Raw genomic sequence first — 115,343 nt, 5'->3', positions numbered from 1 at the left:
TTTAATGACACCTTCTACAAGTCCTAATCTCTTAGAAATCTCAAAGGCATTTGATTTACCTGGAACACCAATTAATAATCTATAAGTTGGCCTCAAGGTTTCTATATCAAATTCAACAGAAGCATTTTCTACACCCTCTGTTTTTAATGCATAAGCCTTAAGTTCACTATAGTGAGTAGTTGCGATTAGCTTTGCGCCTCTATTTCTTAAAGTTTCTAATATTGATACTGCAAGAGCTGCTCCTTCTGCTGGATCTGTACCTGCACCAAGCTCATCGAATAAAGCTAATGACTTGTCATCCACATGCTTCATTATATTAACTATATTAGTCATATGAGATGAGAAAGTAGATAAGCTTTGCTCAATGCTTTGTTCATCACCTATATCTGCAAATATTTCTTTAAAGAATGCTATAGAGGAGTTATCTCTAGCGGGAATTAATAATCCGCTTAGTCCCATAATATGAAGTAACCCAACGGTTTTTATTGTAACAGTCTTACCTCCAGTATTTGGTCCTGTTATCATTAATGTTTGAAATTCTTCTCCTAGATATATATCTGATGGCACAACTTTATCACTTTCTATTAATGGATGCCTTCCAGATAATATGCTAAATGCTCCATCTTCTCTAACTATCGGCTTTATAGCATTTAATGCAGATGCATATTTTCCTTTCGCAAATATAAAGTCAAATTCAACAAGTACCTTTAAATTACTCAAACATGAGTCCCCATTAATTTTAACTTTCAGAGAAAGGTCAGAAAGTATTCTTTCTATTTCAGCTTTTTCTTTTAAAAACAATTCTCTTATTTCATTGTTTAAATTCACTAAGCTCATAGGCTCGATAAAAAACGTTGCTCCAGTTGAACTTTGATCGTGTACAAGTCCTGGAACTTGACTTTTATATTCTGATTTTACAGGAAGCACGTATCTATCGCCTCTCATAGTATATAAATCATCCTGTAAATATTTTGAGTTACTTCTAACAATAGAACTTATTTTTTCTCTAACTGAAGAGTTCTTTTCTTTTAAGCTTCGTCTAATATTATAAAGAGTTTGGCTAGCTTTATCACTAATTTCATCCTCTGATACTATGGCTCTTTCTATTTCGTCTTCTAACGCTTTTACTGGAGCTAATATGTAAGCTAAGTCTTCAAGTTTTGGATATGACTTTTCAACTTCTTCTCTTTTAAAGAATTCCTTCATATTTCTCGTAGCTTTAAGCATTCCACCAACTTTTAATAATTGCCCTGGTGATAAGGTTCCTCCCTTTTTAGCTCTTTCTATACCTTCATGTATATCAGCTAATCCTTCAAGTGGTGGATTCCCCTTTGATATTAAGATTTCAAGAGCCTCGTTTGTCTCCTCTAACTTATTATTTATTTCATATAAATTATCATAAGGCTCAAGAGCCTCAACTTTTGCTTTAGCAGCATTTGTTCTTGCATATTTCTTAATTTTTTCTTTTATCTTATTAAACTCTAAAATTCTTAGAGATCTTTCATTCATACATCCCACATCCTAACAATCAATCAACAATTGACAGCATATAAGAGATAACTAAGACTTTATACTTATAAAACTTAAAATACTCTCTTTCTAATAAGTTTCAAAGTAATTTTTACCTTAATTATCAATTACAAGCCGTCAACTATTTCTTGGTATTATTCTACTCCACGTTTGTAGTGGCCCTTAGTATACTTATTATTTTCGTTTTTTGCTTTATTCGCAATTTGATTTAAAACATCTTTTACTTCATCATAGCTTTCATCTTTAAAGTCTACTCTAAAATTTGAAATATTAAAAGACTTAAGTTCTTCCATTTCATCAATTAAATTGGTAGCTATTGAATTTAAAATATAACTTCTACAGCTATTATCACCTAAAACAGTAAAACTTTCATTCATTCTATCTATTAGCTTAAAGTTATCTTTCATACACACACCACTACATTCTTTTTTAGATGACTTATTACCAAAAGTACTTCCCATAGGACAATATTCACTAATCATAAGCTCAGTTTTCCCATAAATGTTCATTCCCATGTTGCAGTTAGTGTTCTTCATTAATTCTTTTATTTCTTTTCGATTTAGTTCAAGACTTAAGAATGGAATATCAACGTCTTGCGCATAAAATTCAGCCGCTTCTTTATTAAATATATTTAGCTTATAATCACCTATTATAAATAGTTTATCTTTATAGATTTTTATTATTCCAGCATTAGATGTAATTATTCCCTTTATATAAGGTTTTAGTTCGTCTATTATCTTTACTATACTATTAAATTCCTGCTTAATAATACTTGGAACTTTTAAATATATATTTTTATCTTTTGAAGTCTCATATAAATTCTTTAAGTCATTTTTATTCAACGCATGTTTTTGCCTGCTGAAAAATATATCTAACGCTATATTTTGAGCTTTATTATCCTCAAGTAGTGCCTTTAGTTGATCTTTTGTAATACAACTATAAATATAGCCTAAGTTTTCCTTACATTTTGCATTCCATTCTTTAATAGGTCCTTCTGTTCTTTTTCTTCTATATGAACTTACTTCTTCTTTTAAAATCTTTTCAAATAATTCTCTTCTTAAATTATTTATAGCTGAAATTCTTATAAATCCATCATCAAAAATATCGAAAAATATCTTGTCAAATTTATATGGAATTTCTCCTGATTTTCTTAAAGCTTCTTCAACTCTTTCTCTTGTTAATGGCTTATTAGTTGCTTCTTCAACCATTTCCCCATAAACTCTATATTCTTTTTTATTGTATTTTGCTTTAATACAAAGAGGTGCATTAACTTTAAATTCAATCTCTCCAGTTAAATTTATCTTCCTTTTATAAGGTTTTAAATCATTATTTAACTCATCATAAAGTTTTTTATCAGACATCTTATATAGCTTATAGCCTTTTTTATATCCCCCAGTTGGAAATAACTTGACTGTTTCGCCCTTAAAAGCTTCTTTAACTTCATTATTATTATTTAAAATTTTACTTAAAGTAAATCCATCGTCATTAAACCTTATACCATCGCCCAAAGATACGCTGGCTTCTAGTTTAACTTCTCCACTGTTAGATACCTGACCTATATATACACCAGTATTTTTAGGGTAATTATAGCTCATCATATCTTTTCCTACATTTTTATATAGATATGCTTTAGCAAAACCTTCTCTATTAAATAGTTGTGCTAATTCTTGTCTTCCCCTTTGTAAATCAAACTTTGTATTTACTAATACCTTATCAATAGCTTTTCTATAATTCCTTGTAACTCCAGCAACATATTCTGGCTTTTTCATTCTTCCTTCAACTTTTAACGACGAAGTTCCACTCTTTATAATAGCGTCCATATCATCAATAAAGCATGTATCTTTAGGACTTAAAAGATAAGCCTTTCTTTCTCCAAAATTTTCACCCTTTAAAGTATACTGCATTCTACAAGGTTGTGCACATCTTCCTCTATTTCCGCTTCTTCCGCCAATCATAGAGCTCATTAAGCATTGTCCTGAATAACATACACACAAAGCACCATGCACAAATATTTCTGTCTCAATTCCTAAATCTTTTGAAATATACTTAATTTCATCTAATGTAAGTTCTCTAGATAAAACTATTCTCTGCATTCCTTTTTCTCTAAAGTATAAGGCTCCTTCTGCATTATGAATTGTCATTTGTGTAGATGCATGAAGTTCAAAATCAGGATACACATCTCTTATTAATTTTACTAACCCTAAATCTTGTATTATTATTGCATCTACTCCTATTTCATAAAGGTATCCTGCATATTTTAAAGCTTCCTTTAATTCACTTTGTTTTAAAATTGTATTTATAGTGACATATACTTTTACATTGTAGCTATGAGCATAATCAACAGCCTTCATCATTGTTTCATTATCAAAATTTGATGCATAAGCTCTAGCTGAAAATTTATTTCCGCCAAGATATATTGCATCTGCCCCATTATTTATAGCAGCAATTAAACTCTCCATGCTTCCTGCTGGAGCCAGTAATTCTATCTTATTCATATTTCTCCTTCATTGATTATCTTTTCTTTTTTACAATAGGACCTACTTGTTCTTTTTTAGCTCTTGCAATCTCTATTTCTTTGTTTATTATTTCTGCCTGTAGTTCAAATAACCTATTGTGAAAAGTTCTTGCTTCTTGATTAAGTTTATCATTTTCATTAGTTAATTCTTCTTTTTCTTTAGATAGTATTGACATCTTTCCTTGTAAATCATCTATTGATGCCTTACTTGTATTTAAGTCTTTTTCCTTAGCTTCTATTTCTCTTTTTAATTTTAGGAAAATTCCTTCTTTATCTTCTAATTCCTTTTCTAATCTAGCTAAGGCTCTCTCTCTACTTGCTAATTCTTCTTTAATTCTTCTTAAGTCATTTTCTTTACTCTCTAATGTATTACTTACTTCCTCAATCTCTTTTACCTTGATATTAACTTCTATTTCTTTTTCTTCATGAACTTCTTTAAGCTCGCCTTTTAGCTTTTCATTATCATTTCTTGTTATTTTTAATTCCTCTTCTAATCTTTCTTTTTCTCTATCAGAATTCTCTATTTCTTGTGATAATTTATCGTTAGTATCATTTATATTTTTAATTTCATTATTTAAAATCTCTTGTTCCTTAGTTAACTTATTGATTTCGCTTACTAAAGTATCCTTTTCTTCATTTAATAAGTCAATTTGACTTATTAAAGCTTCATTTTCTTTATTTAGCTTGCTTAATTTTTGTTTACATTCTGTAATCTCTTTCTCCGATTCTTCAAATAAATCATTTAGCTGTTTATTAAGATCAGCTTTTTCAATATTATTATCTTGAATTTCTTTTGTTAATCTAACAGCATTATCTTTTTCAAGTTTTAAACTATTATTTAATTCCTGCTCTCTTTCAAGTAATTTTTTAATTTTCTTATTTAATTCTTCTTCACTTAATAACAATTCTGTAATTTTATTTTTTAGTATTTCTTTTTCTTCTCTAGCTTTAGAAGTTATTGCATTATTAGTCGTAATTTGATTTTCTAACTTTTCCTTATACTCTGCAAGTTCTTTAGTACATTTATGATGATCCTCATTTAATTTTTCTAAATTCCCTTTGCATAAAGTATATTCTTTATTTATAACCTCTTTATTATTAATTTCATGTTTTAAATTTTCGTTTGCTTTTTTTAACTCCTCACAAACATTATTATAATCAGCTTCTAACGAGATATTCTTTTCTTGTAATAGAAGCATCTTATTTTCTAAATTTAACTTAGTTTGAGTAAGTTCTTTTATTTGTTTATCTAACTCAAAATTTACGGCAGTCATTTCATTTAATTGTTCAGTTACCATATCTTTTTCTTTATTGACTTTAGTAAGTTCGCTAGTTAAACTACTTACTTGTTCATTAGCTTGTTGCACTTGCTTATTTAATCTATGCTCTTTGTTTTTGGCCTCATCTATCTTCTTATAAAGAATCTTGCTCTTCTCTTTATAGTCTGAAATATCTTTTGTTAAGGCTTCATTACTATTCTTATTTCTCTTATTCTCATCAATTATTAATTTATTTTCTTTTTTCAACTTTTCATTTTCAATTTTCAGTTTATTAATTTCGTCACTTAACGAACTATATTTTACTTCTACATTATTATATCTCCCATGTAGTTCTTCTTCTTTCTTCTGAAAATTATTTTGAAGTTCTGATTTTTCTTTACTTATATTTTCTAACTGCAAGCTAAGCTCGTCCACTTTCTTCTTTAACGAAGAATTTTCACTACTAATAGCTTCTTTTATTTTAATTGCTTTATCTAATTCTAAATCACACTCGTAAAGTTCATCTGCTATATTTACCGCCGCCAAAACAGAAGCATCTGTTGTACTAAAGCTAGCTTTCTTAGACAGAATTTCTTTAATTCTTGTATCAACAAAATTTGCTACCCCAAGCAAATATTTTTCGTCTTTTTCCCCTTTTAAGTTATAATTCATACCATTTATATTAACTGTTACCCTAATCATAATAATAGCACCTCGTAAAATTCTTTATTACTTCTAATTATATGGTATATTCACTAATAAAACAATTATGTTAGGTTAACTGAACCTTGAATTCTTGCACTTTTTCTCTAAATTTACGAAAAACAACCTATATATGTTCAATTGCTAAAAAAGTTTTCGTACTTCTTAAATTTTATGCTATACTTATTTTGATTATTTTATTGTTTAATTGTATAAAAATGATTAATATTACTTTATTGTGTTAATCATTCTTATATATAACTAGAATTGGGCGGTGAGTGAAATTAATATTAAATCTATTTTAAGCATATTACTATCAAAAATTACTGCATTTTCTGCAAAACACATTGTAAAAGGTGGAAGTAATTTTCCTGGTAAGATAGCTTTAAAAATTGATAAATCAATCTTAAAACATGTTAGTAAGGGATACAAGGTAATTCTAGTTACTGGAACTAACGGAAAAACAACAACTACAAGCATGATTTACAATATCCTAAAGGAAAATAAATTACACGTTATAACAAATAGCACTGGAGCCAATTTATACCCAGGTATCGTAGCTTGTTTTATTTCCAACTACTCTTTTTTTAAGAAAAAAGAAAATCCTTATGCGGTAATAGAAGTTGATGAGGCTAATGTAAAATTCATTACAGAACATATAAGCCCTGAAATAATAACTGTAACTAATTTATTTAGGGATCAGCTAGATAGATATGGAGAGGTTTATACAACTCTCGTTAAAATTTTAGAAGGTGTGACTAAAGTTCCTGAATCAAAACTAGTTTTGAATGGGGATGAATCTTTACTCGGAAAGTTAGATGTAAAAAATCCAGTAGTATATTATGGTTTTAATACACCTATAAAAGAAAATACTACATTGGAAATAAATGCTGATGCAAAGTTTTGTAAGTTCTGTAAGGCACCTTATTCATATAACCTAGTTACTTATAATCACTTAGGTGATTTTTACTGTCCTGAATGTGGTTACAAGCGTTCTGAACTTGATTATGCTGTAAATAAAATTTTTGATTTGACGCCTGAAAACTCTTCTGTATTAATTAATGATACTGAAGTTTTCATAAGTCAATCAGGTGCTTATAACATTTATAACGCCTTATGTGCATTTGCCATTTCAAAAGAACTTGGAGTAGAAGACTCAGTAATTAAAGCCTCTCTTCAAAATCAAAGTTCAAGCTTCGGTAGACAAGAGCAAATATCTATTGGTAATAAAGATGTACAAATTATACTAGTAAAAAATCCTGCTGGATATAACCAAGCTTTAGATACCCTTGCTCTTAATACAAGTGAATTTTCAGCAGTTTTCATGTTAAATGATAATTACGCTGACGGACGCGATGTCTCTTGGATTTGGGATGTAGACTTCGAAAAAATATCTAGTTTAAAAATAGAAGATATTTTTATATCAGGAATTAGAATGTATGATATGGCCGTAAGATTAAAAGTTGCTGGATTAAATGTAGATAAATTTATTTTAAAAGAAGATTATGAAGAGCTTACAGATAAAATTAAGCAATCTGCTTCTAAAAAAATATATATTTTAGCAACTTATACTGCAATGATTAATTATAGAAAATATCTTCATTCAAAAGGTTATATAAAAAAACTTTGGTAAGATAAGGAGAATAATATTATGGAATTAACTATTTGTCATTTATATCCGGATTTACTAAATGTATATGGTGACGTAGGTAATGTACTCATTTTAAAACATAGAGCAGCCCTTAGAGGAATTGATGTAGATATAATAAATACTTCAATAGGTGAAAATATAGATAAAGAAAATGTGGACATCATTTTCTTCGGTGGTGGCCAAGATTATGAACAATCTATAGTCTCTAATGATTTAAATGAGATAAAGAAAGACGCTTTAACAAGTTATATTGAAGATGGTAAAGTTATGCTAGCTATATGCGGTGGATATCAATTATTAGGTAAATACTATACTGCCCCAAATGGAGAAAAAATTGATGGACTTGGTATTTTAAATCTATATACCGAAGGCGGAGATACTAGATTTATTGGAAATACAGAAATATTTAACGAAGAATTTAATGAAACTTATGTTGGATTTGAAAATCATTCTGGTAGAACATATATAAATGACCATACTCCCCTTGGAAAATGCATTCACGGATATGGCAATAATGGTGAAGATGGATATGAAGGATGTATCTATAAAAATACATTTGGTTCGTATTTTCATGGCTCTTTTCTTTCAAAAAATCCAGAATTTGCAGATAGACTTCTAACATTAGCTTTGAAGAACAAATACGGAGAAGATGTAAAATTAGAAAACTTGAATGATAATTTCGAATTAAAAGCAAAAAATTCTATAATACAAAGACTAAAGTAAATATTACAAAATTGTAAATTCTCATATATTGTTTGTAACTTTTTACATAACATTTATTGTTATAGCATTGCATAAATGTTATACTTAAAATGTTTTATTATACTTAAGGCATGTTTAAAAAATATCATTATTTTATATATGTTTAAAAGAAGTGGAGAGATTTGACTTGAAAAAAAATTTAATTTTAAAAGCATTTGCATTGACCCTTTCTCTTTCTTTATTTAGTCCATTAAGTATGGCAAGTTATGCAGCAAGCAATTCTGCAAAACCTAAGACTGAAACTTCATCAGAGAACTTACCAAACATTAAAGCTGAAGCTGCTTTAACTATGGATTTAGAAACAGGAGAGATAATTTATTGCAAGGATGCTGACAGCAAGAGATATCCTGCTAGTACAACAAAACTTTTAACTGGCTTATTATTAGCTGAAAGCAAAGACAAAGCAGATCAGCTTGAATATACTAAATCTGCAAAGGAACAACCTGAATACTCTTTAAATTTAAATTATATGCATAATACTATGCAGCCTGGTGACAAAGTAACTGCCGATGATATAATGAAGGGCTTACTACTTTTTTCTGGTAATGATACTGCATACGTAATAGCAGACAATATTTCCGGAGATGTTAAATCATTTGCTGAATTAATGAATAAAAAAGCAAAAGAACTTGGAGCTAATAATAGTAACTTTGTTACTCCTAATGGACTTCATGATCCAAATCATTATACTACAGCATATGACCTTTCAATGATCATGAAGGCAGCTTTTGCAAATCCTTGGGAAAGAGAAACAATGGAACTTGAAAAAGCTCCTATAAATTTAAAAAATTCTAGAATAATTTTAGAAAATAGAAACTTAACACTTGGTAAAAATGGTAACCTCGCTGGTAAAACTGGTACAACTAATGAAGCTGGCGGTTGTTTAGCAACTGTCTATGACAGAGATGGGCGTCAGTTAATTGGTATTGTTCTTAAAAGTAGACAAATTGATAATGCAGATATGACTAAATTTAATGATATGGATGCTATTATGGATTATAGCTATGCTGCTAAAAAAGAAGTTTATAAATCAAACGGTGAAAGTGTTGGAACTGCTGATGTAAAGTATAAGCCATTTATATTATTTGGGCCTACAAAAACCATTTCTGTTCCAATTAAATTGACTCAAGATGTAAATTATTATAAAAATGCAATAAACGATTCTGAATCTCAGATTGCTTATAAAGGAACAGATTCTACTGCATGGAGTTTACTATTTAATAAAAATACTAAACTTACTTATAGCACACGAAATCATTCTGAAGAAGTTACAGGTTCAGTTGATATTTCGCTAGGTTCAATAATTAAAGATAATTTAATCATCTACATTTCTACTTTAGTAGGTTTGGCTATTATCGTAACTCTTATTGCTCTTATTAAAAATGCTGCATCTAATTCAAGACGCAAAAATAAAAATTACTATAGCCGCTCTAACAGAAGAAGAAGATAATTAAATAACCTTACTTAATTTCTATAATATATCTTAAGCATCTTCAAAAATAGGTTGTATTCTTCCTAGGTATTTGAAGATGCTTTTATTTAAGGAGTAATTAACATGAATAAATTGAATTTTAAAGGCAGTGTTATGCTTAATCCTACACCTGTAGTACTTGTCACATCAAAAAACAAAGATGATAAAGTTAATGTCTTTACGGTTGGCTGGGTAAGTACTGTTTGCACTAAAGAACCTATAATAGCTATGGGAATACGACCTGAGAGATTATCTTATGATTACATAAAAGAAAGTGGTGAATGCGTTATTAATTTGCCAACTAGGGAAATGGTTAAGATTGTTGATTATTGTGGTGTTCGCTCTGGAAAGAAAGAAGATAAAATTAAACATTTTGGTTTGCAACTTAATAAAGGCGAAAGTATATCCACACCTTCATTGCAAAAATCGCCGATAGCTTTAGAATGTAAATTAAAATCAATTACACCTCTAGGTACGCATGATCTATTCCTGTTTGAAGTAATAAATGTAAAGGTCGACGAAGACTTAATTGATTCAAATGGTAAGATATGCTTTAACAAGGCTAACTTGATTTGTTATAGCCATGGTGAATATTATGGCTTAAATGCTAAACCATTAGGCACATTTGGATACTCAGTAAAAAAGAAGAAAAAAATACATAAAAAATAATAATCTTCAATTTATTTTTATATTTATATGTTGCAATGCACAATTTCAGCTAAAATTCTTGCGATATTTTTAGAATTATAATGAAGAATTATTTTTCAGCATATATATATTTAAATTTAAAGCAGTTACATTGTCTTTCGCTATGTAACTGCTTTCTTATTTATATAATATATTTTCAATGTAGAATAAATTTAATATTAAAAGACAATCTAATAATAAATATTACAATTTTAAATTGTCATATGGAGGATTGAAATGAGAATATTAAAAAAGATACTATCGCTCATAATTATATTAGCTATTATACCTACTTTTAATCTTAAAACTGCTTTATATACAAATGCACAAGTTCTTCCAAAGAAGCCAGTAAAAGTAGCTACACTATTATTTGCTTTCGATGACCCTTATATCTCTTTAGTGAGAAATAGCTTGGAGGAAATTCAAAATAAAAACAAAGATTCTGTTAGCTTTACTTTTTTGGATGGCAGAAGAAATCAAGGTATACAAAATGCTTTATTAGATTCAGCTCTCCAAAGTGACTACGATCTTTTATTGATAAATTTAGTTAGCTTAGATAGAAATACTGTGGAATCAGTTGTTAGAAAAGCGAAACAAAAAAATATTCCTGTGATTTTATTTAATACAGTACCTTTTGAAACTGAGCCTATTAAATCTTATAAGAGAGCTCTTGTTGTATCAACAGATGCTGATCAATCGGGAATTTTGCAAGGAAATTTAATTATTAAAGAGTGGAATTCTAATAAAAAAACTATGGATAGAAATGGTGATAACGTATTACAATATTTTATGTTAAAAGGCCCAAATAATAGTACTGTAACAAATGCAAGAAGCACATACTCTATATCAACTATTAATGATGCTGGAATTAAAACACAAGAAATTTTATCTAAATTCTGTTATTGGGATGAAATATGCGCTAAGGATTCTACTGAATTACTATTTTTAAGATATGGGGATAAAATCGAAGCAATAATTTCAAATAATGATGCCATGGCTATAGGTGCAATTGAAGCATTACAGAAATACGGATACAATAAAGAAGATAAATCAAAATATATACCTGTTTTCGGAATTGATGGAATACCAGCAGCTAAAGACCTAATTAATAAAGGTGTTATGACAGGCACTGTTTTTCAGGATCCTAATCAAACAGCTGAAGCCCTTTATTCCATAGGAATGAACTTAGTTGGTAATAAAAATCCTCTTGAAAATACAAATTATAAATTTGATGAAACAGGAGTTACAATTCAAATGCCCTATCAAGAATATACTCCTCAAAAATAACACTATACACATTCTATTAATTAATAAGGCTGTTTTAAAGTAATTAAGATATATATATACCCAATTAATTTAAAGCAGCCTTATTATATGTAGCTAAGAACCGAAATTTACAAATTAAAATAACCCAGCTCATCCCTATGTCCGCCAAGTAAATAATTAATGTAATTTTATGAACTTACTTATAATATAAAATGTTTTTCTAATTCTTCAATCATTTTAGATTTAAAAGCAGTAAATTTATTATTATATTTACAAATTACTTTTTCATGCTTCTTGTCATATACCACAAAAGAAATATAAACTGTATCATTATCATAACAAAGCAAATATCCTAGTTCTGAATTTTCTTCTAAATCTATTTTTTTATACTCATTGGATACTATTTCATATAAATTGGTTTCTTTTTTTTCTAAAATAACATATTGTGATCTGTTCTCATCATTTTCATTGATACTACAATATCTTTCATCACTTAAATTTATAAAAATATTATCATCATTATATTTCCCAAATGGAAGATACAAATACCTCTTCTCTTTAATGAAAGAAATAACAGAATCTTTTATTTCGTCTTTTCTACCCTTGTATTTTCTCCCATCCTTGTTGATTGAGAACATTAAATCCGTATACTTTCCATCCCATTTAAAATATTTCCTTTGCCATTCCTCAAGGAACAATAACATATTCAAAAAATCTAATTCACTGTACTTCTTTTTTATTAAATAGTCATTCTTAAGTAAATTCTCTAACTGCTCACCTACATTTTTATCTATTTCTTCTAAAATAGTAGCTTGTCCTTGCTTACTCAAAAAATCTCCAAATTCATCTCCAAAACTACTTGTTAAAATTATCTTAAGAATCATTTTGTTATACTTCAAGGATTTTTCTTTAATATTCTTAGCGTATGTATTTTCACTACAACTATCTAAATATTCTTTAATCAAAGTTGAATCTTTTTGAATATACCCTTCTTTTCTCAGCCTCATCTGGCTTAGATCCTTTTTTACATACTCATCCATAAGATGATTCTGCTTGTCCACATCTTTGGCTTTTATCGATGTAATTATAGGTATAGTCTTTGATACTTTTTCTTCTAAAGCTTCTTCCACATTAGTTAAGTAGCTTTTAGGAAATTTCAAAGCACATTTACTATCTAACTTTTCTTTAAATTTGTTAACTATATTTATTTCTTCCATAATATTTACTTCTTTTTTAGATACAACTTTTTCCTCAACTTCAGATATAATAAGCAATTTACTTCTTTCAAAAGCATACCCTAGTCCATAAGTTATAAGAACTTCATCATCGTGAGCCATATTTAATCTTCTCCTACACCAGCATTAATTTTTTAATATCATAAACTATCATTTTTTAAATTATTCATAATTACTCTATCTTAAATAATTATAATTTGCTTTTCTTCCTATAATCAACAAGTAAATATTACTAAACCTCTTTTATAGTCCCATTATTTATAATATACATGTATAAATATATTTTTTGTAAATTCTAATACTTATATTTACCTTATAATCTACCTATTCCACTTCATATATTGCCACTTATAAGAAAATAACGGATTATTTCTAAATAATTTCTTTAGAATAACCCGTTATTTTTACTGCTAACTTTTAATAGTCTTTTTAAGCTTTTACTTTATTATATGATATATGTATAATGCTAAATTATATACTAACGGAGCAATCATCACTGTCATTATTCCTGCAATGCCAATTGATAGACTACTCATTGCCCCTTCTACTTCCCCAAGCTCTAAAGCCTTACTAGTACCAACTGCATGAGATGCCGTTCCTATAGATACACCAACTGCAACCTTATTTTTTATCTTAAAAATTTTACATATAGTCGGTCCAAATACAGCCCCAACTATACCTGTGATTATAATTGCAAGGACTGTTATTGGAACAACTCCTCCTAATTGACTGCTTATTGATATTCCTATAGGAGTTGTTACTGATTTTGGAACTAATGATTTTATTACACTTGAATTAAGTCCAACTAAATAAGATATTCCTATTATAGAAATTATCCCTATAGCGCTACCAACAAATATACCTGTTAAAATAGCCTTAGCATTCTTTTTCAAAAGATCCAGCTGTTTATATAAAGGTACTGCAAGTACAACAGTTGATGGTCCAAGAAACATATTTATAAATTGACCACCTTTATTATATGTATCAAAATCAATATGAAATGCAAACAAAAAACATATTATAATTCCTATTGCAATTAATAGTGGATTTAAAATTGGTATTCTTGTATTTCTGTTAATGAATATACCAACTTCAAAAGCCGCAAGTGAAAGTACTAGTCCAAATAAAACATTGTTCGTTAATATTTGCATATATTCTCCTCTTTTCTTATCACTTTATCTGTACGTAAACTAACTATTTTTCCTTGGCTTTCTTGAAATAGCCTGAACGACAATACCAGTCACCCCAATTATTATTATAGTCGTCAATATACATACTAATAATAATTGCCACCATGTCGCTTTTATTATTCCAAGCGACGTCATTAAACCAACTCCTGCTGGAATAAAGAAAAACGCCAGATGGTCTAGTAAAAAATTTGTTATATTTGAAATGCTCTCCACTTTAATTACCTTTGTGTATAATAATATAAATAATATTATCATTCCTAATATATTTCCTGGTATCGGTAGATGAAGCATTGATGATATAAATTCTCCTAATAGATAAATTCCAAATATAATTAGTGCTTCTCTAAATAACTTCAATTTTATCACACTCCAATTATTTAAGCATATTTGTTAAAAAACCAACTTCTCTCTATTCTTAATATGACCTTTACAATTTAATTTACCATCATTACATGGATAAGTAAAATTCCTTTACACTTTAAGTAAAGGTTACCTTTTTGTTAAATATCCTTATATTTTCAGTATTATATATTAATTGCACTTTAAATATAAGTTTCTAAAAATATGTTTAATTTTATTCATTATAAAAATTAAAACGACTTATTTATTATATAAATAAGTCGTTTTAAGAGAGTATTTGTAGAGTTTAATAGTATACTTTTAACTTCTATCCTTTACTAGTTTATTTTCTACTATTGCAACCACCTCATACATGATAAATGCAATTGCTGATAGTATTACAATGCTCATCATTACCATATCTAACTGAGCCACTTGTCCTCCATATACTATCAAAAATCCAAGACCATTCTTCGCTACTAAAAATTCTCCCATTATTACTCCAACCCAAGATAAACCAACATTTATCTTTAGAGCTGATATGAGGATAGGAACAGAGTATGGAAATATTAAATATCTTAATATCTGTATTTTTGTCGCTCTAAAAGTATTCATAAGCATAATTTTCTCTTTATCTATTTCATTAAATCCAGTTAACACACTTATAATTGTTGTTATTACTGATATTAAAAGAGCAATCACTATTATTGCTGGAATACCATTTCCAATCCAAAATATTATTATTGGAGCCAAGGCAACTTTAGGAAGTGCATTTAAAACTACTAAATATGGATCTAGTATTTTTGATACAAAAGGACTCCACCATAAGATTACTGCAATTAGTGAACCTAGTATTGTTCCTAAAGAAAATCCTAAGATTGTTTCATAGCATGTGACTGCGATATGCTTAATTAAACCTCCACCTTCATATAAAGATACAAATGATTCAATTACTCTAGTTGGGCTAGAAGTAAGAAACGGATCTATCCACTTAAGATTTGCAGCTATTTGCCATAAGGCTATGAAAATAACCAATATAAGAATTCTAGTAATTAAAATTTTTCTTTTTATTTTCTTTACCTTATTCAAATATATTTCATGTTCCTTAGACATCTTATTTACTTCACTAGCATTTACACTTTTCTTAGCCATTTCCATCATTCAACTCCTTCCATAACATGTTAAAATAGTCACTAAACTCTGGAGCTCTTCTCTTTTGGAAAGGAGTTAATTCTTCATCGCTAAAATGTATAGGAATTTCTGCCTTCACACTAGATGGTCTCTTAGATAATACTATTACTTTTTCAGACAAAGAAATCGCTTCTGCTATATCATGTGTCACCATTATTGCTGTCTTTTTTTCTGTTTTTATTATCTTATAAACATCGTCACATACTAAAAGTCTCGATTGGTAATCTAGTGCTGAAAATGGTTCATCTAAAAAGAGTATCTCTGGATTTAGTGCTAAAGTCCTTATGAGTGCAACTCTTTGCCTCATGCCACCTGAAAGTTCACTAGGATGATGGTTCTTAAATCTCGTTAGCCCATAAGCATCTAGCAATCCACTTACTCTTTCCTTTGATTCATTATTTAGCTGCTTTTTTATCTTTAATCCTAAGATTACATTTTCCCAAACCGTATTCCATTCAAATAAATGATCCTTTTGAAACATATATCCTATTTTATCTAAGTTCTTTTTTACATCTTCACCCTTGTATAGAACGCTACCATTAGATGGTTCTAACAGTCCGCTCATTATATTTAATAATGTAGATTTTCCACATCCTGACGGTCCTAAAATAGAAATAAACTTACCATCATCTACTTGAAAATTAACATTATTTAAAGCCTGTGTTTCACCTTTAATAGAATGATAATTCATTGATATATTTGATATTTCTAACAAGCTCAAATAAAATCACCACCTTTTCATCTTTATGTGACCTTTATTTAGCTGCCTTTTCAGCAAACGAATTATCCACAATCTTGCTAAATTCAGGTCTTTGCGGCATTAAGCTTGAATCATAATCAGTAATTATATCCATAAGTCTATTTAAATTTTCTTCTTTAATTTCTGGTGTATGAGCTATAGCATCAATCTTTTTATAGTTATCTATAACTGTCATAATTGTATCTTTATCTGTACCTGGGAAATAATCAATTATGCTATCCGCAACTTCCTCTGTACTATGACTAAAAAACCACTGCTGACCTTTATAGATAGCATTTGTAAAACCTTGTATTACTTGTGGATTTTTATCCATATAGGATTTTGTTGCAAAATAACAAGTATAAGGAATTAATCCTGATTCTTCACCAACAGATGCAAGAATATATCCAGTTCCCTCTTTCTGAATTGCAGAAGCTGTAGGTTCAAAGAGAGCCACATAATCACCTGTACCGCCCTTAAATGCACCTGCAGTTGCAGCAAAATCTATATTATTTACCATATTGACATCTGTTTTTGGATTAATATTATTGTGTTTCATAGCATATTCAAAAGCCATTTCTGGAACACCACCCGGTCTTCCTCCTATAATATTTTTCCCTTTAATATTTTGCCACTTAAAATTGTCTTCCTTAGTTCGTCCAACCACGAAAGAGCCATCTTTTTGGGTAAGCTGTCCAAAAAGTACTGGGTAGTCTTCTCTTCCTTGATTATTAATGTAAATAGTTTGTTCTGGTCCACAAAAACCAATATCTGCTGATTTACTTAAAACTGCTTGCATAGTTTTATCTGCGCCTTGACCTGTTTGTAAATCAATTTCGATTCCATTCTCTGCAAAATAGCCTTCTTTCATTGCAACATACATAGGAGCGTAAAAAACTGAACGTGTAACTTCATTTAAGCGTACAGTTACTTTACCTTCCTTAGTTTTATTATTGCTACTACAGCCAAACATAGATATGGCAGTTATACTCGAAATCAATAAAGCAGTTAATACTTTTAACTTTTTTTTCATTAAATAAAGCATCTCCTAATACTGTTTTATGATGTATCATATGATATTTAATCAAAGATTGTTCTAATATATATGCTCTATTTGCTGGATACAATAAGTCTTAATTTATATAAACTATTTGGGCTTAAAACTTTATTTTGTAAACAATTCACATTTAACAATTTTAGCTTAAAGCAACGCACAAAGTATAAACTTCTAAATTTAATTGTCGATTTTTAAATAATATGATAATATAATCATATCGTTTTTATAAAAAAGGTATTTTATCCACTTATCATTTCTAAGAACAATATCAACAACATTAAATGTATAGAAAGGGGAATTTAATATGAAACTATGGTCCATTATAGCAATAGGAGTATATTTACTTATTTTGCTTACAATAGGATACTACTCTTACAAAAAAACATCTAATCTTTCAGATTATATGATAGGAGGAAGAGGACTCGGACCTCTTGTTACAGCATTATCAGCAGGCGCAAGTGATATGAGCGGTTGGATGCTTATGGGACTTCCTGGCGCAGTTTACCTAACTGGTATATCTAATATTTGGATAGGAATTGGTTTAACCGTAGGTGCCTACTTTAACTACCTTCTACTGGCTCCAAGATTTAGAGTCTACACAGAGATTGCAAATGACTCTATGACAATTCCAGACTATTTAGAAAATCGTTTTAAAGATAAGTCTAACATACTTAGGCTTGTATCTGGTATCGTAATACTTGTTTTCTTTATTCTTTATGTTTCATCAGGACTTGTTGCTGGAGGAAAATTATTCGTTGATACATATAAGCTAACTTATACAATGGGTGTAGTTGTCACTCTATCTGTTGTTGTTCTTTATACGTATTATGGTGGATTCTTAGCAGTTAGCCTTACTGACTTCTTCCAAGGGACTTTAATGTTTATATGTTTAATCACTGTTCCAGTTGTAGCGTATATGAATATAGGGGTAGATCCTGGAACATTTGTAAATAAGGTAAAAGCAATTGATCCTAAATTATTTGATATATTTAGAGGGACTAGCATAGCTAGTATTATTAGCCTTCTAGCTTGGGGCTTAGGCTATTTTGGACAGCCTCACATTATTGTTCGTTTCATGGCAATAAAATCTGCAAAAGAATTAAAATCAGCAAGAAGAATTGGTATTGGATGGATGGCAATAGGTCTTTTAGGTGCTGTTGTAAGTGGTATTATAGGTCTTGTATATTTTACTGAACATAACACTCCATTAAGTGATCCTGAAACAGTTTTTCTTAGACTTGGTGATATATTATTTCATCCATTTATTACAGGAATTATATTATCTGCAGTACTAGCTGCTATTATGAGTACTATCTCATCTCAGCTTTTAGTTTGTTCAAGTTCTATTACAAAAGATTTTTATCTAGCTTTCTTTAATAAAGAAGCTTCCGAAAAACAACAAATGGTAATAGGTAAATTAGCTGTATTAGTCATAGCAGCATTTGCGACAGTACTTGCATACCTTCCAAATAAGACTATTTTAGATATTGTTGGCCAAGCATGGGCTGGTTTTGGTTCGTCTTTTGGTCCAGTTCTTTTATTAAGTCTGTACTGGAAAAGAATGACTAAATGGGGTGCCTTATCTGGAATGATTGTTGGTGGTATAACAGTTCTTTTATGGATTGTTTTAGGTTTATCTAGTTTTCTATATGAGATGATTCCAGGATTTTCATTATCACTTCTATCTGTAATTATCGTTAGTCTTTTAACTAAAAAGCCAGATAGTGATGTCAGTAACCAGTTTAATAAAATGGAAAATATATTAACAGATATGAAATAATATATTTGTTTTCTAAAGGTATAGTATTCAATTAATCTTGTACCTTTAACTTATAAAAAATAACAGTAAGACTAATAATTCTATGGTCTTACTGTTATTTTTTATCCTTATTTGCTTATTTTAAATTTTGATACTAACTCATTTAATCTATGAGCCAATTTAGCTAATTGATTAGCTGAATCTCCTATTTCGTCCATAGTAACAGCCTGTTCTTCAGCTGATGCTGATACCTCTTCTGTTGCTGATGCCGTGTGTTCTGATATAATTGATGTTTCTTGCATTTCTACTACTGTATCTTTTGCTGTTTTAATCATAGATTCTGTAGAATTATATACATCTCGAACTACATCAAAAATGTTTCTTATAGCTTTTTCTATATTATCAAAATGAGTTTCAGCCTTTAACGCTGTTTCCATACCAACAGTAATTTCCTTAGAACCTTCATCCATACTACTACTAATGGTCTCAATTTGATTTTGTATTCCACTTATTAAAGCCGAAATCTGACTGGCAGCAGTAGCAGATTGTTCCGCAAGGGTTCTTACTTCATCTGCAACTACGGCAAATCCCTTTCCTTGCTCTCCAGCTCTAGCAGCTTCTATTGCTGCATTTAAAGCAAGTAAATTGGTCTGACTTGCAATGTTAGTTATAACTTCAACAATCTTACCAATTTCATTTGATCTCTCAAGTAACATTTTACTTTCTTCTAAATTGGTTTTATTGTTTTCAACAATTAATTTCATACTTTCAACAGCTTTATCCACCGCTTCAAAAGCAACCGCGCTTATGTTATGTGATTCTTCAGCTGTTTCAAGCATATCATTACATTTATTAACAACAACTCTACTTACTTCTTCCATTTCAATTGTTTTCTCGCTGGCTAAAGTCACTTGTCTTGACTGCTCAGTTGTATTTTCTGCTATCACTTGTATTGCTTTAGCAACTTCTCCAGTAACCTTAATGCTATCATCACATGAATTTGCAAGATTAGTTGAAACTTCATTTACCTTTGATGATTCATTATTTATATCTGTAATTATGCCTCTTAATGCTTCTATCGTATGATTAAACGCTGTAGCAAGATTTCCAAATTCATCTTTGGATTTCACTTCTATTGAACCACTTAAGTCTCCAGTAGATATAACTTCCGCGAACTCATTAAGGCGTACTAAAGGTTTGATCAACTTAGTTGCTGCTGTAAATATAGCTGCTGATAAAATTACGATAATAGCTATAACTATCCCAATCATAATCAGTATCAAATGATTAGATGAAGCAAAAAGTTCATCCTCATAAACAACATTTATAACTGTCCAACCAGAAATCGGTGCCTTTGCATAGAATGCAATTTTTTTCTCAGATCCACTTCCAAATTTAAAAACTCCTGGTTTATCACCTTGAATGGCTTCATTAAGTTTAGTAAGATCTGAATCGTTAACTGTATTTATTTTCTCTTTCATGGCCCAATCTTTATTTGGGTGAACTATAAAAGTTCCATCACTTCCTAATAATACTCCGTAACCTTTTTGACCATATTTTAGATTTTTAACTTGATTTTCTACTGCTTCAATAGCCAAACTTGAGGCAGCTCCTGCTGTAACTTTTCCTTGTGCATCTTTATTCCACGCAACCATCATTACAACATTCTTATCATAAGCTTCAGAATATGTAGGCTTAAATATTGCATCATAAGGAACGCCATTTGTCTTTGAATATCTTTCTGAAGCTTCTGTTGCAGCACCTTTAGCCCAATTAGCAGTTGCAAATTTTCCATTGCTTACATTATAAAATCTCGCTTGTAGCTTATTCAAACTATCAGCGTTACTCCATTCACTAGGCTCTAGGCTATTTAGTATATGGACTGCTGCATATTCGTCTGGATATGTATTTTTAATAAAATTAAATCTTGATAAATTTAAATCATCTATTATGTTTAATGATCCATCTGTGCTATTTAAATTTAAACCAGGATTTTTTTCCAAAACTTGTTTAAGCACTGGGCTTTGAGCTGTTTCTTGAACTTCTGCCATTCTACTCGTCAGCCATGTATTAATATGACCAGTTGCTTCTGTTGTTCTTAATGACATGGAATTCACTAATTCGCTTTCTATAATGCTCCTAAAATTAATATATGCAAATCCTGTCAGCGATATCAATCCAACTATTACTAGCGGCAATATTATTACCATTAACTTTGATTTAAATGATATTCTCATGATTAATCATTTCCTCCTTAAGGTGTACAAATTTTTTACTCTTGAAATTCACCGTTATGCAACCATATATGCTTTAATTCTTCCTGATTTCTATCTAATGTTTTTCTCTCTCTCATAGCCTTTGCTGGTATACCCGCTACCAACTCATTTTTTTCAACATTTTTACCGACTAAAGAAGAAGCTGCTACTATTCCTTGTTTTTCAATTGTTACTCCAGGCAATATAGTTGAATTAGAATATATTTTAGCGTAATCTTTAATTACTACTTTTGCATATGTCCTTAATTCATGTTCATGCTCCTCATGAGAATGAGTAAAAATTGTAACGCCTTCGCCAATTCCTACTGAGTTACCTATTGTTATTCCACCTTTTGAATCTAGGAAAGCACCTTTGTTCATAAATACGTTATCTCCTATTTCTATATTGTCAGGAACATTGAAACGTACATTTTCTTCAGCTATAAAATTCTTTCCGCATGACTTAAATAATTTTTTTGCTAATATCTGTCTATAAGGAATAGCAAAATTGGCAATTAAGCACATAGGTGATTTATCTAGTACATCCCATAAAAAATGAAGATATCTTTTTTCTTCTGAAAATTCTAATTCATTATTTTTAGGTAAATAGTCCCCATATAATTTCATTTCATCTAATATTTCGTATGGAAAATAACATTTTAGAGAATTTAAAATTTCTATTACGCCCTCTTTATTTATCCCTTGTTTTACTATGACTTCTACTTCATTTAATAATTCGTCTATTTTACTCATATCATTTCAGATTATTAAAATCGCAAAAAATAATCTTTTCGCCTCCTTCATAGTCAAACTTTCAACGCGATTTTATAAGCAACATTAAGTCAAACTGTTTGTCCAACTTATTTTAGTTTTGCTACTAATTACTATGATTATATTTTATTAGCCTTCTCCACTCCCTTCTGATCTTTTAATATTATTTATAATTCAAACTTCAAATCTCTAGCAGCAAATACTTTGCACTTGAAAAAATAATAAAAATAGCTTTCTTATTGTAAGTTTTAAGAGCGCAAAAATGGTGTCTACATAATTGTGGACACCAAAATTAAAATATAAAATTTATTATTCATAGATACATTTTGGCAACCTGACAATCATAGAAAATTAAATTTTTCCTTAGACTCATAGCTTTGCGACCCTATTTTTCAATAAGTGTGCCTATTGATATTATATTTTTTTCATTTTTATTCTATTATTACATCTTTTACAACATTTTTCAACTTATATACACTAAATTTAAGTTACAATATTGTAAAAATGGATATTATTTAATCGTTTAATTCAATATAATACCATTTATTCAATATAATATATTTATAAATTTAAATATATTATATATATTTTTCTTATCGCCATGCTAATAAATTCATTTAAAAATCAATAATTTTCTTCAATTTCATATATACCAATTCATGAAAATATATCTCCTAAAATTATTCTTTTATAGAATTTACTTTTTAAGTTCTGTATCAAACTCTCTTCTTGTCCAAGTTTTAAAATCAGCTGGATTTTCTTCATTAATTAAAAATACTCTTGCACCACGAGGAATTTTGTCATCTCCATATCCTCCGTATCCAGTATATCCAGCATATCCAAGCCTAACACCATCTAAAGCAGCACAGTAATTATTAAAATGATCATGCCCTACAAATATACCTTTCACATCACCAATTTTAACTATTTTGTTAAATAAGCATAAATTTATCTTGGCACAGCTCTCATCTTCAAGCCTTTCACCATTTACTAATCCAGTCTTACATGCCTTTTTAAACTTCTTTAAAGGTATATGAAAGAACATAAGCGCAGGTATTAATCTTTTATATTTTTTCTTCAAATTTATCGCTGTTCTTTTATACCACCATATTTGAGTAAGTTTTATCCAATCATATCCTCCAATAATGGCAGGAGCGTATTTTCCTGAATCTATCATATATATATTAAATTTAGGCGTTTTATCTTTTGAACTTTCTACAAGAAGATTATAATTACCTATCCTATCAAAAGTTTTATACCCCACTTGACTCAGATTATGTTTAAAGCTCATATATAAATTCATCATTTCTTCTTTCGTCATCATATTATGTTCATCATCATGATTACCAAAAACTATACACCAAGGTACATTTCTATTTTCCATTGGCTCCGCTATATGATTTATAGCTTTTTTTACATCTTCTGCTGTCTGACATTTGCCATCAATAATATCTCCTGATAATATAACCATATTGGGGTTTTCGTAATCTAATATCTTATTTATAAGCTCTATAGATTTGTCTCTGCTCGGTCCTTCATGTATATCTGTAAATTGAACTATTTTAAACTTGCCATTACTATCAAACCTAAGGTTATTTTTCATATATATTCACCTTTCTTAAAATATAATATTATATGAAAACTAGGTTGTATCTGACACTAACTATTTGCTAATTAGACCTTATTTTAAATTGTAAAAGGATCATTGCATTTTGCAACAATCCTTTATATCTTATAAAACATTAAATATATATTTTTTAATTAAATTTCTACATTTATCAATTAATTTATCACTTGGCTCACTAGAGTCTTAAACGTAAATTTATTATTACAACATATATATCATAATGATTTTATATTTTTATAGTTTAAATTCTTCAATTTTTTCTTTCAATTCCTCAGCCATATCTTTTAAATTATTAAAATTATCAACAAAGCTTTCTGTTGACGCTGTCACTTCTTGCGCTGTCGCTGAAACTTCCTCTGTTCCCGATGCTGTTTCTTCTAATATCGCTGATAAGTTTTCTACTTTTTCAACTACATCATCCTTCATATTATTTATGTTACTCACACCTTCAGCTATTTTACTCACCTTTTCTGTTAAACTTTCTATAGCTGTTACTATTTCTGTAAATATCACTTCTGATTCTTTAACTGCATGCTCTTGATCATCTACTGTTCCACTTGTTTCTAATACCCTGTCAACTGCTAATTCTGATTTACTTTTTATTTCTTTTATTATTTCATCTATTTGTTTGGCTGAAACTGATGTCTCTTCTGCAAGCTTTCTTATTTCATCAGCGACTACTGCAAATCCCTTTCCTGCTTCTCCTGCTCTAGCTGCTTCTATTGCTGCATTTAAGGCTAAAAGATTTGTTTGCTCTGTAATCGCACTTATTGCCTTATTCATGGTGCCTATTTTCATTATACTTTCCGAAACTTCACTTACAACATCTTTTACTGATTCAGTACTTTTTTTAGTTTCATATGATTTATTTATAACGGTCTTTACAATCTTTATTCCATCTTTACCTAAATCATTTGCTTTTATTGCCATACCATTTACACTTTCAGTCGCTTCTTCTATCTTATTCATAGATTGAGATAGTAAGTCCATGCTGTGTGATATCATTTCTAAATTGTTAGAAGACTCCATAGTTCCACTTGATATTTGATTTATTGTCTCACTTACCTGATTCATCGATATTGCTACTTCTTTGCTCATACTAACTGAATTTATAGCATTTTTATTAACATTTATTGCCGAATTATCAACACTCTTAATTAATTTTGCAATATTTTTCTGCATTTTATTAAAACTATTTTCTAGAATTATAAATTCGCGAATATGATTATTTATAATAATTTCTTTGTTAAATTCTCCATTCGCAGTTCTTTCCATTCCATCTTTTAAGGAATTTACTCCTTTACTTATTCTTCTAGCAATAGCCATAGTTATAATTAATGTAATTACCGCTATTGCAAATATAATTATAATTGATGCTATAGTTGAATCATTTTCTGATTTCCTTAGCTCACTAGATGGGATTTTTAGTATTAACTTCCATCCAGTAAGTTCCGAGGTCTCAAAATACCCCTCATATGTACTATTATTATAATTGAATTTGATTTTACCTTTATCACCAGTTGATATCTGATTCCAGCAATTGTATTCAGTTGGCTCTGTTCCAGCAATTTTAGTTTTGTCATTGTCAGAAATAACTACACCATCTTTATCAGTAATAATAAACTCTCCGGTTTGTCCGTATTTTATACTTGATAACTGATCTGCTAGTTCACTTAGCTCTACATCTATAGCCATAACGCCTACCGGTACATTATTTTTAATCACAGCCTTATATATTGTTATTGCGCTTTTTCCAGTTATTTTATCTTGATAAGGACTATGAATAATATATTTATTCGGATTCTCTATAGTCTCTTTAAACCAGGATTTTTCTGTAGCGTTATAATCATCTGGCAATTTACTATCAAGTATTTGAAATACTTTTCCAGTGTTGTCTGAATAATATATATTTAAAATACTTTCATCAGTCTTCTTAATTAATTTCATATCTCCATTCAATTTATTATATGGTGATTCTTCAATATTAAAATTATTATTCTCAATTAATGTTTTCAATGTATCTTCATAATATGTAATCTTATTATTTATTATTTCCTGTCCTATATTTGAGAGTAAAGTTCTATTTTCATCAAAACTCTTTTCATTACTCCTCCTTGATGTCGTTGTAGAAATGATACCTAAAATAACTACTGGTATTATTGCTAACATAGCAATTGTAATCAGTAAGTATAACCTTATACTTACTGATTTAATTTGACTTTGTGCTTTATGCATATTTTCCCCCACCTCATAATTAACTTCAATTCATATTATATCGCAAAATATGCCAAAATATCTCATTTTATATTCTTTTTATGAAACTATGCTCAAAAATGACATTTTTTTTGACATTAGTCATATTTATTAGCAATATTTTAATAAATCTTCTTATTTATTATCACATTCTCATTTAAATTGACAAATTTATATTTATTTTTGATAGAAAAAATTAAAAATCAACCTTTTTAGGTTATACCCTCAATTTTACTGGAATATAAATTCCTAAAGAAGAACAAAAGTGGCTGCGCCACGCTCTTTCTTTATACCATTTTTTACAGGTCAATATCCTTATACCCCATTGGTATCACTGGCTTTCAAAATCAAAAAATTCTATACTTTCCTACGAAAATTAAATTCACAGCACTTTCTCTAAATTTGACAATAGGAAACTAAACTAGCCTATTTTAGGCTAGTCCAAGCCTTATATTAAATTATTTGTTTCTTTTACTTATTGATTTTTTCTATATTATAGCCTTTTGACTTTAGAATTTTTATCATACTTTCTTCTCTTTTTTCTCTAAGTTTATCTAAATAAATAGTACCATATTCTATATAGTTTTTTCTTTCCTTTAACAATTGATAGCATATTCTTAACATTAAACTTGCTAATGCTATTGTGGCTTTTTTCTTTCCCATTCTTTTCACCCATCGCTTATAGCATATTGATAATCTAGTATCCTTACTCATGCTTGCTGCCCAAGCACATTCACACATTACACTTTTTAATGCTTTATCTCCATTCATTGTTTTACTTCTTTTTTTTTACCTGCGCTTTCACAATTTCCAGGACTTAGGCCTGCCCATGATGTTAGATGCTTATCTGTTGGGAAATAACTCATATCAGTTCCAATCTCTGCTATTATTACTGATGCTGCATTCTTGTTTATACCTGGTATAGTATCTATTATCTCTACTTCTTCAAAATATGGCTCTATATATTCACCTATTTCTTTTTCTATATGGACTACTTGTTCTTCTAAAAACCTAATGTGATCATAGCTGTATTTTATCATTGTCAAATGATGGTTTCTTATTTTTCCGTTTACAGCCTCTTTTATTTCTCCTAGTTTCTTTCTTATACTTGCTTTACCTCTACCATTTGATATCTCAATTAAGTCTGTCATTCTAATTTCTTCTTGATTAATGATTTTATTTAATATTTTTCGTCCTGTATCTCCAAATATATCTGAAATATAACTTGAAATCTTTATATTACAATCCTCTAGAATTTTATGAATCCTATTCTTCTCTCTATTAAGTTCGTATAGTATTTTCTTCCTATATCTTGTTATATCTCTAAGATCTCTTATATGTGCATCTGGTACAAAACTCTTATTAATTAATCCACTTCTCAATAATTGAGCTATCCATTCTGCGTCTTTCACGTCGGTCTTTCTTCCTGGAAGATTCTTTATATGTCTAGCATTTGCAAGTATAATTTCAAAATCACCTGATTCTAATACATTCCAGACAGGCTTCCAGTATACGCCTGTGCTTTCCATTGCTACTTGCGTACAGCCTCTTTCTTCAATCCAATCTAAAAGTTTTAACAAATCTGTAGTCGTAGTATTAAATGTCTCTATTTCCTTTTCCGGTTTTTTCTTTAAATCACCCTTTAAAACACATACTACTACTGTTCTTTCGTGCACATCTATACCTGCACACCTTTCAATTATTGCTTCCATTCCTACCTTCTCCATAATAAATTCAGTGAGTTCAACAGTAATTACTTATCAAAAAAAAATTTCCTACACGTGCTCTAGACACAATACTTTGTGCTCAAAATTACCGTAGCCAGTTTCCTAAAAGGAGTTCTTGCTACCAGAAAGTACAACGGCTTACTTCCTCACCTTTCTATATTATTGACAAGGTTATCCATTTGTTAACAGAAACCACTTAATTTTCATTATACTTTGTGAAGGCTTTGCCTTCATGGGCGGTTCCTAGACAATAAAAAAACAAAATCCAAGTTATATTAGTAACCTGGATTTTGCTTTCACTAAATTCTTATACATTATTTATTATTATGTTTCTACATATTTAATCCTGAATAAGCTTCTTCTCCATGTAAGGAAATATCTAATCCCTCTGCTTCCTGTTCTGAAGTAGCTCTTAAGCCCATTACTAAACTCATTACTTTAAGTATTACAAATGTCGCAACTGCTGCATACAAGGCAGTTGCACAAGTAGAAATTAAATGAGCTTTTAAAAGTGCAAAGTTACCATATATTAATCCATCACTCCCTGCTGGATTAATTGCCTTTGATGCAAAGATAGCTGTCGCTATAGATCCCCAAATTCCTGCTACTCCATGACAGCCAAAAGCATCTAAGGCATCATCGTATCCTAATTTCCTCTTCAATATAGCTATTGCGAAAAAGCTTAATGCTCCGCCAACTGCTCCAATAAGCACAGCTGATATAGGGCTCACGAATCCTGCCCCCTGAGTTATTGCAACTAACCCGGCTATAGCTCCACTTACTGTTCCTAAGGCTGTAGGTTTTTTATAGAGCAACCATTCACAAAGTACCCATGCAACTGCTCCTGCAGCCGCTGAAGTATTAGTTGTAAAGAATGCATTTACAGCTACATAATTCATTGCAAGAGCACTTCCTGCATTGAATCCAAACCATCCAAACCATAAAAGCCCTCCACCTAATATTGCCATAGGTATATGGTGTGGTTCAGGGATCGCTCTCTTTCTTTTACCAACAACAATTGCCGCAACTAGTCCAGAAACTCCTGAGTTTATCTCTACTGGATTTCCTCCAGCAAAATCAAGGACTCCTAAATTCCTTAACCATCCATTAGCTCCCCATACCCAATGAGAAATAGGATCATAAACAAATGTACTCCACAAAATAATCAATATTATAAACGCCGGGAAATTCATACGTTCAGCAACAGAACCTGAAATTACAGCTGCAGTAATCGCAGAAAACATTAACTGAAATACTACAAATTCTAAATGTGGTATTGTGCCTGCATAATCCGCATTAGGCGCCATTCCTATACCTTTTAGGAAACTCCAATCTAAACCACCTATTACTCCTTTTACATCTGGACCGAAGGCTAAAGTATAACCTATAAAAATCCATTGTAAAGATATAATAACAAGAGCTGCATAACTATGTACTGTAATACTTAATACATTTTTGCTTTTAACCATACCTCCATAAAATAAAGCTAATCCTGGCACCATTAGCATTACTAACGCTGCACTAATAATTACAAATCCCATATCTGCGCCGTTTAATAATTCCATTTTCTATTCCCCCTTGAATAAATTTAATTAAATTTTGAGTACAATTGCTTATTCTAAGTTGTTAAAAAATAAAAAAGACGCTTCACTCCAAAGAAGGTATACCCATACTAGATATATCTTTTTTGAAATGAAAACGCCATTGTTTTCTACATATTTCTTTAAATTTTTAAATTACTTTTATAAGTTTACTATCCCATGTTTTATATGTCAATATAAAATGATAATTTATTATTAGTTATTTTTAAATATGAATTATTTTTTTCATTATACATACGGGCCAGGTAAAATAACAAAATCTCAGACGACTTTGGTTAAGTTCAATATTGTGCTTCACACTCTTTTCATATATGTAGATTTTTTTACGCATTTGCCTTTTTAAACACATGTGAGAGAAATTTGGCAGGCGAATATGATTTATTTTTTATTCTCTTTGCAAACCATAACTTTCTGAGTTAGTCTTTTCCATAACTTATCCACAGATTTAACTTGAATATGAATTCCTAGAGAATAAAAAACTCTCTTGTTTTTACATTAAATCAAGAGAGTTCTAATTAAAAATTAAATTCTTATATACATATTATTGATTAATTTCTATATCCACATGAAAAATCTTCTCCAGGATTTATATCTAATACAACACGTTCGGGTTCAACAAGCGCAACTTCATGTCGACATTTCCACTTGCTATTTTCCGTAATTCCTTCTATGGTGTCTATTTCTTCAAGAACATCGCTATTTTCAAAAATGTAATATCCATAAGAATATAAAATATTCGATATTTCGCCTGGATCTAAATTTTTAAAATGGCATTGTAAATCACATAAACCTACTGCTGATAATCCTAATGTATCCATTACATACTCATTCTCATTATTTTCAATGTTAAATAATCTTACATTTAATATACCAATTAAAACATCATAATCATCATTTAGAGGATTGTTTTTTAAATACTCTTCCCTACTTATTACTTGTTCAGTAATATTAAAATGAATGCCTTCACATGGAATTAATTCAACTATAGAATAAAGAGTTTTTTGAAAAAGTTCTATTCTTTCAGCATAATTTAATCCTATAGCCATTATATCTGTAACCAAAACTCTAACATTACATTTTTCAAATTCTTCTTTATTCACATAGTCAAATGATTGTCCTAATGATTTTCTCAATTTATTAATTTCAGGCTTTTCTTCAATGACGCTAATAACAATTCCAACAGGCGCATTTACATTTTTATATTCTAATATATGATCCATAAATGCAAATGAAATATTGTTATCTCTATTAGATGTAACTTTAACATTTTTAAAATATTTTTGTATATTTTTTAGTAACTCATTTTCCAAGATAACAGGCTTTTCTTTCATCAAAAGTTCAACACTATATATTTCCGAAAAAGCATCAGCTACATTTTCTAATTTTCCATTTTTACTTACTTCATATCTTTTCATTTTATACCAACCTTCTTTCTTATTTTTTAATTTTAATTGAAATAAATTCTTTATTCTTTGATAGAAACAAAAAAGCTGCCTCAAAAAAATAATTAATTTTGAGACAGCTTTGTCTATGTAAATATTTATTAATTATAACACAATATATGCAAATTTAATATATATTCATTTGAAATGCATGAATTGTTATAATTATTTTTACATTTTCATTTAATTCGAGGATTAATTCATTCACAAATAGTTTAGTAAATCCATAATATTATTAATAGTATAAAGATATTCAAGGAGAAAGCTATGCCCTTAAAATACAAAAACCACATAGACTTTGATAAATTACCAAAAAATTTTCCTCCACAACATCAGGATTGTCAACCTGGAATTGAAGCACGTATGGATCCACCTCCTATATTTGATAATCCTGATTATAAAGGGAGTGACAAATTAAAAGATAAAGTAGCATTAATCACAGGTGGTGATAGTGGAATTGGCAGAGCCGTAGCTGTTGCTTTTGCTAAAGAGGGAGCTGATATAGTAATTTCATATTTGTATGAACATCAAGATGCAATAAAGACCAAGGAATATGTTGAGAAATATGGCAGACGGTGTATTCTCATGCCTGGTGATATTGCCTACAAAGATTTCTGCATCAAACTAGTTGAATGTACAATTGACAAGCTAGGCAAAATTGATATTCTAATAAACAATGCTGGTGTTCAATTTCCTCAAGATAGCATAGAAGAAATATCATCTTCCCAATTAAAAACAACATATTCAATCAATATATTTCCAATGTTTTATCTTACTCAAGCAGCATTACCGCACATGAAACGAGGAAGTGCAATTGTAAACACTGCTTCTGTCACAGCTTACCAAGGTAGTAAAAATTTAATTGACTATTCTTCAACCAAGGGCGCAATTGTAACCTTCACTCGTTCTCTTTCTCAATCCGTAGTAACCAAAGGAATTAGAGTTAATGCCGTAGCTCCAGGCCCCATTTGGACGCCACTTATAGTATCAAGCTTTTCTGCTGAAGAAGTTGCAAAATTTGGATCTGACGTTCCTATGAAAAGAGCTGGACAACCTTTCGAATTGGCTCCAGCATATGTATATCTTGCATCTAATGACTCCTCCTATGTTACTGGACAAGTACTTCATGTAAATGGTGGAACTATGGTTGATAGTTAAGATTAAATTTAACAATAGAATATACTCTTTGGGACATAAATAATTAGGGCTTGTTAACAAGCTCTAATTATTTATTATCTATAAATTCAATCTTCCAGTTGAAGTATCCACTTTCTTCATTTTTCTCGTATTTAAAATATGCTGAAAATGTATTTCCTTTTTTGCTTCTAAGATTTCTAAATCCTACTTTTCCATTCTTAAGCAGGAGTTCAACCATCTCTTTAGATATTTTTTTACCGAATGATGCTATATATCTATCATCTTTCCAAATCGTATATCTGCATCCATTTTTCCAATTACTGCATCCAAAACTCTTTTCACCTTCAATTACTGGATTTCCACAGACTGGACATGGTCCTATATTCTCACTATCCTTAGGTATTTCTACTTTAAATCTTGATAATGCAGTATCATCTTTTTTTATCAACTCTACAGATTGGATTGTGAAATCTGTTATAAGTTTAATAAAGTCACTTTTAGCAAACTTTCCTTTCTCTATATCCGAAAGAGTTTTCTCTAATCTACCCGTGTACTCCAAGTCAAATAATTCTTTTACCGGAAAAGTTTCAACCAAATTCCTACCAAGCTCTGTACACATAAGATTTTTACCTTTTGTCTTTAGGTATCCTATATCCTTTAATTTCTTTATTGTTTCTGCTCTAGTCGCTGGAGTTCCTATGCTAAACCCACTTAAAATAGCCTGCATCATTTCTTCTGAGTCTTCATCTTTTCCTTCAATACCTTTTCCGCAAGTCTCCATTACTCTAAGTAATGTTTTTTCAGTATGATATTTAGGAGGCTTTTTAGTAACAGAATTCACTTTAGAATTTATAATATCTACTTCTTCATCTATTTCAACTTTTGGAAGAATGACATCTTTACTTTCTATTTTCTCTACTACCTTCCAGCCTTCTACAAGCTTTACTTTTCCCTTTGAAACAAAAATTCCATTCATTTCTGAAACATTAGCTTTTAATGTAACTTTTGTTTCTTCAAATTCAGCTATAGGCATAAATTGCATTATAAATCTATTTTTAATAGCATCATATACTATTTTTTCATCAGCTGATAAACCCGATGGCTTTATATATGTTGGCGTTATAGCACTGTGGCTTTCAACTTTCGAGCTATCAAAAATTCTTTTGGATGTACTAAATTTAATATCTTTTTCATATGGCAATCCAACTTTTAATGTATCTAAAACCTTTTTTGCTCTATCCTTTAAACTTTCTTCTAGAACCACACTTGCAGTTCTCGGATAAGTAGTAAGTTTCTTTTCATAGAGAGACTGTGCAACTTTAAGAACTTTATCTGATGTCCATCCCTTATACTTGCTAGTTATATGTCCTTGCAAATTAGATAAGTTAAATAAGTATGGTGGATATTCTTTTTTTAATTCTGTCTGCTTATCAATAATCCTAGCAGTTGCTCCTTCAAGCCTTGAAATAAATTTATCCAAATCTTCCTTTTTATCGAACTTTTCTGAATCATTCTCATAATAAAGTCCCTCAAATTCTTCATTCGTTGAAGTTTTGAAGTTTGATACTAGTTTATAGTAAGTTGTTGCTGTAAAATTCTCTATTTCTTTATCTCTATCATAAATGATTTTTAAAGTTGGAAGAAGTACTCTTCCTATATTAATAGTCTTGTTTTCTTCAAATTTATATTTCAGTGTACTTACAGAAGTTAAATTAATTCCAATAATCCAGTCACTCCACTGTCTTCCAATTCCAGCATCTTGCAATGGCTGCATTTCCTTGTTATCTTTTAGTGACTCCATTCCGCTTTTAACTTCATCAGGTGTCCATTCGTTCAAAAGTAATCTATATATAGGCTTTTTCACCTTAAAGTAGCCAAATAATTCATCAGCTATAACCTGCCCTTCTCGATCGAAGTCAGTAGCTGATACAATTCCATCAACATCTTCTTTATCAATTAAAGCCTTTATTATTCCAAGCTGCTTCTTTGCACCCTTATCTTCAACAGTTCTGTCTACACTATCACATTTAACCTTATATAAAAAATGCTCTGGAATAAAAGGAAATTTTTCAAACCTCCATCCCTTCATATTTTCATCATAGTCTTTTGCATCATATAATTGTAAAAGATGCCCAAACGCCCATGTTATGTAATAGCCATTTCCTTCAAAATAACCATCTCTTCTAGTCTTTACATTAAATGCATCTGCAATATTTTTAGCAACAGATGGTTTTTCCGCAATAATAACTTTTGCCATGATATATTTTATTATCCTCCTTTAAGCACAATTAAAAAAATAATGGACCATCATACCTGCATATTCTGCACTTTAGGTCTATTATTTCCTTTCAGGTGCCTTAGTTATTACTTGTAGCACTTATATATATTAACACTAATCAAAAAATAAAACCAGCTGAAGTTCTTTATGCGAATATCACGTATCAAAAATAGACAAATACTCTCATATTAATTATTTCCTTCACATATTAAAATAAGGTATAAATGAACAAATCATTTATACCTTACATCTAAATTATTCAAGCTTTTCTAACTCATAATATTTTAACTTATTCTTTTCTCTCAATACACAATGCTTTATCTGCTTCTTTAAGCATGTTTTCTATAACTTCCATTGAAGAATATCCTAGTTTATTCTTATCACTCATCCTAAGCTGATAATCGTTAAATATCTACTCTATTTCTTTTTTCTCCTCTATTATACGCGCTTATATTTTCTAATAAATCTGTAAATAATCTACTTCTAGCTTCTTCACTTGCCCATGCTACATGAGGTGTTAGAATTAACCTATCTTTGTTTTTTACTTTTAGTAGTGGATTTTCTATTAGAATAGGCTCCTCTTTAAATACATCCAGCGCTGCACCACCTATTATCTCCTCATCTAAAGCTCTAGCTAAATCTTCATCCACAATTATAGGCCCTCTTCCAACATTAATTACAACAGTATCTTTTTTCATTTTAGTAAAAGCCTCATAATTTAATAATCCTTCAGTTTTTTCATTTAGAGGAGCATGTACTGAAATGATGTCACATTGCTTTAACAATGACTCAAACTCGACTCTTGCAAAGTCTGAATCTGAATTTTTTCCTGAAGTTGAATAGTATACTACTCTTGCACCAAAGGCTTGAGCTATTCGAGCCACTCTTTTCCCAATGGCTCCAAGCCCAATTATTCCCCATATCTTACCACACAAATCTTTATATGGTGCTTCTAAATTTGTGAACATATCATATCTTGAGTACTCTCCAGATTTAACAAAGTTATCAAAATAGCTTATATTATCGTATAAATGAAGTAACATAGCAAAAGTATGTTGAGCTACAGTCGTAGTTGAATATCCTCTTACATTAGTTACCGCAATATTTCTTTCTTTAGCGTATTCTATATCTATATTGTTATATCCCGTAGCCATTTCACATATTAATTCCAATTCGCTCGCATCTTTTAAATTCCCCCTGTTTAACTTAACTTTATTAGTTAAAACAATATTAGCATCTCTAATTCTTTCTGCAACTTCTTCTTCAGATGTCAAATCATAATAAATCACCTGACCAAACTCATTTAATTTAATATAGTCTACATTTCCTAAAGTTCTTCCATCCAATACTACTATTTTCTTCATATTCAATCTCCTTTTCCAACTTCAAAATAATACTATTTACTCTATAATGATAAAAAAGAAATTCTCAAAAATTATGATTTTGCTTGCTAAATTTATGACTACATGCCTTATTTTTCTATATTAATAATACCGTAAACAAATTTAAATGTAAACTTATACGTAATTATTTTGCAACTCACCCAACACCGCATTCATATACTAAAAACTGATTTTAAGTAATTAGAAATGGCTATAATACGTAAAAAAGTAAAGAGCTATGGATATAAAGTTTTCTCTATCCATAACTCTTAGTTATTTTATTTTTAAATTAATAACTATTTAATAGTGACAGGTTTTATATACCAAATCTCATCTGCATATTGCTTTATAGTTCTATCACTTGAAAATGTTCCTGAACTATATAGATTAGCAAAACATTTTTGAGCCCATTTCTTTTTATCCTTATAATCTTCAAACACTCTTTCTTGAGTCTGCTTAAACGAGTCAAAATCTGCAAGTACATAATACTGATCTCTCTCCTCTAACAGAGCATTATATAAATCTTCGAAATATCCAGTTCTTCCATCATCTAATGTACCATCGATTAAAGTATCAATCACTCTCTTAATACTTGGATTCTCTCTATAATACCATTTTGGATCATAGTCATGCTTAATTCTTTCAATATCCTCTACTCTAAGTCCAAATATATAGTTATTTTCCTCTCCGCTTTCTTGAACAATTTCTATATTAGCACCATCATAAGTTCCAAATGTTGGAGTAGCATTCAACATAAATTTCATATTTCCTGTTCCTGAAGCTTCTTTCCCAGCAGTTGAGATTTGTTTAGATAAATCTGAACCTGGGAATAGTTTTTGAGCATAAGACACCCTATAATTATGAACAAAAACAACTTTTATTTTCTTAGAAACTTCTGAGTCATTATCTATAAGTCTAGCTATTTCATTTATAAATTTTACAATCCCCTTAGCTCTTCTATATCCTGGGAATGCTTTAGCTCCAAATATAAATGTTGTTTTTGGCATGTCTAAATTTGGATTTTCTTTTATTCTGTAATATAAATCTAAAATATATAAAGCATTTAGTAATTGTCTCTTATACTCATGTAATCTCTTAATCTGAATATCAAAGAATGAATCTGGATCTATATTAATTCCCTCTTCTTGTTTAATATAATCTGCTAATTGAATTTTCTTCTTATACTTAATTTCCATAAGTCTCTCAAGTACTGCATCATCATCTTTAAATTTCTCTAGTCCCTTAAGAAGTTCTAAATTTTTAATCCATTCTTCGCTCCCTAACAAATCTGTAATAAGCTCAGATAATTCTGCATTACAGAGCCTAAGCCATCTTCTTGGTGTAATTCCATTAGTTTTGTTTTGAAATTTATTTGGGTATAAGTGATACCAGTGATTTAATTCATTCTTCTTTAAAATTTCTGTATGAAGTGCTGCAACACCATTTACAGCTCTCCCTACAAATATAGCTAAATTAGCCATTCTCATCTGATTATTTGCGACAATTCTGAAATTCCATATTGCACCTTCGTCATATCCCTTTTGTCTTAGCTCATTCATCAATGCTTCATCAACTTGGTATGCAATTTGAAGTATTCTTGGGAATAATCTTTCTATTAATCTTATATCCCACTTTTCTAGCGCCTCAGCAAGTATTGTATGATTTGTATATCCAAAAAATTCTTTAGCTATTGATAATGCTTCAGAAAATTCTACATACTCTTCATCAACTAATATTCTTATAAATTCAAGGATTGATATTGTTGGATGAGTATCATTTAATTGTGCTACATTGTATTTTACAAATTCAGAAAAGTCTGCTCCAAATTTAGCCTTATGTTTTTTTAGTATATCTTTCATAGATGCACTTGAGAAGAAATATTGCTGCCTAAGCCTTAATATCTTTCCTGCCTCTGCTGTATCATTTGGATATAATACTCTTGATATATCCTCCGCTTTATTTCTTGCTGATACAGCTTCAATATATTGTTGGTTATTGAACAAATTGAAGTCAAATTCTCTTAAAGCCTCACATTGCCACAATCTTAAAGTATTTATATTTTTAGTTCCATACCCAATTATCGGCACATCGTAAGGAACTGCTTTTACTGTCATATCTGAATATTTAATTATTTGAATTTCATCATCTTTTCTAACACTCCATGAATCCCCATACTTTAACCATGTATCTTCACATTCAGTTTGAAATCCATTTTCAATATTTTGTTTAAATAACCCATTACTGTACCTTATTCCATATCCAACTAAGGGCATGTTTAATGTCGCAGCTGATTCCACAAAACATGCTGCAAGTCTTCCAAGTCCACCATTACCAAGTCCTGCATCCTCTTCTATTTCTTCGATTCTATTTAAGTCTATATTTAACTCTTTTAAAACATCCTTAACTTCATCGTATAAACCTAAATTCATTAAATTATTGCCTAGAGCTCTTCCCATTAAATATTCTGCTGATAAATAATATGCCATTCTTCCTTTATTATAAGTTTCACTTGTTTCATTCCAATTATCAATTATTTCCTCCAAAATAGTTAATGAAAGCGCATTAAAAATTTCATAATCCTGAGCATCCTTCAACTTTACTGCATGTTTTACTTTTAAATATCTTTCTATACCATCTCTTATTCTTTGTTTATCCACACTTACTCACACCTTCCATAAATTCTAGTTAATCTATATATTTTATTTGCTAACTCATTAGTAAAAACACCGTCTTTTGCTCTCCATGTCCAATTTTCTCCAATAGTAGACGGTAAATTTATCCTAGTTTCATTTCCAAGATTTAAGAAGTCTTGCATAAGTGCAATAGATGTATCTGCAACACTGCTCCATATTCCTCTTATAAATCCCCAATTATACCCTTCTTTTTCTGTAAGATTCAAATATTCAACTGCATTCTCAACTTCATTCTTACTTCCTGTCGTTTGAATCCAACCTTTTATAGTATCATTATCATGAGTCCCTGTATATGCCACGCAATTTCTTTCATAATTATGTGGCAGATATGGATTTTCACAATCACCTGAAAAGGCAAATGCTAATACTTTCATACCTGGAAAACCAGTCTCTATTCTAAATTTTATAGTATCTTCAGTTAATAACCCTAAATCCTCAGCTATAATATCTATATCTCCAAGTTCTTTTCTTATTGCCTTAAATAATTTCATTTCTGGTCCCTTTACCCATTCTCCATTTACAGCTGTTCTCTCTCCATAAGGTATGGACCAATATGCCTCAAAGCCTCTGAAATGATCTATTCTTATTACATCATAAAGTTCTAAACTCTTCCTGATTCTATTTATCCACCATTTATAGTTTTCTTTCTCCAAATACTCCCAATTATAAATAGGATTTCCCCAAAGCTGCCCCGTTGAAGAAAATGCGTCAGGTGGGCAGCCTGAAATTTTTATTGGGGTTAATGTTTCTTCATCTACTAAAAATACTTTTGGATTACTCCACAAATCTGCGCTATCCTCTGCAACGTATATCGGTATATCACCTATAATTTTAATTCCTAATTTATTAACATAATTTTTCAAGTTTGTCCATTGTTTAAAAAATTCGTATTGGACAAATTTCCAGTATTGAATTTCATCTTTAAGTTCTTCTTTATATTTCTTTAAAACATCATTTTTCCTTAATTTAATATCATCATCCCATGTTTGAAAACTTTTTAGGTCAAACTTATTCTTTAAGGCCATAAATGTAGCATAGTCATCAAGCCACATATACTCTTCTTTTTCAAAATTCTTAAAATTCTCAGATTCTTTCTGCTTAAAATTTTCATATGCCAATTTTAATACTTTCAATTTTTCTTTAAATAACAATTCATAATTTATACACTCTGGATTATCACCAAAATTTATTTCATCATAATCGAACTTTCTTAGCAAATTTTCAGACTCTAAAATATCAAAATCAATAAAATAAGGATTTCCAGCAAATGCTGAAAATGACTGGTATGGTGAATCCCCATAACTAGTCTGTCCTAAGGGTAGTATCTGCCAAAAACTTTGACCCGCTTTCTTCAAAAAATCCGCAAATTCATATGCCTCTTTTCCAAATGTTCCGATTCCATATCTACCTGGCAAAGATGCAATATGCATTATGATTCCACTACCTCTTTTCATTCTCATTCCTCCACCCTCTAGGAATATAATAATAACTTAAATTATTATATATATTATTTCCCTTTTTAATATTCTTTAGATATCAATAACCATTACCTTAACAAATCTAAGCATGAATCTCTCTCAATTAACTTAGTTTCTAATAATATATGTTGGTTTTCTTTTTTTTCATTAATCTGAGATATCAATAAATTTATACTCATAGTTGCCATTAGCTTGTCCGGTTGTTTTACTGTTGTTATACTAGGATTATAATATTCACTTTCATCCATGCCATCAAATCCGATTATTGATATATCCGCAGGAACTTTTAACCCACTATCAAGAATTGCTTTAGCAGCACCTATAGCCATAATATCTGAAAGAGCAAAAAACGCAGTGATATCCTTTCTTATTTTCAATAATTCTAGTGTTTCCTTGTATGCACCTCTGCTTGAATACCCACCAACAATAATTAAATCATCATCAACTTTTATTTTATTTTTTTCTAATGCTTCCCTATATCCTTGCATTCTTAATATGCTTACGCCTATATCATCAGCTTCCCCTAAAATTAATGCTATTTTATTATGACCTTTTTCTATTAGATATGAGGTTGCATCATATGAACTTTTAACATTATCTATACCAACCGATGAATAATATTCCTTTCCTTGCTTTGAAACAGTATTGACAGAAGTTAGTACTATAGGAACATTTATTTCTTTAAAACAGTCATCTGTAATATCAACAAAATTACCACCTAAGCATATAATTCCTTGTAATTTCTTTTCTTTTATAAAAGATATTAAAGTTTCAACCTCTTGGTCATTCTTATAATCATTTTGATGCAATATCATTGTATATCCATTTTCATTTATTATATTTCCTATGACATTAATCATTTGAGAAAAAAATGGATTGAATACGCCTTTTACTAAAACCCCAATATTTTTTGTGTTTTGTTGTTTTAGTATTCTGGCACTATTATTAGGTATATAATTACTTTCCTTTATTACTTCCAAAATCTTTTGTCTTGTACTTTCTTTAACATCAGGATGATTATTTAATACTCTTGAAACAGTGCTGACTCCAACCTGTGCTAATTTTGCTATATCCTTTATATTCATATTTATCTCCTGCATCACTATTAAATTATAATAGTTCGGTATCTTTACCTTAATTTCCTGTTAATTCAAAAATTTTGATTAAATAGATATTTAAGCATACAATATTATATTCGTTTTATTCGTAATCATGTTTATATAACAATCCAGTTATTTAATTAACTTTAATAACATTTTAACAAACGCGGAATATTTATACAATAAATTCCTGAAATTATATTATATTTTCTTAATTTCCTATTTATGATTACATAATCACCTCCTTATTAACTACTTTTTGTAATTTATATACTTATAAACCAACAAATTTTTTATTTATTCTTACTTGTTTACATTTTTATGACTAAAAATAAAAAATCTCATCTGAAGATTACTTTTAACAATCCTCAGAAAAGATTTCTAGCTATATCTATTAAATTTTATTCTTTTGAATCCAAATAAAGAAGGCTATCTTAAATAATGCAGCATCATTAAATTTCCTTATATCGTATCCTGTGTATTTTTGTATCTTATCCAATCTATAAATTAACGTATTTCGGTGAACATACAATCCTTTTGAAGCTTCACTTAAATTTAAGTCTGATTTAAAGAAAACCTCTATAGTTTTTAACATATCTTCATCTAACTTTGAAAAACTTTCATTAAAGTTATTTAGTATTTTTTCCTTAATATCCTGATTTAAATTATCCATAACTTCTTCAAATAAAAGGCTGTTGCATCCAAATACCATTTGAGATACATTATACTTTTTAGCTAAATTAATTTTATACATATTTTCATTATACAACTTGTTCAATAATTCATAATCCCCAATATGACAATAGCTTATATAACACTTTTCGTAAAGCGAGAAGTATATTGTTTCACTTATACTAGATACATGCTCCTTTATATCTTCAAAAATTCCAATTAAAATGATCGTATCTTCAAATATAAGAATTGTTACATCATTATTATTATAAACATTTTTTAATGCCTCTAATGCCTCTGTTATTTTTTCTTTTAAATTTAAAGTAACTAAAAATGTTTCTTCTTTTATTGGTGGCATAACTTCCTTAATCTTTTCTTTAGATACACTCAAGCCTTGTAATAATTGGGAAATTATTTTTTCTTTCTTACTATAGCTATCTTTATACCTATCCTTTATACAAAACTCTAATATCATTATGAAATCCTTGCGATTTCCTTCTGTTTTTATTTTGAAACTTTTTGGTCCAATAAAAAATGTATCTTCAAGTATATTTTCGCTAAAAGAATTAGGATTAGCCTTAAATATAATTTCATCGTCCACATAAACTTCAAATGGTATTTCACAATTTTCATATATTTCTTCTAAATATCTCACTAATCCTTTCATTCCCTCACCCCAATTGTCACTAATTTAATACTAGCAAATTCTTAACTCTGTTTCTTTGTCAAAAACATGAATATTTTCATGTTCCACATATAATTTAATCTTGTCTTTAGGTTCTGCTTTAGTACTTCCATCAACTCTTGCAGTCATATTGTTGTTTCCTGATCTAAAGTAAATATAACTTTCAGCACCCATACGTTCAACAACTTCTACATCTCCAGTTAAAGTAGCTGCAGGGTTATTTTCAATTATTTGAGCATTATCATCTAAATGTTCAGGTCTTATACCAAATACTACTTCCTTATTAACATATCCTTTTTCTTTTAATACTTTAGCTTTTTCTTCTGGCAATAATATATTATTTTCATCAAATTTGCAATATAACTTTCCATCCTTTTCACTAACAATACCATTTATTAAATTCATTTGAGGACTTCCTATAAAGCTTGCAACAAATAAATTATTTGGCGTATTATATATGTTAAGAGGAGTATCAACTTGTTGTATTATACCGTCCTTCATTACAACAATTCTAGTTCCCATTGTCAAAGCTTCAACCTGATCATGAGTAACGTATATAAACGTTGTTCCTAAACTTTGATAAAGCTTTGATATTTCTGTTCTCATTTGAACTCTTAATTTTGCATCAAGATTTGATAAAGGTTCATCCATTAAGAATACCTTTGGTTCTCTAACAATAGCACGTCCTAATGCAACTCTTTGTCTTTGGCCTCCTGATAAAGCCTTTGGCTTTCTATCTAGTAAATGTTCAATATCTAATCTCTTTGCTGCTTCTCTAACTTTTTTATCTATTTCATCTTTAGGTGCTTTTCTTAATTTCAAAGCAAATGCCATGTTATCATACACTGTCATATGTGGATACAAAGCATAGTTTTGGAAAACCATTGCTATATCTCTTTCTTTTGGTTCTACATCATTAACTAATTTTCCACCTATATATAATTCACCTTTAGATATTTCTTCAAGCCCTGCAATCATTCTTAAAGTTGTAGATTTACCACAACCTGATGGCCCAACAAAAACTATAAATTCTTTATCTTCAATTTCTAGATTGAAATCTTTTACTGCAGTTACATCCCCTTCATAAATTTTATAAATATGTCTTAGTGACAAATCTGCCATATCTATTTCCTCCCTTTTCCGCCTTAATTATCTCAATTAATATTTTATTTAATGTTTTCTCTATATTCATTTTACTATATGTAATCCTTTATATTCTATATTGAGAATTTACAAAACTCTCTTGTCTTTTTTGTGAAATAATATAAAAGGATAATAAAAAAAGCATATACTAATCAAAACTAGATATATGCTTTGCTTATAATATTTTAATGTTTATATACAATACTTCGATTAAGCAGTAAGATTATGTTACAATCCCTTAAATAAAAGCTTATTTATAATATCCATTAAATGATTTAGGATATTTTTCTCTATCCCAAGTATAATTATTTTCAATTAAAGTACTATCTCCAACTAAAAAGTATTTATTCTTATCACTTGAATCATTGTTAGTAACATCTATATGATACCAATTGCCTTGAATTTTTACAGCATTCCATGAATGAGAAACATCCTTAATTTTCCCGACTACAATTCTATTTTCTATCCCAGCGTAGTTAAACATTCTATAAGCAGTCATTGCATACCCCTGGCATACAGCTAATGAGGTGGTCAATGCAGAATAAACACTTGTAGATTTTAGAGTATAATCATATTCGTATCTATTTATAATATACTCATTTATAGCCTGTACTTTTTCTAACTCTGACATATCCTTATTAATTAAAGAATTAGTAATTCTCTTTAATTCATTATCTACATAATTTTCCTGTTCCTTAGTTGTCAGATATTTTACATCTAAAGTTGTCTCGATACCATTTTCAGTCACCTTTGCTTTAGGCTTTATCTCTAGCCAAGATCTCTCTAAGTAATCATCTTTTGAATATGCATCCTTAATACAATTACTTATATTCTCTTCAAATTCTGACCTTCCCCCTGTATATAAAATAGTAAAATCAGTATCTCTATTTTCGAGATGATTATAAATATGATTTTCCATACTCTTCATATTATTAACTTCATCATATGCAAATGCCGTTACAGTTATAGCTTGTATAATAACAACTGCTATCATTATTGTTTTGAAAAACTTTTTCATAATTAATATGTTCCCCCATGTCATTTCAACACTTTCAATTTCATCATATGTAGACCAAACTCGCTTGCGACTCTGACGCTTGAGATTTTTTACTCAGCTGCCTTTTTTAAGCATATGTGAGAGAAATCTGCCAATCGAATATATTTTCCTTTTGAACGTAAATTTTAAATCAATCTTTTTCATAATTTATACTCACAAAAGGCACAATATTAGCAGATTATCTAATACCATGACTTTCTAGAGAGTAACAAATAAGTTATCATTACTTCTATTGTACTTACTTTATTCATTTTGTAAATATAAATTAATACTTTATTTATATTTTGTTTATAAATTGTTGACTTTTCCCTATTTTCCTTCCATTTATGCACAATTGACAATCTTTATTTATACATATATATTATAAGTTATATATATGCTAAGGGAGGTATACAAATCATGAACAAACCAATTATAGGCATAAATTCAAACAGAGTTATTAAACATGAAACTCAATATTCGCACTCAGTTGTAGAATCACTTGGCAATGATTATGTTGAATCCGTAATTAAAGCAGGCGGTGTTCCAATTATACTTCCTATTCTTTCTGATGAAGAATCCATTAGAAGACAAGTCGAACTACTTGACGGCATCGTTCTTTCTGGTGGAATAGATATAAATCCTTTATTATATAATGAAGAACCATCGCCTAAATTAGGTTATATTTACCCTGATAAAGATGAGTTTGATCTGGCACTTGTAAAAATAGCTTATGAACTTAATAAACCTATTTTAGCAATTTGTAGAGGACATCAAATTCTAAATGTAGCTTTTGGCGGCACATTATATCAAGATTTATCTGATATGAGTGGTTGTTATATAAAACATCATCAACAAACAAAAGATGGAGCGGCTAGCCATACCTTAGAAATTATTGAGGGATCAATTTTATATGGGATCTTGGGAAATACTGCTCTAATTAATTCCTTTCATCATCAAGCAATTAAGGATTTAGCTCCTGGTTTTAAAGTTACTGCTTACTCTAAAGATAAAGTGATTGAAGCTATTGAAAGTTGTGAGAAAAATTTTGTTGTCGGTGTGCAATTTCATCCTGAAATTATGACTGCTTATAATGATAAGAATATGCTTAAACTTTTTGAAGCTTTCATAAACGCTTCATCTAAAAATAATTCATTAAATCATAAGAAATAATTTAAAATCCCTAAATTCAAGTTGCCTTATGCAATTAAATCTTTGTATACTTGCCTTTCATAAGATTTACCTTAGGGATTCTAAATTATCTAAAATATAAATTTCTACAATATAATAAGAATGTTCCTATATTATACTATAAATATGGAGTTGCAATTTATCGCATATTTTGAAACATTTTTAGCACATTAAGTATTCCATATCCCCACACTGGATTTGGATATAAATCCCCACTTCTTTGAACCGCCCCTCTTTGAATATATGTCTTTATTGTTTGAGAATATATATTAGGATCATTTCCTTCTACAATTCCCCATTGAAATAACATAGCGCAAGTTCCTGCTAGTATAGCCGCTGATACGCTTGTTCCATTAACAATTGCCGTTTGATTATTAGGTGCTACAGTTAATGCATTTATTCCTCCTGCTGCCACATCAATTCTATTAAGATAGTCCTCTAAAAATGCTATTCCAGAATAATCTAGAACATTATTATTTAGCTGATTATACGCTGCAGCAGTAATTGTGTATTCTGAACTTGCTGGACTACTTATAGTCCCATAAGGATCTGAAGAAATAAACCTAGTTCCCCCGACACTAACACCTTCTTGGGGTATCCATGCATTAAATCTGCCATTTAGAATTGACTGCCCAGTCAGGGTAAATCTCCAAATTCCTTCTGTTATATTTAACAATCTTACTCTCATTAACTGATCACCTGTATATTCTTCTGGAACATAGTAATTCACTACCATTGCTGTAGTTTCAAATACAAATGAATAAGTTTCTATAGCCGTTATCTCTGCATTTATAGTTCCAGTACTCTCTCCTGATGGTGATGTTATATTTAATGTCATTATATTAGGTGATTCAATCCAGATATCAACTATTATATTCTTTTGCTCCGGAGATATATATAGCTGTATTGTTCTAGATTCATTAACCTGAGATATTGTGCCTGATGTATGAGTTCCACTTGCGCCTTGGTTTCCTGAACCATTTATTATTGCAATTCCACTACTTTGAGACATTAGATCCATATATTGCTCTAAAAAACCATTTCCTTTATGACTTCCTAGATTACTTTCTAATGGCATATATATTACCAAGGGTTTATTATTTTCTAGTGAATATCGGTTTAAAAATTCTAATGCTGAAAAAACAGATAACATGCTGTATATAGGTATTTGTATATTATACCGACTTTTATAAGCAATATTTTCAAGAAGCTTTACCACAACAAAATCGCATTCTGGAACCATCCCCTTCAAATTAGGATTTTTTCCAACCGCTCCAATTATCCCTGCCATATTTGTTCCATGACCTATTTCATCTTTAGTTGGAACTATGTCATAAGGAGACTGTCCAGCCCTAAAAGCATCTATTGCTTGCTGTATTGTACTTCTATTGTAGACACTTCCGAAAGGAACCCCATTCTCTCCAGTTTGCTGCCCAGAATTTATAGTTTGATCCCAAATATATTCTATTTTAGTTTGACCATTTTCTCTTATAAATTCATTATTTAAATAGTCAATACCCGAATCCATAATCGCTACATTTACTCCTCTCCCTGTAAGTCTTAATGGCAGTTCTAATTGCAAAAAATTAGCTTGGGATGCTTCAATTGGAGAAACTTCTTCCAGCGTAAATATATCTGAAAAAGCTCTATATATTACAGTAGAAAAAACTGGAACCGCTGTACCTGTATCAAGCTCTACAGGTGCAGATAATATAGCATATTGATTATCAATTATAGTTGCATAGTACCCTGGCTGTTTTGAAACTTCCTCTTCAATGTTACCTTCGTATTGAACTATATAATGATAATAATTTACATCAGAAAAAATATTTATTGGAGCTCTAAAATCTTCCTTCATATAAATTTTCCATCTCCTGCCTTTGGAATTCTTATAAATAATTTATTTATATAATACTCATCAAACTCATAATCTTCATTTGTATATTTTTTATTAGTAATATTCATTCTAAATCTTTGGTTACTATTCCTATACAAACCACTAATTATATTGAAAACACCTAGTAAATCAAAATCACCATATCCTGTTTCTCTACTGGGATATCTGTTAGCTGAATTTCTGTTAGCACCATACATTATGTATGTTCTAATTTTTTTAGTATACATAGTAGGATCATTACGGTCTACAATCCCCCATTGTAATAAAAGCGCACATGCTCCAGTCACTACTGCTGTAGCAGCTGAACTGCCTGAAAATGTTGTTACTCCTCCTCCAACTTTTGTTGTTAATATATTTACACCTATAGTTGAAATATCTGGATTAATCAATCCATTAGTATTAAATCCTTTTCCAGAAGCCGCAATTAATGCATTATTATTTCCATAATAAGAGACTGTAATAACATTAACAGCTGTTGATGGTATTGTTAGAGTAGTAAATGGATCCGATTCAAGAAATATTGTATTTTCTGGTAAAGTACTCTTAGGAGGTAACCATATGTCATACCTACCATTTGTTATATATTCGCCTATCAAATTGAAAGTCCATGTTCCTGGTTTTATATTACTAAATGTAAGACTTATTACTTGATGTCCTGTAAAATGTTCTGGTGAATAGAATCTTACTATCATATCTGTATTTAAAAAAACAAATCTTACTGGTTGAATCTTATTTATTTTAGATTGTATAACTGCTGAAGCTTCTCCTGTCGGAGAAATCACATTTATTGATGCGATATCCGGTCTTCGTATCCATATGTAAATCGGAAGGTATTTTATTTCTCTTGGGATTCTTAATTCTATTACTTTTGTATCCCCTACATTCCTGATATACCCTGATACATGACCTTGAGAATCCCCCTCATTTCCTACTCCATTTACTACACACAATCCTCTACTATTTCCAATGGATGTTATATATCTTGAAATCAAGTTGTTACCATCATGGCTACCTTCGGTACTTCCAACACCTAGGTAAATAACCATTGGCTGCTTACGTTCTAATGCAATTCTTCTCAAATATTCTACTCCAGCTACAATTTCAGATGCATTATATACTGGAGTATACGCAATTCCATTTTCTTGCAATTGCCTTTTGAAATTAGTAGATTCAAAAAGCTTAACAATAACAAAATCACTTGCATTTGCAATTCCTTGAAACTCAGTATTATATCCTCTTGCTCCTATAATCCCAGCAACTTTTGTTCCATGTCCAACTTCATCTCTGGATGGAACTATTTGATACGGATCTCCATTATTTCTTTTAGCTGCAATAGCACTATTAATTTGATCATTTGAATAAATTTCTCCTATATATACAGAGTCACTAGTATTACTTTGAATAGATTGATCCCATATACTTATTATTCTTGATGTATCGTCTTCTCTTATAAACTCATCGTTTAAATAATCTATACCTGTATCAACTATCCCTATTAGCACTCCTCTACCATTCAAATCCAGAAACGGATTTATTTTTATGTTGTTTATATTATCTACAGATGATGGTGAAATATCTTGTAAAACATACATTGTTCTAAAATCATAAAACACAATTGCTGGAACATCATTTAGGAGCCTATCAAGATCATTATTTCGTACAGATATCACTCCGATAGTACCTGTAATTATATCCCCACAAGCATAAGATACTTTATCTATTTGTTCTTTAAAATTTCCTCTATACTCAATCAAATAATTTACCGAATCGGGATCATAATATAAATTACAGTCACGTAAATCAGACATATCTAACTCCTAATATTACTTGCATTAATATTATATATATTTTTATATTGTTTATTTGATGATTGAAATTATTTGTTCATCTCTAAATTAATAACTGTAATATTCCTTAAATATTTAAATTAAATTTTTCATCCTCTTATAATTTCTAATAAAATGATCAAAAAAAGCAATAAACATCATAATGCTTATTGCTAAAAATACTTTTAATTATATATAATTCTAAAAACTTAATCTAAGCCTTTATATTCAAACCAGTCAACATCCACATAAATACCGTTTCCCAATAAGTCCTGACAGCTAACTCCTATCATTGCCCCTGTAAAACCATTTCCATTAACATGTTCATCTGATAAAATCCTCATGTCAAGGCTATAATCTAATTCAAAATATTTCTCTCCATCTATAGAATATGAGAATCTAAGTTTATCTCTATTTACACAGGCTTTTATGTAAAACCTAGAATTATCTTCAGGAAGCGAAATACATGGTGTCTCTATAACTTCCCTATTATTTAATGTTGTAATTGAAATGCTTAGTCCTAATAATTCATCTCTACTTATTTTACAATAATGATAATTGTCATAATTATAGTAGCATACTAAGCCTGCCATATGATGATGACTTTCTGGATTGAACTCTAAACATACTTTACATTCATATGAAAAATTTTGCTGTCTTCTTGCAATAAAGCTTTGATTAAATTTAGATGATAAAGAATTTCCACCTCTTATTCTTAAATACCCCTTTCGCTCAGTTAGACTCATATTAGAGCTTTTAAAAGATTTTCTTAATGTTAGAAAATCTAAAGTGACTTCCTCTCTATCAAAATCTTCTCTTATAATTTCAAGCTTTTTCTCTATCCTTCTTAAACTAGTCCTAAAATTACTCATTGGTAAGTTTCCATTACTTCCATCAATCTTAAACCAGCCCTCATCTGTATATTTAATATTTTGAATAGCAGTTTCTCTTCCTAAAATACTATACCCATCAACTGGCCTAGAGCATAAATGGGCCATGTACCAATTACCGTTATAATCCTGAACAAGTTGTCCATGCCCTGCTCTTTGAATTGAATATTCAACATCTGTTTTTGATGTAAGCATAGGATTATTAGGATCTATTTCATAAGCTCCTGTTAATTTCTTAGATCTAGCAATAGTTACACAATGTCCAAACTCAGTCCCCCCCTCTGCAACTGTTAAATAGTAATAACCATTATATTTAATTATGTTAGGCCCTTCTGTAGTTCCTATTTCGCTTCCATTAAATATTTTATGAATTGGACCAATCAACTTTTCTTTTTCACTATCATATTCCTGGAGTACAATTCCACTAAATCTTACCTTATCTATCCTATGGTCAACCGTCATGTTAACAAGCCATTTTCTGCCGTCTTCATCATGAAATAGAGATGGATCAAAACCTGAACAATTTAAAAATACAGGTTTACTCCAAGGACCCTTAATATCCGTTGATATTACCATAAAATTGTGAGTATCTTTAAATCTTGACCTATTAGTATAAACAATTGTATATATTAAATAAAATATACCATTACTATAGGTAAGGTTTGGTGCCCAAATTCCACATGCTGAATCAATGCCAGTTAAATCAAGAGCTTTCTCATCCGATAACGCATTAGAAATAAGATTCCAATGTTCAAGATCTCTTGAATGATAAATACTCACTCCTGGAAACCATTCAAATGTTGATGTTGCAATATAGAAATCTTCATTAACTCTAAGAATAGATGGATCCGGATTAAACCCCTTGATTACCGGATTATTAACTATATTCATTTTTTCTTCCTTCTTTCTATCTACTTTCCACTAACTCTTTGCCTATACTCTGTAGGTGATACGCCCGCATTTCTTTTAAATAATACACTAAAATACTGAGAATTTACGTATCCTATCTCCTCAGATATTTCATATGTTTTCATATCCGTAGTCATCAATAAATACTTTGCCCTCTCAATCCTTATCTTTATAATGTAATCTGAAATATTAATGCCTTTTTCTTTCTTAAACATTGCACTAATATATGTGGGCGTTAGATGCACGTCTTTTGATATACTATCTAAACTTATATCTTTTTCCCAATAGTGTTTTTTAATGTATTCTACTATTTGTTCCACTGTTTTTTTATTGGCAGACCTAGAAACACTATCATTGCTGCTTACAATCACAGTCCTTTTATCTCTATCAAAATATTGATTCATTTGATATAAAGACATTATATAATTTGCTTCATCGTATGATTTGCTTATACCTTCCAATCCGTTATATATACTACCAACTGAGGCTTTCAAATTACATTGCCACTCTTTTTCTTTCTGTTTTAGTAGGTTTTCTAATATTTTGATAAATTTATCAAATAAATCAGCTGCTTCTTTGGGAAGGTTAGATATAATAAATAATTTTTGCTCCGTTTTACAGAAATAAAAATCTATTTCTAAGTCTAAAATTCTAATTTCTCTTTCTAAAAGATTATATCCTTCGGCAATACTTCTGATATGCTTACTTTGAATTAAGTTTCTGTTTGAAATACATATAACAAAAAAATTATCATATAAAAATTCTATATTGCTATTAAGAAGATTCTGGTATATTTCCTCAGACTTTTCATCATAAAATAATAAATCTCTTAATATTTTATTTTCCAATAATATTTCACTTTGCTTTACTCGTTCAGCTTGGTTTAGTGAAGCAGTATATTCATTTCCAGCCTTCAAAACAGCCTCTAATATTTTCTCATTCTCTTCATATTTCATAACATATTGACACACTTTATAATTCAATGCTTTTTTAGCATACTCAAACTCATCGAATGCAGTTAATAATACCACTTTTATCTTAGGATACAACTCATAGATATGCTGAATCAACTCCATCCCATCCATAAAAGGCATCTTAATATCTGATAATATAACCTCTGGCATACATGTTCCTATCTTCTCCAAACACTCTTTTCCATTTGCTGCCGTCCCAACTATTTTGACATTATTTAATTCCCAATCTATATTTTTTTGAATCCCCTCTCTTATAATCTCTTCATCTTCAACAATAAAAAGTCTACACATATTTTTCGTCTCCTTTTTGTTCTGCTTCTATAGGGATTTCTATAATAACCTGTGTAAATTCATTTTTTATGCTAAAAAAGTTCATTGTTGCTTTACTTCCAAAATACAATTTCAAACGATTATTTACATTTCTTAACCCAAAACTTTTTAATTGCTGATCATTTCTGTTATTAATTGATATAATTAAATTATCTAATTCCTGTTCACTCATTCCTAATCCGTCATCATATATTTCAAATATCATTTTATCCTCTTTCTTATTTCCAGATAAAATGATTGTACCAAGACCTTCTTTTCCCTTAATCCCATGATATATAGCATTTTCAATAATAGGTTGAAGAGTAAGAATTAACATTTTTTCATTCATAATTTCTTCACTAATATCAATATAAAATTCAAATTCTTTATCATATCTCATTTGTTGAATTTTAAGATAATTTCTAATGTGTTCAATCTCTTCACTTACATAAATGATATCTCTTCCCCCACTAAGACCTATCATATAAAATTTAGATAAAGCAGCGCACATTTCACTTGCCTTATCATTTCTACCCATATCAATTAAGTGCTTAATTGAACCAAGAGTGTTATATAGAAAATGAGGTTTGATTTGTGACTGCATTATCAGAAGTTCTAATTTTGACTTTTGTTTTTCTTCTTGCATTACTTTTCTTAAAAGTTCAAGAACTGATTCTTTAAATCTCTCTAAGCCTTTTGATAATGTCCCCAACTCATTTTCTGTATCTATCTCAAACTTAACATTTATATTTCCAAATTCAAATTCCTTAACCTTATTTGAAAGAATCTCTATCGGCTTTGATACTCCTCTAGCTAATAGAGTGGAAATAGACAATAAAACAATTGATAATATTCCTATAAATGCTATTAAAATTACTTTCAAGTTATTTGCTTCACTTACTAAGTCTTTTTTAGGAACAACACCAATTACCTTCCATAAATTATCTTCAGAACTACTATATATTGATACTTTCTCGTTTCCTATTTTCGTATCATTAATACTGCCTTTTTCAATATCACTTTTAATTCTATCTATATCATTATCTTCTATATTAAATGTTTTTATTGTACTATTAACAATTGCTTTCCCATCTGGACTCATAACTATCACATATCCATTTGGGCTAATATTAACCTTATCTAACAATTCCTTAAAATACTCTGCCTTAAGATTATAAATCAATATTGCTTTATTTTTTGAATCCTCAGTACCAAATTTTTTTACAATAGAGATAATATTTCTTGATGATTTTGAAGAAAAAACCTTATCCTCATGACTTTCAATCCATCCATATCCAGTTTCTGAGTAAATATCTCTATTAAACCATTCATTAAAATCTATGCCTATATTAACTGGCGTATCTCCTTTGTACATGCTGACTTCTACTCCAGTATTTGTTACAAAATATATAGAATCAATCATGTCATTAATACTGTAGTAAACAGATTCCATTTGATTATAGCAATCTAATATATCCATATATTTTCTTGATTTATCTTCCTCAGTATAGCGATTCATGAATAGGTTTCCAACTGATACACTATCGCTTTCTGCTACCATTTGTGAAAATGGTATATTTATTTTCTCATTTACGGAGATGGCTGTTTGATTTACTGAATTTTCAAGTAAAAAAGATGAATTCTTTTCAATTTGTTTTATTTGAAAAAGGTATGAAAAAATTCCAATTAATATGGCTGATATTAAAATGACTGGAATATATATTAAGTTTAGCTGTTGCTTAATTGGCCTTCTCCACAAATTTTCAAACAATCTTCGCATACCTAATTTCTCCTTGAAAATGATATTTATATTTATCTAAAATTTTGTTAATGCAATTTCTGATTATCGTGAGTCATCTCTATACACAAATGTTACCCAAAACTTTTATATAAATTTATATTTTTAATATTATAATCTGTCATTTCTTTACTGAATTATCGCAATCTCTTTTTGCCTTTTCAAGCAAAGCTGCCCACTGATCAAGCATATCTTTTACCTTCATTTGTTTAGACATCACTTTTTGAATTGCTGAGTCCATTTGAGATTCTATGCTGGAATAATTTGCTAAATAGTATGGTGTATCAGTAAATCTAACTTCCTTAGACTTTTGCAAATCAACACCTATAGACATATATTGAGTATCTTTAAAAAAGCTATTTTCAGTGGCCTCTATATTTGCCGGAATTTCACCATATAACTTACAATACTCAGTATTTATATCTTTATCTAAATATAATTTCATTACTTTCCATACTGCCTCTTTATTATCTGATTTAGATGACATTGATAGTCCTAAAGGCATTAACTTTGGATGAACTATATATCCTTTAGATGAAGCTGGGAATTTTGCTGCTTCAAATTTCGAAGTGTCATTATCAAATGCAGACATCATAGATTTCCCAGATCCCAAATTATGAATAACTATACCTGCTTTACTTGACTGGAATGAATTTGCCAATTCCGTCCAGCTCTTCGTCAAATCATCTTGTGCTGTAAATTTGTTATAGCATCCAAGATATTTCTCTGCAAATTCTAAATTCTTAGGATTATTAATTGTTGCTTTGCCGTCTTCTGTAAAATAATTGGTTATGCCAGAATACGAATACATAAGCATTTCTAAAGTATTAGCACTTCCTGCCCCTCCACGAATAGCTAGGCCATATCTATTTTTATTTTTGTCAGTTAACTTTTCAACGGTATTAAAAAATTCATCCCAATTAGTCGGTACATTTAATCCTTCCTCTTTAAGCCAATCTGATCTTACCCATAGGTTCCAAGTTTGTGAACTATATGGAAGTGCAAAAAGACCTCTACCTGATGGATCATATGATTTTGTAGCTTTAATCAAATCCTCATTAATCTTATCTTTATCTTCCCATTTATCAAAATAACTAGTTAAATCTTCATAGTAACCATTTGTTAATAGTGAAGATCTAAAATCATTGGTTATATCAGGTGCTTTTCCTGATGCAATTGCAACATCTACTTTTTGTCTATACGCTGATAAGTCACCTGGTATCCCAAGAAAATCTAACTGTATATCTGGATATGTTTCACTAACCTTTTTCTGAAATTCCTTAAAAAAGACTTCTCTTTCCGGTGTTACAGATGCCGCCCAGAAAGTTACTACTGTTTTCTTTCTTAAACCTTCCCGTGAAATATCTTGCGACGTTGATTTATTACCCCCTGATAAAATTAAGGTCGTAATGATAATTAATATTAGAACAATTGGTAAGAATTTTTTCATACGATTGACCTCCAAATTACCAAATATTTATTCCAGTATAACTCGATACTTATTCAAATAAACAAATATTTCTCATAAATACATATTTATAATACACTGATTAGGCTAGCGAAACAATATTCTAATACTATTTAAAAATAGTATTTATAATAATAAATTTTGTTCATTTAATCTTTTTTCTATAAATAAATTATTCTTATTCATAAATCAATTCTTTTTCCAATTCAGCTGCATTTCTTTCTCTTAACTCTTTAGAAATTCTTGCATAAGTTTCTTTATCTAAGTTATAGAATCTCATACAAACAATTGATATACTATATAAACATATAGGAATGATTGCTGTTGCAATAAGAATACCATGAAGAGCTGTTTGTGTTTGAGCTTGCTTTGCAACATATCCACTCATGGATAAAACTATACCTGGGATCATTCCACCAAGAGCATTACCACATTTAAAGAAAAAACATACAAGTGAATATATCATTCCACCTAAACGTTTATTTGTTTTCCATTCGCCATATTCAATAGTTTCAGGAATTAATGCCCACATAAATGCACTAATCATACCATTTCCAACTGAAGCAATTCCACGTGAAATAAATATTGTAACAAGCCAATTACTTGGTGATAAAAATAATCCAAGCATTCCAATAATATCAGTAGCTATTGATAATGTCATAAGTTGCTTTTTAGTTAATTTTCTACTTAGCCAAGGTATAAACGGAATAATTAATAATGCTGGAAAAGTGCCGACCGCTGAATACCATTTAACAAGCTCTGGTTTACCTACATAATAAGTTATATAATAGATTCCAGTTGCACTTACAACAGATTTTACTCCATATATAACAAAGAAAAATACGCTTAAAACTACTAATGGACTATTAACTTTAAATTGCTCAAAGATATCACTAAATTTTATTTTGGTATGTGATGCAGGGACTTGTACTCTTTCTTCAACAGACTTAAAACAGATTAGTAATAAAATTCCTCCAATAATAGCTATTATAGCCATAGTCAATTGCCAACTTTGTCCAATGCTCATTGTTTTTGAGAATTGGCCTGCTAATAATGGCACACAAAATGCGACAACAACTTGTCCTATGTTTGCTAAAAATGTTCTATAAGTAGTTATGCTAACAGATTCATGTTGATCTCTGGTCATTGCTGAAGTTAAAGCTCCATATGGAACATTAACAAAGGTGTAACAAACAGATAGAGCAATGTATGTTGCATAAGCATATATCATTTTTCCACCTTCACTTAGCTGTGGTGTGCTAAAACATAATATAGCTAAGATTGCGAAAGGTACTGCACCATATAATAGAAACGGTCTAAACTTACCATATTTAGTATTTGTCTTATCGATAATCATTCCTACAAGTGGGTCAGAAACAGCATCCAAAATACGAACTATAAAAAACATAAATGCCGCTGCACTTGATGTTAATCCAAAAACATCAGTATAAAAGAACAGTAAATAACTAGATATGCTCGCATATACAAGATTGCATGCAAAATCTCCAAAACCATATCCGATTTTTTCTCTTGTAGAAATACTTATATCTATCTTTTTAGTTTGATTCATAAAATTACCTCCTAGTATTTTAGATGTAACCTACAATTCCTGTAATGAAAATCAGTTTTCCTCTACTCTCCTTACAAAATATATTTAAACTAGTATTTCATATAATTTGTATATCGGTTACATTTCAATTATCTGTTATTTAGCAACAATAATAAATAAACTATTTCCTGTTTATTGTTTGTTATTTTATGTTCTTCTAATCTTTACCGAGTGAATTAAAATTTAATTAACATTACCTTCCATATGAATTTACATTAATTTTAAAAAATAAAAACTTCTCTAAAATCTCATTTGATTTTTAGCAAAGTTTCTTTTAAATATTTTATTTCTACTTTGAAACTACAGGTTCAAAAAGTTTAATTCATTGAATTTTCCCTTAAACCATACGATAGTACAAGCCAGATATTATCATAAAAATCATTATATTGTTTATAACCTATATAAAAACCTTAATTCAATGAACAACATGAGAGTCTATTTCTAAACTCTAGCTTTTTAGCTATCAAGATTATACATATTATAAAAAATCAACATCATTAAATATCTTCATGTAAATTAATACAAAAAAAATAGCCGTCGGAAGAATATCGGAAGAAATTAACCTTCCATTCTCTCAACTGCCTATTTTACATATGCGAGATAAGCCATAAGCCGAGTTCTGTATTAAGCAATCATCTATCTAGGCCTACTGTTGCCAGTAAGCTCAAGCGACGCACCCAGAGGCGGGACGGGCAGCCCCTTTAATTGCCTCTCTATTCGGTCTTGCTCCAAGTGGGGTTTACATAGCCGTGAAGTCTCCATCACGCTGGTGAGCTCTTACCATCACCTTTCCACCCTTACCTAAGTAAAACTTAGGCGGTATATCTCTGTTGCACTTTCCTTCAAGTCGCCTTGACTGGACGTTATCCAGCACCCTGCCCTATGGAGCTCGGACTTTCCTCTCCTAGATCAAGTCTAGCAGCGATTGCACGTCTCACTCGCAAAATCTATATTAACATATATCTTTTTAATATGCAAATATATTTTTTATACAACATTTCTAAATTATAGTTATATTAAAAAAAATATTATTATTAATAGTAGTATTACTATTATTCCATATAAACTTACGCCACAGAATAGCAGCGTTAATAATATAAGTCCACCAACAATTAATTTAGGATAAAGTAAAAATAAAAGAGGATTCTTGCTAGGAAAAAATGGTGGAAATCTACCATTCCATCCACCATATTTACTTCTTCTGCTTCCTCCCCTAAAAAAATTTCGTATTGTTTTTCTACTATGTTTAAAGAAATTTTTCAAGTCATCTTTTAAATCTTCACTATTTTTATTATTAAAATCATGATCTTTCCCCATAATTCACCACACAATTATTATTACAATATTAGTATATGCACCTATTCATTTTTTTAGTAAACTCTTTTTCAATTAATTATATGCATTAGAACTCAACATTTAAATAATTTAGTGCAGTTATAGCCTAATATAAAGTTTTACTAAATATTAATTTATTAAACAAACTCATAAGGATCTTCACTTTTTTTTGAAGCAATGAACTCTACATCTTTAAATTTTTCCCTTAAAAAATCCAATGTTTTTAAAAATACAAGGTATTCTGTTGAGAAATGTCCTGCATCTATTATGCTTATACCTAATTCTTTGAAATCTGATGCAAAATGATATGTTGTATCCCCTGTTATTATACAGTCTGCACCAAGATCTTTTGCTTTATAAAAGAAATCTTGCCCACTTCCATTAATTATAGCTATTGTCCTTACTTTATTTTTTCCCCTGACAATCCTCATATTTTTTATATTTAAATTTTTTTTAATAATTTCTATAAGATCATTTAACATTATTTCTTCGTCTAATTTAACTAGTCTTCCAATTCCACCATCTTTATAATTATTAGATTCATTAGGTTCAATAATTTCTTGTGACTCAAATCCTAACATTCTAACTATAGTTTCATTAATCCCGCCTTTAGCACTATCTAAATTGGTATGGCAAGAGTATAAAGCTATATCCTCTTTAATTAGATTTATCAACTTGTTCCCCAATAAATCTCCTTTAACTATATTCTTAGGTCTTTTAAATAGCAATGGGTGATGAGTTATTATTAGCTCACATCTTAACTCCACTGCCTCCTCAATTACTTCATTTGTGCAATCTAAAGATAATAAAACCTTGTTTATAGTCTTATCTTCATCTCCAACCATTAGACCAACATTATCATAAGATTCCATTAAAAACTTTGGTGCAAATCTTTCTATTTCTCTTCCTATATCTTTTACTTGGACCATAATCTCACCGCCTAAAAACTTTTTAATAGTTTCTTTAACTTCTCATTTTTTTCTATTAACTCATTTCTTCTTGAAATTGCATGTTCAGTATTATCTTTAATAAAATCCATTACTTTTTCATTCTTTTCAATTTTACTTTCTATATATAATTTAAATAGTGGTAATTTTTTATTTAATATAAATGGGCTTATTTCATAAAATATATTATCTAATTTTATATAATCACCTTTTTTATACTTAACTTTAAATATCTCATAATACTTGTCTTCATCCAAGCAAATGTCCTCTTCTAATATTTCATAATCATTAGTATATAAATATTCTCTTAATACTTCTGGGTTTTGTGCTGGTTGAAGCAATAAATATTCTAATTTTTTTACCTTATCTAAATCATTTTCTAATATATCCCTAATTAAATTACCACCCATTCCTGCAATTATTACAGCTTGAGCTTCTTTATTTTTTAATACAGCTAGACCACTACCTAATCTTAAATCTACCTTATCTAATACTCCATCAAGTGCTGCATTAATTTTAGCTTTTTTGAGTGGATCTTTATTAATATCTGATGCTATAACTTTTTTAGCTATATCGTGTTTAACTAAATATATTGGTATATATCCATGGTCTGTTCCAACATCCATTATTACTTCTACTTTATTAATTTTTTCTATAATCCATTTTAGTCTTTTACTTAATTCCATATTTACCTCTTTTTGTCTTACTTATAAATTTAACTCACATTTAAAAAGAAGCACCTAATTTTAGGTGCTTTTAGCTACTAATCTAGATAATCTTTTAATTTCTTGCTTCTTGACGGATGTCTTAATTTTCTTAAAGCTTTTGCTTCAATTTGTCTAATTCTTTCTCTAGTAACATTGAACTCTTTCCCTACTTCTTCAAGTGTTCTAGCTCTTCCATCATCAAGTCCAAATCTTAATCTTAATACTTTTTCTTCTCTAGGAGTTAATGTATCTAAAACATTTATTAATTGCTCCTTAAGCATTGTAAATGCTGCTGCTTCAGCTGGTGCTGGCGCTTCATCATCTGGGATAAAGTCTCCTAAATGAGAATCTTCTTCTTCACCTATTGGAGTTTCTAACGAAACTGGTTCTTGTGCAATTTTTTGAATTTCGCGAACCTTATCTACTGGAAGTTCCATAACCTTAGAGATTTCTTCTGGGAATGGATCTCTACCTAATTCTTGGAGCAATTGTCTTTGTACTCTAATAAGCTTATTTATAGTTTCTACCATATGAACAGGTATTCTTATTGTTCTAGCTTGATCTGCTATTGCTCTTGTTATTGCTTGCCTAATCCACCATGTAGCATAAGTCGAAAATTTATATCCTTTTCTGTAATCAAATTTTTCAACAGCTTTGATAAGACCTAAATTTCCTTCTTGAATTAAATCCAAGAATAACATACCTCTTCCAACATATCTTTTAGCTATACTTACAACTAATCTTAAATTTGCTTCAGCTAATTTTTTCTTAGCCTTTTGGTTTCCTTCTTCAATTTCTTTCGCATAAGTTATTTCCTGTTCAGAAGACAATAAAGGCACTTTTCCAATTTCTTTTAAATACATTCGAACTGGATCATCTATAGCTATACCTTCTGGGACCGATAAATCAATTTCTTCTTCCGTTTCTGTATCAGCAATTTCACCTATTATTTCAACACCTGTCATTTCCAAAACTTCATATATCTTTTCTATTTGCTCTGGGCTTAAATCAATATGATCCATAGCTTCCATAATTTCTTTATATGTTAGCGAACCATTCTTTTTACCCTTGTCAATTAATTCCTTTACAGCCGCCATTTTAGCATTTTTATCTTTTTTATCGTCTTTTGGCTTTGTTACTTTTCCATTCGCTTTTTGTTCCATTTTATTATTGCCTCCTTCCGTCATAACCTTCAACCTCTCTCTCCCTTTTTAAGTGCTTCAGATAATTTAGTAAGCTCTATTGCAATTTTTATAGATTCTTCAATTTTCCCCTCTTTTTCGAACCTATTTTGCTTTTTCTTTAAATCCTCAATTTGCAGCTTAAGTTTAAAGCTTCTTACCTCTTTTAAATAATCTTTTATTAGTCGATCTCTATCAGTAAAATCTAAAATCTCATGTTCCCTTATCTTGGTCAACTCTTTAGAACTTTCTATGTCGTCACATCTACTTTCTACATAGGATTCTATATTACCTATATCATTAGTATCCTCACTTTTGCCTTGTAATATTAATGAATAAATTTTATTATGTGATTCTATTACAAAATCTCCTGATTTTATGGAGCTTTTAATCTCATCATAAAATTCATCTTTGAACATTAATTTTAATAATGCTCTTTCGGCCTTTAAGTATGCGGGTTCTACATATAATTTTGTTCCAAAATATTCCTTTTTATTCACAAAATTGTCTTCTTTTTGTTTTTTTGTTATTACTTGTGAAAGTAAGTCATATAATGCCTGTTCTTTAATTGCTGTTTCTTCTGAAATTTTCTTTATATATACATCTTTTTCTATAGGATTTAGATCTGCTAGAATTTCTGCAAATTTTTCTCCATATTCTACTAGATCATTTCCACTATTTAGATTTATACCTTCAGCTGCTTTCTTAATTCTATATTCAATTAAAGGAAGAGCTTCATTTGCCAACTTCAGAAATGACTCCTTTCCATGATTCCTCACAAACTCATCTGGATCTTTTCCATCCGGTACTATTAATACTTTTACATCAAATCCAGCACCTCTTAAAATTTCTAGACCTCTTAAGGTAGCAGTCTGTCCAGCCAAATCAGCATCATAAGAAATTATTACCTTATTAACATACCTTTTAAGAAGCCTTGCTTGGTTTACTGTAAGTGCAGTTCCAAGTGATGCTACAACATTTGTTATACCAGATTGGTGAAGTGATATTAAATCCATATATCCTTCAACTATAATAATGTAATCCTCTTTTAGCTTATTCTTAATTGCAAAATTTAATCCATAAAGATTTATCCCTTTTTGAAAAATCATGGTCTCTGGTGAATTTAAATATTTTGGTTTTGAATCATCTAAAACCCTACCTCCAAATCCAATAACTTTTCCTCTTACATCAAACACGGGAAACATTACTCTATTTCTAAATTTATCATAAACATTCCCTGATTTCTCACTTTTTGAAATCAATCCAGCTTCAAGTAACAGATTATCTTTATATCCTTTTGTTCTTAAGTAGTTTGTTAATCCATGCCAGCTATCTTGAGAGTAGCCTAAACCAAATCTCTTTATGGTTTCCTCTTTTATCCCTCTCTTCAAAAAATACTCTTTTGCCATTTTAATTCTTTGTAAATTAGCAAAATAATATCTAGCTGTTTCAACATTTACTTTATATAAAACTTCTTTCTTTCTAGAAACTGCGCTATTTTCATTATCTTTTATCTGTAGCGGAATATTAGCTTTATCTGCTAGATACTTTGCAGCTTCTACAAAAGTGAGTTTTTTATATTTCATAACAAACGTAAGCACATTTCCTGCTTCTCCACATGAAAAACATTTGTATATCTGTTTTTCACTTGAAACACTAAATGATGGAGATTTATCATTATGGAATGGACATAATCCCATAAAATTTCTACCTGATTTTTTTAGCCTTACATCCTCTGAAATAATATCAACAATGTCATTTTGTTCTTTTATCCTTTCAAGAACTTCTTCTGATATTTGCAAGGAGACATCTCCTTCCTCTGCTTTTTTTGGCAATTATATATTATTCGACATAATAACGAGTTTTCCTTCTAAAATAATTAGAAAACTATTAATTTTTTTAATTTAAAGTTTCACCAGTTATAAAATAATATTTATTGAATAATACTATATATTAAAGTAATTCTTTTTATTAATTTAAAATCCTCTTTTTTTATTGCAAATCTTTATTCATTGAGAATATTATTAAATTCATTATAGTTTTAAACTTTCTAAGACATGAATCTCATATATAATTAATCTATTACAAACTTAGGGATAAATATTTTATTAAATAGTGATAGGCAATAATCATCACTCATTCCCGCCACATAATCAGCAACTCCTCGTTTTAAGCCTTCGTTTTTAGCTATGCTCATATAAATATCTGGCATCTCATGAGGATTTTCCTCAAAATGTTTAATTAATTGATTCAAAACAAATTTCGCCTTATTTCTTTCAACCTTTAATGTATCCCCTAAATATATATTTTTAAACATAAATTGTCTAAGTTCAGTCATTGCTTCACTTATTTCTGGACTTAATCCAATTTCCTTTATCCCATTGTTGAGATTATCATTTGATTTTTTTATAAAATCTTTAATTAAGACATTTAACCTTTCGTTTGAAGTATCTCCCAATACTCTAACAATTTCTCTTGGAATCTCTTCTTTGCTTAATAAACCTGCTCTTATAGAATCATCAATGTCATGATTCAAGTACGCCATTTTATCGCTAAATTTCACCACTATTCCTTCTAATGTAATTATATCTTTAACGCTTCCAAGCCCACTATGATTTAATATTCCATTAATTACTTCTTCAGTTAGATTAAGTCCCTGCCCGTTATTTTCAAGTTTAGTAACAACTCTAACGCTTTGTTCATTGTGACGGAATCCATCTTCTAAGTATTCATTTAGCACTTCTTCTCCATTGTGTGCAAAAGCAACATGCCCAAGATCATGCCCTAACGCTATAGCTTCAATTAAATTTTCATTTAATCCGATTCCGGCTCCAATATTTCTTGCAACTTGAGATACCTCTAATGTATGAGTTAATCTAGTTCTATAATGATCTCCAAATGTTTTTATATATACTTGTGTTTTATGCTTGAGGCGCCTGAATGATTTGCTTTGAATAATTCTATCTCTATCAAGCATATAACAAGTTCTAATATCATCATCTTCTTCTTTAATTTTTCTGCCAATAGAATTTTTTGAAAAAGCAGCTTCCTTAATTAATGTCAAGCTTTCAAAATTTTGAATTTTTTCTCTTACATTCATATATTATCACCTCTTTTTATGTATTCTATCTATATCATTATATTCCTCTATTTATTAACTATATTTATTATTTGCAAATAACTAAAAAATACTATCTTTATATTCATTAATTTTTATTTTTTATTATTTTTAGTCTAATACTAGAATTAAATTAATATTATTTAATAATTAGGAATTTTTTTAATCTAGAAATCTTACTAATATATATTTCTATATACTAATTAAAGTTTTAAAAATATATTGAGTTTACTTAAGGTATAACTTTCAATCAAAGTTTACCTTGTATCACAAAAATTCAATAAAAATCACCTTATAAAGGAGCGTATTTATGGGTACTGAAGTTTTATCTTTACAAGAATCTAATCTTTCCCCAGAAATTATAAAACAAAATGTTTTACCATACTATAATTTACAAAACTCTCAGATTTCAATAATCAAATTTAAAGATACTGATAAGCAAAGAGCAGTTTATAGGGTAAATTATAAAGAGAAAAATTACTGTCTAAAAAAAGTTTATTATAATTTAAATGACTTGCTATATGTATATTCAGCCATTGAGTGGCTATATAGAAATAATATTAGGGTCTCAAAACTTTTACCTACAATTGATAATAATAGATTTGTATCTTATCGAGATATGCTTTTTATCTTAACTCCTTGGATTGAGGGTGAGAAATGTAATTTCGATAATTTGGATCATGTTTTAATCTCTGTAAGAAAACTCTCTGAGATTCATTCAGTATCTCGTAAATTTAAACCTATTTTAGGAAGTTCAGCAAAAGAAGGATTTGAGGATTATTACATATCTACCTTAAAACATTTTGAAGATTTACTTAAAGCATCAAATGAATCGTTTAAATACAAAGATTCATTTTCAAGACAATTTATTTCAAGTTTTGATACAAATTTACGCCTTGCTAAACTCTCTCTAGACATATCAAATAAAATTGACAATAATGAATTAAGTAAATCTTTATGCCATGGTGACTATGTAAACAAAAATCTAATTTTTCCTCCTGATCTAGATCCTTGGGTGATAGATTTTGATAAGTGCAAAGTAGATTACAGTGCAAAAGATCTAGCATATTTTATGCGAAGATTACTTAAACGAGAAAACACAAAATGGAATGTTGAGTTAGCTCTATCTATATTAGATGTCTATAATGAATTGTGTCCTTTAACACACTCAGATTTACGTTACTTAATTTCTTATATTTGCTTTCCGCAAAAATACTGGAGGATATCAAGAGACTACTATAGGAATATTCACAAGTGCAATAAATCTGCTTTCTTAACTTTAATAATAAACGCGACATCAAAAACAAATCTTCAATATGATTTTGCGCTAGATATAATAAATCAAGTACAAAAAAAATTCAATATGACTTTACTTTAAAATTGTTTCTGTAAAACAATATATTTTATTAGGTAGAACTAATCTTCTCTTTTCTTCGAAATCTTATAAAAATTAACCGTATCTGAGCATCGAATATTTTAAAATAAGTTCATAATAATAACTTAATATCGTAAGCACATAAGGGCATTGTAATTTAAAATTACAATGCCATATATTTTTATAATATTATTCGATTTAAATCTCCCTTTACTAAAATTTACAGTTCCATTAGTTAAATACGAATATTTCGAATTAACTATTGTTCTTGAAATTGGTAAATATAATTGCAGTTAAGTATATATCCTATTTTTAAAATCGAGTTTTAATCATACTTAAGCACAACAATCCCTGAATAACCTTTAATATTTGCCTTGTTTAATTCAAGTTCCTCATATTCTTTTACTTGTAGTTCTGAAGCTGAAATGAATTTATCAACCTTACCAAAGACATACCCCACTATCCCTAATGCTTTTGTCCTGTAGTGCATAGGTATAACAATTGTTGGGTTCAACTGCTTCATTACTTGAACAGCATCTACTGCATTAAGTGTGGCTAAGCCACCAACAGGAAGAAGTAGTATGTCTACATTTCCTATTTTCTCTATCTGCTCTGAATTTAGAAGATGTCCAAGATCACCACAATGACAAATATTTATATCATCAATCTTAAAATTATATATAGTATTTTTCCCTCTCTTAGATCCAGAAGTTTTATCATGAAATGTTTGGGAACCTTTTATTTCTATTCCATGCTCTAAGAAATTGCCGGGTTCATTTATGTGTATAAAACTACTCTTGACTATATTTATGTTATTATGGTCACTATGATTATGACTTGTAGATACTATATCAGCTTCCATTTCAGGCAATTTGTAGCCAAGCATTTTCTTATATGGGTCTGTTAATACTTTTATTCCACTTTGAGATGTTATCATAAAACATGATTGACCAAACCATTTAATTTTCATTTTAATTCTCCAATCTTTTTAATATTGGGGTTTCTATTTTATTTCTATTTTAATGATGAAACTATTTCTTTTGTACTCCTAAGTTTTCCAATCCTAGGGAAGATATACTTACAAACATAATCATGCTCTTCTTTCGTTACAGCTGTCATTGCATCTTCTACAAAAATTTGATTATATCCATTTTGATAAGCCTCTCTTGCTGTGGTATCCACACCAATGTTAGTAGAAATCCCACCCAATATAATAGTATCAATCCCCCTACGTCTTAGCTGTAAGTCTAAATCAGTCCCATAGAATGCACCCCATTGCCTCTTAGTAACAATATGTGCATTCTTAGTACCTGCTATTTCAGGTACAAGGTTATCCCATCCTTCTGGATATTTCATCCCAGTAGCCTTTAAATCAGTTTTTGGTTTAACCATATCTTTACCGTCTATAGTAGATACTCTTACAAGAACTATAAATGCTCCTTTATCACTAAACGCCTTAACTAACTTGCTTGCATTTTGAAGAACCTCTTCACTTGTATGAGGTGAAAGCTCTCTACCTGCAATTCCATTTTGTAAGTCTATAAGTACAAGAGCACTTTTTTCTGCATTAATAAATTCATTTTCATTTAATTTTAGATTTTCCATATTTATATCTCCCTTTTCATTTTATTTTTTATAGAATTAAATTATTGATCAAATAAAAATTATTTAATACTTGTTATAAAAATTATTTATCTAACACTCTAACAATCTAATAATAATTATTCATTAGAATTGAGTTTTTTATAAACCTTAAAATAAACCCAAATCGCATTTATTAGTAACAATGCACTTGTGATAAAAAATACGTATTGAACTCCTAAAATTCCTGCAATCTGCCCGCCTAAAACCGAACCTCCAAATACCCCCAAATATCCTGCCGACATATTGAAACCAAATACCCTGCCAGTAAGAGAAGACGGCGTAATTTTTTTTAATATAATATTTACAGATGGATTGAGCCCTGCAGATGCTAGTCCTAATAGAAATCGAAGTCCCATTAACTGCCAAGTATTTTGTACAAAAGCTTGTGGTATAAAAATAATCACCGCACCTATAAGACATGCTAACATTACTTTATGAGCTCCTATCTTATCTGAAAGTTTTCCAAGCCTTGGAGCAGCAATTATATTTGCAAGACCAGAAGCTGAAAATGTAATTCCCGCTAGAAGGGCGATATGTGAACTATTATTAGATAACTGCTTAACATATATAGTTACAATTGGTTCTACAGAATATAATGCTATGGCTAGTATTAAAAATGTTATAAACATCGTGATAGTTAAGCTTTTTTCTGGAACAGTGCTCCAAACTTCCTTAATAGTAAGTACCTTTTTCTCTTCTCTAACAAAAGATTCTTTTACAAATATAAGCGTTGTAATAAATGAAATCAAAAGTAAAGCTCCTGTTATGAAAAATACACTTTGTAATCCTAATATCTCATCTATAAAACCACCAACTGTTGGGCCTAGTAAAGAACCTGCGATACTTGCTGTTGATAGTGTACCTAACGCATATCCTGCATGTTCCTTATCAGTTTGAGTTGCAATAAGTGCAGTGCAAGCTGTACTGTAACCAGTAATTACACCTTGAAGCAACCTTAAGCCTATAAGTATATACACATTTGGTGCAAACCCCATGCAACCTATAGTTATTGCCATGCCAAGGCTTGCTCTAAGTATCATTGGTTTTCTTCCATATTTATCAGCTGCACTTCCCCAAATTGGTGAAAAAATAGCAGAAATTATAAACGTGATCCCAAAGGCAATTCCTGAAATCTTTGTAATTGTTGCTGTATCTTGAACCCCAAGATGCTGTATGTAAAGTGGTAATACTGGGGCAATCTGACTCATTCCTATAGCAGCCACAAATATTCCAAACCAACATACTATTAAATTTTTCCTCCATATTTCCATAAATATACTCCCTTCTTTTATTTAAATTAATTTATAATAAAATCTCTTGATAATAATTATTAAACGGAGTTATCCAAAATAGAATGAAGCGCAATAGAAATGTTAATAAATAAAATAATAGTAAATTGTACATCATTTATTTTTCTTATTTTGTCATTCCTTATCATTAATTAATTATAAACTATAATTTATAGTTTGTAAACTACAGTTTGTATAATAAAAACTATGATATATAGCTTGAAAAATATATTTTGTAATGTTAAACTACTGTTATACAATAAGATTATAGAGGTGAGAAGTGAATGCAAAAAAGAAATTTAACTAGAGAAAAAATTATTCAGGTTTCTTTTTCTTTGGCAGATGAAATTGGTCTTAATCAACTTACCTTCCAAAAGATAGCTGAAAAATTGAATATAAAATCTCCTTCTTTATATAATCATTTTACTAATATGGATAGCCTTAAAATAGAAATGACAATATATCTTTTAAATGAATTGAATCAAAAATTAATGCAGATGTTAATTGGTAAGAGTGGTGATGATGCCATAAAAGAATATGCTAGGGTTTATAAAGAATTTGCTTTTGAAAATACAACCGCTTATAGACTTTTCATGAGTATTCCAAGTACTGAAAACTTAGAGTTATTTAATTTGGCAAAAGGAACTACTCGTATCATTCGTCAGCTTTTAGAATTTTACATTAAAGATGAAATTCTCTTGGTTCATAAGAGCCGAACCTTACGAAGTCTTCTACATGGTTTTGTGTCGTTATATTCATTTGGATATTTTCATAATAATGAAGTAACTTTAGATGAGAGCTTTGAATCTATGATAGATGACTTTATTTCATCACTTTCAAAAAAATAGAGTATTGTGACTTAAAATCATTAATGAAATTAAGTCACAATACTCTATCATTTTTATAACATCATAATCCGTATTTAACCACCTATTATATCAGGCTTTCAGGTTAAAATTATGCTATTGTTTAATTTATTAAAGTTATCTTGGATTTTTTACTTGCGCTTGTGCTGCTGCAAGTCTTGCTAGTGGAACTCTAAATGGTGAACATGATACATAGTTAAGTCCTATATTATGGCAGAATTCAATTGATGAAGGATCTCCACCATGCTCTCCACAAATTCCCAAATGGATATCTGAACGAGTAGATTTTCCTTTTTCTACTGCTATTTTAATTAGAGAACCAACTCCTGTTTGATCTAATTTACCAAATGGATCTTGTTCGTAAATCTTCTTTTCATAATAAGCAGATAAGAACTTAGCTGCATCATCTCTTGAGAATCCAAATGTCATTTGAGTTAAGTCATTTGTACCAAATGAGAAGAATTCTGCTTCTTTTGCTATTTCATCAGCTGTTAATGCTGCTCTTGGAATTTCAATCATAGTTCCAACCTTATAATCTAAAGTTACTCCTTTTTCTTCCATAACAGCTTTAACTGTTGATACAATTACATCTTTAACATATTTTAATTCTTTAATTTCTCCAACTAATGGAATCATTATTTCAGGTACAATATCGTAACCTTTAGTTGTTTTAACTTCTATTGCTGCCTCTATAATAGCTCTTGCTTGCATTTCAGCAATTTCAGGGTAAGAAACTGCAAGACGGCATCCTCTATGACCCATCATAGGATTAAACTCATGTAATTCTGAAACAGTAGATTTTAATTCTTCATAAGTTATTCCCATTTCTCTAGCTAATTCTTTTATATCTGCATCCACAGTTGGTAAGAATTCGTGTAGAGGTGGATCTAATAATCTTATTGTAACTGCTTTTCCTTCTAATGCTTCATAAATTCCTATGAAATCTGACTTTTGCATTGGCAATATCTTATCTAAAGCTACTTTTCTTTGTTCTAAATCTTTAGATGTAATCATTTGTCTTACAGCCATAATTCTATCTTCTGCAAAGAACATATGCTCTGTTCTGCAAAGACCTATGCCTTCTGCTCCAAACTCAACAGCTTGTTTTGCATCTCTTGGACTATCTGCATTAGCTCTAACTTTTAATTTTCTTATTTCATCAGCCCATCCCATGAATGTCGCAAAATGTCCTGAAATTTCTGGTGTAACTGTTTTTATTTTTTCTCCATATACATTTCCTGAAGTACCATCAATTGAAATGTAATCTTCAGATGTATAAACTTTTCCGTTAACTTCTACAGTTCTCTTTGCTTCATCAACTCTTATAGTTCCACATCCAGCTACACAACAAGTTCCCATTCCTCTTGCAACAACCGCAGCATGAGAAGTCATTCCCCCTCTTACTGTAAGGATACCTTGTGCTGCTATCATTCCCTCTATATCTTCTGGTGAAGTTTCAAGTCTTACAAGTACAACATCTTCTCCAAGTGCTGCTCTATCTTTAGCTTCATCAGCAGTAAATGCTATCTTACCACATGCAGCTCCAGGAGATGCAGGTAATCCTTTTGCAATTGGTGTAGCTTTCTTTAAATCTTCAGTATAAAAAGCAGGGTGTAATAATGTATCTAATTGTTTTGGTTCAACTTTTAAAATTGCTTCTTCCTTGCTTAGCATTCCTTCTTCTACTAAATCAACAGCAATTTTTAAAGCAGCTTGAGCTGTTCTCTTACCATTTCTAGTTTGTAAGAAGTATAGTTTACCTTCTTCTATAGTAAACTCCATGTCTTGCATATCTTTATAGTGATTTTCAAGTGTATTAACAATTCCTTCAAATTGTGCATATATTTCTGGATTTTGTTCTTTTAATTTTCCAATTTCAAGTGGAGTTCTAATACCAGCAACAACATCTTCACCTTGTGCATTCATTAGATATTCACCATATATAGCATTGTCACCATTTGCAGGGTTTCTTGAAAATGCAACTCCTGTTCCTGATGTTTCTCCCTTATTACCAAATACCATTTGCTGCACATTTACAGCTGTACCCCATTCTCCTGGGATGTCATTTAATCTTCTATATACTATAGCTCTTGGATTATCCCATGATCTAAATACTGCTGTAATTGCTTCTATTAATTGAGCTTTAGGATCACTTGGGAACTCCTCACCCTTTTCTTTTCTGTAAATTTCTTTGAATTCACTAACTAATTCCTTTAAGTCATCTGCTGTTAAATCTGTATCAAATTCAACACCTTTCTTCTCCTTAAGTTCATCAATTTTATTTTCAAATAATCTCTTTTCTATTCCCATAACAACATCAGAGAACATTTGAATGAATCTTCTGTAAGAATCATATGCAAATCTTGGATTATTGGTCAATTCTGCCATTGCTTCCACAGCTATATCATTTAATCCTAAGTTTAAGATAGTATCCATCATACCTGGCATTGAAACTCTTGCACCAGATCTTACTGAAACTAGTAAAGGATTTGTATTATCTCCAAATTTCTTACCTGTAGATTCTTCAAGCTTTGATAAACTTTCATAGATTTGACCTATTATTTCATCAGAAATCTTTCTACCATCTTCATAATATTTATTACAAGATTCTGTTGTAACAATAAAACCATCTGGCACTGGAATTCCTAGACTAGTCATTTCTGCTAAGTTAGCGCCTTTTCCTCCAAGTAGATTTTTCATTGAAGCATTTCCTTCACTAAAAAGATATACATACTTATTTGACATCTCAATACTCCCTCTTTTCTTATTATTTCTCACTATATTTACTATCGATGCCTATCTAAAGACTTCGTAGCTACCCTGTTAATTAATTCTCATTTTCTCCAATTTTAACAAATAATTTTGTTATGTTAGTCTTAGAAACCTTTCCGATTATCTTCATCTGATCTTTTCCATCAGACTTTTCTATTATTTCAACAACCGGAATACTATCAATCTCATGTTCAATAATTTTCTTAGCCAAATCATATGCATTGTCATTCTTATTTGCACAAATTATATTTGGCATTCTTGTCATAATTACTCCAACAGGAACCCTATGTATATCAGTCCCCCCTATTGAAATTTTGAGAAAGTCTTTTCTAGAGACTGCACCTGTAAGCACCCCATTATTTTCTATAAATAATGTCCCTACATCATTGAGAAATAGGTATACGATTGCATCATATACCATCGTATCTTCACTGACAGTTACAGGTTTTGACATTATTTCGGACACTTTAATTTTGTTAATATTTGAATAAATTAATCCATTAGAAGTCTTTCCTGTATATACATAACCTACCTTAGGTCTAGCATCCAAAGTTCCTATCATAGTCAGTACTGCTAAATCAGCCCTGAGCGCAGCTCTAGTAACTCCAATTTTTTCTGCAAGAGCTTCACTAGTTATAGGTGCATTTTCTTTTACTAAGCATACTATTTCTTCTTGCCTAGGTGATAATTTCAATCTTATCCCTCTTTCTGTAAATACAAGAAATATCTAGTTCAAATTCATTAATTTTTACTACTCTCTAATTATATCATGTAATTATTGTTTGACTAGACTTAATTTTCAGAAAAATCAAATAAATTCGCTAAATATTTCTTGTATATTAATTTTATATCACTTATATATCTATTTTTCTTTATATTACTCTCAATATCACTTAATTTTCTGAATTTTCTTTCTCTTCATCAAAATTAACTGTATAGGTATATACAGTATCTGAACCAGTATATACTTTTTGTTTTGAATCATCGCTATGTTTGCCTATATCATTCTTCATTTCATTAACCTTAGTCTTAATTTTATCAGCAAAATCAGCGGCCTTATTTTTAACATTACTTGCAACTTCTGAAACATAGGTGTTTACAACTTCCACTGATCCATCTTCCATAGTTATCTCTATTGTAATTTGAGTTGCTATTGCTGCTATAACTCCTGCTGCAAGTATTGGTGGAATTATGATAGCTACGACTCCTGCTGCAATTCCTGCATTAACTGGGATATCTACAAGTTCCTTATCATCTTTCTTAACCTTTATTCTAGTAACATTTCCTTTTTCTATTATTTGTTTAATCAAAGCCTTTAGTTCTTCTATAGAGATAGGCGCCTTATTTACTTCCTCAGTAACAAATTCATCATTAATATCTGATAACTTTTGAGACTTTTCAATGTATATTAAGGCCTCTAATACGTCTCCTTCGCATACTTCTAAAGCTTCCTTTGCCTTTTCATAGCTTACTCCTGTTCTTTCACGTATCATATCAACTTTTTCTAATGTTATATTTTCCATAAATCATCACTCCTTAATAAATTTTAACATCTCCAAACTTTTAGGCTTTTTAGCATAGCTATTAGATACTAAAAAAGTAATTACTTTTTCAATCTCACTTTTTATTTCATGATTTAAATTTAGTCTATATAATTTATCTATATCCATATTCATCAAAAACCTCAAAGCATTATATGCACCTTTTGAAATAAATACTCCATGTTCTTTGGGACATTCATCACATATACCTCCATAGTGGGATAAACTTATATAATTAGATGAAGATATCTTTTTTCTACATACGCTACAATTATTCAATGTTAGATTATATCCAGTTGTTTTCAGCAATTTTAATTCAAATGCTCTTATTAGTAGTTCATAATCTAAGGCATCTGTATTCAGTAAGTATAATGTTGTAATCAATGTCTTAAAAAGTTCCATATCAATTTCATTATCAGCACAAGCAATATCTATTAATTCGCATAAGTATGAGGAATATGTAAGTTTATGTAAATTATTTAAAAGTCCTTGAAAAGATTGAATTATTTTTCCTTCTTGAAGAGTGTACAAGCTCTTACCTTTATATACCATATATTCTCCATAACATAATGGCAATGTCAATGCTAAGAACTTACTTTTACTTTTTTTAGCACCTCTAACTATAGCTGTAATTTTACCTAACTTCTCAGTATAAAACCAAACTAGTTTGTCATTTTCTTTAAAATCTTGTGTTTTTATAATTACAGCTTTTGTTTCAACTATTGACAGGTTAACCATCTCCCACTTAGAATATATAAAAAAATAATATGTTAGGCTAATTATCTATTTCTAATTAATACTTTATTTCTTTGAATTCGCTTTATATCCTAATTCTTTTAATAAAAGTTGATTATCTCTCCATTCTTTTCTAACTTTTACCCATATTTTTAGGTTAACCTTGGATCTTAAAAATCTTTCTAATTCATATCTTGAATTTTCGCCTATTCTTTTAAGTGTTTGACCATTCTTTCCAATTATTATTCCTTTATGTGAATCTTTTTCACAGATTAAATCTACTTCTATATGATATGTTCCTATTTCATTTTGTTTCATTTGAATTATATCTACTGCTATACCATGAGGCACTTCATCTCTCAAGGTTCTTAAAGCCTTTTCTCTAATTATTTCTGATACTACAAACTTTTCTTGAACATCTGTTATCATGTCATCTGGATAATATTTAGGTCCCTCTGGCATTGCCTTCTTCATAAGTTCTACTAATACATCAACGTTTTTCCCTTTTATTGCAGAAATAGGTATTATCTCTGCAAATTTAAATTCTTTTGCATACATTTCTAAACTTTTTGCCACTCTATCTTGCGTGCTTTCATCAACTTTATTTAAAACTAAAAATACAGGACACTTTTTATCCCTTAAGGTTTCTAATATAAATTTATCGCCCTTTCCAATCTCCTCATCTGGATTTGTTAAGAATAATACTAAATCAACATCTTTAGTAGATTCTTTTGCTGAATTTACCATGTATTCTCCTAACTTATGTTTAGGTTTATGTATACCTGGTGTATCAACAAATATCATTTGATAATCATCACCTGTCAATATTGTTTGTATATTATTTCTTGTTGTCTGAGGTTTATTAGAAACTATTGATAACTTTTCCCCCATTATATAATTTAATAAAGTCGATTTTCCTACATTAGGTCTTCCAACTATTGTAACAAATCCTGATTTAAACATTTTTTCCTCCTCAAAATAAGCTTAAAAAAGCTTAACTAACGTTATCCTATTTTACAAATAGTATACTCTATTTATAAGTAAATTGACAATCTACTATTATTAATTTGATCATATAATAATTTAATAACTACTCCCAATTGTTTCCTTATGGATTAAATCATAAATTCTTATAATTTAAGAAATAGGAGACAATATAAGTTTTATTTCATCTTATATCTTCTCCTATAAATATTATTTTTATTATTCTATATTTAATTAAAGCCTAAATAATGTAAAGATAAACAAAGTTAATAATATACCAAATATAGCTCCAACTATTACCTCTAAAATGCTATGAACTTCTGAATCTACTCTACTTTGTGCAGTTATAAATGCCAATAGGAAACTCAATAGAATACAAATTGGTTCCTCCGTTATTAGCGATATTGCTGTTGCTATTGAAAATCCCAAAGCACTGTGCCCACTTGGCATTCCCCCTTTTAACGGGGTCCCTTCTCCAAATATTGCTTTTGCTATTATAGTTACTATACACACTATTACTAGAACAATCAATATTGTATATGGCTCTGAATTCTTTACCTTATTAATCAAAGAAAATGAAAATCTACTGAGCCTATCCCAAAATATAATATAGCCAACTAGTAATGCATTTATGGCTGTTATTAATACTCCACCTGCCGCCGCATTCTTGGCAATCTTAGCCAAAGGATGATAATAATTAGTTGTCATATCTATAGTAGCTTCTATGGCTGTATTTATAAGTTCAGCAGCTATTACCATAGTTATTGTAACAGCTAATATCAGAAACTCATATTTTGTTATGTCAAAGAAAAAGCTTGCAATCAGTACTACTAAAGCCACAATTAAATGTATTTTCATATTTCGTTCAGTTCTTACAGTATCGATAATCCCAGTTATGGCATTATTGAAGCTTTCCAGTGTTTTTTTCATTTTCATTATTTACCCCTACTTCTATTTACATAATAAAAAATATTACCCTCTAATTATGTTAAGTTTATTTAAAATATCTTCTTCTCTACTTCTCATAATTGTTTTATCATCATCCTCCATATGGTCATACCCCAATAGATGCAATACTGAATGCACAACTAAATATGAAGCCTCCCTTTCATACGAATGATTAAATTCTTTACTCTGTTCTAATGCTTTTTCTAGTGAAAGAACTATATCTCCAAGTACAAGTTCATCACCATCAAAATCACATTGAGAAAACTTATAATCTTTATAAATATCCTTAAACACTTTCTTATTTTCGTATTCTAACATAGGAAAAGATAATACATCTGTTTCTCTATTTATTCCTCTTGTCTCATTATTTATTTCCTTTATCTCATTATTATCAACGAACAATAATGAAATTTCACATTTCATATTTACTTCCTCTTCTTTTAATGCAAATTCTATTACTTCCGTTAGTCTTTCTATTAATTCTTCACTTGCTTCTACTTTATTTTGTCTATTATCCACATAAATCATTATTTAAACTACTCCTTAGTTTTAAATTCACCTTTATTGTTTTCACCATTGAAATCCTTCATTTTTTCTTTAGGGTATTCTATTCTTTGATGGTATATGCTATTTAACGAAGTCAAAAAACATACTCTTATTTTTTCTATATCTTTTAATGTTAAATCACAATCGTTTAATTGTCCTGATGATAATTTATCATCTATAATGCAATTAACCATTTGGTTAATTGCATCTTTAGTAGGTTTCTTAATTGATCTTACAGCCGCTTCAACACTATCAGATAGCATTACTATTCCAGCTTCTTTTGAGCTTGGTATTGGGCCTTCATACCTATAATCTTCTTCTTTTATTTCATCTGGATTTTCAGCACTATTTTTCATAGTATAGTAAAAATACTTTACTAATGTTTTACCATGATGCTCTAATATGATATCTTGGATAACCTTAGGAAGCTTATATTTTTTAGCTAACTCTAGACCATCTTTAACATGAGATTTTATTATCATAGCACTCAAATTTGGAGGTATATTCTCATGTGGATTATCTATCCCCATTTGGTTCTCTCCAAAGAAATATGGCCTCTCTGTTTTTCCAATATCATGATAATATGATCCTATCCTTGTAATTACTGAATTAGCTCCGACTTCTTCTGCTGCCATTTCTGAGAGATTTGCAACAAGCATGCTATGATGATATGTTCCTGGAGCTTCCATTAATAATTTTTTTAACAGTGGTGTATTGGGATTTGATAATTCTAGCAGCTTTAGTGTAGTAACCTCATTAAATGTACCTTCTAGAAATGGTAATATTCCTAATGCAAATATTCCTGACAAAAGGCCTCCAATGAATGTGATCCCACCTTTTACTAATACATCTCCGAAATTGCTCGATATTAATATTCCCGTAGACAATGTAAGTATTACGGTAACAACAGCAGTGTACAATGTTGAATATAGCAATTCATTTCTTTGTTGCATCTTTTTCAAGAATGCTGCACCTAATACCGAACTTACTATTCCTAAAATAATAATCTGAACATCAAAACCATTTAAAGCACCTATAACTATTGCATTTAAAGCGCTAAGTACAAATGATATCTTATAATTTAGCAATAACGTAAGCATCATAGGGGCGCAAGCGAACGGAATTAGAAATGGCGATATAACCCCTACAGTTCTAGCTAATACAAGTGAAATCAAATTGATTGTACTTATAAGAATAAGCTTATTATTGTTCTTATATATTTCACCATAATTTATTCTCACATATCCATATTGAAGAAACAATATTATCATCCAAAATATTGCAAGAGCTAAATAAATATATACATAAGCTGTTACATTCTCATCGTTAAGCATTCCAAGGTCTGATAAAATATCAATTTGATCTTGTGTTACAGGTTCTCCTTCTTTAACTATAATCTGATTTTGTTTTATTATTACTTTAGATACATTCTTCTTGACTTCTTGTATCTTTTCTTGTGTTTTTTCTTCATCAAAAAAAACATTCGGGTTTATTTGTGTTTGAGCTATTTGCTTTAAAGCACTCGATACATCTTTATCTAAGTTTAAATTATCTATTTGAGTTGAAACAACTCCTTTTGCTTCTTTTAACGCACCTTCATCTTTTTCTTGTATATTTTTTTCATATGCGCCGTCAATTATATTTACTATTTTGTCTTCTATGCCAGGCAAAGTGTCTTTTGATATTCCTATCAACGCCTTACATTGTTCATCTGTTAATTGAAATATAGTTAATTTCTTAAGCTCAGTTTGCTTATCAGCTACGGTAGAGCTCGCCATATTGCTTAATGATGCAAGTTTATCGAACAATGCCCTTACATTATCCTCAGCTTCCTTCTTAACTTCTGGCTTTGATGTATACTGTTTTCCTACCTTTTCGGCCGCTTGATCTTCTTTTTCCTTTGTAGCTTTTTCATCCACTATATCTCTTGGAGCTTTTATATCTACTCTTGGTATATCTCCCTCTTTTAAGCTATATTGCTTAGGAGTTATTGCGGTAACAAGCAATAAATAGCCTATACTAAATACAAGTATAAATAATACAATTCTTTGAATTCTATTATTTTTCCATTTATTATTTTGTTTTATATCCATGTAATTCACCTTTTCATCTTAATAATAAGTAATAGGCATAAAAACAACTTTGAATACCCCTTATGATACGTTTCTAGCAATATCCTGTTCTACAGTAAATTTAACATTAATCAAGATCTTTCCGCCTTCAATATCTTCTACTGTAGTTTTCTTATCTATTATCTTTGCATCGTTGCTAAGTGTTTTTCTCAATGAACCCTCTAACTTTTCTGTAGCTTCTTTAACTGTACTTTCTTTATCTAAGTTTACATTTATACCCTTTTTTTCGAAATATGTTATCTTATTAAAGAAACCATCCTTCTCTTCTATTTTATCATAATATTCAAATTGATTTATAGCTTTTTTCAAGTAAACTTTTTTTCCAAAAAAGTTTAAATACATATCACTATTCTTGTTACCAGTTCTCTCAAGCTTTTCTCCACTTACTTGAACCTCCATAAATTTATCATAAAAAGTATTTGCTATAACTGTTCCACTCGGTTTTACTTCCATCTCAAAGCCTTCCCTTCCTTGGATAGGCAATATCAGATCGTCACCTTTCTTTACTATATCTCCTGGCACAACTGCTGGATTTCCTGAATTCGTATATACTCTCTTTACTTCTCCATCCATTTTAGCAACAACTTGATTATATAATGTTTTTTCTGTAGACGGAGGATTTACTTTTTCCTTTATAACTAATTTTAACGTAGATCCCTCTACCCTAACCCTAATCCACATTATCTGGCTATTTAAGTCTTCCATCTTTTTTTCTATTTGATATACATTGATTTGTGATTTGCTAAGCCCTGGCTTAATTCCAATTGATGAGAGCTGTTGTCTAACTTCAAATGGACTTAAATTCCTCTGCGTCTCTATATCTATAGCCCAAATATAATTTGATAATATATATATTACAGAAAAAAATAATCCCATCCCTATAACTAGAGAAATCTTTCTTCTCATTTTCATAAGTAAAACTATTATTCCACTAGTTCTTACTATCTTAACTTTCCCTTTATATTTTTTTATTAATATTTCTGCATCTTTATAATCTCTGTAATATATAGTTACTCTTACCGTTGTCAAGCTTACTTTCACTATATTACAGGTATAGATTTGGCTATTCCAAAAGGCATTTAATATCTTTTCTGGCACTAAAGCATTAATTTCTATGGTTACTTGTCCCGATTTTAAGCTGCTAAACATAATATTTTACCTCTCATATGAAATACCTTTAAAGATTCCGCTTATTGTTATACTTGTTTCTGCAATAAAAAGTATTTCGAACTCTTTCCCCTCAATTATAATTGCACCTATTCTAGAATTTATTTTAACCATATTAGTTTCGAAAAATATAATGCCTTTATGATTTTCAATAGTTATTTCTCTGTTTCCCACAACTATTATCTTTGGTAGATCTAATGAAATGTCACTTGGAAAATCTAACTTGCTAAGTATCTTTTCTTTACCTCTTTGAAATTTTTCTTCCATACTTTCCTCCCACATAAACTTCCTCATTGTAATTTATGATAGGATTTGCGAATTAATTCTATAATTTAATAATAATGATAATTTCCTGCAAAAAAATAAAGCCAATTATTACTATTATGGCTTTATCTAATTCATTTACTATGATGTATTCTAGTTATATGAACACAATATTATCCTTTCATTGCTAGTCCAATTTTAGATAACAATGAAACAGGACATAGGATACTATTTATAATCCTATGTCCTGTTATATTAGTATAAAACTCAAAACAACCTTGAATTTTATTCTTATTTATTATTTAAATATTCTTTAACAAGCTGACTTACAAGTTTACCATCAGCTTTTCCTACTACTTTAGGTTTAACAGCTGACATAACTTTTCCCATATCTTTAATGCTATTTGCACCCACTTCTTCAGCTGATTCTTTTACTAATTGTTTTATCTCTTCTTCACTTAACTGCTGAGGAAGGTATTTCAACAAAATTTCAATCTCAGCCTTAGACTGATCTATTAAATCTTGCCTATTCCCCTTTTCAAATTCAAGCATAGCTTCTCTTCTTTGCTTGATTTCTTTAGCTAATATTGTAATAACTTCATCATCTTCAAGCTTTCTATTATCAGTTTTTTCAACTAATAATACTGCAGCTTTAGCTGTACTAATTACACTAGCTGTGAATTTATCTTTTGCTTTTAAAGCAATTTTCCAATCATCTTGCAATCTATCTTTAATTGATGACATTTTTGTACCTTCTTTCAAAAGAAAATATCATTATTTGAACTTTCTCTTTCTAGCAGCTTCTGATTTCTTCTTTTTCTTAACGCTTGGCTTTTCATAATGTTCTCTCTTCCTAACTTCAGAAAGAACCCCAGCTCTAGCACATTTTCTCTTAAATCTTCTTAACGCACTTTCAAGTGTTTCGTTTTCTCCAACTTTAATTTCTGACATTTACTATCCCTCCCTCCGCTAGCTTAAATTAACTCAGCTATGGGCTTAATAACACATGCTATATTATACAATATTTAAATTAATAATGTCAAGAAATTAAGAAAAAATCTCCAGCTACTATTGATCAAATAACAACTCAAATTTTAGCCTGGTGGCCACTGTAAACTTCTCCCTCCAAGTACATGGAAATGAATATGTTTTACTGTCTGTCCTCCATCATCACCGCAATTATTTACAACCCTATATCCTTTATCTGATATTCCAAGATCTACTACTAATTTACCAATAACTTTAAATATATGTGATACAATATCAATATTGCTGTCATCTAAAGTATTAGCACTTTCGATATGTTCTTTTGGAATAACCAGAAAATGAGTTGGAGCTTCAGGATTTATGTCATAAAAAGCATAAACTTTATCATCCTCATATATTTTTTTACTAGGGATATCCCCACTTATAATTTTGCAAAATATACAACCTTCCATAAATTCACCTCCTTCTAAGTAACAATCTCAACTCAAAAACGTAAGAATCGAGATTTTATAATTCATATTCAGAAATTCTCTTTGAATTATATATCTTATTCCAAAAATGATCTTTAATCGATCTTATCTTGATTTATATTATACCAAAACTATATATTTTTTCCAACAATATATTCCCCATCCGAGGCTATTATTTTACATAAAATTATTTTTCCTATCATATCTTTATTTCCATTCGGAATTTCAACTTTTACATAATTCCTTGTATACCCCTCAAATACCCCAGGCTTATTAGATACTTCTTGCTCAACTAATACATCTAATTCTCTTCCAACTAAAGATTTACTAAAATCTCCTTCATTCTTTGCATTCAGTTCAATTAAAGCCTTACTTCTCTTATCCTTTACAGTTCCATCTATTTGATTAGGCATATCCGCAGCCTTGGTTCCTTTTCTTGGACTGAATTTGAATATATGTGTTTTAGTTAACTTAATTCTCTTTAAGTATTCATAAGTTTCGTTAAATTCCTCATCAGTTTCACCTGGAAAACCTACGATTACATCCGTAGTTATTGAGGCATCTTTAAGGTTTTCTCTTATTCTATTAACTGCATCCTCGTATTCTTTTGCAGTATATCTCCTATTCATTCTTTTTAAAGTTGCATCACAGCCGCTTTGAAGTGATAAATGAAATTGTGGACATAGTTTCTTCATTTTTTTCATTTTCTCGATAACTTCATCTGTAAAGAAACTAGGTTCTATAGAACCTATCCTAACTCTTTCAATTCCATCCAGTTTCTCTATTTCTTCCAATAAAGTTATTAAAGTTACATTTCCATCTAAATCAACACCGTAAGATGCTGTATGTATTCCTGATAATATTATTTCTTTAAATCCATGTTCACTTAAATTCTTTATTTCATGCAATACTTTTTGAGGATCTTTTGAGCAAGTTGTTCCTCTGGTATAAGGTATCAGACAATATGCACAAAATCTATTGCAACCATCTTGTATCTTTAAAAATGCTCTTGTTTTATCTTGATACTCTTCTATATTTAATTCTTCAAACTGTTTATTCTTTAGAACTTCTCCAACCATTAACTGAGGTTTTTGTTCATCCTTAGCCTTATTCACATAATAAACAATATCGCCTTTATTTCTAGTCCCAAGTACAACATCTACCCCTTGTATTTTAGAAACTTCTTCTGGAGCAACTTGCGAATAGCATCCAACGGCTGCAATTATTGCATTTTCATTTCTTCTTCTAGCTCTGCTAATTATTTGCCTTGATTTTTTATCACTCATATTAGTTACAGAACAAGTATTTATAACATAAACATCAGCAAAACCTTCAAAGTCAGTTACTTCATAACCTTCTCTTATGAACTTTTCCGCCATAGCTTCTGTTTCATAATGATTTACCCTGCATCCAAGAGTTGCAAAAGCCACAAGACTCTTTCCCTCTGTATTTTTTATTGGTTCTTTGTTAGATAACTTCTTAAGCTTAGTCTTGTCACTACCTACTCTGACTAATTTCATTTGGTTTTCTCCCATTATGATAGCTTTCCTCCTAAATCTCCTAATTCATATTGAATTAATGCCGTAGCTGTAAATCCAGCCGTCTCTGTACGTAATATTCTATTTCCAAGAGTCACTATATAGGCACCTTGTTCTTTTAAAGTATCAATTTCCGATTCTTCAAATCCGCCTTCAGGTCCTATCAATATTCCAACATTATTTATAGTATCTAAATCTATATTATCTCTCTCTAATTTTCTCACAAGAGTTTTAATTCCAAAATCTTCTGCATTTTCATAAGGTACAATAATCAAATCCATCTTTTTTAATTCATTTATTGCCTCATTAAAATCTATAACCTCTTTAACTTGAGGAATTACACTTCTTTTTGATTGTTTGCATGCCTCAAGAGCAATTCTATTTAGCCTATCAAGCTTTTTAAATTCTCCTTTAAGCTTAACATCTACTCTCCCTGTTATCGTAGGAATAAATTCAGATACTCCAAGTTCCGTTCCCTTTTGCACTATTAAATCCATTTTCTGACCTTTTGGTAGTCCCTGAAACAGATGAACTTTAACTTTACTTTCATTGTTTATATCTAAATTTTTAATTATGTTAACTATAACTTCACTCTTAGTTATAGTTTTTATTTCTCCTAAGTATTCCTTACCTTTACAATTATTTATTACTACTTCTTCTCCTTCAGATAACCTTAAAACTTTGTAAATATGTTTTACATCATCTCCAAGTATCCTTCCTTCAGTTTCCGTAATATTTTGGGGTTCAATAAAAAACTTATGCATACGACTCCTATCTAATTCACAGTTCACAATCCTCAATGCACAATTAAATGATAGTTGATTACGCTATATCAACTATATATTTTCTAAAAATCCCTTAGAGATTTCTCCTAAACTGTGCATTGCGAATTGTACATTGTGCATTACTTTCATAATTACATTTTTAAACCGTCAACCAAAATTTGCATTACAAATATCTATATTTATACTCATACTAATTAATTGCTTTTGCAACTATACAGTTCCATTCTCCATCTTTATTTATTTCAATCACTTCAAAACCACATTCAGCAAACTTTTCTGTAACCATATCTACCCTATCGTGAATTATACCTGAAGTTATAAATAATCCACCTTCATTTAGAGCCTTTTTAACATCCTCGGTTAGTACGCAAATAATTTCTGCTATTATATTCGCAACTACTATATCAGCTTTTCCATCAACTACATCTAAAAGATTTCCTTCTAATACTTCAATATTATTCAAATTGTTAAAGCTTATATTTTCTTTGGAAGAATCAACAGCAACAGGATCTAGGTCAACACCAACAACATGTTTAGCTCCAAGCTTTGCAGCAGCAATAGCAAGTATTCCTGATCCACATCCTACGTCAAATACTGTTGTATCAGGCTTTACATACTTATCTAAGGCTTGAATACACATTCTTGTAGTTTCATGAGTTCCAGTTCCAAATGCCATTCCTGGATCCAACTCTATAATTAGTTCCTCATCATTTTTTTCATAGTCTTCCCAAATTGGTTTAACAACAATCTTATCTGTTATTTTAACTGGTTTATAATATTGCTTCCAATTATTAGCCCAGTCCTCTTCGTGCATCTTTTTAGCTTCTACTGTACCTTCACCAATATCTATTCCAAATTCTTTAAGTTCAGAAAGTTTTTCCTTAACATATTCAACAATCTCTTCAATCTTATCATCTTGAGAAAAATAAGCTTTAACTACAGCTGCATTTCCTTTATGTTCTAAGATATTTATATCTGCAAAATCCCAAGTTAATGGTCCTTGATCTCTTGAAAGTAAATCCTCCGGATCTTCTATTGCAACATTAGGACAATTTAATCCATAAAATATTCCTGATATAGGCTCTAATGCCTCGCTCTTTGTTATTACACTAACTTCAATCCATATTCCATCCATGTTTATCAACCTTTCTAATTCAGTTTCAGTAACAGTTTGCAATTTAGGAATACATTTTTTTAAATGTATTGAAAATATTTTTAAATTCCATAAATTTTTTTCCTACAATTGCTCTTTGTTAACTATTTAATTTTATTTCTTTCAAGTTATTATATATACCCCTTACAATAAGTATAAGTGAGAATCGAAATCTGTTATTTCACTCTTCCAGCCTTCCCTTTGGGCATTTATGATTTGATGATGATCGCTTACTCTGTGAGCACCAAGTGAACGCATGTAAGTCGGATTCCCTTTAGTATTATGTTTATATTACATGTCTGTAACCCGCATAATAACTATAAATATTTACATATTTATATATTTAACATTGATATATATTTATATAGTTAACTATTTACATAGATTTCTATTTAACTACTTACATATATATCTAGTTAAATTTATATATTTTAAAATATTTTTATTTATATCTAGTTTTATATTTAAATTTCAAAATATTAAACTTCTCAATTGTGACCAGTAAGTCCCTTATTGTGCTTAGAAGATCTTAACTTTGCTTCACACTTTTTCATATGTGAATTGATTTTAATTGTGCTTCGCACTTTTTCATAGGCGAACCGATCTTAATTGTGCTTCGCACTTTTTTATAGGTGAATTGATCCTAATTGTGCTTCGCACTTTTTTCATATGTGCGTATCTTTTCATATGTTTAAATTCTTAAGTGAAAGTCCAAAAGTGATGCTCCAAATCTTGTATTTGGTTCCTCGAACTTACCCCGCGAACGCATGTGGGTCGGGTAAATTCTTAAATTCTTAAATTCTTAAATTCTTAAATTCTTAAATTCTTAAATTCTTAAATTCTTAAATTCTTAAATTCTTAAATTCTTAAATTCTTAAATTCTTAAATTCTGGCCATTATAAATCTAATTGTCTTTCATGGCAATCAAAAATTTTATTTTTATTCCTTGTTCACTAAACATTTTTTCATGCTCAGTCTGAACATTTCCTTGAACATCACTATTGTGAAGATCATATGTTATATATTTAATTCTAAACCCTGCTTCATTAAAATATTCAAGCGATTCCTCAAATAATTCATCATCGTCAGTTTTAAAATAAATTTCACCTTGACTCTTTAAAAATGTTTTATACTGTTCAAGCTGCCTCATATGTGTTAATCTTCTCTTTTTATGCTTTTCCTTTGGCCACGGATTACAAAAATTTATGTATATTCTACTTACAACATCTTCTTTACTTAAGATTTCACTGATAAGTCCTATCTCTTGAGCCATTAATTTTACATTATCAGTCTCCCTATTTTTTTCTTCATAAGCCTTTTCTATATTTCTTTTTGCTAATCCTAATACCTCATCCTTTATGTCAATTGCAATATAATTTATATCTGGATTCTCGGAGGCATGAACTGCCATAAAAGTTCCCTTCCCACATCCAAGTTCTAGATATATTGGTTTATCATTACCGAAAAATTCTTTCCACTTGCCTTTATATTCTTTCGGATTTATAACAAAAAAATCGCAACCTTCAAGCTCAGGTCTTGCCCACGGTTTTTTTCTCATTCTCATGTTAGTTCACTCCATCTTTTATAAGCTTTTAAAAATAGCACTTCACTGCCATTAAGTTTTTTAGATCATTAAATTGAACTTATCGACACAATATTATATAAACAAGACTCTCATACCGTCTTATTATTTTATTAATCGGCCATATCCTTCATAATAATTATACCTATAAAAATTATTATTGCAATTTTTATCTCAAAAATATACAGGTATTGCAAATTACTCAAATATCTGTGCTGAATCTTTTATCTCAAAGTATTTTTATACTTTCTTAATACTAATTAAAAATTCTTGCCCCCTAAATTGTTTATCTAAAAATTCATCTGATTTAATACTTATCCCCTCTATTATTATTAAATATAAAAAATAGTACATCTCCTACTTAAGAGAATGTACTATTTTAACTTCTGTATATTATGACTTATTTTTTATATTTCTCTATTATTTTTAATAGTTCATCCCCGTTATTTTCTACGAACTCATAAAAATTCATATTTTTATTCTCTATATATAATGATAATTCATATAAAAACTCTGGTATTTCACTAGCAAGTAAGTCACCATAAACTTTTCCGAGCCTTGCATTTCCTGTTTCAAATGATCCATTAATATGTAATTCAAATACATCTTCAACAGCATCTCCAACTTTTTTACGTTTTCCTGTAAGTCCGATACCAACGACTTCATGAACTGCACATGAATTTCCACATCCTGATATATGAACTCTTGGAAGTATATCTTTATTATAACCTTTTTCTGCAAAGTAATTAATTATATTGTTAAGCATTTTTTGACTCTCTAAAATTCCAACTTGACATATTGGCACTCCAATACATGATACACTTTGCTGAAGAGCTGTTTCTCCTCCAATATTTTGTGTTACATTTAAAAGTTCTTTAGCTTCATCACCATTTAAGTTTCTAAAATATAAACCTTCTGTCATGGTAAGTCTTATTTCTAAGTCTTTTACTGCTTTTAATTTATCTAAAATTTCTCTTAATGTCTTAACAGAAATTTGTCCGCCAATTGGATGGAAATACACACTGTATAATCCTTTTTGTTTTTGTGAATATAATCTTGAATGGGTTAGCTCAATTTCTTTACCTTCTTTAGTAATTTCCTTAGATTCTACAAATAAATCTAATTCATTATTATCTAACACATCTTTTAAATGTTCCTTATATGTTTCTATGAATTTTTCCTTGCCCATTCTCTCTAATATATATCTTATACGAGCTTTATTTCTATCTTCATAGTTACCTTCTTTTACGAATAAACTTGTCATAGCTTCTACATGATATAAAACTTCACTTGGTTTTATAAGCTCATCATATTCAACTGCAACCTGAGGATTTCTTCCAATTCCGCCTCCCATAAAAACTCTAAAATACTTTTCATTATCTTTAATTGTTGCTAAAAACCCTAAATCGGCTACATTACAATGCCCCTGATCTGAGTCGCTGCTTGAAAAAGATACTTTAAACTTTCTTGGAAATTTGTATGATGTTATTTTGCTTAAAAAATGTTTATTTACAGCTAATGCATATGGTGTCACATCAAACGCTTCATCTTTATCTACACCTGATAGTGGAGACATAGCTACATTTCTTGGAAAGTTTCCGCCGCCTCCTCTAGAATATATATCATTATCTATACCATCCTTCATTATTCCACAAACCTGGTCTATCGTTAAATTATGATACTGCACTGCTTCTCTTGTAGTTAAATGAAATTTATCTAAATTATATTTATCAGCTATATCACATAGCCAATTCATATTCTCAAAGCTGCTAATTCCTGAAGGAATTCTTAGTCTTATCATGAATTCTTTTTTATTACGTTCTGAGTATACCCCCATTCCCCCAGAAACTTTTTTAAAATCCATAATAGATACTTCACCAGATAAAAACTTATTGCCTAATTCTCTAAACTCTTCTATTTCTATTAATAATTTTTCCTTCAATTCCTTCACTTTTTCTCCTCCTAAATATAATTATTTTAATATATTATAACCTATAATTTGAAATATGACTATAACTATAGGTTTTGTCGGGGAATTTTTATCTAAAAAAGAAACTATCGAAATAATGCTAATTTATAGACATTATCCAAATAGTTTCTTTAATATATTTTTATTTATTTTTTCCAAATAATTTCTTCTTAGGAACATTTGCTTCATCAAATTCTTCACCAGATGCTCTCATAAAATCATATAATGCTTCTTTCTGTTCCTTATTTAATGTTTTAGGAATATCAACAATAACTTTTACGTATTGATCCCCTTTTCCGTTTGAATTAACTCTTTGTATTCCCTTGCCTTTTAATCTAAACATAGTTCCTGATTGTGTACCTGGTGGAACAGTATATTTAACATTTCCATCAACTGTAGCTACAGTTATTTCTGTACCTAATGCTGCTTTAGGCATAGAGATATGAGCATCTATATAAACATCGTTTCCTTTTCTTGTAAACACCTTTGATGGAGTAACATTAATTCTTACATACAAGTCTCCAGGGCTTCCACCTCTTAATCCATGTTCTCCTTGTCCTCTTAAAGGCATTACATTTCCTGTATCTACACCTGCTGGTATGTTAACTTTTATCTTTCTTGTTTTTCTAACACTACCTTTTCCTCTACACTCTGAACATGGCTTTTCAATAATTTTACCAGTACCTCTACAAGTATCACATGTAGACGTTGATACAAAACTTCCAAGAGGAGTTTGTCTTTGAACTCTTACTTGACCTGATCCGCTACAAGTTGGACAAGTCTTAGCATTAGTTCCAGGTTCTGCTCCACTTCCGTGACAATGTTCACAATTTTCATTTCTAGTAACAGAAATTTCTTTCTCTACTCCAAAAACAGCTTCTTCAAAAGTTAACGTTATTGTATACTCAATATCATTTCCTCTTACTGGACCATTTCTTCTTCTAGAACTTGATCCTCCGCCTCCGAAGAATGATTCAAAAATATCTCCAAAGCCGCCCATATCAAATCCATCAAAGCCGCCAAAGCCGCCTCCTCCGAAGCCACCACTACCATCAAAAGCAGCTGATCCAAACTGATCATATCTAGCTTTCTTTTCTGGATCTGAAAGTACTTGATAAGCTTCATTTATCTCTTTAAACTTTTCTTCTGCCTCAGCATTTCCTTGATTTCTATCCGGATGATATTTTACAGCTAATTTTCTAAAGGCTCTTTTTATTTCATCATCACTTGCACCCTTTTGAAGTCCAAGCAATTCATAATAGTCTTTATTTGCCATTCGTTTAAATTCACCACCTAGTTTTATTTACTGTAGAAAAGGGAAGACGATCTTGCCTTCCCTATCCTATTATATTAGATAACTGTAGTTTAGTACAACTAATTTATATCTTATTTATCTTCATCTACTTTGAAATCAGCATCTACTACATTATCATCATGTGGTGCACTTTGAGCTCCTCCAGCTGCTGCATTTGGATCAGCTGCTCCTTCAGCTCCACCAGCTTGTTGATACATCTTTGTAGCTATTGGATAGAATGATTGATTTACTGCTTCGATTGCAGCTTTAATAGCTTCTACATCATCTCCATCTTTAACTTTCTTAAGATCTTCAATTTTAGCTCTTACTGCTGCCTTTTCATCCTCAGTAGCTTTATCTCCAACTTCATTTAAAGTCTTTTCTATTTGATATATAGTTTGGTCTGCGTTATTTACAGCTTCAACTTTTTCTTTTCTCTTCTTATCTTCTTCAGCAAATTTTTCTGCTTCTTTTACAGCTTTATCTACTTCATCATCACTTAAGTTAGTTGAAGCAGTAATTGTGATATTTGCTTCTTTACCAGTTCCTTTATCTAATGCAGATACTTTAACAATACCGTTAGCATCTATATCAAATGTAACTTCGATTTGAGGAATTCCTCTTGGTGCTGGAGCTATACCTGATAATGTGAATTGTCCAAGTGACTTGTTATCCATAGCCATTTGTCTTTCACCTTGAACTACATTAATTTCAACTGATGTTTGGTTATCTGCAGCTGTTGAGAATACTTGACTCTTCTTAGTTGGAATAGTTGTATTTCTTTCGATTAATGGAGTAGCTATACCACCTGCTGTTTCAATTCCAAGTGTTAATGGAGTAACATCAAGTAATACTACGTCCTTAACTTCACCAGTTAATACACCTGCTTGAATAGCTGCACCAACTGCAACACATTCATCTGGGTTAACTCCCTTAGATGGTTCTTTTCCTGTAAAGTTCTTAACAGCTTCTACTACTGCTGGAATTCTTGTTGAACCACCAACTAAGATTATTTTATCTATATCATTTAATGAAAGTTTAGCATCAGCTAATGCCTTTCTCATAGGCTCAATACTTCTTTCAACTAAGTCATGAGTAATTTCATTAAACTTAGCTCTGCTTAATGTTAAATCTATATGCTTTGGACCTGTTGCATCAGCAGTAATAAATGGTAAATTAATGTTTGTTTGTTGAGATGCTGATAATTCAATTTTTGCCTTTTCAGCAGCTTCTTTTAATCTTTGAACTGCCATTTTATCTTGCATTAAGTCAATTCCATTTGAAGCTTTAAACTCATCTGCAATATATTTCATTATCTTTTCATCAAAGTCATCTCCACCAAGCTTTGTATCACCGTTAGTTGATAATACTTCGAATACTCCATCTCCAAGATCTAGAATAGATACGTCAAAAGTACCACCACCTAAGTCATAAACTAGGATTTTGTGAGCTGAATCTGTTTTATCTAAACCATAAGCTAATGATGCTGCTGTTGGTTCGTTGATTATTCTTAATACTTCAAGCCCTGCAATCTTACCAGCATCCTTAGTTGCTTGTCTTTGGCTATCATTGAAGTAAGCTGGTACAGTAATAACTGCTTGAGTTACTGTTTCACCTAAGTAAGCTTCTGCATCTGCTTTTATTTTTTGTAAAACCATAGCAGAAATTTCTTGTGGTGAATATTGTTTTCCATCTATATCAACTTTATATCCAGTTCCCATATGTCTTTTTATTGAAATAACTGTTTTATCTGGATTAGTAATTGCTTGTCTTTTAGCTACTTGACCAACTAATCTTTCTCCATTTGCTTGGAATGATACTACTGAAGGAGTAGTTCTAGCACCTTCTGAGTTTGCTATAACTGTTGGTTCTCCACCTTCCATAACTGCTACACATGAATTTGTAGTTCCTAAATCAATTCCTATAATCTTTCCCATGATATTTTCCTCCTAAAACTTTATTAGTTTATTTAAAATTGAATTTTTCAGTTTATTATTTTTAAATTCTATCTATATATTTTAATAAGAAACTTGTTCCTATTTCTAATTAGCAACTTTAACCATAGTATGCCTTATTATCTTATCATCTTTCTTATATCCCTTTTGGAAAACTTCCGCTACTACATTTTTACCTAATTCTTCATCTTCTATATGCATTACTGCATTATGAAGATTAGGATCAAATTCTCCAGTAGCATCTATTTCTTCAACACCAAGTTTTGCAAATGAATCTTTGCATCCCTTTATTGTCATTTCAATTCCTTTTTTCAAGTCTTCAATACTACCATCAGCTGCAACAGCTCTTTCTAAATTGTCAAGAATAGGAACAATCTCTTTTAATACATCTACATATGCATCGCTATATATTCCTTCTTTTTCTTTAGCTGTTCTTTTTCTATAGTTATCATATTCAGCTGTTAATCTTAAAAGTCTATCTTTTGTCGCATCTAATTCTTCTCTCAACTTCTTATTTTCCTCTTCTTGATTTTTTACTAAATCTTCTTGATCTTCCTCCGCAGCTTCTATATTTTCTGAAGCCTCTTTGCTAGCTTCATTTGTTTCTGCTGCATCATTACTTTCTTGAGTCTCATTATCCTTTTCTGCTACTTCATCTGCAATTTCTTCTTTTTCTAGTTCTTCATTTTTAACATCTCTATTTTCTTCCATGTATCTAACACACACCTCTTCTCTTCAAATCTAACATCTATTTTGGATTGCTCAATATATTATTAAGCTCTTTTATAACTTCTGACATAATAGTTATTACCTTTGAGTAATTAATCCTTCTAGGTCCAATTAATCCAATTTTCCCAATAGGCCTATCCTTAAAGGAATATTCAGCAGATATTATACTACAATCTCTAGCTTGTGGCTTATAGTTTTCATCCCCTATACTGACTGTTATATTGTCTTGAGGATTAAACAGCTCCATCAAAGCTTCTTTATCATTCAAAAGCGATAACATTTCTTTTGCTTTATCAATATCGTTATATTCAGGATAATTAAATATGTTGGTAGTTCCCTCCATGAATACTTCTGTAGAATCCGCTGCGTTTAGTGTCTCATATAAAATAGGCAATAAAGCATTAAATATTTCTTCATAGGCTCCTAGATCCTTTTTTAAGTTATTAATTACTTCTAAATTAATTTCTTGTATAGAAAGATTTACCAATCTATTATTTATAACTTCATTTATTCGTGTTAAAGTTTCAACTTCAGGAACTCTATTATTTAGCTTCATTATATGATTCTTTATAACACCAGTATCTGTTAAGAAAACTGATACTAAATTATGATCATCAACTTTAATTAGCTGAATTGACTTTATAAAGCTCCTTTTTACTGATGGTGTCTCAATTACACAAGTTAATTTAGTAAGTTCTGACAATAAGGCGCTAGTTTGCTTAACTATTTTATCTACTTCAAGCATTGCAGAATCGATTATATATTGTTTTATTCTTAGATCTTCTTCAACTGTTAGCATCTGATTATCCATAAGCTGATCAACATATAATCTATATCCCTTACTAGAAGGAATTCTTCCTGCAGAAGCATGAGGTTGTTCTAAGTATCCCATATCTTCAAGGTCAGCCATCTCATTCCTTATTGTTGCGGACCCAATACCTAAATTATAGTTTTTAGCAATAGTTCTTGATCCTACAGGATCTCCTGTTCGAATATAGTCATTGATAATAGCTTGAAGTATTCTTATTTTTCTGTCATCAATACTCATAACCTCACCTCTTTTTGTTAGCACTCATTAACCTCGAGTGCTAATGACTATGTTTTTAATATATTATTTATGATGTTTTTTGTCAATTCTATTTATATTTATTATAGCTACTTAACGTTAATAATAAAGCAATTTTGTCAATTTAACTCCTTATATCTCCTATTTTCTCTATTTCTCTATACAATATAATTTTATAATTGCACTTAATCTTTCTTTAAACTTTTCATGAGAGAATCCATTAAGATAAAATGAAATCACTCATTACATAGTTGGATATTTCTATCCCATGCGAAGTTAGATATAGATTTCCCGAATTATGAATTAATAATCCTTTTTTAATATTTTTTTCAATAATTTCGCCATACACTTCATATATATCTTTATTAAATCGCTCTTTAAATTCCTCTAATTTTATCCCTTTAATCATCCTAAGCCCCATAAATAAAAATTCTTCCATATCATCTTTAATATTATTTATGTGAATTTCTTCAATTACACTTTCTTTATTATTTATTCTTTTAATATAGTACTGAATATTGTCTATATTTTTAATTCTTTTTTTATCTATAAACGAACTAGCCGATACGCCTAATCCCAAGTATTCATCGCATTTCCAATAAACTTTATTATGAAAGCACTCTTTGTTCTTTTTTGAATAATTAGATATTTCATATTGATGATATCCATACCCATTCAATATGTCTTTAGTGGTTAAATACATAATTCGTTCTTTATCCTCTTCAGGTAAATTCAACTTATCTTCTTCATATAAATTATAAAACCGAGTTCCTTCTTCTATAATCAAGCTATATGCAGATATATGATCTAGTTCAAGTTCTGCTACTTTTCGCAAAGAACATTCCCAATCTTCAATAGTTTGATTAGGTAACCCAAACATCAAGTCTGCATTTATATTATTGAATCCTAGCTTTCTAGCAAGAAAATAATTTTCTTCAAATTCTTCATAGCTATGTATTCTTCCAATATCTTTTAATAAAGAGTTTTTTGTTGATTGTAATCCCATGCTAATCCTATTAACATTATGTTTCTTCATAATATTTAGATTTTTTTCATTTAATGTACCTGGATTACACTCTACTGTAAACTCCAAATTATCCTTTAAATCCAATTTATTTAAAGTACCTAGTAGTTTTTCTAGACTTGAGTCATTCAAGTAGGATGGCGTTCCTCCTCCAATAAATATACTACTTATTCTGTATTCTTTTCCTTTTTGTAATATTTCGCTGCTTAACACTTCTATATATTCGTTCATTAATTCTTCTTTTCCTGAATAAGATGGAAAATCGCAATAAAAACATTTCTGTTTACAAAAAGGAATATGTATATATAAGGATATGTCCCTCATTAATTTTTCCTCCAATATATTATTAAATATTTTTCTTAATAAAACAAAAATAAAGAATGAATAACTAGAGGAGCCTTTACCCTTCATTTAAACCTATAAGGTGTGTGTTCACCTTTAATTTAAATTTCAATAGATATTCTCACTTTTATCATTCATTCTTTATTATTTATTCTTAGATAATATACATCATGCTTTTTTCATATCCAAAACTATCTATGCTAATAATTTTTCCGCCTGTTCTTTTAATAAGGCAATTTTACTTTCTGCATCTACAACTGAAAAACCATATACATCTACAAAATTGTAAAAATAATTAGCAAATGCTATTCTCTTGCTACGTGTTATACCCAACGTTTCACCTAGCTTTTCTAAAAGTTCAACTTCTTCTTCATTATATTCTCCATCAATAAGAGCAAGGCCTATTAGTTCAAAATAAATAATATTTTTACATCTATTAGACGAACCTTTTAGAGTTTCACATACGGAACTTAGATCTGATTCTGATATTTCACTTTCATTTATATTTAGCTCTTTTAGATAGTCATTGTAAAGATTTTTCTCTTCTTTCGCAAAAACATTGTCTGAATCTGCAAGGATTTTAACCAATTGCATAAATGCAATTCCTTCATTTTTCTTTAACTCATTTAAAAACATTCAAACCCCTCCCAAACCGGCATTAAAATAATTATTTGTATAATACTAATTAATATTATACAAATAATTCCTCAAAAATAATATATTTTTATTTTATACATTGGCTAGTTTTTTAGAATTACTTTTTAAATAAATATAATTTACATGTATAAAGTATTCTATTTTATATTACTTATACTAACTAATCTACCTTTAATACCGCCATGAATGCTTCTTGTGGAACTTCAACAGAACCAACCTGTCTCATTCTCTTCTTTCCTTCTTTTTGCTTTTCAAGCAGCTTCTTCTTTCTTGAGATATCTCCACCATAACATTTAGCTAATACATCTTTTCTCATAGCTTTTACGGTTTCTCTTGCTATAATTTTAGATCCTACTGCTGCTTGAATTGGAATTTCAAATAATTGTCTTGGGATAATTTCTTTTAGCTTTTCAGCTATTCCTCTTCCTTTATGGTAAGCTCTCTCCTCTGGAACTATCATTGATAATGCATCAACTACATCCCCATTTAATAATATATCTAACTTAACTAATTTAGTTCTAATATATCCTTTAAATTCGTAGTCTAAAGATGCATATCCTCTAGTTCTAGATTTTAATGTATCAAAGAAATCATATATAATTTCGTTCAGTGGTATATCATAATTTACAACAGCTCTAGTTTCTTCTATATATTGCATATCTATGTATACACCTCTTCTATCTTGACACAGCTCCATAACTGCTCCAACATAGTCTTTTGGGGTTATTATCGATGCCTTAACTACTGGCTCCTCCATATAATCCACTTCTGTCAAAGGTGGTAGGTTAGTTGGATTTGTTATTTCTAATATTTCCCCATCAGTTTTGATTACTTTATATATAACAGATGGTGCAGTAGTAATTATATCTAAATTAAATTCTCTTTCAACTCTTTCTTGAATTATTTCCATATGTAATAATCCTAAGAATCCACATCTAAATCCAAAACCTAAAGCAATGGATGTTTCCGGCTCAAAGCTTAATGCCGCATCATTTATTTGTAGCTTTTCAAGAGCTTCTCTTAATTCATCATACTTTGCTCCATCAACTGGGTATATTCCTGAATAGACCATTGGTATAGCAGGTTTATAACCTGGAAGTGCTGTTTCGGTTGGTCTATTAGCTTCAGTTATAGTATCTCCAACTCTTGCGTCTCTAACATTTTTTATGGATGCTGTTACATATCCAACATCACCAGCACTTAACTCACTGATTGGAAGCACTCCTGGAGTAAACACTCCGACTTCAGTAACGTCATAAACTTTATTCGTAGCCATCAATTTAATTTTAGTTCCAATCTTTACTCTTCCGTCTATTACTCTAACTATACATACAACGCCCTTATAACTATCGTAGTAAGAATCAAAAATTAATGCTTTTAAAGGAGCTTCTTCATCGCCATCAGGTGAAGGTATAGTTTTAACAACACACTCTAATACATCACCTATATTAAGCCCTGTTTTAGCAGATATAGTAGGAGCTTCTTCTGCTGGAATTCCTATTACATCTTCAATTTCTTTCTTAACTTCATCGGGTCTTGCAGAAGGCAGATCAACTTTATTTATTACTGGTGCAATTTCCAAATCATTATCTAACGCTAAATAGCAATTAGCTAAAGTTTGAGCTTGAATACCTTGTGTTGCATCAACAACTAATATCGCTCCTTCGCAAGCTGCTAAACTTCTTGAAACTTCATAATTAAAATCTACATGTCCTGGAGTGTCAATTAAATTAAGAATGTATTCCTCACCATCGTCTCTTCTATATACAAGCCTCGCTGCTTGAGACTTTATTGTAATTCCTCTTTCTTTTTCTATCTCCATATTATCTAGAACTTGTTCTTCCATTTCCCTTTTAGTTAAGGTTCCTGTAGTTTCAAGTAATCTATCCGCAAGGGTTGATTTACCATGATCAATATGTGCTACAATTGAAAAATTTCTGATATGTTTTTGTCTTTCACTTTTCATACGCATAACTGTTATTCTTAACGAAAAACAGTACTTTCACCCCCGTTATAATTAAATCAGCTAAATTATAACATACATCCATAAAGAAAGGCTATCAAAACTTTCCCTCATTGCTCTATGTCTAATATGCCTTATATATATTTTAAAATTAACTAAATATTTTAACTAATATTATGGTTTTATTCTTTCAATTATATCCTCTATTTTTTTAATAAAAGAAGATTGATTATTTATCCTAAAATCATTGCTTCCTATCTTAACTAAAACATCTTTTTCAGATTCCTTATAAATTTTAAGAAATGAATTATCCTTAATAAAATTCGAGAAATCTTCTCCAAATTCATTACTTACAAGTTTATAATTTTCATTAGTATTTCCAAGAGGAGATAATGCCTTAGTATTAATCATATCTATTTTAATTATTCCAAGAAAAATAATAAATACTATAAAAATCATTGGTGATATTCTTCTTAAAATGCTACTTTTAATAATTTTCTTCAATGTTGAAACACCCTTTTTTATTTATTTTTAATTTTTATTTAGATTCTTTCCATATAGCAAAACTATTATTCAGTCCCAACTTTCTCAGTCAAACAATCTACTCACCAATTATCTCAATATTATGTGTTAATAAATTAAAATAAAGAAAAGACTAGAGATCTAAATTTTAACTTTAGATTCCTAATCTTTCCTTTAATTTTTATTATCAAGATTATCATTAAATCTCAACTTGAAATATCTATTTAAATACTTAGTGCTTAAAAATCACACTTACATGTTATCTAATTTTTCATATGCACTCAATATAACTTCCAAACCTTTTCCATATAACTTTATATTTATTTCTTATTCAAAACTTCTGCAATCACTCTAGCCATACATTCTGCCGTAACTTTTGACTCGTCTGGTGTATTAGTATGAGATCCTATTTCAAAAAGTAAACATCCATCGCTTTTACTTTGATTAAATGCATTTTTCCCTCTATGATATGTCAATATTTTTATAGGCAATCCTGGGAATAATTCAGCTGTTTTATTAAATACTTTCTCTGTAAGTTCTTTATTTTTAGGATATCTCGTACTATTTTCAGCATTTACAAACATTATTTTAGATGCGCTCATTCCATCAACTTCTGTTGTTGTAGCAGCTTTATCTTCCACAGAATCTCTATGCAGATCTATAACCATTTTAAAATCTCCATATTGTTTTAAATATTTATCAACCACTTCTCCAGATCTTGTATAACTATCATTATAAGAAATACAATTATTAGTTTTGTCATGTATAACTGAAATCCCATAATTCTCTTCTAATTCATTAGCAAGAACATCACCTACCCCAACTACATTAGTATCTTCATTTAAACTATCTGGCTCTGATGCATTATAATTTTCTGTAGTATGACTATGATATATTAATACTTCTGGCTTAGATTTATCTAATGTCTTCTTTAAACTAGGATCATATATCGGGGTATTCTTACTATCAGTGTTTACTTGTACTTTTGAGATACTGTCCTCACTTATTTGAAACGGATTAAAACTAAAATTAGTTTCAGTATTGCTAGAACTTTCACCATCTCCAAAGAAACTAAGTTCATTTTGAATTATTCCTTTATAACTAAGATTATTTAATCCTAATACTTGAAAACAAACATTTTTTAATGAAAGCTTATTTTCAGCATAGGTTCCTTCATCATAAACTTGGGATTCTATTATCGGCATTCCTAAATTTAATAACTGAACATAGGCAAATGCTCCTCTTTCTTTGTTGTTTTTTAAAACATTACCTAATCTTATGAAAAATACACCTATAATTAAAATGAGGATTATTAAGCCTATATTAATGTTAGGTTTTGCTTTTATCCTTTTACTAATTTCACCTTTTTTTCCTCTTCTGCTCATATACATCACGGTAATCCCCCCCTTGCCCTTTTTTATATTTATATTAACGAATTTACATAATTATTCTAATAAATCTCATTCCATTTATTTAAAAATTAGAATAGATTAAAAGATACATTGATAATTAATCTAAAATAAAAAGGTCTCAAAATAATTCAAATTACTTTGAGACCTTCTTTCCTTATTCTTATTTTTATTCTAAAATTCAAAAAATATGTTATTGATAATCAACCCATAAACTTATTAATCTCATCCATATCCATATTAGGTTGAACTGCCATGTTTATCCCATTAGCTATTATTCTTGATAGCGAATTAACCATTAAATCAATGTCCTTAGGTGTAACTATCATATCCATACTTGCTTTTGATGACATTACTTCTTTAATAAGTCTTTCCTTCTCATTTTTATCAAGAGATTTTAACATTTTATAAAATTCATTGCCACTTGATGAATTATTTATTAATGAATCTATTACAGAGTCTATAGTATCATTAGCAATTGTAGTTGCATCTACTACAGTTGGAATACCTACTGCAATAACCTTAACTCCTAAATTTTCCTCATTTATCTGTTTTCTATTATTTCCTACTCCTGCACCTGGGGATATTCCAGTATCTCCAATTTGGATTGTTGTATTCACTCTTTCAACTTTTCTTGCAGCTAAAGCATCTATACATATTACTAAGTCTGGTTTAATTTTTTCTACAACACCTTTAATTATTTCCACAGTTTCTATTCCTGTGACTCCAAGCACTCCGGGCGCTACTGAACAGACAGGTCTAACAGATTCATCAATTGCTTCAGGCATAACTGTTTGTAAATGTCTAGTTACCATAATCTTTTCTGTCACTTTCGGACCTAACGCATCTGGTGTAACTTGCCAATTTCCAAGCCCTACAACTAATACTGTTTTATCTGTATCAATCTTAATTAATCTTTGCAAAATCTCTGATACCACTTGTGAAACTCTATCCATAGTTTCGCCATCATATGCTGTAAAATCTGGCATTCCTATAGTTATATAATTTCCCTTTGGCTTTCCAATTTTTTTAGCACCTTCATCATTTTTTACCTTTACCGTAGTTACCTTAATATCATCATCGCTTTCTTCTATAACTTCTATTCCATCTATATCTACTTCATCCTTGTGACTTTCCTTATAAATTTCTCTCGCTTCAAGTACTAAATCTGTTCTTACATTTATCATACCAACACCTCTTTATAAATTTACTCAGTCTTATTTTTCCTTTTTCTTTGAATTTAATACTTGAATTACATAACTTCTGATGCTATAATAAGGTTTGTTGAATATGAACTCGTACGCAGATTTCCCCAAAAACTGCAGAGACCCTATAAAAATTTAAGGGGGTGAATTAAGAATGGCAAATATAAAATCAGCAAAAAAGAGAATTAAAGTTACTGAAACTAAGACTTTAAAGAACAGAATGATTAAGTCTGCTTTAAAGACTACTATAAAGAAATTTGAAGCTGCTATAGAAGCTAAGAATAATGAAGAAGCTAAAGCTTTATTTACATCAGTTGTTAAGTCATTAGATATGGCTGCTACTAAGGGAGTTGTTCATAAAAATATGGCTGCTAGAAAGAAATCAAGATTAGCTGCTAAGTTAAACTCTATGGCATAATCTTAAAACCCATCTAAGTAGATGGGTTATTTTTTATTCTTTAGGAATTTATATTATTAATAAATATTATTTTTTAACTGTAAGCGTGTTTATTAAAAGAAATTCCATTTCCATATTCTTATCTATTCCAGTTGACTTTAACTTTGTTTCTGTATTAACGCAAAGCTTAATTAACTCTGACAGTTGCTTTTCAGTAAATTTATTTGTCTGCATTATCAATTTTTCACAAACAAACTGTGGTAATCTATAGTCTAACATGAAATCATCTACTTTTTTTCCATTGCTAAGTTTTATCTTTATCTCATATAACCTCAAAAAATGTTTTTGAATTGCACTTATTATCAGCATATGCTGATCTGATTTATATAAAATTTCCTTCATCGTATCTATAGCTTTATCAATCTTTTTTGTAGCTATTAATTCAACTAAATCAAAAGTATCATCCTCACTTGAATTTGAAATAAGTATGTCAATATCCTCTTTTTTTATTTCTCTTTCATTACAGTACGCTATAAGCTTGTCAGCTTCTCTTTTTATAATATCAAAGTTATTATATACTTTCTCGCAGAAATATGATAATTCAGTTCTTCCAATTTGCTTTCCTTTTTCTTTAAAAACTTCTGATACTTTCTTTAAATATTTGTCCCTTTTTAATTTATCACAATATACTACAGTTAAGGATTTACCCATAGTAGCTAATTTTTTATTTTTATTTGGTCTATCTCTCTTATCATTCAATAAATAATACATTATTAATACTGTATATGGAGGTAAATTTGATATGTAATTCTTAAGATCATTATATATTTTACTTCCTGACGAATCAGTTTTATCCTGTAAAAAATTTGCCCTATAAACAACTACAACTTTTTTTTCTCCCATGAATGGCATTGTTTCACACGCATTCATGATAGAATCAAAACTTGTATTCATTCCATCTATCCGTATTAAGTTGAGCTCCCTAAATTCTTCAGCTACATTTTTCTTAATAATTATGTTTATTCCATCTTTAATAAATTCTTCATCCAACCCACAAAATATATACCCATTTTTTATATTTCCTTTTTCGATTTCTTGCTCATAAACTTCGTAATTAATCACTTTAATTTTCCTTTCGTATAAAATGTGCTTCTAATATAAATCTATAAACCTATATTACCCTTCCGTCTATTATAAATATGTTATTAGTAATCCTATCATTAAAATTTATTATATCATACTCTTCATATTGAGTTTTATCACTTGTTACTTTTAATAGATATTTTTTAGTACCAGTATCTAAAACGTAATCTTTTCCTTTGAAACTTATTTTACAAATTCCAGTCATAGCAATTGTACTTCTCTGTCTAAAATATTTTGTTGCAAGTGCTGATTTAGAAAGCCTATTTATATCAATTTGATTTTTATTAGATATTAGTATTCTATCACCTTTATAAGAAACCAAAATAGCACCTTCTTTATAATACCTTATGCTTGGAATTGGACTATATATTTGAATTGTAATTATAAAAATAGCTATAAGAGGAATATAAACAAACTTTTTATATCCCTTTTTCACAAAATAAACACTAAACATTAAAAATAGATAGAAAAAAACTACATTTTCATTTCCATAAAACATTGGCAATGAAAAGTTCTCCATATAGTTTAGAATATAATCAAATATATTTATTATTTTCAAGTTTATATAACTGCAAAAATCAAATAATTGAGGATAAGTATATGTCAATACTAATGCATTTCCTGTAATAACCATAAGATCTACAAATGGAGCCAAAATTAAATTTCCAGCAATAAAATTTGCTGAAAAATCCCTAAAAATTAAGATTAGATATGGTAACGTAAATATCTGAGCGCTTAACGTTAAACTTAATGCTTCTCTTAATTTAATATTCAATTTATATAATACATCATTGAATCTCTTATTAAACATTGCTATTCCCAAAGTAGCTAAATAAGATAAGTGAAAAGATATATTAAAAATACTATACGGTTCATAAAGAACCAAAAATGTCGCAGAGAAACACAAAGCAGAAATTGAATTATTATTTCTTTTTAAAATACGTCCACCTTCTACACATGCAAGCATTAAAAAAGACCTTATACTAGAATAATTGAGTCCTGTAAATAAGACATATATCATAGTCGTCAAAATGCCTAAATTTCTTCCAACAAAAATCCTTATAAAACCATATACTATAGCTACATGTAACCCTGAAACGCTTATGCTATGTATTATTCCAAAGTTTTTCATATCATCTTTGTCTTCAAAATCTAAATAATCGCAATAACCAAAAGCAATTGATGATATTAGCCCCGCTTTTCTTGTTCCTAGATTTTCTTCTAACCTCAAATATATATTTCTTTTAATCTCATAAAGCTTTGTTATCAAATCCCCATTAATCTTATACAATACTTTAGGCTCTACTTCCCCAACTATCCCATTATATCTATCTTGCATATCATCAACTTTTCCTATAATTTTATATTTTTCACCTACACTTAAATTCTTACTATTAGTTGTTATCGTAATACTCTTGCCTTCATAGCTTCCTATAACACTATAATTGCTTATTTTTATTATTCTTACTTCTCCGTCTATTTTGCTTGGAATTTTATAGTAGGAACAATTAATTAAAATTCCAACAACAAAAAAGATAATCATAATAGCAAAGAAACTGAAACCACAATAATAAAATATGCATATAAAAAAGAAGGCTACAATGAATATTGTAAGCCCCCTAAATTCCCTATTCATTCCATAGAAAATACAACTAATTGCAAGCGTCAAAAATATGTATATTAGTGGATTTCCTACATCTCCTATTTTTTTAGAAAACATCAACTCACCTCATTAATGAGTTTTGCCACTTTCTAGCTAAAATTTCAAAGATTAATAAAAATATTATTGATGCTGCTATTTCTATTCCTATTATATCTCTAATTAATATTCCATTAATTAAAATCATACTAATTACGGCAATAATAATTACTACCAATGATATAACAGGCATAATCAATTCGTTAGAAAATTTTCTTATAGAAATATTGCTATTAAATAATGTAAATAATAAAATTCCAATTGATAATATAGCTAATGTCACTATAGCTGCTTCCTTATCACCAAGTTTGTAAATTGAAACCATTGTAATTATGCTTAGAACAAATGATCTAACTATCATTTCATTTCTAGTAATATCTCGCCCTTTTTTAAGTAATATTATTAATGATAATGGAATGAATAAAACCCCATTTATCGTTACCACATTCCCAAAATCTAAACTTTCGGTTTGTCCCATTATAATACTTCCCATTAAAGTTATAAGTTCTGAAAATAAAGCCATGAAATACACTTTGAATCCTCTATCTATATTTCTATCAAATACTCTGGAAAAATCTCTTATTTTAAAGAACCCATCTAGGTAATTTTCTTTAATATATACATCTGATACCTTTTTTACAATTGTAGATGCTTTTCCTTTACCTATTCCTACATTTGATAAGTTGAGCGCTGGAAGATCTCCTAGCGTTTCACCAGTAGTTGCAACTTTATGCCCATCTTTTATAAATAATGAAACAATCTTTGATTTAATTTCTGGATTTACTCTGCAAAAAACTCTTACTCTACAAAGCAAATCCTTTAATTCTTGATGATTTAAAGAATCCAGTTCTATTCCTGCTACTACCTGATTATTATTCTTTATTATATTAGCCATTTTTGCGTTTGTTATAGCACTTAATTTACTTTCTTCTGTAAATAATATTGGTACTATTGCTTTATCTTTAATTCGATTTATTGTATTTTCGAGATTCTCTTCAAGTGGATTTTCCAATCCAATTATTCCAACAAAGACCATATTGCTTTCTATATTTTCAGATTTAGATGGTTCATAAGTAAAGTTTCTATACGCAAAACCTTCTGTTATTAACCCTTCTATAGATAAATTCATATCAACTTCCTTTATTTTTGCTTTGTATTCATCCGTAATCTCTTTCTCAATACCTTCTATCATGACATGTGTACATTGCTCTAAAACATCATCTACGTTTCCTCTAGTATTAGCTCTATATCTGTTATTAAATTTACTTACAACTGTAGAGAATCTCTTATCAGAATCCATAGGTATATCTAAAATTTTAGAATTCCTACTATCTATAGCTGCTTTATAAATTTTTTTTCTAGCAGCATAACTCAAGAAAGCAAGCTCATCTAACTCACCTTTTCCACTATCATCACTTGGATTATAAATAGCGTTATTACATATTAATGATATCTCAACTATCCTATCAAAAGTTGTCTCCTTTACATAAGGATCTTCAGTCGATATCAAATTATCATTAATAAATAGTTTTTTGACTATCATTTCTTTTTTGCTTATTGCACCAACTTTATCTAAAAATAAAATATTAACATCTTTAATTAAATTAAATACTGAAAAATTTATTATTTCTATATTTTCATTCCTAAAGCTTTTAATTGTATTTTTAAAAACTAATTTCGCGATTATAGTAACTGGAAAACAACCAAGGGCAAATAAAGCTGTGGATATGTAATTTTTGTTTGCATCTTGTCCTGTATATACAAAATATGATCCTATAATTATAATTCCTAGGAAATAAATTAATAAATATCTTTCTAAAATTTTAGATATCATTGTCCCAAAATTATGTTTTCTATTACTTGCATACGTAAGCATGGTAAGCATTCTACCTAATTGAGTAGAATTACCAGTGGATATTACTATACCTAGTCCACTACCTGATTTTATTATAGACCCTTTAAACAATATATTTTTCATATCTGTAAGAGAAAATATATTTCCTATTATTTTACTCTCAAATTTCTCCTTATAAAATGCTTCTCCTGTTATACTCTTTTCGTCAACTTTAATTTCATTAGCACTTATTATTCTTATATCTGCTGGAATAATCGAGTCTTTATTAATTTTTACTATATCACCCATTACTAATTCTTCAGATTTTATGATTTTCTGAGATCCATCTCTAATAACTACTGTATCTGCAGAATTCAGCCTTTCTAAAGCTCCAATTTCTTTATCTCTTTTTATAGTATGCATTACTATTAAAATTAAATTTAATAATAATATCAAGGCTGTTATTATACCAAATAAATAATGTTCAAATACGAATAAAATTATTGTAATTATCAAATTTATAATTATAGATCTTTGCTTTAAAGCATTTAGTATATGTTTATAAATTTTATTTCCACTTGGTAAATCAATCTTATTGGTCCCATATTTTAATCTTAATGCGTCACAATCATTTTCACTAAGTCCACTTTGAACATTACTATTTAGTAATTCAACTATTTGAGCCCAAGAGTTATTGCAGTATTTTTCCAAAAAAACCCCACCATTCTAATTACTTCATTAATAACTTCTTTATTATACTATATTTTTCATATATATATATCTACATTCATTTATAGTATAATTATACGTTTAAAGACATTAAAAGGCAAAACTTTAATATCTTATATATATTTTCGATACATATTTATAAAAGTTAATTTTATTTAAGGCATTTTTACTATAATAATCTTCATTGGGCTCAATTATTTTTCCATATTAAATTTATTTATTTTTTGGTTTTTGGATTAAAGATTAGTGCCATAAGATATCCAAAGAATATTGATGCTGTAATTCCTGCTGCCGCTCCTTTAATTCCACCTGTAAAAGCTCCTAATAATCCTATCTCATCTACCTCTTTTATTGTAGCTTTAGCTAATGCATTTCCAAAGCTCGGTAACGGAACTGTGGCTCCCGCTCCACCAATAGAAACTAATTTATCATACCATCCAAAGGCACCTACTATAGCTCCAAGCACAACAAACACTACTAAGATTCTTCCTGGAGTTAATTTTGTAACGTCTATTAATATTTGACCTATAACGCAAATAATGCCCCCAACTATGAATGCACTTATATAATTCATTCAATTTTCATTCCTTTCAAACAAAAGATTTTTATAATCTAATATCTCGTTTATTTATAAGCTTCCTCTTCCTTAATTTGAATTCATTTCAATAGCGACTGCATGTGCTATTCCTGGAATTGTCTCACCTTGAAGAGAAGACGTAGTGCTCATAAGTGCACCTGTAGAAACTAACAATACTCTTTTAATTTCCTTTTTCATAAGTCTTTTATATAAATAACCTGTAAAAACAACTGCTGAACATCCACAACCACTTCCACCTGACAATGTATTCTGCTTTTCATTATCAAATATAATTTCGCCACAATCTATATGTTGATTTCTAATATTATATCCAAAGTCTTCAATTAATTTATCAGTAAGTTCTCTTCCTATTACACCTAAATCTCCTGTGGCTATAACATCATAATCTTCCGGTTTTCTTCCTGTATCCTTAAAATGATTTACAATTGTATCTGCCGCTGCTGGTGCCATAGCTGCTCCCATATTATTAGCATCTTTTTGCCCATAATCTTTGACTTTTCCTGTTGTCACATATGTTATTTCCGGATAATTTCCCTCATGTCCTAAAACTACTGCTCCCGACCCTGTTACTGTCCACTGAGCTGTTGGTGGTCTCTGAGATCCATATTCAAGTGGAAATCTAAACTGCCTTTCGGCTGAACTAAAATGTGAGGATGTAGCTGCAACTACATATTTAGCAAATCCTCCATCCATAATTATTGATGCTAAACTCAAAGATTCCGACATAGTAGAACAAGCACCGTATAATCCAAAGAATGGAATACTGAATTCTCTAGCTGCAAAACTTGATGAAATAATTTGGTTTAATAGGTCCCCTGAAAATAAATAATCTATATCTGTTTCTTTAAGGTTCCCTTTTTTTAAAGCTTGCGATATAGCCGTAAACATCATCTCGCTTTCGGCTTTTTCAAAACTTTCCTTTCCTAACATGTCATCGTTTAATATTTCATCAAAGTATTCACTTAGCGGTCCTTCCCCTTCTTTAGGGCCTACTATAGAATGCGTTGATATTATTTTTGGTGGATTATCTAATTTTACAGTTTGATTTCCTATCTTTTTATTCTTCATTTGCAAATTAATCACTCCTCTACATTTTTGAATTAAAAGCAACTCGATTATTTATCAAAAAAATACATATCCCCATCTTAAAATTCCAATTCCTTTTTTGATTTAAATTATTGCAATTATATAATAAATTATTCCTATTATTACTGATGTACCAATACCATATACCAATACTGGTCCTGCAATTGTAAACATTTTGGCTGCGACTCCAAATATAAATCCTTCTTTTTTAAACTCTATTGCTGGAGAAACTACAGCATTAGAAAACCCAGTTATCGGAACAACAGTACCAGCTCCACCAAAATTAGCCAATTTGGCATATACTCCAGTACCTGTTAACAAAGCTCCTAAAAATACCATTATAATAGGAACCATATTCATTATTTGTTCTTCTGCAATCCCAAATCCTGCTGCAATATTGTAAATCAATTGACCTACATCGCATATTAATCCTCCAACTAAAAACGCTTTTAAGCAATCTTTAAGTATCTTTGATTTTGGAATGGCTTCATTGGCCATATCATTATATTTTTGCTTTATTCTTTCTTCATTTACTTCTTTATTATTAGTCAAGATGATCACTCTCCTTTTTTACCTGTATATCTATCATTTGCAAAATTATTAAGATTAATCGTGTTATTTTTTGGCATATATTTTATAAAAAAAATAGAATATATATTTGACCTAATTTAATAAAAAATTATACAAATATATATTCCATAATAACTCTTTTTTATGTTTATCATTTTTCTTACCAATGTGTAATTAGCAAATTTTATTCTTCTAATTTTTTCCGCATTTCAGCTAAAACCTTCTTTTCAATTCGCGATACCTGCACTTGGCTTATACCTAACATTTTAGCTACTTGAACTTGTGTTTTATCTTTAAAATAACGTAACATTATAATCTGTTTAGCTTTATTATCTAAACTATTTAATGCTTCTTTAAGAGCTATCTTTTCAATAAGATTTTCATCATCTGCACTTTTCTCACTTAGTTTATCTATTAAAAGAACTGGAGCTCCGTCATCCTGATGTATTGTATCATATAAATATTGTAAGCTATTAGAAGATTCAATTGCAAATAAGATCTCCTCCTTATCAACATTTGCATAATCTGCAAGCTCTTCTATAGTAGGTGATCTCTTAAGCTTTTTGGTTAAAATCTCTTTCTGAAAATGTATCTTTCTAGCAAGGCTTTTAACATTACGACTTACCTTTATCATCCCATCATCTCTTAAAAATCTCTTTATTTCTCCTATAATCATAGGAACTGCATAAGTAGAGAACTTAACATTATAATTTAAGTCGAAATTATTAATAGCTTTAACTAACCCAATAGATCCTATTTGAAATATATCTTCATAATCATATCCCCTATTTAGAAACTTTTTACTTATAGATGACACCAATGGCAAATTCATTTCTATTAATTTATTCATAGCATCAGTATCGCCACTTCTTGCTAGAGCTAATAGCTTTGGATTCTTATCATAATTGTAATCCTCTCGTTTTAAATCCTCTTTTTCCATCTTATTTCACCTAACTTACCACGTTAAATTTCTTCTTAATTACCACCTTTGTACCATTACCTTTTTCACTGTCAACCTCTAACGCATCCATAAATGTCTCCATTACAGTAAATCCCATACCAGATCTTTCCAAATCTGGTCTTGATGTATATAATGGTTCCATAGCTTGCTCTATGTTATCAATTCCAATTCCTTTATCAATAATCGCTATAGTTACTTGATCTTCATTAATTTCTGCTTCAATTCTAACTAATCCATCTTCTCTATTTTCATATCCATGTATTATAGAATTAGTAACTGCCTCAGACACTGCTGTTTTTACATCATTTATTTCATCAATTGTTGGATCTAATTGAGCAACAAAAGCTGCAACTGCAACTCTTGCAAAAGCTTCATTTTGAGATTTGCTTACAAATTCTATGCTCATTTTATTGTCAGACATGATAACCCCTCCATCTAAATGCACCTTACTGCTTCATCTACAGTATTATAATTTTTAATTAACTTGTACAATCCGGCCAGTTCAAAAATTCTATTAACATTCTTATTAGGTTCTGCAATACAAAGCATACCCCCTTTGTTCGATAGTTTTTTATATCTACCCAAGACAGCTCCAATTCCTGAACTATCCATAAAAGTAACTCCTGAAAAATTTAAAATAACTTTTTCTATATTATCTCTATCTATCCTATCATCAATTTTTACTCTAACTTCCTCTGCACTATTATGATCTAGTTCACCACTAAGAGTAGTTATTAGAATATTTTTTTGTTTCTCAAATTTTAAATACATATTAATTAAGAATATCTCACAATGTAGTTTTAAACTTATATATTTAAGTTTTAAGATATTCTACGTTCACCTCCTCTTTTACCTCATTTCACCTTTTACCATATTTTAACATACTATTTTATTCAACGTCAAACTATTTATTACATTTTTTTCTATTTATTATAACTCATAATCTTAATTATCCGCCTATATCACATATATTAACGATATATAAAATAAAGATACCGATAATTAACTACACTACATAATTATCGAATATTAAATGAATATATTATTTTTGCTTAATGCATAAAAAATAGAAGATAATCCCGATATACTCATATAAATATATATTATAAGATCATCTTCTATTTTATTTTCTTATAGATAACCAAACTATAAGTTAGATTTATACTATAAAATATATCCCAACTAGAAATTAGAATCATCCATCATAATTTCCTTAGAAACTGGAACAACAGTATAATTCTTATTTCGGCGAGCTATATGAATAAGTTCATATCTTAGTTGGGATATCTAACTTAAAGATTTAACTTATTAGATAAGCCAATAATTACTTTTTCTTTTTTCCACCCTTATATTTTAAAATTTCATTTTCTATTTCCTTAAAGAAACTTTTTACTGGTTCTCCTTCATCAAGTATTAATACTTCAATAGCATCCTCTAAAGTTTCCATAGTATATATATGAAACTTTCCATTTCTAATATCATCTTCAACTTCATATCTTAATATTAATTCATCAGCATTTGTACTTGGAATTAAAACACCCTTTCCATCTGTTTTATCAATAATGCTGCAAACTCTATGGAAGCCTTCGATTTTTTCATTGACCCCACCAATTGCCTGAATTTCTCCAAACTGATTTATAGATCCAGTGACAGCAATATTTTGTCTTATTGGCCTCTTACTTAAAGCTGATAGAATACAGATTATCTCTGCCACAGAAGCACTGTCTCCTTCAAGCATTCCATAAGTCTGTTCAAAACTTAATTGAAAATCTACTGGCAATTTTTCATAAGGACTTATTAAATTACTTAATAGTCCTCGCAATATCCCAATCGATTTTTCATGGATATTTCCACTCATCTTGCATTCTTTATGCACATCGATTATTCTTCCATCTCCTATATTTGATAAACATGTTATCCTCATAGGCTTACCAAAGCTATAAGATCCATTTCCAACTACAGAAAGCCCATTAATTATTCCTGTTTTTCTTCCGTTTACTGTTATCAATATTTTTTTACTTTTATAATTATCCATTATATCTTCTAAAATCTTTTCATCTTCATATGCTATATCAATTATATCTTGCTTTTCTATATTTTTTCTTTTATCTTCTTTTGCATTATTATTGGATAGATGCAGTAATTTATTTATATAATAATCATCTATAGATATTTTATTTCTTTGACCTGCGACCCTAGCAAGGAATTTAATCATTTCCTTAAGAGCATCATCCGTTATATTCAACAAGTTATCTTTTTTTACCTTTTCTTTTATTAATCCTTCAATAGAATTTTTAGTAATATCATTATATTTCAATTCAGTATCCGCTTCTATCCTGATTGGGAATATTTGTTTAAAATCCTCATCATTATCATATAATATCTGAAAACTCTCATAGTCGCCTATTAAAATAACCTTCAAATTAATAGGAATTGACTCTGGCTTTAATCCTGCGATAGATATCATTTCTAAATAACTCTTAGTATAATTATAGTTTACTTTACCATGAATTAATGATTTTTTTAGATAGTAGTAGCTTACTCCACTGCTGATTAATGAACTTAATCTTAGTATAAGACATCCTTCATTAGCCTTTAACAAGCTACCAGCAGAAATCAATGATATATCTGTACTATACCCCCCATTATTGTTTCTATATTCAATAGTACCAATTAAGTTTCCAATAGTAGGATCTTCCTCATAGATAACTCTCGGATGATCTATGCTGGAATTATCAACAATTACATTCACATTATAATTAGAGAATGTATCTTTTAAATACTCTTCATCATCCTCTAAATTGATAGTGTAGCATTCAACTACCCTTTCTTCTATATCATCATACATTTGAAGAAGATATTTATAAACATCATCCTGGGAAATAAATTGTAATAATAAATCATCCTTATGACTCTGCATATTCTTTTTTATAAAATCTTTGTATATACTTTTAAGTTTCTTAATCGATTTTATTTCAATATCTTTTAATGTCTCTAGAATTTCTTCTGCTTCTTTTTTTAATTTTGATGCTTGTTTTTCGATACTTTCTTGAGTGTTACTTTCGAGACTGTCATATTCATTTTGAGTCATCTCATTGCCTTCATCTTTCAAAGGAATAAACACAAACCCTCCGCTAGTTGCTTTAACATCAAAATTCTTATTTTTTGCTGAATCCATAAGTTTTGTTATATAATTATTCCTTTTTTCACTTATTTCTTCAATAATATCTTCCTTTTCCTCATCTGAAGAACTGCTATAAAACTCTACTATGCATTCAAAGTATTTCTCTTTTATATCATCAATCATTTCTTTTAATATATTTCCTTTACCATTTGGTAAAAATAATGCAGTAGGATTTAGTTGTTCTTGTGATGTTACATAGCAAATATCTTTTGGTGCAGGAAGTTTTTCATATATATTTTCAACACACTCTATTAAATTCTCTAGTTTCTCTTTTGAAAACGAATCTACGTAATATATATTGTATCCTTCTTTTTCAACACTCAAGCTCTTTTTAATTCTATTTAAAGTAGATGTAAATTCAGGTACTCTATTAATATTACTTTTTTTAATGTTATCTGTACACGAAGTACAAAAAATAATTTCATTTGGAGTTAATTCTTTCTTCATATCTTATCCCACTTTGAATCTATTATATACTTAATTAAAATATTTCAAAGCAGACCCCTCCCTAAATTGATAGTATATAATATTAATATTCTTTAAATGGCAAAATAGATATATTTTTTTATAAACTAAAACATAAATAATATTAAAAATCAGAATAAAATCACAGGCAACCGTGAAGTTCGAAGTTTTTATACCTCTGTCTTTTCCAGCTCATGTGATAAGAATATAGCATTAAATAAAAAAGATGATTACCTAGATATTAATCTTAGCAACCATCTTAAAAATATTAATTACATGGAATATGAGCAACTTACATTTCATTTAACACCCAAATAAAAAAATTCAACACTCCTGCATATACTAACCAAGCCAAATAAGGAATTAATAGAAATGCCTTTTTCCCAATCTTTTCATAAAACCTCTTTATAGTTAAAATTACAAAGATAATTAAAATAATAAGTTCTAAAAATGCTAACGCATAAAGCTTAAACCCAAAGAAAATTATAGTCCATAAAAAATTTAATAATAGTTGTATGGCGTAAACAAATATCGCAGAGCTTACATCTATATTCTCATATTTTAAAATATATACTTTATATGAGCATATTCCCATAATTATATAAAGTATAGTCCACACAATCGGAAAAACCATTGCAGGTGGCGAAAAAGGTGGCCTAATTAAGCTTTCATATATTGATCTCATATTAGGAACCAATAATGTTGAAAGCCCTCCTATTAAAAGTGGAATAATTATTGATACAAACAATGGAATAATTCTTATCCTCTTTTTATTCCCTGACTTTTCTGACATAAATTATACACCTCAAATTTAAGTAATTAGTTTAACATAACTAATTTAATATATGTTTATTTATGTAAAACTATGATTAATTAATAAAACTATTTATATCAAATTGTAATTATTTTTAGTACCTATAAATTTATTAAATTCATGTCCACTTACTTTTTTCATTTCATATTAAGTTAATTC

92 protein-coding genes, 1 other RNA gene and 1 riboswitch (2 of these 94 cut by a window edge) are annotated in these 115,343 nt (G+C 29.6%); of the genes, 11 read left to right on the top strand and 82 right to left on the bottom strand.

Going from position 1 to position 115,343, the window contains the following annotated elements; genetic code table 11:
* The 3 genes from PZA12_RS05175 to zapA form a co-directional block, all read right to left on the bottom strand.
* A protein-coding gene (locus tag PZA12_RS05175) for an endonuclease MutS2 (protein WP_103698164.1) crosses the window boundary here: on the bottom strand, positions 1-1,509 show its 5' portion. 852 nt of this gene lie to the left of the window's left edge; the window shows 1,509 of its 2,361 coding nt (coding positions 1-1,509); its start codon is at positions 1,507-1,509; the stop codon falls past the left edge of the window.
* A 155-nt stretch (positions 1,510-1,664) separates the two neighbouring features.
* Positions 1,665-4,025, bottom strand: a complete 2,361-nt coding sequence (locus tag PZA12_RS05170) for a U32 family peptidase (protein ID WP_103698163.1) — start codon at positions 4,023-4,025, stop codon at positions 1,665-1,667.
* Positions 4,026-4,041: 16 nt separating this feature from the next.
* Complete coding sequence (zapA, locus tag PZA12_RS05165; protein ID WP_103698162.1) at positions 4,042-6,006, bottom strand: cell division protein ZapA; 1,965 nt, start codon at positions 6,004-6,006, stop codon at positions 4,042-4,044.
* Between the two features lie 274 nt (positions 6,007-6,280).
* Between zapA and PZA12_RS05160 the strand changes: the two genes are divergently transcribed.
* The 5 genes from PZA12_RS05160 (at position 6,281) to PZA12_RS05140 (ending at position 11,864) form a co-directional block, all read left to right on the top strand.
* The gene (locus PZA12_RS05160) at positions 6,281-7,639 is read left to right on the top strand and encodes a Mur ligase family protein (protein WP_103698161.1); all 1,359 of its coding nucleotides are present in this window, start codon (positions 6,281-6,283) and stop codon (positions 7,637-7,639) included.
* 18 nt (positions 7,640-7,657) lie between these two features.
* Complete coding sequence (locus PZA12_RS05155) at positions 7,658-8,380, top strand: type 1 glutamine amidotransferase (protein ID WP_077838143.1); 723 nt, start codon at positions 7,658-7,660, stop codon at positions 8,378-8,380.
* Between the two features lie 166 nt (positions 8,381-8,546).
* Complete coding sequence (locus PZA12_RS05150; RefSeq protein WP_077838142.1) at positions 8,547-9,869, top strand: D-alanyl-D-alanine carboxypeptidase family protein; 1,323 nt, start codon at positions 8,547-8,549, stop codon at positions 9,867-9,869.
* Between the two features lie 105 nt (positions 9,870-9,974).
* Positions 9,975-10,559: a flavin reductase family protein gene (locus PZA12_RS05145; protein ID WP_078116469.1), complete on the top strand. Its 585-nt coding sequence runs from the start codon at positions 9,975-9,977 to the stop codon at positions 10,557-10,559.
* A 255-nt stretch (positions 10,560-10,814) separates the two neighbouring features.
* On the top strand, positions 10,815-11,864 hold the full coding sequence (locus PZA12_RS05140) for a galactose ABC transporter substrate-binding protein (protein ID WP_103698160.1): 1,050 nt from the start codon (positions 10,815-10,817) through the stop codon (positions 11,862-11,864).
* Between the two features lie 179 nt (positions 11,865-12,043).
* On the opposite strand, the gene PZA12_RS05135 is transcribed toward PZA12_RS05140, so the two are convergent.
* The 6 genes from PZA12_RS05135 to PZA12_RS05110 form a co-directional block, all read right to left on the bottom strand.
* A complete protein-coding gene (locus PZA12_RS05135; protein ID WP_103698159.1) occupies positions 12,044-13,180 on the bottom strand; it encodes a hypothetical protein in 1,137 nt (378 codons plus the stop codon).
* A gap of 335 nt (positions 13,181-13,515) precedes the next feature.
* Positions 13,516-14,229 carry an LrgB family protein gene (locus PZA12_RS05130; RefSeq protein ID WP_103698158.1) on the bottom strand — a complete coding sequence of 238 codons (714 nt, stop codon included), beginning with the start codon at positions 14,227-14,229 and terminating at the stop codon, positions 13,516-13,518.
* 39 nt (positions 14,230-14,268) lie between these two features.
* Positions 14,269-14,625 carry a CidA/LrgA family protein gene (locus PZA12_RS05125; protein ID WP_023975286.1) on the bottom strand — a complete coding sequence of 119 codons (357 nt, stop codon included), beginning with the start codon at positions 14,623-14,625 and terminating at the stop codon, positions 14,269-14,271.
* Between the two features lie 303 nt (positions 14,626-14,928).
* Positions 14,929-15,720 (bottom strand): ABC transporter permease, encoded by a 792-nt coding sequence (locus tag PZA12_RS05120; protein WP_031275933.1) that lies wholly within the window; start codon positions 15,718-15,720, stop codon positions 14,929-14,931.
* 31 nt (positions 15,721-15,751) lie between these two features.
* Complete coding sequence (locus PZA12_RS05115) at positions 15,752-16,519, bottom strand: ABC transporter ATP-binding protein (protein WP_023975288.1); 768 nt, start codon at positions 16,517-16,519, stop codon at positions 15,752-15,754.
* Between the two features lie 34 nt (positions 16,520-16,553).
* The gene (locus tag PZA12_RS05110; RefSeq protein ID WP_077868371.1) at positions 16,554-17,570 is read right to left on the bottom strand and encodes an ABC transporter substrate-binding protein; all 1,017 of its coding nucleotides are present in this window, start codon (positions 17,568-17,570) and stop codon (positions 16,554-16,556) included.
* Between the two features lie 328 nt (positions 17,571-17,898).
* Here PZA12_RS05110 and putP point away from each other — a divergent pair, with 328 nt between their 5' ends.
* Positions 17,899-19,374 (top strand): sodium/proline symporter PutP, encoded by a 1,476-nt coding sequence (gene putP, locus PZA12_RS05105; protein ID WP_023973980.1) that lies wholly within the window; start codon positions 17,899-17,901, stop codon positions 19,372-19,374.
* A 107-nt stretch (positions 19,375-19,481) separates the two neighbouring features.
* On the opposite strand, the gene PZA12_RS05100 is transcribed toward putP, so the two are convergent.
* The 8 genes from PZA12_RS05100 to PZA12_RS05065 all read right to left on the bottom strand — a co-directional run bounded on the left by PZA12_RS05100 (position 19,482) and on the right by PZA12_RS05065 (position 31,001).
* Complete coding sequence (locus tag PZA12_RS05100; protein ID WP_023973981.1) at positions 19,482-21,590, bottom strand: methyl-accepting chemotaxis protein; 2,109 nt, start codon at positions 21,588-21,590, stop codon at positions 19,482-19,484.
* A 35-nt stretch (positions 21,591-21,625) separates the two neighbouring features.
* Entirely contained in the window at positions 21,626-22,360 is a 735-nt protein-coding gene (locus PZA12_RS05095; protein ID WP_103698157.1) for an acyltransferase, read from the bottom strand.
* A 343-nt stretch (positions 22,361-22,703) separates the two neighbouring features.
* Positions 22,704-22,794: riboswitch (cyclic di-GMP riboswitch) on the bottom strand.
* 281 nt (positions 22,795-23,075) lie between these two features.
* Complete coding sequence (locus tag PZA12_RS05090) at positions 23,076-23,981, bottom strand: metallophosphoesterase family protein (RefSeq protein ID WP_023973983.1); 906 nt, start codon at positions 23,979-23,981, stop codon at positions 23,076-23,078.
* 258 nt (positions 23,982-24,239) lie between these two features.
* Complete coding sequence (locus PZA12_RS05085) at positions 24,240-26,240, bottom strand: methyl-accepting chemotaxis protein (RefSeq protein ID WP_103698156.1); 2,001 nt, start codon at positions 26,238-26,240, stop codon at positions 24,240-24,242.
* Positions 26,241-26,729: 489 nt separating this feature from the next.
* Positions 26,730-27,029 carry a hypothetical protein gene (locus PZA12_RS05080; RefSeq protein ID WP_103699435.1) on the bottom strand — a complete coding sequence of 100 codons (300 nt, stop codon included), beginning with the start codon at positions 27,027-27,029 and terminating at the stop codon, positions 26,730-26,732.
* Positions 27,026-27,970 (bottom strand): IS110 family transposase, encoded by a 945-nt coding sequence (locus PZA12_RS05075; protein WP_245160066.1) that lies wholly within the window; start codon positions 27,968-27,970, stop codon positions 27,026-27,028. Before PZA12_RS05075 ends, PZA12_RS05080 begins: the two co-directional genes overlap by 4 nt.
* A 347-nt stretch (positions 27,971-28,317) precedes the next feature.
* Entirely contained in the window at positions 28,318-29,550 is a 1,233-nt protein-coding gene (locus PZA12_RS05070; protein ID WP_023973985.1) for an ammonium transporter, read from the bottom strand.
* Between the two features lie 584 nt (positions 29,551-30,134).
* Positions 30,135-31,001 carry a DUF4261 domain-containing protein gene (locus tag PZA12_RS05065; protein ID WP_103699259.1) on the bottom strand — a complete coding sequence of 289 codons (867 nt, stop codon included), beginning with the start codon at positions 30,999-31,001 and terminating at the stop codon, positions 30,135-30,137.
* A gap of 294 nt (positions 31,002-31,295) precedes the next feature.
* On the opposite strand from PZA12_RS05065, the gene PZA12_RS05060 reads away from it, so the two are divergent.
* Positions 31,296-32,186 carry an SDR family oxidoreductase gene (locus tag PZA12_RS05060; RefSeq protein ID WP_077841567.1) on the top strand — a complete coding sequence of 297 codons (891 nt, stop codon included), beginning with the start codon at positions 31,296-31,298 and terminating at the stop codon, positions 32,184-32,186.
* 67 nt (positions 32,187-32,253) lie between these two features.
* On the opposite strand, the gene PZA12_RS05055 is transcribed toward PZA12_RS05060, so the two are convergent.
* From PZA12_RS05055 to PZA12_RS05020, 8 genes are all read right to left on the bottom strand, one after another.
* Positions 32,254-34,422 (bottom strand): type IA DNA topoisomerase, encoded by a 2,169-nt coding sequence (locus tag PZA12_RS05055; protein ID WP_103699258.1) that lies wholly within the window; start codon positions 34,420-34,422, stop codon positions 32,254-32,256.
* 425 nt (positions 34,423-34,847) lie between these two features.
* Positions 34,848-35,807: a D-2-hydroxyacid dehydrogenase gene (locus PZA12_RS05050; protein ID WP_103699257.1), complete on the bottom strand. Its 960-nt coding sequence runs from the start codon at positions 35,805-35,807 to the stop codon at positions 34,848-34,850.
* A gap of 314 nt (positions 35,808-36,121) precedes the next feature.
* Positions 36,122-38,482 (bottom strand): glycogen/starch/alpha-glucan phosphorylase, encoded by a 2,361-nt coding sequence (locus PZA12_RS05045; RefSeq protein WP_103699256.1) that lies wholly within the window; start codon positions 38,480-38,482, stop codon positions 36,122-36,124.
* Positions 38,483-38,484: 2 nt separating this feature from the next.
* A complete protein-coding gene (malQ, locus tag PZA12_RS05040) occupies positions 38,485-39,972 on the bottom strand; it encodes a 4-alpha-glucanotransferase (RefSeq protein WP_103699255.1) in 1,488 nt (495 codons plus the stop codon).
* A gap of 92 nt (positions 39,973-40,064) precedes the next feature.
* Entirely contained in the window at positions 40,065-41,081 is a 1,017-nt protein-coding gene (locus tag PZA12_RS05035; protein ID WP_103699254.1) for a LacI family DNA-binding transcriptional regulator, read from the bottom strand.
* A gap of 409 nt (positions 41,082-41,490) precedes the next feature.
* Positions 41,491-42,435, bottom strand: coding sequence for a PucR family transcriptional regulator (locus PZA12_RS05030; RefSeq protein WP_077838112.1), 945 nt, complete (start codon positions 42,433-42,435; stop codon positions 41,491-41,493).
* A gap of 30 nt (positions 42,436-42,465) precedes the next feature.
* Positions 42,466-43,575, bottom strand: a complete 1,110-nt coding sequence (locus PZA12_RS05025; protein ID WP_077838111.1) for an ABC transporter ATP-binding protein — start codon at positions 43,573-43,575, stop codon at positions 42,466-42,468.
* A gap of 271 nt (positions 43,576-43,846) precedes the next feature.
* Positions 43,847-44,614, bottom strand: a complete 768-nt coding sequence (locus tag PZA12_RS05020; RefSeq protein ID WP_103698484.1) for a transglutaminase domain-containing protein — start codon at positions 44,612-44,614, stop codon at positions 43,847-43,849.
* A gap of 438 nt (positions 44,615-45,052) precedes the next feature.
* On the opposite strand from PZA12_RS05020, the gene PZA12_RS05015 reads away from it, so the two are divergent.
* Complete coding sequence (locus tag PZA12_RS05015; RefSeq protein WP_103698485.1) at positions 45,053-45,805, top strand: gamma-glutamyl-gamma-aminobutyrate hydrolase family protein; 753 nt, start codon at positions 45,053-45,055, stop codon at positions 45,803-45,805.
* A 157-nt stretch (positions 45,806-45,962) separates the two neighbouring features.
* On the opposite strand, the gene PZA12_RS05010 is transcribed toward PZA12_RS05015, so the two are convergent.
* From PZA12_RS05010 to PZA12_RS04945, 14 genes are all read right to left on the bottom strand, one after another.
* Positions 45,963-47,681, bottom strand: a complete 1,719-nt coding sequence (locus PZA12_RS05010; protein ID WP_103698486.1) for a S8 family peptidase — start codon at positions 47,679-47,681, stop codon at positions 45,963-45,965.
* Positions 47,678-49,528: a S8 family peptidase gene (locus PZA12_RS05005; RefSeq protein WP_103698487.1), complete on the bottom strand. Its 1,851-nt coding sequence runs from the start codon at positions 49,526-49,528 to the stop codon at positions 47,678-47,680. Before PZA12_RS05005 ends, PZA12_RS05010 begins: the two co-directional genes overlap by 4 nt.
* Before the next feature lie 227 nt (positions 49,529-49,755).
* The gene (locus tag PZA12_RS05000; protein ID WP_103698488.1) at positions 49,756-51,327 is read right to left on the bottom strand and encodes a glycoside hydrolase family 43 protein; all 1,572 of its coding nucleotides are present in this window, start codon (positions 51,325-51,327) and stop codon (positions 49,756-49,758) included.
* A gap of 20 nt (positions 51,328-51,347) precedes the next feature.
* On the bottom strand, positions 51,348-52,610 hold the full coding sequence (locus PZA12_RS04995; protein ID WP_103698489.1) for a response regulator: 1,263 nt from the start codon (positions 52,608-52,610) through the stop codon (positions 51,348-51,350).
* Positions 52,603-54,408, bottom strand: a complete 1,806-nt coding sequence (locus PZA12_RS04990) for a sensor histidine kinase (protein ID WP_103698490.1) — start codon at positions 54,406-54,408, stop codon at positions 52,603-52,605. Before PZA12_RS04990 ends, PZA12_RS04995 begins: the two co-directional genes overlap by 8 nt.
* A gap of 139 nt (positions 54,409-54,547) precedes the next feature.
* Complete coding sequence (locus PZA12_RS04985; protein ID WP_103698491.1) at positions 54,548-55,876, bottom strand: ABC transporter substrate-binding protein; 1,329 nt, start codon at positions 55,874-55,876, stop codon at positions 54,548-54,550.
* Between the two features lie 196 nt (positions 55,877-56,072).
* Positions 56,073-57,464 carry an MFS transporter gene (locus tag PZA12_RS04980; protein WP_103698492.1) on the bottom strand — a complete coding sequence of 464 codons (1,392 nt, stop codon included), beginning with the start codon at positions 57,462-57,464 and terminating at the stop codon, positions 56,073-56,075.
* A 631-nt stretch (positions 57,465-58,095) separates the two neighbouring features.
* Positions 58,096-58,444: RNase P RNA component class A (rnpB, locus tag PZA12_RS04975), an RNA gene on the bottom strand.
* Positions 58,445-58,514: 70 nt separating this feature from the next.
* Positions 58,515-58,820, bottom strand: coding sequence for a hypothetical protein (locus PZA12_RS04970; protein ID WP_103698493.1), 306 nt, complete (start codon positions 58,818-58,820; stop codon positions 58,515-58,517).
* A gap of 155 nt (positions 58,821-58,975) precedes the next feature.
* A complete protein-coding gene (locus tag PZA12_RS04965) occupies positions 58,976-59,767 on the bottom strand; it encodes a Nif3-like dinuclear metal center hexameric protein (protein WP_103698494.1) in 792 nt (263 codons plus the stop codon).
* Positions 59,768-59,778: 11 nt separating this feature from the next.
* Complete coding sequence (locus tag PZA12_RS04960) at positions 59,779-60,471, bottom strand: tRNA (adenine(22)-N(1))-methyltransferase (RefSeq protein ID WP_103698495.1); 693 nt, start codon at positions 60,469-60,471, stop codon at positions 59,779-59,781.
* Positions 60,472-60,548: 77 nt separating this feature from the next.
* Positions 60,549-61,679 carry an RNA polymerase sigma factor RpoD gene (rpoD, locus tag PZA12_RS04955; RefSeq protein WP_011968196.1) on the bottom strand — a complete coding sequence of 377 codons (1,131 nt, stop codon included), beginning with the start codon at positions 61,677-61,679 and terminating at the stop codon, positions 60,549-60,551.
* 5 nt (positions 61,680-61,684) lie between these two features.
* The gene (gene dnaG / locus PZA12_RS04950) at positions 61,685-63,475 is read right to left on the bottom strand and encodes a DNA primase (RefSeq protein WP_078116550.1); all 1,791 of its coding nucleotides are present in this window, start codon (positions 63,473-63,475) and stop codon (positions 61,685-61,687) included.
* A gap of 272 nt (positions 63,476-63,747) precedes the next feature.
* Positions 63,748-64,773, bottom strand: a complete 1,026-nt coding sequence (locus tag PZA12_RS04945; RefSeq protein ID WP_103698496.1) for a deoxyguanosinetriphosphate triphosphohydrolase — start codon at positions 64,771-64,773, stop codon at positions 63,748-63,750.
* Positions 64,774-65,101: 328 nt separating this feature from the next.
* Here PZA12_RS04945 and PZA12_RS04940 point away from each other — a divergent pair, with 328 nt between their 5' ends.
* Positions 65,102-66,169 carry a CotS family spore coat protein gene (locus PZA12_RS04940; RefSeq protein ID WP_103698497.1) on the top strand — a complete coding sequence of 356 codons (1,068 nt, stop codon included), beginning with the start codon at positions 65,102-65,104 and terminating at the stop codon, positions 66,167-66,169.
* A gap of 322 nt (positions 66,170-66,491) precedes the next feature.
* On the opposite strand, the gene PZA12_RS04935 is transcribed toward PZA12_RS04940, so the two are convergent.
* The 3 genes from PZA12_RS04935 to PZA12_RS04925 form a co-directional block, all read right to left on the bottom strand.
* Positions 66,492-67,136, bottom strand: coding sequence for an MBL fold metallo-hydrolase (locus PZA12_RS04935; RefSeq protein WP_103698498.1), 645 nt, complete (start codon positions 67,134-67,136; stop codon positions 66,492-66,494).
* A 44-nt stretch (positions 67,137-67,180) separates the two neighbouring features.
* Complete coding sequence (locus PZA12_RS04930; protein ID WP_103698499.1) at positions 67,181-67,771, bottom strand: isochorismatase family protein; 591 nt, start codon at positions 67,769-67,771, stop codon at positions 67,181-67,183.
* 116 nt (positions 67,772-67,887) lie between these two features.
* Positions 67,888-69,081 carry a multidrug efflux MFS transporter gene (locus PZA12_RS04925; RefSeq protein WP_103698500.1) on the bottom strand — a complete coding sequence of 398 codons (1,194 nt, stop codon included), beginning with the start codon at positions 69,079-69,081 and terminating at the stop codon, positions 67,888-67,890.
* Positions 69,082-69,383: 302 nt separating this feature from the next.
* Between PZA12_RS04925 and PZA12_RS04920 the strand changes: the two genes are divergently transcribed.
* Positions 69,384-69,947, top strand: a complete 564-nt coding sequence (locus tag PZA12_RS04920) for a TetR/AcrR family transcriptional regulator (protein ID WP_103698501.1) — start codon at positions 69,384-69,386, stop codon at positions 69,945-69,947.
* A 135-nt stretch (positions 69,948-70,082) separates the two neighbouring features.
* Here the strand turns inward: PZA12_RS04920 and ppdK are convergent, their stop codons facing one another.
* The 28 genes from ppdK to gpr form a co-directional block, all read right to left on the bottom strand.
* Positions 70,083-72,710, bottom strand: a complete 2,628-nt coding sequence (ppdK, locus tag PZA12_RS04915) for a pyruvate, phosphate dikinase (RefSeq protein ID WP_103698502.1) — start codon at positions 72,708-72,710, stop codon at positions 70,083-70,085.
* An 82-nt stretch (positions 72,711-72,792) separates the two neighbouring features.
* Complete coding sequence (locus tag PZA12_RS04910) at positions 72,793-73,431, bottom strand: helix-turn-helix transcriptional regulator (RefSeq protein WP_011968191.1); 639 nt, start codon at positions 73,429-73,431, stop codon at positions 72,793-72,795.
* Between the two features lie 199 nt (positions 73,432-73,630).
* Complete coding sequence (locus tag PZA12_RS04905) at positions 73,631-74,260, bottom strand: DUF4342 domain-containing protein (RefSeq protein ID WP_103698503.1); 630 nt, start codon at positions 74,258-74,260, stop codon at positions 73,631-73,633.
* Between the two features lie 6 nt (positions 74,261-74,266).
* The gene (gene recO, locus PZA12_RS04900) at positions 74,267-75,016 is read right to left on the bottom strand and encodes a DNA repair protein RecO (protein WP_103698504.1); all 750 of its coding nucleotides are present in this window, start codon (positions 75,014-75,016) and stop codon (positions 74,267-74,269) included.
* 63 nt (positions 75,017-75,079) lie between these two features.
* Complete coding sequence (gene era / locus PZA12_RS04895; RefSeq protein WP_077838093.1) at positions 75,080-75,976, bottom strand: GTPase Era; 897 nt, start codon at positions 75,974-75,976, stop codon at positions 75,080-75,082.
* A gap of 255 nt (positions 75,977-76,231) precedes the next feature.
* Entirely contained in the window at positions 76,232-76,933 is a 702-nt protein-coding gene (locus PZA12_RS04890) for a diacylglycerol kinase (protein ID WP_078116558.1), read from the bottom strand.
* 36 nt (positions 76,934-76,969) lie between these two features.
* Positions 76,970-77,473: an rRNA maturation RNase YbeY gene (gene ybeY / locus PZA12_RS04885; protein WP_077838091.1), complete on the bottom strand. Its 504-nt coding sequence runs from the start codon at positions 77,471-77,473 to the stop codon at positions 76,970-76,972.
* An 8-nt stretch (positions 77,474-77,481) separates the two neighbouring features.
* On the bottom strand, positions 77,482-79,584 hold the full coding sequence (locus PZA12_RS04880; RefSeq protein ID WP_103698505.1) for an HD family phosphohydrolase: 2,103 nt from the start codon (positions 79,582-79,584) through the stop codon (positions 77,482-77,484).
* Positions 79,585-79,644: 60 nt separating this feature from the next.
* A complete protein-coding gene (gene yqfD, locus PZA12_RS04875; RefSeq protein WP_077838089.1) occupies positions 79,645-80,772 on the bottom strand; it encodes a sporulation protein YqfD in 1,128 nt (375 codons plus the stop codon).
* Positions 80,773-80,778: 6 nt separating this feature from the next.
* A complete protein-coding gene (yqfC, locus tag PZA12_RS04870; protein ID WP_011968183.1) occupies positions 80,779-81,057 on the bottom strand; it encodes a sporulation protein YqfC in 279 nt (92 codons plus the stop codon).
* A gap of 288 nt (positions 81,058-81,345) precedes the next feature.
* Positions 81,346-81,798, bottom strand: coding sequence for a GatB/YqeY domain-containing protein (locus PZA12_RS04865; RefSeq protein WP_077838088.1), 453 nt, complete (start codon positions 81,796-81,798; stop codon positions 81,346-81,348).
* 30 nt (positions 81,799-81,828) lie between these two features.
* Positions 81,829-82,005: a 30S ribosomal protein S21 gene (gene rpsU, locus PZA12_RS04860; protein WP_008429643.1), complete on the bottom strand. Its 177-nt coding sequence runs from the start codon at positions 82,003-82,005 to the stop codon at positions 81,829-81,831.
* A gap of 143 nt (positions 82,006-82,148) precedes the next feature.
* Positions 82,149-82,493: a histidine triad nucleotide-binding protein gene (locus PZA12_RS04855; RefSeq protein ID WP_077838087.1), complete on the bottom strand. Its 345-nt coding sequence runs from the start codon at positions 82,491-82,493 to the stop codon at positions 82,149-82,151.
* Positions 82,494-82,642: 149 nt separating this feature from the next.
* Positions 82,643-84,046: a tRNA (N(6)-L-threonylcarbamoyladenosine(37)-C(2))-methylthiotransferase MtaB gene (gene mtaB, locus PZA12_RS04850; RefSeq protein WP_103698506.1), complete on the bottom strand. Its 1,404-nt coding sequence runs from the start codon at positions 84,044-84,046 to the stop codon at positions 82,643-82,645.
* Positions 84,046-84,813, bottom strand: coding sequence for a 16S rRNA (uracil(1498)-N(3))-methyltransferase (locus PZA12_RS04845; protein WP_078116563.1), 768 nt, complete (start codon positions 84,811-84,813; stop codon positions 84,046-84,048). Before PZA12_RS04845 ends, mtaB begins: the two co-directional genes overlap by 1 nt.
* A gap of 211 nt (positions 84,814-85,024) precedes the next feature.
* Entirely contained in the window at positions 85,025-85,969 is a 945-nt protein-coding gene (gene prmA / locus PZA12_RS04840; protein WP_077838084.1) for a 50S ribosomal protein L11 methyltransferase, read from the bottom strand.
* Between the two features lie 922 nt (positions 85,970-86,891).
* Positions 86,892-87,551 (bottom strand): tRNA (guanosine(46)-N7)-methyltransferase TrmB, encoded by a 660-nt coding sequence (gene trmB / locus PZA12_RS04835; RefSeq protein WP_078116565.1) that lies wholly within the window; start codon positions 87,549-87,551, stop codon positions 86,892-86,894.
* A 418-nt stretch (positions 87,552-87,969) separates the two neighbouring features.
* Positions 87,970-89,520 carry a nitrite/sulfite reductase gene (locus PZA12_RS04830; RefSeq protein WP_103698507.1) on the bottom strand — a complete coding sequence of 517 codons (1,551 nt, stop codon included), beginning with the start codon at positions 89,518-89,520 and terminating at the stop codon, positions 87,970-87,972.
* Positions 89,521-89,680: 160 nt separating this feature from the next.
* The gene (gene dnaJ, locus PZA12_RS04825; protein WP_065416247.1) at positions 89,681-90,814 is read right to left on the bottom strand and encodes a molecular chaperone DnaJ; all 1,134 of its coding nucleotides are present in this window, start codon (positions 90,812-90,814) and stop codon (positions 89,681-89,683) included.
* Positions 90,815-90,924: 110 nt separating this feature from the next.
* Entirely contained in the window at positions 90,925-92,769 is a 1,845-nt protein-coding gene (gene dnaK / locus PZA12_RS04820; protein ID WP_078116567.1) for a molecular chaperone DnaK, read from the bottom strand.
* 105 nt (positions 92,770-92,874) lie between these two features.
* Positions 92,875-93,498 carry a nucleotide exchange factor GrpE gene (grpE, locus tag PZA12_RS04815; RefSeq protein WP_011968173.1) on the bottom strand — a complete coding sequence of 208 codons (624 nt, stop codon included), beginning with the start codon at positions 93,496-93,498 and terminating at the stop codon, positions 92,875-92,877.
* Between the two features lie 37 nt (positions 93,499-93,535).
* Positions 93,536-94,564 carry a heat-inducible transcriptional repressor HrcA gene (hrcA, locus tag PZA12_RS04810; RefSeq protein WP_077838078.1) on the bottom strand — a complete coding sequence of 343 codons (1,029 nt, stop codon included), beginning with the start codon at positions 94,562-94,564 and terminating at the stop codon, positions 93,536-93,538.
* Between the two features lie 238 nt (positions 94,565-94,802).
* Positions 94,803-95,930 carry a radical SAM family heme chaperone HemW gene (gene hemW / locus PZA12_RS04805; protein WP_078116568.1) on the bottom strand — a complete coding sequence of 376 codons (1,128 nt, stop codon included), beginning with the start codon at positions 95,928-95,930 and terminating at the stop codon, positions 94,803-94,805.
* Positions 95,931-96,143: 213 nt separating this feature from the next.
* Positions 96,144-96,584 carry a hypothetical protein gene (locus PZA12_RS04800; RefSeq protein WP_103698508.1) on the bottom strand — a complete coding sequence of 147 codons (441 nt, stop codon included), beginning with the start codon at positions 96,582-96,584 and terminating at the stop codon, positions 96,144-96,146.
* Positions 96,585-96,765: 181 nt separating this feature from the next.
* Positions 96,766-98,571: a translation elongation factor 4 gene (gene lepA / locus PZA12_RS04795; RefSeq protein ID WP_078116604.1), complete on the bottom strand. Its 1,806-nt coding sequence runs from the start codon at positions 98,569-98,571 to the stop codon at positions 96,766-96,768.
* Positions 98,572-98,742: 171 nt separating this feature from the next.
* The gene (locus PZA12_RS04790; protein WP_077838075.1) at positions 98,743-99,072 is read right to left on the bottom strand and encodes a hypothetical protein; all 330 of its coding nucleotides are present in this window, start codon (positions 99,070-99,072) and stop codon (positions 98,743-98,745) included.
* Positions 99,073-99,410: 338 nt separating this feature from the next.
* A complete protein-coding gene (locus tag PZA12_RS04785; RefSeq protein ID WP_406585041.1) occupies positions 99,411-100,481 on the bottom strand; it encodes a stage II sporulation protein P in 1,071 nt (356 codons plus the stop codon).
* A 221-nt stretch (positions 100,482-100,702) separates the two neighbouring features.
* Positions 100,703-101,686 (bottom strand): GPR endopeptidase, encoded by a 984-nt coding sequence (gene gpr, locus PZA12_RS04780; protein WP_077838073.1) that lies wholly within the window; start codon positions 101,684-101,686, stop codon positions 100,703-100,705.
* Between the two features lie 172 nt (positions 101,687-101,858).
* Between gpr and rpsT the strand changes: the two genes are divergently transcribed.
* Positions 101,859-102,122, top strand: a complete 264-nt coding sequence (gene rpsT, locus PZA12_RS04775; RefSeq protein ID WP_011968165.1) for a 30S ribosomal protein S20 — start codon at positions 101,859-101,861, stop codon at positions 102,120-102,122.
* 66 nt (positions 102,123-102,188) lie between these two features.
* Here the strand turns inward: rpsT and holA are convergent, their stop codons facing one another.
* The 12 genes from holA to PZA12_RS04715 form a co-directional block, all read right to left on the bottom strand.
* The gene (gene holA, locus PZA12_RS04770) at positions 102,189-103,223 is read right to left on the bottom strand and encodes a DNA polymerase III subunit delta (protein WP_077838072.1); all 1,035 of its coding nucleotides are present in this window, start codon (positions 103,221-103,223) and stop codon (positions 102,189-102,191) included.
* A 49-nt stretch (positions 103,224-103,272) separates the two neighbouring features.
* The gene (locus PZA12_RS04765; RefSeq protein WP_103698509.1) at positions 103,273-104,964 is read right to left on the bottom strand and encodes a ComEC/Rec2 family competence protein; all 1,692 of its coding nucleotides are present in this window, start codon (positions 104,962-104,964) and stop codon (positions 103,273-103,275) included.
* Between the two features lie 4 nt (positions 104,965-104,968).
* Complete coding sequence (locus tag PZA12_RS04760; RefSeq protein WP_078116572.1) at positions 104,969-107,488, bottom strand: cation-transporting P-type ATPase; 2,520 nt, start codon at positions 107,486-107,488, stop codon at positions 104,969-104,971.
* Positions 107,489-107,723: 235 nt separating this feature from the next.
* A complete protein-coding gene (gene spoVAE / locus PZA12_RS04755) occupies positions 107,724-108,080 on the bottom strand; it encodes a stage V sporulation protein AE (protein WP_078116573.1) in 357 nt (118 codons plus the stop codon).
* Between the two features lie 72 nt (positions 108,081-108,152).
* Positions 108,153-109,178, bottom strand: a complete 1,026-nt coding sequence (gene spoVAD / locus PZA12_RS04750) for a stage V sporulation protein AD (protein WP_078116574.1) — start codon at positions 109,176-109,178, stop codon at positions 108,153-108,155.
* Between the two features lie 96 nt (positions 109,179-109,274).
* Positions 109,275-109,742 carry a stage V sporulation protein AC gene (spoVAC, locus tag PZA12_RS04745; RefSeq protein ID WP_078116575.1) on the bottom strand — a complete coding sequence of 156 codons (468 nt, stop codon included), beginning with the start codon at positions 109,740-109,742 and terminating at the stop codon, positions 109,275-109,277.
* 202 nt (positions 109,743-109,944) lie between these two features.
* Positions 109,945-110,700, bottom strand: a complete 756-nt coding sequence (sigF, locus tag PZA12_RS04740; RefSeq protein ID WP_078116576.1) for an RNA polymerase sporulation sigma factor SigF — start codon at positions 110,698-110,700, stop codon at positions 109,945-109,947.
* A 10-nt stretch (positions 110,701-110,710) separates the two neighbouring features.
* Positions 110,711-111,142 carry an anti-sigma F factor gene (gene spoIIAB / locus PZA12_RS04735; RefSeq protein ID WP_077838065.1) on the bottom strand — a complete coding sequence of 144 codons (432 nt, stop codon included), beginning with the start codon at positions 111,140-111,142 and terminating at the stop codon, positions 110,711-110,713.
* Positions 111,143-111,156: 14 nt separating this feature from the next.
* Positions 111,157-111,492, bottom strand: coding sequence for an anti-sigma F factor antagonist (spoIIAA, locus tag PZA12_RS04730; RefSeq protein ID WP_011968156.1), 336 nt, complete (start codon positions 111,490-111,492; stop codon positions 111,157-111,159).
* A 553-nt stretch (positions 111,493-112,045) separates the two neighbouring features.
* The gene (locus PZA12_RS04725) at positions 112,046-114,352 is read right to left on the bottom strand and encodes an AAA family ATPase (protein WP_078116577.1); all 2,307 of its coding nucleotides are present in this window, start codon (positions 114,350-114,352) and stop codon (positions 112,046-112,048) included.
* A gap of 310 nt (positions 114,353-114,662) precedes the next feature.
* Positions 114,663-115,163 (bottom strand): TspO/MBR family protein, encoded by a 501-nt coding sequence (locus tag PZA12_RS04720; protein ID WP_078116578.1) that lies wholly within the window; start codon positions 115,161-115,163, stop codon positions 114,663-114,665.
* A gap of 179 nt (positions 115,164-115,342) precedes the next feature.
* On the bottom strand, position 115,343 holds a 1-nt sliver of the coding sequence (locus PZA12_RS04715; RefSeq protein ID WP_242964518.1) for a sensor histidine kinase. Its footprint extends 1,964 nt past the window's final position; a 1-nt sliver of its 1,965-nt coding sequence is all that appears in the window; its start codon lies off the right edge, out of view; the stop codon is cut by the window's right edge — 1 of its three bases falls inside, at position 115,343.

The organism is Clostridium beijerinckii, assembly GCF_036699995.1.
Taxonomy (GTDB): domain Bacteria; phylum Bacillota; class Clostridia; order Clostridiales; family Clostridiaceae; genus Clostridium; species Clostridium helianthi.
Note: the sequence above shows the minus strand (reverse complement) of the source record. Positions and strands in the feature narration are given on the sequence as shown.

What these genes read in the sequence shown, in the direction of transcription:
- PZA12_RS05170 (WP_103698163.1), bottom strand. Translation starts at nt 4,025, where the DNA reads ATGAATAAGATAGAATTACTGGCTCCAGCAGGAAGCATGGAGAGTTTA.
- zapA (WP_103698162.1), bottom strand. Translation starts at nt 6,006, where the DNA reads ATGATTAGGGTAACAGTTAATATAAATGGTATGAATTATAACTTAAAA.
- PZA12_RS05155 (WP_077838143.1), top strand. Translation starts at nt 7,658, where the DNA reads ATGGAATTAACTATTTGTCATTTATATCCGGATTTACTAAATGTATAT.
- PZA12_RS05145 (WP_078116469.1), top strand. Translation starts at nt 9,975, where the DNA reads ATGAATAAATTGAATTTTAAAGGCAGTGTTATGCTTAATCCTACACCT.
- PZA12_RS05140 (WP_103698160.1), top strand. Translation starts at nt 10,815, where the DNA reads ATGAGAATATTAAAAAAGATACTATCGCTCATAATTATATTAGCTATT.
- PZA12_RS05135 (WP_103698159.1), bottom strand. Translation starts at nt 13,180, where the DNA reads ATGGCTCACGATGATGAAGTTCTTATAACTTATGGACTAGGGTATGCT.
- PZA12_RS05130 (WP_103698158.1), bottom strand. Translation starts at nt 14,229, where the DNA reads ATGCAAATATTAACGAACAATGTTTTATTTGGACTAGTACTTTCACTT.
- PZA12_RS05120 (WP_031275933.1), bottom strand. Translation starts at nt 15,720, where the DNA reads ATGTCTAAGGAACATGAAATATATTTGAATAAGGTAAAGAAAATAAAA.
- PZA12_RS05110 (WP_077868371.1), bottom strand. Translation starts at nt 17,570, where the DNA reads ATGAAAAAAAAGTTAAAAGTATTAACTGCTTTATTGATTTCGAGTATA.
- putP (WP_023973980.1), top strand. Translation starts at nt 17,899, where the DNA reads ATGAAACTATGGTCCATTATAGCAATAGGAGTATATTTACTTATTTTG.
- PZA12_RS05100 (WP_023973981.1), bottom strand. Translation starts at nt 21,590, where the DNA reads ATGAGAATATCATTTAAATCAAAGTTAATGGTAATAATATTGCCGCTA.
- PZA12_RS05095 (WP_103698157.1), bottom strand. Translation starts at nt 22,360, where the DNA reads ATGAGTAAAATAGACGAATTATTAAATGAAGTAGAAGTCATAGTAAAA.
- PZA12_RS05090 (WP_023973983.1), bottom strand. Translation starts at nt 23,981, where the DNA reads ATGAAAAATAACCTTAGGTTTGATAGTAATGGCAAGTTTAAAATAGTT.
- PZA12_RS05085 (WP_103698156.1), bottom strand. Translation starts at nt 26,240, where the DNA reads ATGCATAAAGCACAAAGTCAAATTAAATCAGTAAGTATAAGGTTATAC.
- PZA12_RS05080 (WP_103699435.1), bottom strand. Translation starts at nt 27,029, where the DNA reads ATGAATGGAGATAAAGCATTAAAAAGTGTAATGTGTGAATGTGCTTGG.
- PZA12_RS05075 (WP_245160066.1), bottom strand. Translation starts at nt 27,970, where the DNA reads ATGGAAGCAATAATTGAAAGGTGTGCAGGTATAGATGTGCACGAAAGA.
- PZA12_RS05070 (WP_023973985.1), bottom strand. Translation starts at nt 29,550, where the DNA reads ATGGAATTATTAAACGGCGCAGATATGGGATTTGTAATTATTAGTGCA.
- PZA12_RS05065 (WP_103699259.1), bottom strand. Translation starts at nt 31,001, where the DNA reads ATGAAAAGATATGAAGTAAGTAAAAATGGAAAATTAGAAAATGTAGCT.
- PZA12_RS05060 (WP_077841567.1), top strand. Translation starts at nt 31,296, where the DNA reads ATGCCCTTAAAATACAAAAACCACATAGACTTTGATAAATTACCAAAA.
- PZA12_RS05055 (WP_103699258.1), bottom strand. Translation starts at nt 34,422, where the DNA reads ATGGCAAAAGTTATTATTGCGGAAAAACCATCTGTTGCTAAAAATATT.
- PZA12_RS05050 (WP_103699257.1), bottom strand. Translation starts at nt 35,807, where the DNA reads ATGAAGAAAATAGTAGTATTGGATGGAAGAACTTTAGGAAATGTAGAC.
- malQ (WP_103699255.1), bottom strand. Translation starts at nt 39,972, where the DNA reads ATGAAAAGAGGTAGTGGAATCATAATGCATATTGCATCTTTGCCAGGT.
- PZA12_RS05035 (WP_103699254.1), bottom strand. Translation starts at nt 41,081, where the DNA reads ATGAATATAAAGGATATAGCAAAATTAGCACAGGTTGGAGTCAGCACT.
- PZA12_RS05030 (WP_077838112.1), bottom strand. Translation starts at nt 42,435, where the DNA reads ATGAAAGGATTAGTGAGATATTTAGAAGAAATATATGAAAATTGTGAA.
- PZA12_RS05025 (WP_077838111.1), bottom strand. Translation starts at nt 43,575, where the DNA reads ATGGCAGATTTGTCACTAAGACATATTTATAAAATTTATGAAGGGGAT.
- PZA12_RS05020 (WP_103698484.1), bottom strand. Translation starts at nt 44,614, where the DNA reads ATGAAAAAGTTTTTCAAAACAATAATGATAGCAGTTGTTATTATACAA.
- PZA12_RS05015 (WP_103698485.1), top strand. Translation starts at nt 45,053, where the DNA reads ATGAACAAACCAATTATAGGCATAAATTCAAACAGAGTTATTAAACAT.
- PZA12_RS05010 (WP_103698486.1), bottom strand. Translation starts at nt 47,681, where the DNA reads ATGAAGGAAGATTTTAGAGCTCCAATAAATATTTTTTCTGATGTAAAT.
- PZA12_RS05005 (WP_103698487.1), bottom strand. Translation starts at nt 49,528, where the DNA reads ATGTCTGATTTACGTGACTGTAATTTATATTATGATCCCGATTCGGTA.
- PZA12_RS05000 (WP_103698488.1), bottom strand. Translation starts at nt 51,327, where the DNA reads ATGAATATAGTTAATAATCCGGTAATCAAGGGGTTTAATCCGGATCCA.
- PZA12_RS04995 (WP_103698489.1), bottom strand. Translation starts at nt 52,610, where the DNA reads ATGTGTAGACTTTTTATTGTTGAAGATGAAGAGATTATAAGAGAGGGG.
- PZA12_RS04990 (WP_103698490.1), bottom strand. Translation starts at nt 54,408, where the DNA reads ATGCGAAGATTGTTTGAAAATTTGTGGAGAAGGCCAATTAAGCAACAG.
- PZA12_RS04985 (WP_103698491.1), bottom strand. Translation starts at nt 55,876, where the DNA reads ATGAAAAAATTCTTACCAATTGTTCTAATATTAATTATCATTACGACC.
- PZA12_RS04980 (WP_103698492.1), bottom strand. Translation starts at nt 57,464, where the DNA reads ATGAATCAAACTAAAAAGATAGATATAAGTATTTCTACAAGAGAAAAA.
- PZA12_RS04970 (WP_103698493.1), bottom strand. Translation starts at nt 58,820, where the DNA reads ATGGGGAAAGATCATGATTTTAATAATAAAAATAGTGAAGATTTAAAA.
- PZA12_RS04965 (WP_103698494.1), bottom strand. Translation starts at nt 59,767, where the DNA reads ATGGTCCAAGTAAAAGATATAGGAAGAGAAATAGAAAGATTTGCACCA.
- PZA12_RS04960 (WP_103698495.1), bottom strand. Translation starts at nt 60,471, where the DNA reads ATGGAATTAAGTAAAAGACTAAAATGGATTATAGAAAAAATTAATAAA.
- rpoD (WP_011968196.1), bottom strand. Translation starts at nt 61,679, where the DNA reads ATGACGGAAGGAGGCAATAATAAAATGGAACAAAAAGCGAATGGAAAA.
- PZA12_RS04945 (WP_103698496.1), bottom strand. Translation starts at nt 64,773, where the DNA reads ATGAATGTAAGAGAAAAAATTCAAAATTTTGAAAGCTTGACATTAATT.
- PZA12_RS04940 (WP_103698497.1), top strand. Translation starts at nt 65,102, where the DNA reads ATGGGTACTGAAGTTTTATCTTTACAAGAATCTAATCTTTCCCCAGAA.
- PZA12_RS04935 (WP_103698498.1), bottom strand. Translation starts at nt 67,136, where the DNA reads ATGAAAATTAAATGGTTTGGTCAATCATGTTTTATGATAACATCTCAA.
- PZA12_RS04930 (WP_103698499.1), bottom strand. Translation starts at nt 67,771, where the DNA reads ATGGAAAATCTAAAATTAAATGAAAATGAATTTATTAATGCAGAAAAA.
- PZA12_RS04925 (WP_103698500.1), bottom strand. Translation starts at nt 69,081, where the DNA reads ATGGAAATATGGAGGAAAAATTTAATAGTATGTTGGTTTGGAATATTT.
- PZA12_RS04920 (WP_103698501.1), top strand. Translation starts at nt 69,384, where the DNA reads ATGCAAAAAAGAAATTTAACTAGAGAAAAAATTATTCAGGTTTCTTTT.
- ppdK (WP_103698502.1), bottom strand. Translation starts at nt 72,710, where the DNA reads ATGTCAAATAAGTATGTATATCTTTTTAGTGAAGGAAATGCTTCAATG.
- PZA12_RS04905 (WP_103698503.1), bottom strand. Translation starts at nt 74,260, where the DNA reads ATGGAAAATATAACATTAGAAAAAGTTGATATGATACGTGAAAGAACA.
- recO (WP_103698504.1), bottom strand. Translation starts at nt 75,016, where the DNA reads ATGGTTAACCTGTCAATAGTTGAAACAAAAGCTGTAATTATAAAAACA.
- era (WP_077838093.1), bottom strand. Translation starts at nt 75,976, where the DNA reads ATGTTTAAATCAGGATTTGTTACAATAGTTGGAAGACCTAATGTAGGA.
- PZA12_RS04890 (WP_078116558.1), bottom strand. Translation starts at nt 76,933, where the DNA reads ATGAAAATGAAAAAAACACTGGAAAGCTTCAATAATGCCATAACTGGG.
- ybeY (WP_077838091.1), bottom strand. Translation starts at nt 77,473, where the DNA reads ATGATTTATGTGGATAATAGACAAAATAAAGTAGAAGCAAGTGAAGAA.
- PZA12_RS04880 (WP_103698505.1), bottom strand. Translation starts at nt 79,584, where the DNA reads ATGGATATAAAACAAAATAATAAATGGAAAAATAATAGAATTCAAAGA.
- yqfD (WP_077838089.1), bottom strand. Translation starts at nt 80,772, where the DNA reads ATGTTTAGCAGCTTAAAATCGGGACAAGTAACCATAGAAATTAATGCT.
- yqfC (WP_011968183.1), bottom strand. Translation starts at nt 81,057, where the DNA reads ATGGAAGAAAAATTTCAAAGAGGTAAAGAAAAGATACTTAGCAAGTTA.
- PZA12_RS04865 (WP_077838088.1), bottom strand. Translation starts at nt 81,798, where the DNA reads ATGTCATCAATTAAAGATAGATTGCAAGATGATTGGAAAATTGCTTTA.
- rpsU (WP_008429643.1), bottom strand. Translation starts at nt 82,005, where the DNA reads ATGTCAGAAATTAAAGTTGGAGAAAACGAAACACTTGAAAGTGCGTTA.
- PZA12_RS04855 (WP_077838087.1), bottom strand. Translation starts at nt 82,493, where the DNA reads ATGGAAGGTTGTATATTTTGCAAAATTATAAGTGGGGATATCCCTAGT.
- mtaB (WP_103698506.1), bottom strand. Translation starts at nt 84,046, where the DNA reads ATGGGAGAAAACCAAATGAAATTAGTCAGAGTAGGTAGTGACAAGACT.
- PZA12_RS04845 (WP_078116563.1), bottom strand. Translation starts at nt 84,813, where the DNA reads ATGCATAAGTTTTTTATTGAACCCCAAAATATTACGGAAACTGAAGGA.
- prmA (WP_077838084.1), bottom strand. Translation starts at nt 85,969, where the DNA reads ATGGATGGAATATGGATTGAAGTTAGTGTAATAACAAAGAGCGAGGCA.
- trmB (WP_078116565.1), bottom strand. Translation starts at nt 87,551, where the DNA reads ATGAGAATGAGAAAAAAACCGTGGGCAAGACCTGAGCTTGAAGGTTGC.
- dnaJ (WP_065416247.1), bottom strand. Translation starts at nt 90,814, where the DNA reads ATGGCAAATAAAGACTATTATGAATTGCTTGGACTTCAAAAGGGTGCA.
- dnaK (WP_078116567.1), bottom strand. Translation starts at nt 92,769, where the DNA reads ATGGGAAAGATTATAGGAATTGATTTAGGAACTACAAATTCATGTGTA.
- grpE (WP_011968173.1), bottom strand. Translation starts at nt 93,498, where the DNA reads ATGGAAGAAAATAGAGATGTTAAAAATGAAGAACTAGAAAAAGAAGAA.
- hrcA (WP_077838078.1), bottom strand. Translation starts at nt 94,564, where the DNA reads ATGAGTATTGATGACAGAAAAATAAGAATACTTCAAGCTATTATCAAT.
- hemW (WP_078116568.1), bottom strand. Translation starts at nt 95,930, where the DNA reads ATGAGGGACATATCCTTATATATACATATTCCTTTTTGTAAACAGAAA.
- PZA12_RS04800 (WP_103698508.1), bottom strand. Translation starts at nt 96,584, where the DNA reads ATGTTTTTAAATGAGTTAAAGAAAAATGAAGGAATTGCATTTATGCAA.
- lepA (WP_078116604.1), bottom strand. Translation starts at nt 98,571, where the DNA reads ATGAAAAGTGAAAGACAAAAACATATCAGAAATTTTTCAATTGTAGCA.
- PZA12_RS04785 (WP_406585041.1), bottom strand. Translation starts at nt 100,481, where the DNA reads ATGTATATGAGCAGAAGAGGAAAAAAAGGTGAAATTAGTAAAAGGATA.
- gpr (WP_077838073.1), bottom strand. Translation starts at nt 101,686, where the DNA reads ATGATAAATGTAAGAACAGATTTAGTACTTGAAGCGAGAGAAATTTAT.
- rpsT (WP_011968165.1), top strand. Translation starts at nt 101,859, where the DNA reads ATGGCAAATATAAAATCAGCAAAAAAGAGAATTAAAGTTACTGAAACT.
- PZA12_RS04765 (WP_103698509.1), bottom strand. Translation starts at nt 104,964, where the DNA reads ATGTTTTCTAAAAAAATAGGAGATGTAGGAAATCCACTAATATACATA.
- spoVAE (WP_078116573.1), bottom strand. Translation starts at nt 108,080, where the DNA reads ATGAATTATATAAGTGCATTCATAGTTGGGGGCATTATTTGCGTTATA.
- sigF (WP_078116576.1), bottom strand. Translation starts at nt 110,700, where the DNA reads ATGGAAAAAGAGGATTTAAAACGAGAGGATTACAATTATGATAAGAAT.
- spoIIAB (WP_077838065.1), bottom strand. Translation starts at nt 111,142, where the DNA reads ATGTCTGACAATAAAATGAGCATAGAATTTGTAAGCAAATCTCAAAAT.
- spoIIAA (WP_011968156.1), bottom strand. Translation starts at nt 111,492, where the DNA reads ATGTATTTAAAATTTGAGAAACAAAAAAATATTCTAATAACTACTCTT.
- PZA12_RS04725 (WP_078116577.1), bottom strand. Translation starts at nt 114,352, where the DNA reads ATGAAGAAAGAATTAACTCCAAATGAAATTATTTTTTGTACTTCGTGT.
- PZA12_RS04720 (WP_078116578.1), bottom strand. Translation starts at nt 115,163, where the DNA reads ATGTCAGAAAAGTCAGGGAATAAAAAGAGGATAAGAATTATTCCATTG.